Origin of the sequence: Pararhizobium sp. PWRC1-1 (assembly GCF_049897905.1) — a bacterium.
GTDB lineage: Bacteria > Pseudomonadota > Alphaproteobacteria > Rhizobiales > Rhizobiaceae > Pararhizobium.
Genome location: NZ_JAFCXE010000001.1, coordinates 55,987 through 167,931, shown reverse-complemented (window position 1 = coordinate 167,931; position 111,945 = coordinate 55,987). Strand labels below are relative to the sequence as shown.

General features: G+C 60.2%; 110 protein-coding genes and 1 pseudogene (2 of these 111 cut by a window edge). 51 read left to right on the top strand and 60 right to left on the bottom strand.

Going from position 1 to position 111,945, the window contains the following annotated elements:
• The 3 genes from ACP7E0_RS00845 to ACP7E0_RS00835 all read left to right on the top strand — a co-directional run.
• Positions 1-461 carry the final stretch of a hypothetical protein gene (locus ACP7E0_RS00845; RefSeq protein ID WP_426122348.1) on the top strand. 1,051 nt of this gene lie to the left of the window's left edge, so 461 of the gene's 1,512 nt are visible here — the last part of the coding sequence; its start codon lies off the left edge, out of view; it ends in the stop codon at positions 459-461.
• Between the two features lie 83 nt (positions 462-544).
• Entirely contained in the window at positions 545-1,000 is a 456-nt protein-coding gene (locus ACP7E0_RS00840) for a MaoC family dehydratase (RefSeq protein WP_426122347.1), read from the top strand.
• Positions 997-1,515, top strand: a complete 519-nt coding sequence (locus ACP7E0_RS00835; RefSeq protein WP_426122345.1) for a MaoC family dehydratase — start codon at positions 997-999, stop codon at positions 1,513-1,515. Before ACP7E0_RS00840 ends, ACP7E0_RS00835 begins: the two co-directional genes overlap by 4 nt.
• Here ACP7E0_RS00835 and ACP7E0_RS00830 read toward each other — a convergent pair.
• The 3 genes from ACP7E0_RS00830 to ACP7E0_RS00820 form a co-directional block, all read right to left on the bottom strand.
• Positions 1,475-2,593 (bottom strand): hypothetical protein, encoded by a 1,119-nt coding sequence (locus tag ACP7E0_RS00830; RefSeq protein ID WP_426122344.1) that lies wholly within the window; start codon positions 2,591-2,593, stop codon positions 1,475-1,477. The two genes, ACP7E0_RS00835 and ACP7E0_RS00830, sit on opposite strands and share 41 nt — an antisense overlap.
• A gap of 18 nt (positions 2,594-2,611) precedes the next feature.
• Positions 2,612-3,157 (bottom strand): adenine phosphoribosyltransferase, encoded by a 546-nt coding sequence (locus ACP7E0_RS00825; RefSeq protein WP_060506056.1) that lies wholly within the window; start codon positions 3,155-3,157, stop codon positions 2,612-2,614.
• Positions 3,158-3,291: 134 nt separating this feature from the next.
• On the bottom strand, positions 3,292-3,702 hold the full coding sequence (locus ACP7E0_RS00820) for a DUF4168 domain-containing protein (RefSeq protein WP_426122343.1): 411 nt from the start codon (positions 3,700-3,702) through the stop codon (positions 3,292-3,294).
• Positions 3,703-3,997: 295 nt separating this feature from the next.
• On the opposite strand from ACP7E0_RS00820, the gene ACP7E0_RS00815 reads away from it, so the two are divergent.
• Positions 3,998-4,183, top strand: a complete 186-nt coding sequence (locus ACP7E0_RS00815; RefSeq protein ID WP_426122341.1) for a DUF1059 domain-containing protein — start codon at positions 3,998-4,000, stop codon at positions 4,181-4,183.
• A gap of 33 nt (positions 4,184-4,216) precedes the next feature.
• Here ACP7E0_RS00815 and ACP7E0_RS00810 read toward each other — a convergent pair whose 3' ends face one another.
• Genes ACP7E0_RS00810 through ACP7E0_RS00800 form a run of 3 tightly spaced genes read right to left on the bottom strand, consistent with a single transcriptional unit; the run spans position 4,217 to position 6,716 of the window.
• A complete protein-coding gene (locus ACP7E0_RS00810; RefSeq protein WP_426122340.1) occupies positions 4,217-5,467 on the bottom strand; it encodes a CCA tRNA nucleotidyltransferase in 1,251 nt (416 codons plus the stop codon).
• Positions 5,464-6,096: a CoA pyrophosphatase gene (locus ACP7E0_RS00805; protein WP_426122339.1), complete on the bottom strand. Its 633-nt coding sequence runs from the start codon at positions 6,094-6,096 to the stop codon at positions 5,464-5,466. Before ACP7E0_RS00805 ends, ACP7E0_RS00810 begins: the two co-directional genes overlap by 4 nt.
• Positions 6,093-6,716 (bottom strand): DUF1285 domain-containing protein, encoded by a 624-nt coding sequence (locus ACP7E0_RS00800; protein ID WP_426122338.1) that lies wholly within the window; start codon positions 6,714-6,716, stop codon positions 6,093-6,095. Before ACP7E0_RS00800 ends, ACP7E0_RS00805 begins: the two co-directional genes overlap by 4 nt.
• Before the next feature lie 167 nt (positions 6,717-6,883).
• Between ACP7E0_RS00800 and ACP7E0_RS00795 the strand changes: the two genes are divergently transcribed.
• From ACP7E0_RS00795 to ACP7E0_RS00780, 4 genes are read left to right on the top strand one after another with little or no spacing between them, the layout of a single operon-like run.
• Positions 6,884-7,897, top strand: a complete 1,014-nt coding sequence (locus tag ACP7E0_RS00795; RefSeq protein ID WP_426122337.1) for an AAA family ATPase — start codon at positions 6,884-6,886, stop codon at positions 7,895-7,897.
• Between the two features lie 3 nt (positions 7,898-7,900).
• Positions 7,901-8,821 carry a DUF58 domain-containing protein gene (locus tag ACP7E0_RS00790; protein WP_426122336.1) on the top strand — a complete coding sequence of 307 codons (921 nt, stop codon included), beginning with the start codon at positions 7,901-7,903 and terminating at the stop codon, positions 8,819-8,821.
• Positions 8,818-11,622, top strand: a complete 2,805-nt coding sequence (locus tag ACP7E0_RS00785; protein WP_426122335.1) for a DUF4159 domain-containing protein — start codon at positions 8,818-8,820, stop codon at positions 11,620-11,622. Before ACP7E0_RS00790 ends, ACP7E0_RS00785 begins: the two co-directional genes overlap by 4 nt.
• Before the next feature lie 10 nt (positions 11,623-11,632).
• The gene (locus ACP7E0_RS00780; RefSeq protein WP_426122334.1) at positions 11,633-13,702 is read left to right on the top strand and encodes a hypothetical protein; all 2,070 of its coding nucleotides are present in this window, start codon (positions 11,633-11,635) and stop codon (positions 13,700-13,702) included.
• Positions 13,703-13,928: 226 nt separating this feature from the next.
• On the opposite strand, the gene ACP7E0_RS00775 is transcribed toward ACP7E0_RS00780, so the two are convergent.
• Positions 13,929-15,101, bottom strand: a complete 1,173-nt coding sequence (locus ACP7E0_RS00775; protein WP_426122333.1) for a glycoside hydrolase family 5 protein — start codon at positions 15,099-15,101, stop codon at positions 13,929-13,931.
• 99 nt (positions 15,102-15,200) lie between these two features.
• A complete protein-coding gene (locus ACP7E0_RS00770; protein WP_426122331.1) occupies positions 15,201-15,701 on the bottom strand; it encodes a GNAT family N-acetyltransferase in 501 nt (166 codons plus the stop codon).
• A gap of 274 nt (positions 15,702-15,975) precedes the next feature.
• Here ACP7E0_RS00770 and ACP7E0_RS00765 point away from each other — a divergent pair, with 274 nt between their 5' ends.
• A complete protein-coding gene (locus ACP7E0_RS00765) occupies positions 15,976-16,959 on the top strand; it encodes a glutathione S-transferase family protein (protein ID WP_426122330.1) in 984 nt (327 codons plus the stop codon).
• A 1-nt stretch (position 16,960) separates the two neighbouring features.
• Here the strand turns inward: ACP7E0_RS00765 and ACP7E0_RS00760 are convergent, their stop codons facing one another.
• On the bottom strand, positions 16,961-17,449 hold the full coding sequence (locus ACP7E0_RS00760; protein WP_426122329.1) for an NUDIX domain-containing protein: 489 nt from the start codon (positions 17,447-17,449) through the stop codon (positions 16,961-16,963).
• A gap of 89 nt (positions 17,450-17,538) precedes the next feature.
• On the opposite strand from ACP7E0_RS00760, the gene ACP7E0_RS00755 reads away from it, so the two are divergent.
• From ACP7E0_RS00755 to ACP7E0_RS00740, 4 genes are all read left to right on the top strand, one after another.
• A complete protein-coding gene (locus ACP7E0_RS00755; protein WP_426122327.1) occupies positions 17,539-18,441 on the top strand; it encodes a metallophosphoesterase family protein in 903 nt (300 codons plus the stop codon).
• Positions 18,442-18,607: 166 nt separating this feature from the next.
• Entirely contained in the window at positions 18,608-19,159 is a 552-nt protein-coding gene (locus ACP7E0_RS00750; protein ID WP_426122326.1) for a tetratricopeptide repeat protein, read from the top strand.
• Between the two features lie 197 nt (positions 19,160-19,356).
• Complete coding sequence (locus tag ACP7E0_RS00745) at positions 19,357-19,875, top strand: RNA polymerase sigma factor (RefSeq protein WP_426122325.1); 519 nt, start codon at positions 19,357-19,359, stop codon at positions 19,873-19,875.
• A 3-nt stretch (positions 19,876-19,878) separates the two neighbouring features.
• Entirely contained in the window at positions 19,879-20,712 is an 834-nt protein-coding gene (locus tag ACP7E0_RS00740; protein ID WP_426122324.1) for an anti-sigma factor family protein, read from the top strand.
• A 72-nt stretch (positions 20,713-20,784) separates the two neighbouring features.
• Here the strand turns inward: ACP7E0_RS00740 and leuA are convergent, their stop codons facing one another.
• Together leuA and ACP7E0_RS00730 are read right to left on the bottom strand one after the other, a co-directional pair.
• Positions 20,785-22,518 carry a 2-isopropylmalate synthase gene (gene leuA, locus ACP7E0_RS00735; RefSeq protein WP_426122323.1) on the bottom strand — a complete coding sequence of 578 codons (1,734 nt, stop codon included), beginning with the start codon at positions 22,516-22,518 and terminating at the stop codon, positions 20,785-20,787.
• Between the two features lie 161 nt (positions 22,519-22,679).
• Positions 22,680-22,805: a hypothetical protein gene (locus ACP7E0_RS00730; protein WP_426122321.1), complete on the bottom strand. Its 126-nt coding sequence runs from the start codon at positions 22,803-22,805 to the stop codon at positions 22,680-22,682.
• Between the two features lie 112 nt (positions 22,806-22,917).
• Between ACP7E0_RS00730 and ACP7E0_RS00725 the strand changes: the two genes are divergently transcribed.
• Entirely contained in the window at positions 22,918-23,106 is a 189-nt protein-coding gene (locus ACP7E0_RS00725) for a type II toxin-antitoxin system Phd/YefM family antitoxin (protein ID WP_426122320.1), read from the top strand.
• Between the two features lie 71 nt (positions 23,107-23,177).
• Here the strand turns inward: ACP7E0_RS00725 and ACP7E0_RS00720 are convergent, their stop codons facing one another.
• A complete protein-coding gene (locus ACP7E0_RS00720; protein ID WP_426122319.1) occupies positions 23,178-23,759 on the bottom strand; it encodes an ATP-dependent Clp protease proteolytic subunit in 582 nt (193 codons plus the stop codon).
• Between the two features lie 251 nt (positions 23,760-24,010).
• On the opposite strand from ACP7E0_RS00720, the gene ACP7E0_RS00715 reads away from it, so the two are divergent.
• Positions 24,011-24,589, top strand: a complete 579-nt coding sequence (locus ACP7E0_RS00715; RefSeq protein WP_426122318.1) for a HupE/UreJ family protein — start codon at positions 24,011-24,013, stop codon at positions 24,587-24,589.
• 51 nt (positions 24,590-24,640) lie between these two features.
• Here the strand turns inward: ACP7E0_RS00715 and queF are convergent, their stop codons facing one another.
• From queF to ACP7E0_RS00685, 6 genes are all read right to left on the bottom strand, one after another.
• Positions 24,641-25,105, bottom strand: a complete 465-nt coding sequence (gene queF, locus ACP7E0_RS00710; RefSeq protein WP_426122317.1) for a preQ(1) synthase — start codon at positions 25,103-25,105, stop codon at positions 24,641-24,643.
• A complete protein-coding gene (locus ACP7E0_RS00705; protein ID WP_426122316.1) occupies positions 25,102-26,025 on the bottom strand; it encodes a cation diffusion facilitator family transporter in 924 nt (307 codons plus the stop codon). Before ACP7E0_RS00705 ends, queF begins: the two co-directional genes overlap by 4 nt.
• A 78-nt stretch (positions 26,026-26,103) precedes the next feature.
• A complete protein-coding gene (locus ACP7E0_RS00700) occupies positions 26,104-28,293 on the bottom strand; it encodes an anthranilate synthase (RefSeq protein WP_426122315.1) in 2,190 nt (729 codons plus the stop codon).
• 243 nt (positions 28,294-28,536) lie between these two features.
• The gene (locus ACP7E0_RS00695; protein WP_426122313.1) at positions 28,537-29,283 is read right to left on the bottom strand and encodes an SDR family NAD(P)-dependent oxidoreductase; all 747 of its coding nucleotides are present in this window, start codon (positions 29,281-29,283) and stop codon (positions 28,537-28,539) included.
• A gap of 71 nt (positions 29,284-29,354) precedes the next feature.
• Entirely contained in the window at positions 29,355-29,789 is a 435-nt protein-coding gene (locus ACP7E0_RS00690) for a MarR family winged helix-turn-helix transcriptional regulator (protein ID WP_426122312.1), read from the bottom strand.
• A 111-nt stretch (positions 29,790-29,900) separates the two neighbouring features.
• Positions 29,901-32,135 carry a TonB-dependent hemoglobin/transferrin/lactoferrin family receptor gene (locus tag ACP7E0_RS00685; protein WP_426122310.1) on the bottom strand — a complete coding sequence of 745 codons (2,235 nt, stop codon included), beginning with the start codon at positions 32,133-32,135 and terminating at the stop codon, positions 29,901-29,903.
• 305 nt (positions 32,136-32,440) lie between these two features.
• Between ACP7E0_RS00685 and ACP7E0_RS00680 the strand changes: the two genes are divergently transcribed.
• Entirely contained in the window at positions 32,441-33,319 is an 879-nt protein-coding gene (locus ACP7E0_RS00680) for an extensin family protein (protein WP_426122309.1), read from the top strand.
• 117 nt (positions 33,320-33,436) lie between these two features.
• On the top strand, positions 33,437-33,946 hold the full coding sequence (locus ACP7E0_RS00675; RefSeq protein ID WP_426122308.1) for a DUF1993 domain-containing protein: 510 nt from the start codon (positions 33,437-33,439) through the stop codon (positions 33,944-33,946).
• A gap of 57 nt (positions 33,947-34,003) precedes the next feature.
• On the opposite strand, the gene ACP7E0_RS00670 is transcribed toward ACP7E0_RS00675, so the two are convergent.
• The 10 genes from ACP7E0_RS00670 to ACP7E0_RS00625 all read right to left on the bottom strand — a co-directional run bounded on the left by ACP7E0_RS00670 (position 34,004) and on the right by ACP7E0_RS00625 (position 44,607).
• On the bottom strand, positions 34,004-35,683 hold the full coding sequence (locus ACP7E0_RS00670) for a formate--tetrahydrofolate ligase (protein WP_426122307.1): 1,680 nt from the start codon (positions 35,681-35,683) through the stop codon (positions 34,004-34,006).
• 182 nt (positions 35,684-35,865) lie between these two features.
• Entirely contained in the window at positions 35,866-36,993 is a 1,128-nt protein-coding gene (locus ACP7E0_RS00665) for a DUF2333 family protein (RefSeq protein ID WP_426122306.1), read from the bottom strand.
• Entirely contained in the window at positions 36,986-38,287 is a 1,302-nt protein-coding gene (locus ACP7E0_RS00660; protein WP_426122305.1) for a DUF6638 family protein, read from the bottom strand. The genes ACP7E0_RS00665 and ACP7E0_RS00660 overlap by 8 nt, the downstream gene beginning before the upstream one ends.
• 24 nt (positions 38,288-38,311) lie before the next feature.
• Entirely contained in the window at positions 38,312-38,728 is a 417-nt protein-coding gene (locus ACP7E0_RS00655; protein WP_426122304.1) for a helix-turn-helix domain-containing protein, read from the bottom strand.
• The gene (locus tag ACP7E0_RS00650; protein ID WP_426122302.1) at positions 38,725-38,985 is read right to left on the bottom strand and encodes a type II toxin-antitoxin system RelE family toxin; all 261 of its coding nucleotides are present in this window, start codon (positions 38,983-38,985) and stop codon (positions 38,725-38,727) included. The genes ACP7E0_RS00655 and ACP7E0_RS00650 overlap by 4 nt, the downstream gene beginning before the upstream one ends.
• Before the next feature lie 56 nt (positions 38,986-39,041).
• Positions 39,042-40,958, bottom strand: coding sequence for an AAA family ATPase (locus ACP7E0_RS00645; protein ID WP_426122300.1), 1,917 nt, complete (start codon positions 40,956-40,958; stop codon positions 39,042-39,044).
• Between the two features lie 3 nt (positions 40,959-40,961).
• A complete protein-coding gene (locus ACP7E0_RS00640; protein ID WP_426122298.1) occupies positions 40,962-42,110 on the bottom strand; it encodes a hypothetical protein in 1,149 nt (382 codons plus the stop codon).
• Positions 42,111-42,303: 193 nt separating this feature from the next.
• Positions 42,304-43,392 carry a hypothetical protein gene (locus ACP7E0_RS00635; protein ID WP_426122297.1) on the bottom strand — a complete coding sequence of 363 codons (1,089 nt, stop codon included), beginning with the start codon at positions 43,390-43,392 and terminating at the stop codon, positions 42,304-42,306.
• Between the two features lie 166 nt (positions 43,393-43,558).
• Positions 43,559-43,954, bottom strand: coding sequence for a c-type cytochrome (locus ACP7E0_RS00630; RefSeq protein WP_426122295.1), 396 nt, complete (start codon positions 43,952-43,954; stop codon positions 43,559-43,561).
• Between the two features lie 71 nt (positions 43,955-44,025).
• On the bottom strand, positions 44,026-44,607 hold the full coding sequence (locus tag ACP7E0_RS00625) for a thymidine kinase (RefSeq protein WP_426122294.1): 582 nt from the start codon (positions 44,605-44,607) through the stop codon (positions 44,026-44,028).
• A 243-nt stretch (positions 44,608-44,850) separates the two neighbouring features.
• Here ACP7E0_RS00625 and ACP7E0_RS00620 point away from each other — a divergent pair, with 243 nt between their 5' ends.
• The 6 genes from ACP7E0_RS00620 (at position 44,851) to ACP7E0_RS00595 (ending at position 50,412) form a co-directional block, all read left to right on the top strand.
• Positions 44,851-45,798 carry a choline ABC transporter substrate-binding protein gene (locus ACP7E0_RS00620; protein ID WP_426122293.1) on the top strand — a complete coding sequence of 316 codons (948 nt, stop codon included), beginning with the start codon at positions 44,851-44,853 and terminating at the stop codon, positions 45,796-45,798.
• Between the two features lie 97 nt (positions 45,799-45,895).
• Complete coding sequence (gene choW / locus ACP7E0_RS00615) at positions 45,896-46,747, top strand: choline ABC transporter permease subunit (RefSeq protein WP_426122291.1); 852 nt, start codon at positions 45,896-45,898, stop codon at positions 46,745-46,747.
• A complete protein-coding gene (gene choV / locus ACP7E0_RS00610; protein WP_426122290.1) occupies positions 46,744-47,793 on the top strand; it encodes a choline ABC transporter ATP-binding protein in 1,050 nt (349 codons plus the stop codon). The genes choW and choV overlap by 4 nt, the downstream gene beginning before the upstream one ends.
• A gap of 83 nt (positions 47,794-47,876) precedes the next feature.
• Complete coding sequence (locus ACP7E0_RS00605) at positions 47,877-48,620, top strand: HugZ family protein (RefSeq protein WP_426122289.1); 744 nt, start codon at positions 47,877-47,879, stop codon at positions 48,618-48,620.
• A 120-nt stretch (positions 48,621-48,740) separates the two neighbouring features.
• On the top strand, positions 48,741-49,082 hold the full coding sequence (locus tag ACP7E0_RS00600; RefSeq protein ID WP_113312780.1) for a metalloregulator ArsR/SmtB family transcription factor: 342 nt from the start codon (positions 48,741-48,743) through the stop codon (positions 49,080-49,082).
• 256 nt (positions 49,083-49,338) lie between these two features.
• Complete coding sequence (locus ACP7E0_RS00595; RefSeq protein WP_426122288.1) at positions 49,339-50,412, top strand: Gfo/Idh/MocA family protein; 1,074 nt, start codon at positions 49,339-49,341, stop codon at positions 50,410-50,412.
• Here the strand turns inward: ACP7E0_RS00595 and ACP7E0_RS00590 are convergent.
• Positions 50,407-51,552: a Gfo/Idh/MocA family protein gene (locus ACP7E0_RS00590; RefSeq protein WP_426122287.1), complete on the bottom strand. Its 1,146-nt coding sequence runs from the start codon at positions 51,550-51,552 to the stop codon at positions 50,407-50,409. The genes ACP7E0_RS00595 and ACP7E0_RS00590 overlap by 6 nt on opposite strands.
• Positions 51,549-53,816, bottom strand: coding sequence for a glycoside hydrolase family 9 protein (locus ACP7E0_RS00585; RefSeq protein WP_426122285.1), 2,268 nt, complete (start codon positions 53,814-53,816; stop codon positions 51,549-51,551). Before ACP7E0_RS00585 ends, ACP7E0_RS00590 begins: the two co-directional genes overlap by 4 nt.
• 215 nt (positions 53,817-54,031) lie before the next feature.
• On the opposite strand from ACP7E0_RS00585, the gene ACP7E0_RS00580 reads away from it, so the two are divergent.
• From ACP7E0_RS00580 to ade, 3 genes are all read left to right on the top strand, one after another.
• A complete protein-coding gene (locus ACP7E0_RS00580) occupies positions 54,032-55,360 on the top strand; it encodes an aspartate aminotransferase family protein (RefSeq protein WP_426123004.1) in 1,329 nt (442 codons plus the stop codon).
• Between the two features lie 283 nt (positions 55,361-55,643).
• Entirely contained in the window at positions 55,644-56,750 is a 1,107-nt protein-coding gene (locus ACP7E0_RS00575; RefSeq protein WP_426122283.1) for a branched-chain amino acid ABC transporter substrate-binding protein, read from the top strand.
• 190 nt (positions 56,751-56,940) lie between these two features.
• Complete coding sequence (gene ade, locus ACP7E0_RS00570) at positions 56,941-58,638, top strand: adenine deaminase (RefSeq protein WP_426122282.1); 1,698 nt, start codon at positions 56,941-56,943, stop codon at positions 58,636-58,638.
• Positions 58,639-58,653: 15 nt separating this feature from the next.
• Here ade and ACP7E0_RS00565 read toward each other — a convergent pair.
• A pseudogene (locus ACP7E0_RS00565) lies at positions 58,654-59,253 on the bottom strand (glutathione S-transferase family protein); the annotation flags it as partial.
• 158 nt (positions 59,254-59,411) lie between these two features.
• Here ACP7E0_RS00565 and ACP7E0_RS00560 point away from each other — a divergent pair.
• Entirely contained in the window at positions 59,412-59,885 is a 474-nt protein-coding gene (locus ACP7E0_RS00560; RefSeq protein ID WP_426122281.1) for an Lrp/AsnC family transcriptional regulator, read from the top strand.
• A gap of 78 nt (positions 59,886-59,963) precedes the next feature.
• On the top strand, positions 59,964-61,028 hold the full coding sequence (locus ACP7E0_RS00555) for a pyridoxal-phosphate dependent enzyme (RefSeq protein ID WP_426122280.1): 1,065 nt from the start codon (positions 59,964-59,966) through the stop codon (positions 61,026-61,028).
• Positions 61,029-61,122: 94 nt separating this feature from the next.
• Here the strand turns inward: ACP7E0_RS00555 and ACP7E0_RS00550 are convergent, their stop codons facing one another.
• The gene (locus ACP7E0_RS00550) at positions 61,123-62,766 is read right to left on the bottom strand and encodes an alpha-glucosidase family protein (RefSeq protein ID WP_426122279.1); all 1,644 of its coding nucleotides are present in this window, start codon (positions 62,764-62,766) and stop codon (positions 61,123-61,125) included.
• A gap of 248 nt (positions 62,767-63,014) precedes the next feature.
• Here ACP7E0_RS00550 and ACP7E0_RS00545 point away from each other — a divergent pair, with 248 nt between their 5' ends.
• The 3 genes from ACP7E0_RS00545 (at position 63,015) to ACP7E0_RS00535 (ending at position 64,641) form a co-directional block, all read left to right on the top strand.
• A complete protein-coding gene (locus ACP7E0_RS00545; RefSeq protein ID WP_426122278.1) occupies positions 63,015-63,935 on the top strand; it encodes a sugar kinase in 921 nt (306 codons plus the stop codon).
• A gap of 65 nt (positions 63,936-64,000) precedes the next feature.
• Entirely contained in the window at positions 64,001-64,255 is a 255-nt protein-coding gene (locus ACP7E0_RS00540; RefSeq protein ID WP_426122277.1) for a type II toxin-antitoxin system Phd/YefM family antitoxin, read from the top strand.
• Entirely contained in the window at positions 64,252-64,641 is a 390-nt protein-coding gene (locus ACP7E0_RS00535) for a type II toxin-antitoxin system VapC family toxin (RefSeq protein ID WP_426122276.1), read from the top strand. The genes ACP7E0_RS00540 and ACP7E0_RS00535 overlap by 4 nt, the downstream gene beginning before the upstream one ends.
• A 21-nt stretch (positions 64,642-64,662) precedes the next feature.
• On the opposite strand, the gene der is transcribed toward ACP7E0_RS00535, so the two are convergent.
• The 3 genes from der to ACP7E0_RS00520 all read right to left on the bottom strand — a co-directional run bounded on the left by der (position 64,663) and on the right by ACP7E0_RS00520 (position 67,518).
• On the bottom strand, positions 64,663-66,084 hold the full coding sequence (gene der / locus ACP7E0_RS00530) for a ribosome biogenesis GTPase Der (RefSeq protein WP_426122274.1): 1,422 nt from the start codon (positions 66,082-66,084) through the stop codon (positions 64,663-64,665).
• Positions 66,085-66,151: 67 nt separating this feature from the next.
• On the bottom strand, positions 66,152-66,823 hold the full coding sequence (locus ACP7E0_RS00525) for a tetratricopeptide repeat protein (RefSeq protein ID WP_426122273.1): 672 nt from the start codon (positions 66,821-66,823) through the stop codon (positions 66,152-66,154).
• Positions 66,824-66,930: 107 nt separating this feature from the next.
• The gene (locus ACP7E0_RS00520; RefSeq protein ID WP_426122272.1) at positions 66,931-67,518 is read right to left on the bottom strand and encodes an NnrU family protein; all 588 of its coding nucleotides are present in this window, start codon (positions 67,516-67,518) and stop codon (positions 66,931-66,933) included.
• Between the two features lie 136 nt (positions 67,519-67,654).
• Here ACP7E0_RS00520 and ACP7E0_RS00515 point away from each other — a divergent pair, with 136 nt between their 5' ends.
• The gene (locus tag ACP7E0_RS00515) at positions 67,655-68,662 is read left to right on the top strand and encodes a polysaccharide deacetylase family protein (protein WP_426122270.1); all 1,008 of its coding nucleotides are present in this window, start codon (positions 67,655-67,657) and stop codon (positions 68,660-68,662) included.
• A gap of 24 nt (positions 68,663-68,686) precedes the next feature.
• Here the strand turns inward: ACP7E0_RS00515 and sbmA are convergent, their stop codons facing one another.
• From sbmA to glpK, 5 genes are all read right to left on the bottom strand, one after another.
• A complete protein-coding gene (gene sbmA, locus ACP7E0_RS00510; protein ID WP_426122269.1) occupies positions 68,687-69,964 on the bottom strand; it encodes a peptide antibiotic transporter SbmA in 1,278 nt (425 codons plus the stop codon).
• 122 nt (positions 69,965-70,086) lie between these two features.
• Positions 70,087-71,286: an MFS transporter gene (locus ACP7E0_RS00505; protein ID WP_426122267.1), complete on the bottom strand. Its 1,200-nt coding sequence runs from the start codon at positions 71,284-71,286 to the stop codon at positions 70,087-70,089.
• Between the two features lie 84 nt (positions 71,287-71,370).
• On the bottom strand, positions 71,371-72,120 hold the full coding sequence (map, locus tag ACP7E0_RS00500) for a type I methionyl aminopeptidase (protein WP_426122266.1): 750 nt from the start codon (positions 72,118-72,120) through the stop codon (positions 71,371-71,373).
• Between the two features lie 78 nt (positions 72,121-72,198).
• Entirely contained in the window at positions 72,199-73,257 is a 1,059-nt protein-coding gene (locus tag ACP7E0_RS00495; protein WP_426122265.1) for an LLM class flavin-dependent oxidoreductase, read from the bottom strand.
• 152 nt (positions 73,258-73,409) lie between these two features.
• Entirely contained in the window at positions 73,410-74,900 is a 1,491-nt protein-coding gene (glpK, locus tag ACP7E0_RS00490; RefSeq protein ID WP_426122263.1) for a glycerol kinase GlpK, read from the bottom strand.
• Between the two features lie 222 nt (positions 74,901-75,122).
• Here glpK and xdhA point away from each other — a divergent pair, with 222 nt between their 5' ends.
• The 3 genes from xdhA (at position 75,123) to xdhC (ending at position 79,929) form a co-directional block, all read left to right on the top strand.
• Positions 75,123-76,598: a xanthine dehydrogenase small subunit gene (gene xdhA, locus ACP7E0_RS00485; protein ID WP_426122262.1), complete on the top strand. Its 1,476-nt coding sequence runs from the start codon at positions 75,123-75,125 to the stop codon at positions 76,596-76,598.
• A 169-nt stretch (positions 76,599-76,767) separates the two neighbouring features.
• Entirely contained in the window at positions 76,768-79,110 is a 2,343-nt protein-coding gene (xdhB, locus tag ACP7E0_RS00480) for a xanthine dehydrogenase molybdopterin binding subunit (protein WP_426122261.1), read from the top strand.
• 12 nt (positions 79,111-79,122) lie between these two features.
• Positions 79,123-79,929, top strand: coding sequence for a xanthine dehydrogenase accessory protein XdhC (gene xdhC / locus ACP7E0_RS00475; RefSeq protein WP_426122259.1), 807 nt, complete (start codon positions 79,123-79,125; stop codon positions 79,927-79,929).
• A 7-nt stretch (positions 79,930-79,936) separates the two neighbouring features.
• On the opposite strand, the gene ACP7E0_RS00470 is transcribed toward xdhC, so the two are convergent.
• Positions 79,937-80,515 carry a TetR/AcrR family transcriptional regulator gene (locus tag ACP7E0_RS00470; protein ID WP_426122258.1) on the bottom strand — a complete coding sequence of 193 codons (579 nt, stop codon included), beginning with the start codon at positions 80,513-80,515 and terminating at the stop codon, positions 79,937-79,939.
• 83 nt (positions 80,516-80,598) lie between these two features.
• Between ACP7E0_RS00470 and ACP7E0_RS00465 the strand changes: the two genes are divergently transcribed.
• Complete coding sequence (locus tag ACP7E0_RS00465) at positions 80,599-81,567, top strand: alpha/beta fold hydrolase (RefSeq protein WP_426122257.1); 969 nt, start codon at positions 80,599-80,601, stop codon at positions 81,565-81,567.
• Between the two features lie 46 nt (positions 81,568-81,613).
• Positions 81,614-81,907: a putative quinol monooxygenase gene (locus ACP7E0_RS00460; RefSeq protein WP_426122256.1), complete on the top strand. Its 294-nt coding sequence runs from the start codon at positions 81,614-81,616 to the stop codon at positions 81,905-81,907.
• 43 nt (positions 81,908-81,950) lie between these two features.
• On the opposite strand, the gene ACP7E0_RS00455 is transcribed toward ACP7E0_RS00460, so the two are convergent.
• A complete protein-coding gene (locus tag ACP7E0_RS00455) occupies positions 81,951-82,154 on the bottom strand; it encodes a hypothetical protein (protein WP_426122255.1) in 204 nt (67 codons plus the stop codon).
• A gap of 100 nt (positions 82,155-82,254) precedes the next feature.
• Between ACP7E0_RS00455 and ACP7E0_RS00450 the strand changes: the two genes are divergently transcribed.
• The 3 genes from ACP7E0_RS00450 to guaD all read left to right on the top strand — a co-directional run bounded on the left by ACP7E0_RS00450 (position 82,255) and on the right by guaD (position 85,794).
• Positions 82,255-83,163: a LysR substrate-binding domain-containing protein gene (locus tag ACP7E0_RS00450; protein WP_426122254.1), complete on the top strand. Its 909-nt coding sequence runs from the start codon at positions 82,255-82,257 to the stop codon at positions 83,161-83,163.
• Positions 83,164-83,245: 82 nt separating this feature from the next.
• A complete protein-coding gene (puuD, locus tag ACP7E0_RS00445) occupies positions 83,246-84,484 on the top strand; it encodes a urate hydroxylase PuuD (protein WP_426122253.1) in 1,239 nt (412 codons plus the stop codon).
• Entirely contained in the window at positions 84,481-85,794 is a 1,314-nt protein-coding gene (guaD, locus tag ACP7E0_RS00440) for a guanine deaminase (protein WP_426122252.1), read from the top strand. The genes puuD and guaD overlap by 4 nt, the downstream gene beginning before the upstream one ends.
• Here the strand turns inward: guaD and ACP7E0_RS00435 are convergent.
• On the bottom strand, positions 85,791-86,009 hold the full coding sequence (locus ACP7E0_RS00435; protein ID WP_426122251.1) for a DUF6500 family protein: 219 nt from the start codon (positions 86,007-86,009) through the stop codon (positions 85,791-85,793). The two genes, guaD and ACP7E0_RS00435, sit on opposite strands and share 4 nt — an antisense overlap.
• Before the next feature lie 206 nt (positions 86,010-86,215).
• Between ACP7E0_RS00435 and ACP7E0_RS00430 the strand changes: the two genes are divergently transcribed.
• A complete protein-coding gene (locus tag ACP7E0_RS00430; RefSeq protein WP_426122250.1) occupies positions 86,216-87,352 on the top strand; it encodes an alpha-hydroxy acid oxidase in 1,137 nt (378 codons plus the stop codon).
• A gap of 7 nt (positions 87,353-87,359) precedes the next feature.
• On the opposite strand, the gene ACP7E0_RS00425 is transcribed toward ACP7E0_RS00430, so the two are convergent.
• From ACP7E0_RS00425 to ACP7E0_RS00395, 7 genes are all read right to left on the bottom strand, one after another.
• Complete coding sequence (locus ACP7E0_RS00425) at positions 87,360-87,644, bottom strand: addiction module antidote protein (protein WP_426122249.1); 285 nt, start codon at positions 87,642-87,644, stop codon at positions 87,360-87,362.
• Positions 87,634-87,936 (bottom strand): type II toxin-antitoxin system RelE/ParE family toxin, encoded by a 303-nt coding sequence (locus ACP7E0_RS00420; protein WP_426122248.1) that lies wholly within the window; start codon positions 87,934-87,936, stop codon positions 87,634-87,636. The genes ACP7E0_RS00425 and ACP7E0_RS00420 overlap by 11 nt, the downstream gene beginning before the upstream one ends.
• Before the next feature lie 76 nt (positions 87,937-88,012).
• Positions 88,013-88,375, bottom strand: a complete 363-nt coding sequence (gene uraH / locus ACP7E0_RS00415) for a hydroxyisourate hydrolase (protein ID WP_426122247.1) — start codon at positions 88,373-88,375, stop codon at positions 88,013-88,015.
• 15 nt (positions 88,376-88,390) lie between these two features.
• A complete protein-coding gene (locus ACP7E0_RS00410) occupies positions 88,391-88,888 on the bottom strand; it encodes an ureidoglycolate lyase (protein WP_426122245.1) in 498 nt (165 codons plus the stop codon).
• Positions 88,889-88,930: 42 nt separating this feature from the next.
• Positions 88,931-89,434: a 2-oxo-4-hydroxy-4-carboxy-5-ureidoimidazoline decarboxylase gene (uraD, locus tag ACP7E0_RS00405; RefSeq protein WP_426122244.1), complete on the bottom strand. Its 504-nt coding sequence runs from the start codon at positions 89,432-89,434 to the stop codon at positions 88,931-88,933.
• Positions 89,434-90,363 (bottom strand): allantoinase PuuE, encoded by a 930-nt coding sequence (gene puuE, locus ACP7E0_RS00400; protein WP_426122243.1) that lies wholly within the window; start codon positions 90,361-90,363, stop codon positions 89,434-89,436. Before puuE ends, uraD begins: the two co-directional genes overlap by 1 nt.
• A 132-nt stretch (positions 90,364-90,495) precedes the next feature.
• On the bottom strand, positions 90,496-91,302 hold the full coding sequence (locus tag ACP7E0_RS00395; protein ID WP_426122242.1) for a DUF1045 domain-containing protein: 807 nt from the start codon (positions 91,300-91,302) through the stop codon (positions 90,496-90,498).
• Positions 91,303-91,507: 205 nt separating this feature from the next.
• Here ACP7E0_RS00395 and ACP7E0_RS00390 point away from each other — a divergent pair, with 205 nt between their 5' ends.
• Positions 91,508-91,897: a PRC-barrel domain-containing protein gene (locus tag ACP7E0_RS00390; RefSeq protein ID WP_426122241.1), complete on the top strand. Its 390-nt coding sequence runs from the start codon at positions 91,508-91,510 to the stop codon at positions 91,895-91,897.
• Between the two features lie 110 nt (positions 91,898-92,007).
• On the opposite strand, the gene ACP7E0_RS00385 is transcribed toward ACP7E0_RS00390, so the two are convergent.
• A complete protein-coding gene (locus ACP7E0_RS00385) occupies positions 92,008-92,913 on the bottom strand; it encodes a LysR family transcriptional regulator (RefSeq protein WP_426122240.1) in 906 nt (301 codons plus the stop codon).
• Between the two features lie 96 nt (positions 92,914-93,009).
• Here ACP7E0_RS00385 and ACP7E0_RS00380 point away from each other — a divergent pair, with 96 nt between their 5' ends.
• Positions 93,010-93,645 (top strand): DUF6506 family protein, encoded by a 636-nt coding sequence (locus ACP7E0_RS00380; protein ID WP_426122239.1) that lies wholly within the window; start codon positions 93,010-93,012, stop codon positions 93,643-93,645.
• The gene (locus ACP7E0_RS00375; protein ID WP_426122237.1) at positions 93,642-94,133 is read left to right on the top strand and encodes an SgcJ/EcaC family oxidoreductase; all 492 of its coding nucleotides are present in this window, start codon (positions 93,642-93,644) and stop codon (positions 94,131-94,133) included. Before ACP7E0_RS00380 ends, ACP7E0_RS00375 begins: the two co-directional genes overlap by 4 nt.
• 30 nt (positions 94,134-94,163) lie before the next feature.
• Here the strand turns inward: ACP7E0_RS00375 and ACP7E0_RS00370 are convergent, their stop codons facing one another.
• Positions 94,164-95,306, bottom strand: a complete 1,143-nt coding sequence (locus tag ACP7E0_RS00370; RefSeq protein WP_426122236.1) for an NAD(P)/FAD-dependent oxidoreductase — start codon at positions 95,304-95,306, stop codon at positions 94,164-94,166.
• A 38-nt stretch (positions 95,307-95,344) separates the two neighbouring features.
• Between ACP7E0_RS00370 and mnmD the strand changes: the two genes are divergently transcribed.
• Both mnmD and ACP7E0_RS00360 read left to right on the top strand, forming a co-directional pair.
• Positions 95,345-96,097 carry a tRNA (5-methylaminomethyl-2-thiouridine)(34)-methyltransferase MnmD gene (mnmD, locus tag ACP7E0_RS00365; protein WP_426122235.1) on the top strand — a complete coding sequence of 251 codons (753 nt, stop codon included), beginning with the start codon at positions 95,345-95,347 and terminating at the stop codon, positions 96,095-96,097.
• 111 nt (positions 96,098-96,208) lie between these two features.
• On the top strand, positions 96,209-97,795 hold the full coding sequence (locus ACP7E0_RS00360; RefSeq protein WP_426122233.1) for a trimethylamine methyltransferase family protein: 1,587 nt from the start codon (positions 96,209-96,211) through the stop codon (positions 97,793-97,795).
• 7 nt (positions 97,796-97,802) lie between these two features.
• Here ACP7E0_RS00360 and ACP7E0_RS00355 read toward each other — a convergent pair whose 3' ends face one another.
• Complete coding sequence (locus ACP7E0_RS00355; RefSeq protein WP_426123003.1) at positions 97,803-98,252, bottom strand: host attachment protein; 450 nt, start codon at positions 98,250-98,252, stop codon at positions 97,803-97,805.
• Between the two features lie 245 nt (positions 98,253-98,497).
• Here ACP7E0_RS00355 and ACP7E0_RS00350 point away from each other — a divergent pair, with 245 nt between their 5' ends.
• Positions 98,498-99,598: a DNA alkylation repair protein gene (locus ACP7E0_RS00350; protein ID WP_426122230.1), complete on the top strand. Its 1,101-nt coding sequence runs from the start codon at positions 98,498-98,500 to the stop codon at positions 99,596-99,598.
• A 304-nt stretch (positions 99,599-99,902) separates the two neighbouring features.
• A complete protein-coding gene (locus tag ACP7E0_RS00345) occupies positions 99,903-101,453 on the top strand; it encodes a DEAD/DEAH box helicase (RefSeq protein WP_426122229.1) in 1,551 nt (516 codons plus the stop codon).
• A 54-nt stretch (positions 101,454-101,507) separates the two neighbouring features.
• On the opposite strand, the gene ACP7E0_RS00340 is transcribed toward ACP7E0_RS00345, so the two are convergent.
• Positions 101,508-102,398: a DMT family transporter gene (locus ACP7E0_RS00340; protein WP_426122227.1), complete on the bottom strand. Its 891-nt coding sequence runs from the start codon at positions 102,396-102,398 to the stop codon at positions 101,508-101,510.
• Positions 102,399-102,756: 358 nt separating this feature from the next.
• Between ACP7E0_RS00340 and ACP7E0_RS00335 the strand changes: the two genes are divergently transcribed.
• From ACP7E0_RS00335 to ACP7E0_RS00325, 3 genes are read left to right on the top strand one after another with little or no spacing between them, the layout of a single operon-like run.
• Positions 102,757-104,151, top strand: coding sequence for a circularly permuted type 2 ATP-grasp protein (locus ACP7E0_RS00335; RefSeq protein WP_426123002.1), 1,395 nt, complete (start codon positions 102,757-102,759; stop codon positions 104,149-104,151).
• A gap of 5 nt (positions 104,152-104,156) precedes the next feature.
• Entirely contained in the window at positions 104,157-105,095 is a 939-nt protein-coding gene (locus ACP7E0_RS00330) for an alpha-E domain-containing protein (protein ID WP_426122226.1), read from the top strand.
• 21 nt (positions 105,096-105,116) lie between these two features.
• The gene (locus tag ACP7E0_RS00325) at positions 105,117-105,938 is read left to right on the top strand and encodes a transglutaminase family protein (RefSeq protein ID WP_426122225.1); all 822 of its coding nucleotides are present in this window, start codon (positions 105,117-105,119) and stop codon (positions 105,936-105,938) included.
• 12 nt (positions 105,939-105,950) lie between these two features.
• Here ACP7E0_RS00325 and ACP7E0_RS00320 read toward each other — a convergent pair whose 3' ends face one another.
• The 6 genes from ACP7E0_RS00320 to mmsB all read right to left on the bottom strand — a co-directional run.
• The gene (locus tag ACP7E0_RS00320; RefSeq protein WP_426123000.1) at positions 105,951-106,364 is read right to left on the bottom strand and encodes a type II toxin-antitoxin system VapC family toxin; all 414 of its coding nucleotides are present in this window, start codon (positions 106,362-106,364) and stop codon (positions 105,951-105,953) included.
• Positions 106,361-106,606, bottom strand: a complete 246-nt coding sequence (locus ACP7E0_RS00315; protein WP_426122224.1) for a type II toxin-antitoxin system Phd/YefM family antitoxin — start codon at positions 106,604-106,606, stop codon at positions 106,361-106,363. Before ACP7E0_RS00315 ends, ACP7E0_RS00320 begins: the two co-directional genes overlap by 4 nt.
• 124 nt (positions 106,607-106,730) lie before the next feature.
• On the bottom strand, positions 106,731-108,470 hold the full coding sequence (gene araD / locus ACP7E0_RS00310; protein ID WP_426122222.1) for an L-arabinonate dehydratase: 1,740 nt from the start codon (positions 108,468-108,470) through the stop codon (positions 106,731-106,733).
• Between the two features lie 55 nt (positions 108,471-108,525).
• Positions 108,526-109,959, bottom strand: a complete 1,434-nt coding sequence (locus ACP7E0_RS00305; protein WP_426122221.1) for an aldehyde dehydrogenase family protein — start codon at positions 109,957-109,959, stop codon at positions 108,526-108,528.
• Between the two features lie 69 nt (positions 109,960-110,028).
• Positions 110,029-111,021 (bottom strand): AraD1 family protein, encoded by a 993-nt coding sequence (araD1, locus tag ACP7E0_RS00300; RefSeq protein WP_426122219.1) that lies wholly within the window; start codon positions 111,019-111,021, stop codon positions 110,029-110,031.
• 231 nt (positions 111,022-111,252) lie between these two features.
• A protein-coding gene (gene mmsB, locus ACP7E0_RS00295; protein ID WP_426122217.1) for a multiple monosaccharide ABC transporter permease crosses the window boundary here: on the bottom strand, positions 111,253-111,945 show its 3' portion. 516 nt of this gene lie beyond the right edge of the window; 693 of the gene's 1,209 nt are visible here — the last part of the coding sequence; the start codon falls outside the window, past its right edge — the gene reads right to left on this strand; it ends in the stop codon at positions 111,253-111,255.

Here is a 111,945-nt window from a genome sequence, read left to right as displayed (position 1 = left end):
CCACCCGTATTTCGCTGGAAAACCTCAATCTGGCCAGCGGCATCACCTATCTCATCGATCACGCCAATTTCGAGACCGACAAGCCGCTGACCGACGAGCAATCCGCCGAAGCCGGTCGCATCTTCCTGCCGGGTGGTGCCATGACGATCAAGTATGATGAGGTTTCCGCCCGCTCCGCCGTCTACGACTTCAGCCTGTCGGGCACGACAACCGTCTATCCCCAGCAGCAGGGCCGCCAGAACACAGACATTACCCTCTATGCTAAGGATTTCGACAAGACGGTTTCCTATCTGCAGAAAAATGCCGCCACTGTGCCGGAATTCGGCCAGGCCGCCTTCATGCTGTTGATGGTCAAGGGCTTCGCCAAACAGGCGCCCGATGGCCGCGACATGTGGAACATCGTTGTCGACGAGAACAAGAAGGTGAAGATCAACGGCCAGGACTTGCCCTTCCAGCCTTGATCCGGCTGCGCTGGCACATTCTTGTTTTCATTTCCCAGAACACGCACGGATGCTAGAACATGCGTGTTGGAGGACCTTTGCCCATGCTTCATTTCGAGGATTTTCCGGCCGGTAAACGGTTCGATTTCAAACCGATCGAGGTCAGGGCCGACGAGGTCATCGCCTTTGCGTCGGAATTCGATCCGCAGCCGATGCACCTGTCGGAAGACGGCGGCAAGGCCAGCATCCTGGGCGGACTTGCCGCCTCGGGCTGGCATACCAGCGCCATGATGATGCGCATGCTCTGCGACAGCTATATCCGCGAGGCGGCATCGGAAGGCTCTCCCGGTGTCGATAGCATGGAGTGGAAAAAGGCAGTGCTTGCCGGCGATACGCTGTCGGGCAGTTGCACGGTCGTCGAGGCGCGTGTCTCGCGCTCACGGCCCGACATCGGCATCGTGCGGCTGCGAGCCGTCGTCACCAACCAGCGGGGCGAAACCGTAGCGATCTGCGACTATGCCAACATGATCCGCTGCCAAACGGCGGGAGAAGCGGCATGAAGCTGTCGGACCTTCACCCCGAAGGCACACGGGAAACCATCGGCACGGTCATCTTCTCTGCCGAGGACATCGTCCATTTCGCCGAAAAATTCGATCCGCAACCTTTTCACCTCGATGCGGAGCTGGCCAAGCAGTCGCTGTTCGGCGGGCTCTGCGCGTCAGGCTGGCACACCTGCGCCGGCTGGATGAAATGCTTCGTGCCCTACTGGCTGGGGGAGACGAAGCGGTTGGCTGACGAAGGCATTACCGCGCCAAAACTCGGCCCCTCGCCCGGCTTTCGCGACATGCGCTGGCTGAGGCCGGTCTTTGCCGGCGACACGATCACCTACTCCGTCACGTTTGTCGCGGCAAAGGACCTGGAATCGCGGCCGGGATGGCGGATCAACACCATCCTGTGCGAAGGCGAAAACCAGGATGGCCAGCCGGTCATCCGTTTCGAGAGCAAGGTGATCGAGTTTCCCAGAGAAACCTGCCCTAGCGAGCGGGACGGTATACGGGATGCAGGTAGGCGGTGATACTGGCAGGCAGGATCGAGACAATGGCCCGCCGCAGCACCTGCCAGAAAATCCCGATCAGCAGCACGACGACGCCTACCGCAAGGACGGTGACGGAAAAATAATCGCTGAAATCCACACCGCCGCGCTGAAGGATCGTCCAGATCGCCAATCCAAGCGACAGCAGCCCGGAGGTGACGAAGGCGCGCCGGTCGATGATCAGACCGATAACCATGAACACAATGATGATCACAAGCACGGCCACCGCGTCACCTGGCGATGTCGCATCCCCCCACCATTCGCCCGACATATTGCGCAGGAAGATGAACGACAGCATGGCGTAAAGCAGCGCCGGAGCAGCAGCGAGATGCAGCCAGAACGCCACATCGGATTGACGGCTTTTGCGCGCGGGATCGGCGATATCGTAGGACATCGCCGCCGAAAAGATGCCCAGCGCACTGATCAGGAATACGCTCGCAGCCAGTCCGGTATGCTCGACGATGGTGTCGGCAGAGCCCAAGGCCTTTGCAAGCAGCACAAGCACGATATCCATCGCCAGCAGGAACAGCGACAGAAGCGTTGCCGCAAGCGCCAGCGGCACGCGGTATCGCCAGTAAAACACCGCCAGAACGGCGGCAAGGATTGGCAGTACCAGAAGCCAGTTTGTCAGGATGTCGAGACCCTCCGGCGCAGCCACTTCGACGACCAGCAGGGCAAACATGCCGCTCCAATGGGCCAGAGCTACGGTCAGCGCCACGGCCGGAAGCGCCAGACGTTGGCGGCGGATAAGGATTTCGGCGAGAATAACGATGGCCGGGAAGACCGCGAACAGGCTGCCAATACCCCAGAGCCCAACCAGCGCGACGATGACGCCGATGGTGATCAGGATATCGTGAAAGCCGCGAACGAAGCGCGGTTGTTCGCTTTCTTCGGCTTCGAGCGCATCTTCGGCCAGCAGGGCCGAGCCAGCTGCGGCACGCTTTTCGTCACTCGCACCAGTGTCTGTGGCGAGCAGAAACGGCACCAGCTTTTCAGCCTGTGCGGGCGTGATAATCCCCTCGTCAGCGGCGGAGCTGAGCGCATCGCGTATCGAAACCATGTGTGTTTTCCTGGTGTTTCAGTGGCCGTCGAATTCGATCAGCGTCCGAACCTCGACACCGAGGGCCTCAAGCTTCTTGCGGCCGCCGAGTTCCGGCAGGTCGATGATGAAGCAGGCGGCGACGATATCGGCACCCATCTGCTGCAGAAGCTTGGTCGCGCCTTCCGCGGTGCCGCCGGTGGCGATCAGATCATCGACCAGAACGACCTTTTCGCCCGGCTTGATGGCGTCGCGGTGCATTTCCATCTCGTCGACGCCGTATTCGAGGCTGTAGGCGATGCGGACGATATCGTGTGGCAACTTGCCCTTCTTGCGGATCGGCACGAAGCCGGCCGACATCTGGTGCGCCATGGCGCCGCCCATGATGAAGCCGCGCGCTTCCACCCCTGCAACCTTGTCGATCTTTGTACCGGCAAAGGGCTGGATCAACGCATCGATCGCACTGCGAAAAGCGCGCGGATTGCCAAGCAGCGTGGTGATATCGCGGAACATGATGCCGGGCTTCGGATAATCCGCGATGTTGCGGATCGAAGCGATCAATTCCTGCTGAAGAGAAGAGCTCATGATGGTGGGCATGCCTTTGCGGAGGTCTCAGGGAGACGAAGGCATAGCATCAAAGCCCAGGTTTTCTATAGTGCTTTCTGATGGAAATCGGTTCGGGAGCAGGACCGAACCCGCCCTGCTCCACGATGTCAACCCTATTGGGCCGTATCGGTCGTCTTGAGCTTTTCCTGCACCTTCTTGGCGACATCCGGATTGGTCTGCGCGGCCGTGATGATCGTCTTGTATTCGTCAAGCGACATGTCGGGTGATTTTTCAACCGCATTGATCATCTGCTTGTTGGCTTCGTTCTGAAGCTTCTGTTTGTTCGTCGCGTCCTTTTCGGCGCCGATCTTGGCGGCATAGTCCTGGCGCACCTTGTCGACCTGCAGATAGGCGACTGCAAAGGCTTCGATCTTCTGGTCGCTGATGGCGGCGGGTGCCGTGCCCTGCATCGGCTGGGTTGCCTGTGGCTCAGTAGCGCCTTGGGCAAAGGCCGGCGAGTTGATGACGATCAGGCTGAGAGCGGCAGCAGTCAGGGCTGCAACGGGCATGTGGCGAATGGTCATATGCGTGTCCTTCCTTAAGTCAGTCTCAAGACGGTTTTCACCGTCTTTTCCGAAAGGGGCGAACCCCGGCCCCAAGGGTTGAGGATGGATCGGGCGACAATGTGACCCTGAAAAGGAAGCATCAAGGCGATGTCGCGTTCAGAAAACGGGCATTCGCCACAGACGTCCGGTCAACATCGTGAACGCGAACGAGCAATCGGGGGAACTATCCTCCCGCGTTTTCGGTTATAGTCGCACCGTTCCGCCTGGCCGAAATCCAGGCTGGGCGGAATATGCAAACGCAAGGAGGAGCATCATGCGATTGTTTGAGTGCGGGACCCTCGTGCCCGGTTGCGACTGGCACACCCACGCCGACAGCGACGCCGAAGTCGTGCGGCGTGCCGTGGAGCACATGCGCTCGACGCATGGCGAAACGCTGATTCGCGAAAACATGGTCGACAACATCAAGGCGCGGATCGTCGAGGAGGCGAAGGTCGCCTGAGCCTCAGCCGTCAGTTTCAGACCATCGTCAGTCTCAGGTCAGCGATTGAAGCCGGGCAACCAGCGTTGCCCGGTCGTCATTGAAATTTCCGTCCACCCACTTGTCCTCAAGCTGCCCCAGAATTTCCCCAACGCGCGGGCCGGCAGGAATGCCGGTGGAGAGAACATCCTCGCCTGTCAGCGGGAATACCGGCTTTCGCCATTTTTCCGCCCGCGTCAGCAGCCGCTGCAGACGGGCCGTTTCGGGCAGCTGAGACGGATCGTTTTCGGATTTTTGGCGCGCGGAGGCAAGCGACAGCCGCAGCGCAGTCGCCAATCCCTTCTCTCCATTCCGGTAAAGCAGACGGTCGAAGGCGGTATCGGCAATCTCGGCAGGCAGCCGCGGCGCCTTGGTCCAGGCGGCAAAATAGGCCGCTTCCGCTTTCGACAGCCGCAGCCGCTTGGCCATGACATCCAGCCGCTCCGTGTCCGGCGGAACGATCGACGCCAGCCTGAGCAGCGGATCGGGCTGCCAGCCAAAAGTCTGCTCGGCGGCAATCAGACCGGGGATCGCATCGATGCCCCATTTCTCGCTTTCTGGCAGAATTTCGGTCAGCACTCCGGAGGTGCGCATCCAGAGCAATGCCCGGCCCGGATCGCGTGCCGAAAGCAGCTTCTTCAACTCTGAGCAGACCCGCTCGGCCGACAAGCTGGACAATTTCGACCGCGCCTGAGCGCAGGCGCGCAAACCGTCGGCATCTGGGCGGCCGGAGCCGTAATGGGCAAAGAAGCGGAAGAACCGCAACACCCGCAGATAGTCTTCGGCCACCCGCTCGCCAGCATTGCCGATGAAGCGGATCGTGCGCGTCTCGATGTCGGCGAGGCCACCAACAAGGTCGATGACCTCGCCCTTGGCACTAGCATAGAGCGCGTTGATCGTCAGGTCACGCCGCTCGGCATCGACCTTCCAGTCAGTACCGAAGGCGACCTCGGCATGGCGGCCGTCCGTCTCCACGTCGCGGCGCAAGGTCGTCACTTCGTACGGTTTTCCGTCGATGACCAGCGTCACCGTGCCGTGTTCGATCCCGGTGGGCACCGCCTTGATACCGGCCGATTTGGCACGGGCAACCACCACCTCCGGCAGAAGCGTGGTTGCCATGTCGATATCGGCGACGGCAAGGCCCATCAGGCTGTTTCGCACGGCACCACCGACCACGCGAACCTCGCCGCCATCGGCATTGAGAAGATCAAACACGCGCGTCAGCGCGGGCGCCGAAAACCAGGGCTCGGCGGCAACGGAGGTCATGCATAAAGCCTTTCATACAACATGCGGACAATGCCCGCGGTAATGCCCCAGATATGCTGCTCGCCATAGGGCATGCTGTAAAAATGCCGCTCGGCGCCTTTCCAGGTCGCCTGGCCGCGGCCGTGATTATCAGGATTCATGAGGAAGGACAGCGGCACGTCGAAGACGGCGGCGACCTCAGCCGGATTGGGGATGAGGTCATAACCCGGCTGGACCACGGCCAGAACCGGCGTGATGCGAAAACCGGACATCGCCATATAGTAAGGCAACCGGCCGACTGTCTCGACAAAGCGGCGATCGAGACCAATTTCTTCCTCAGTCTCGCGCAAAGCCGCACGTTCGGGCGTGTCATCCTGCGGATCGATGGCGCCGCCCGGAAAGGAAACCTGGCCGGAATGCTTGCGCAGCGTCGCCGTTCGCCGGGTAAAAATCACCCGCGCCTCGTCGCCATCATCGATGACAGGCACGAGAACCGCGGCATCCCTGAGCTTCAGGGTTTCAAGATAGGGAACGGTATCGGGATTGAGCAGAAAATCGCCATGTTCGCGCCAGGCATCCTCAGCAGGACTGCCGGATTGCTGGAGCGCGCGGCGGCGAAAATCATCGGCAGAAAATAACAAATCCGTCATGCCGACAGCGCTTCCAGTTCTTGGGCGGGCATGATGGCGAAGATCACGCCGCCGGAGCGAACGGCAAACATCGCGGTGCCGCCGATCTCGACCGTTTCGCCGAGCGCCACCAGATCATACATCACGGCCCGGGACACCAGCGCCTCCAGCCGGCCACGTACATGCAGATAGGGCTTCAGTTCGCGGTTTTCGCCATGCATGACGAAACGAAGGGCGTGATCCGGGCCTGCCTCGACGACATCGCCGACATTGGTGCGGAAAGTGATGACGGGCGCGCCGTCGCGTTCCGTCACATTCATCTCGACGCCAACAAAAGGCGCATCGACGATGCGGATGCCCAGTTTTTCCACAGGAGTTACCAGATAGGTGTTGCCGTCCTCGTCCTTGCGCAGAACCGTGGAAAACAGCCGAACCAGAGGCTGCCGGCCGATCGGCGTACCCATGTAGAACCAGGTGCCATCGGCGCGGATCTCCATGTCGATATCGCCGCAAAACGGCGGATTCCAGCGCTCGACGGGGGGCAAGCCCTTGGTCTGCCCGTTGGTTTGCCCGGCCGCGCGGGTGATCAGCGCCGCAAGTCCCGCCGCATCGCCCGTTCCATGTATTTCCGCATCCGCCATCGTTCCGTCCCGTTTGGCCCTATTCTTGCTTTTTATCGAGCACTGGCTCACGAGATAGTGCGTTGCCCCCGTCTTGTCAGCCACCGGGCGGAGCATAGATTGAAAATCAGAGACGAAAAGCGCGCTTTTCGCGATTCGGCACCGTTGCCGGCCACTGGAGACAGACAATGGGTGTGATGAAAACCACAGACGGCGCGGTCGATGACAAGGCGATCATCGCCGCCGCCGAAAAGGCGCTGGGCGAGATCGCCCTGATCCGCAAGGAAGTCGGCAAGGTGATCTTCGGCCAGGAAAGCGTCGTCGAGCAGACACTGCTCGCGGTGCTATCCGGTGGCCATGCACTGCTGGTCGGCGTTCCAGGCCTTGCCAAGACCAAGCTGGTCTCGACGCTCGGCACCGTGCTCGGCCTCAATTCCAGCCGCATCCAGTTCACGCCCGACCTGATGCCGTCGGATATTCTCGGTTCCGAAGTCATGGACCAGGACGAGAACGGCCGCCGGTCCTTCCGCTTCGTACCCGGCCCGATCTTCACCCAGCTTCTGATGGCCGACGAAATCAACCGCGCCAGCCCGCGCACCCAGTCGGCACTGCTGCAGGCGATGCAGGAATATCACGTCACCGTTGCCGGACAGCGCAACGACCTGCCGCAGCCGTTCCACGTGCTGGCGACGCAGAACCCGCTTGAGCAGGAAGGCACCTATCCCCTGCCCGAGGCCCAGCTCGACCGCTTCCTGATGCAGGTCGATGTTGGTTACCCAGAGCTTGCCGCCGAACGGCAGATCCTGCTGGAAACCACCGGCATTCATGAATCCGAGGCACGCGACGTCATCGATGCCGCTCAGCTCCGGGCTATCCAGCACCTGATCCGCCAGATGCCGGTAAGCGAGAAAGTCGTCGATGCCATCCTGGCGCTGGTCCGCTCGGCCCGCCCCGGCAACGGCAATGCCGCCACCGACAAGAACGTTGCCTGGGGACCTGGCCCGCGCGCCGGCCAGTCGCTGATGCTGTGCGCCCGTGCCCGTGCTCTTTATGACGGCAGGCTGGCGCCATCCATCGATGACATCATGGCGCTGGCCGAACCGGTGCTGCAGCACCGCATGGCGCTGACATTCGCAGCCCGGGCCGAAGGGATGTCGGTGCGTGACGTGATTACCGGCCTGGTCAAGCAAGCCAAGGGATAATGAATGGCTGCCATAGGCCAAATCGTCGAGCCGACGCCGTCTGGAGACGTTCTGTCCCGTGCGCAGAGCCGTGCCCGGCTGATCCCCGATTGCATGGTCGAGGCAAAGCGCATCGCCAATACGGTGATTTCCGGCTGGCACGGGCGCCGCAAGCGCGGCATCGGCGAAAACTTCTGGCAGTTCCGGCCCTATAGCGACGGCGAAAGCTTGTCGCGCATCGACTGGCGCCGCTCTGCCCGCGACGATCATACCTATGTGCGCGACCGCGAATGGGAGGCTGCCCACACCATCTGGCTCTGGGCCGACCTGTCGCCGTCGATGATGTACAAATCGAAATTCGGCTCGGTCTCCAAGGAGAGCCGGGCACTGGTGCTGATGCTGGCGCTTGCCGAAATTCTGGCCCGTTCCGGCGAGCGGATCGGCTGCCCCGGCGTGATGGAGCCGGTCTCTGCCCGCAACGCCGCCGAACGGCTGGCCAGCGCCTTGATGCATACACCGCTTTCCGGCGGCCTGCCGCAGACGGCGATGATCCGTGGCGCCAGCGATCTGGTATTGGTCGGTGACTTCCTTGATCCGGCCGATACAATCATGGCACAGCTCGGGCCGCTGGCCCGGCGCGGCCTGCGCGGCCATGTCATCGAGATTGCCGACCCGGCCGAGGAAAGCTTTCCCTATGCCGGACGCACCGAATTCACAGATCCGGAAACCGGCGAGAAGCTGACCGCCGGCCGCGCCGAAATCGTCCGCGACGACTATCGCCGCGCCTATATCGCAAGGCGCGACAGTCTTGGCGAAAACCTGCGCCATCTCGGCTGGACGTTCACGCCGCACCGCACCGATCACCTCGCCTCCGAGGCGCTGGTGGCCGTGCACATGTATCTCTCCGGCATGCCCGGACGCGCCACCCATGGAGGCCAGTTGTGAGCTTCCTGCCGTTCATCTTCGCCAATCCGCTGATGCTTGCCGCCCTCGTTGCCTTGCCGGCAATCTGGTGGCTCTTGCGCATGACGCCGCCAAAACCGGTGACAGAGGTGTTTCCGCCGCTGCGCATTCTCGCCAGCGTCCTGAAACGCGAGGAAACGCCGTCGAAAAGCCCGTGGTGGCTTACGCTGCTGCGCATGCTGATGGCCGCCGCCATTATCCTGGCCATTGCCGATCCGGTGTTCAATCCGCGCTCCAACACGCTGGCCGGCAACGGCCCGCTGGCGCTGGTGATCGACAACAGCTGGGCAACATCGACCGACTGGCAGCGAAGGGTCGAGACCGCCGACGCCCTCATCAACGACGCCGAGGAACGCGATCTGCCGGTCTCCGTCGTCTTTACCGCAGATCAGGACCACAATGCCGTTCCGGGATCGGCCTTGAGCGCCCGCAACCGCCTCGCCGCAGCCGCGCCGCAACCCCTGCGTCCCGACCGCGCCGCAGCGGTCAACGCCCTGAAGACTGGGCTTGACGGAACGGCGCCCGGCACGCTGGCTTTCCTGTCGGATGGCATCGCGGCGGCTGACGGCAAGATCACGGCCGAGCTCGCAGCGCTTTCGCCCGAAAATTTCAGGCTGATCGAAGGCAAGGATCAGGCCGTGGCGATCAGCAATTCCGCCAATGATGCCGAGGCGATGGTGGTCAGCGCCACCCGCCTCGACACAACTGCTGCGCGCACGCTGCCAATTACCGCCTATGACACACGCGGCCGGGCGATCGCCAATGGGTCGGTCGCCTTTGCCGCCGGCGAAGGTGTTGCCAGGGGCACGCTCGCCGCCCCCTTCGAACTGCGCAATGATTTTGCCCGCATCGCCATCGATGGCGCGGCCACGGCCGGCGGTACCTTCTTGCTCGATGACGGCTTCCGCCGCCGCCGCGTCGCACTTCTGAGCGGCGAGGCCCGCGACCAGTCGCAGCCGCTGCTCTCGCCGCTCTATTATATCAACCGGGCGCTTGCCCCCTATGCGGATCTAGTCCAGCCGAACGAAGCCGATATGGCGGTCTCGATCCCCGAACTTCTGGCCCAGAAACCGTCCATGCTGATCATGGCCGATATCGGCCGCCTGCCGGAAGAAACTTATGCGCCGATCACCAAATGGATCGAAAATGGCGGCACGCTGGTGCGGTTTGCCGGTCCGCGGCTCGCCGCCGCCCCCGCCGACGATCCACTGGTACCGGTGACGCTGCGGCAAGGCGAACGCGCATTGGGCGGCGCCCTCTCCTGGTCGGAACCGCAGCCGCTCGCCGACTATCCGGCGCTCAGCCCATTTGCCGGCATGCCGAAGCCGCAGGGCATCCTCGTCAAGCGTCAGGTGCTTGCCGAACCGACCGCCGATCTTTCATCGCGCACCTGGGCGAGCCTTGCCGATGGCACGCCGCTGGTAACAACGAAGACCCAAGGCGCTGGCCGCATCATCCTGTTCCATGTCAGCGCCGAGGCGACCTGGTCGAACCTGCCGATCTCGGGCGATTTCGTCGAGATGCTGCGCCGGAGCGTGCAACTGGCGCGCAGCGGCGGCGTGGCAAGCGACGGGACGGCCAAGGGCCAGACGCTGGCGCCGTACCGTCTGCTCAATGCCAATGGCATGCTGATCAGCGAGACCGGCAAGGCGCGGCCGCTGGACATTGCCGCCGGAACCACCCCGGTCTCCAGCGCCGAGCATCCACCCGGTCTCTACGGTTCCGAAGAAGGATTTACCGCGCTGAACCTTTTGCCCCGCGACACAGAGTTGAAGCCAATCGATGCCAGAGGCCTGTCTATTCCGTATACATCGGAGCCCCTCATCGGCGCCGAGGCCTGGTCGCTGAAGCCATGGCTGTTTGCCGCGGCGCTTATAATGTTGCTGATCGATTCCGCCGTGGTTCTGTTCATGGGCGGCGCCTTTGCCCGATTGAGAATGCCTGCAGCACCGGCGATAGCGCTGGCGCTCGCGGCAGGCTTACTGGTCGCGATCCCCGGCCAATCCCTGGCCGATGACAGCAAACCGGGCGACGACATCATCCTGCGGCAATTGGACAAGACCCATCTTGCCTATGTCATCACCGGCGAAGCCGATGTCGATCGTCTTTCCGAACGCGGTCTCGCGGGCCTTACCGAATTCCTGACCTATCGCACCACACTCGAACCCGGCCCGCCGATCGGCCTCGACATCGCCTCGGACGAACTGGCGTTCTACTCGCTGATCTACTGGCCGGTTTCCGCCAATGCCCCGATGCCGAGCCCGGCAGCAATCAGCCGGATCGATGCCTATATGCGCTCCGGCGGCACCGTGCTGTTCGACACGCGCGACCAGTTCTCGTCGCTCGGATCAGATAGCGGCAGCAGCCCCAATTCCGAACGGCTGCAGGCGATCCTTGCCGATCTCGACATTCCTCCGCTGGAACCGGTGCCGACCGACAACGTGCTGACCAAATCCTTCTATCTGTTGTCGAACTTCCCCGGCCGCTACAATGGCAGCCCGCTGTGGATCGAGGCGCAGCCGGACAATGGCTCGCAGCCGACCGGCAGACCGGCGCGTTCGGGTGACGGCGTATCGCCGATCATGATCACCGGCAACGATTTTGCCGGCGCCTGGGCGATCGACACCAATGGCATGCCGCTTCTGCCGACCGTGCCGCCGGACGAGCAGCAGCGCGAACTTGCCTTCCGCTCCGGCGTCAACATCATGATGTATATGCTGACCGGCAACTACAAGGCCGACCAGGTGCACATCCCCGCCCTGCTCGAACGGCTTGGCCAATGAGGGCGCGCGTATGACACTCGATTTCCAGCCGCTATTGCCCTGGCCTTTCATCGCTGTACTCGCGCTTGTCGCGGTGCTGTTGTCGGCGCTCGGCTTCTGGCGCGGTGTCCGTGGCGCAGCCTTCCGGACGGCGGCCCTTGCCGCCCTGTGCCTTGCCATCGCCAATCCGGTATTCTTCCAGGAGGAACGCCAGCCGCTCTCGACCATCGTCGGCGTCGTCGTCGACCGCAGCCAGAGCCAGGACAATGCCGGCCGCCGTGCCATGACCGACGAAGCCCTAGCGACGGTGAAGCAGCGGCTGGCGAAATTCCCGCAGATCGAAGCCCGCATCGCAGAAGCGACCGATGACGACAATACCGAAACGCCGTCGACCAAACTGTTTACGGCGCTACAGACGGCGCTCGCCGATGTGCCGCCCGCCCGCGTCGGCGGCGCGATCTTCATTACCGACGGCCAGATTCACGATGTTCCCGACATCAACCAGCCACTCGGCTTCGATGCCCCGATCCACGGTCTGATCACCGGCAAGCCGGACGAGTTCGACCGCCGCGTTGAGATCATCAGCGGTCCGCGCTTCGGCATTGTCGGTGAAGAACAGAAGGTGACGTTCCGCATCGCCGATGACGGCAAGGCGCCCGGCGGCACCGCGGAAGTGACCATCAGCCTCAACGGCAACGAGATCGCCACGGAAATGGCCGAGCCCGGCACCGATGTGCCCTTCGCTTTTACCGTGCCGCGCGGCGGCAACAACATTCTCGAATTCGCCGTAGCCCCTGTTGCCGGTGAAGTGACGGAGGCCAATAATCGCGCCGTTCACGTCATCGACGGCATCCGCGAAAACCTGCGCGTGCTGCTGGTGTCGGGCGAGCCACATTCGGGTGAACGGGCATGGCGCAACCTCTTGAAGTCCGACGCCGCCGTCGATCTGGTGCACTTCACCATTCTGCGGCCGCCGGAAAAGCAGGACGGCACGCCGATCAATGAATTGTCGCTGATCGCCTTCCCCACCCGCGAGTTGTTCGTCGAGAAGATCAAGGAATTCGACCTGATCATCTTCGACCGCTATCAACATCGCGGCGTGCTGCCGATCCTCTACTATGACAATATCGCGCAGTATGTCGAAAACGGCGGCGCCTTACTGATCGCCGCTGGCCCTGAACATGCGGGCAATGATTCGATCGCAACGACCCCGTTGTCGGCAGTGCTGCCCGCAAGCCCGACCGGCTTCATGAACGAAAAGGCGTTCTATCCGCGCCTGTCGGAAGAAGGAAAGAAACATCCAGTCACCCGCGGGCTGGAAGGTGCCGACAGCGAGCCGCCGCATTGGGGCCGCTGGTTCCGCACGGTCGATGTCGACAAGCCGCTCGGCCAGACCGTCATGCAGGCCGCCGATGGCAAGCCGCTGCTGGTGCTGAACCGCGTTGGCAAGGGCCGCGTCGCCATGTTGCTCTCCGACCAGGGCTGGCTCTGGGCACGCGGCTTTGAAGGCGGCGGCCCGAGCGTGCCGCTCTATCGCCGCACCGCCCACTGGCTGATGCAGGAACCGGCGCTGGAGGAAGAGGCCTTAACGGCACATGCCAGCGGCCGCACACTGGAAATCGCCCGCCAGACCATCGCCGGTGATCCGGGCCTGGCCACGCTGACCTATCCCTCGGGCAAGACAGAGGAAATCACGCTCAACGAAGGCGAACCCGGCCTCTACAAGGCCGGCGTCCGCACCGCCGAGACCGGCCTTTTCGAAGTCACCAATGGCGAACTCAACACGCTGGTGCATGTCGGCAGCGTCGATGCACCTGAATTCAAGGCAACGATCTCGACCACTGACACGCTTGCTCCCTGGGCGGAAAAGACCAAGGGATTGGTGCAACGCCTCGCCAATGCCGAAGGTCTGGTCGATGTGCCGCAGATCCTGCCGGTCCGCGGCACCGTCCGCGTTGCCGACGATCAGCGCATGTCGCTGCGCCTGACCGACGAGACTGTGCTGAAGGGCATCAATTCGCTGTCGCTGTTTGCCGGTTTCCTCGGGCTTGCGGCCCTGCTGTTCGTGCTGTCGGCGACATGGCATCGCGAGGGTCGGTAAATTTATTCGCGGCGGCGGCACTCCACCGCGTGCGTGTCCTTCACCTATATGCACGACAACTGTCTATTTACCGGTAACGGCCCCTCATCCGGCCTATCGGCCACCTTCTCCCCGTGAACGGGGAGAAGGGACAAGCGGCAAACTCCGTCATCCCTCTCCCCGCTCGCGGGGAGAGGGTTAGGGTGAGGGGCGGAAGCGTCATAGCGCTTGGTGTTCTCCTATCCCCTTAAAGCCTCTTCCGGATCGGATCGAATTCCGGTCCCGCTTTGCGCCTGACCGGATCAGGCTTGCCCTCGTCGATGGCCTCCCAGTATTTCCAGTTGACCTTCTGCGAGCCGAGCTCGTAATCCATGCCATCCCAGCTGTCCTCGCGAAAACTGTAGAAGGCCCAGTGCAGCTTGCTGCCGTCGAGCGAGGTCAGCACATCCTCGAGATAGGTCTTGCAGCCCTCCCAACGACGCATGCAGCCAAACTCACCTGCGACCATGCGGTTGCGCGGCACGTTGTGGCTGTCGGCCCAGTCGACCGGCTGCTGCAGATAGGCGGCGACCCGTTCACGGTTCCAGGTTTCTTCCGTCTCGCCGAACGGGACCTTGCCCGGATAGGCATAGGGCTTGTCACGTTTCATGTTCGGCGCGCTGGTGGCGGCGTAAGGTTCGTACATATGGAAGCTGTAGAGCACCTTGTCGTCGGCAAGCGGTTTGGGCCAGTAGCTAAAGGCATCGGCCGCCGCATACCAGCCGGCGTCTGCCATGATCGGGGTCGAGGGATCGGCTTCGCGGATGGCCTTGATCACCGTGTCGTAAAAGGCCGGAAGATCGCGCGCCGTATCGGTCTGCTGGGCATACCAGGTCTTCATCGCATCAGTGCCGCCATGTTCGGCAACGCCGTTGTTCTTTTCCGGCGCCGGTTCGTTGATGATGTTGTAGGCGGCAACGCCCGGGTGGTCCTTGAGGGCTGTGGCGAGGTCCTTCCAGAAGGAAGCCGCCTGCCCCCACCAGACCTTGTCCTGCCAGATCCGGCCATCGAATGTGTTGCCGTTGTTCTGTGCCCAGCGCATTCCCGGCAGGGACAGGGGCGTGATCACCACCTTCAGCCCCGCCTTCCCGGCCCGGTCGAGCGTCGCCTTCAGCGTCGCCACGTCCTGCGCCGGAATACCTTCGTATTTGTCGGCATCACCGATCAGGAAGTCGCGTTTAGCCGGCTTCCACTTGTCGTAGGACAGCCGTACCCAGGTGGCGCCATAGCCTTTCAGGGCATCGAAATAGGCTTGATCCGGTGGCAGCCGGTTGAAACTGTTGCCACCATGCCGCGGCTTGTCCCAGAACTCGATGAGATCGGCAGAAGATGCCGAGGTAGCAAGAAGAAGCGAGGCGAAGAAGGCGGGCAGCAGACGCATAGACAAATATCCCGGTTGCGATGGCCGGGATATTCGCAGTCACTGTGGCGGAATTGGGAAGCCGGCTGCGTTATCCGCCGATAATCCCCGGCGAGGAAATCACGCCCGCCATTGGATCTCGCCCTTCAGGCCCGCATGAACGTCCTCAGTCATCGGTACGACCAGAACCCGATTGGGATCAACCGGCCCCGGAAAGGTCAGCGCGCCACAGGCGACTTTCTCGAAACCGAGCGGCTGATAATAGGGCGGATCGCCGACGAGGATGACGCATTCCGAACCATTGCGCCGCGCGGCCTCAACTGCAATGCGCACGAGCTCGCGGCCGATGCCCCGGTTCTTGTGCGAGGGGCGAACGGCGAGCGGACCGAGCAGATGGCCCTTGATCGTGCCCGCCATTACCGGGGTCATCCGCACGGAGGCAATCGTTTCACCATCGTCGGCGCAGACGAAGGACAGCGCGAGATCATGCGGCCCCTGCTCGCGGATGCGGGCGGCGGCGCGGGCAAAACGGCCGGGGCCGAATGCTTCTTCATTGATAATGTCGATGGCTGCGTCGTGGGAAGCGTCTTCAGTGAGATAGACGAGGTCGTGCTTTTTCATGAACATCGGGAAACCGGGCATACGAGACAAAAATATGATGGCTTCGCCCTCAGGGGCGTTTGCAGCATCAGCGTCGTCGTGGGCTTCCCGGGAAAAACATCAACTTTGATCCGTGTTCAAAAAAATTCTGCATGGCCGGATAGCAGAAAAATACGCCACGTCAAAGCCTAAAACGCACTGTTCAGCTTTTGCGGACTATATGCACGAAATTGATGCGCTATCTATAGATCATGAATTCACAGACAGGTGGCGCTTTCGCCGCAGGAGATTGACGATGGGCATGCTGGTTGATGGCGTCTGGCAGGACGTCTGGTACGATACCAAGGAAACCAAGGGACATTTCAAGCGGGCTGCATCGCAGTTCCGCAACTGGATCACCGCCGACGGCTCGGCTGGCCCGACAGGCGAAGGCGGCTTCAAGGCCGAGGCCGGACGTTACCACCTCTACGTATCGCTTGCCTGCCCCTGGGCGCACCGCACGCTGATCTTCCGCAAGCTGAAGAAGCTGGAAGACCTGATCACCGTCTCGATCGTCGATCCGTTGATGCTGTCGAAGGGCTGGGAGTTCAAGAATGAGATCGGCGGCACCGTCGATCACCTGTTCGGCTCGGACGCGCTCTGGCAGGTCTATGTGAAGGCCGATCCGCATTATTCCGGCCGCGTCACCGTGCCGGTGCTCTGGGACAAACAGCAGAACAAAATGGTGTCCAACGAATCCTCGGAAATCATCCGCATGTTCAACTCCGCCTTCGACGGCTTGACCGGTTCGAACGACGATTTCTATCCGCAAGACCTTCGCGCAGAAATCGACGGCCTGAACGAACGTATCTACGGCGCCGTCAACAACGGCGTCTACAAGGCTGGCTTTGCCACGGCGCAGGACGCCTATGCGGAGAACGTCACGACGCTGTTCGAGGTGCTGGACGAGCTTGAAGTGCGCCTTTCAACGCGGCGCTACCTCAGCGGCGACCGGACCACCGAGGCCGACTGGCGGCTGTTCACCACGCTGGTGCGTTTCGATCCGGTCTATGTCGGCCACTTCAAGTGCAATATCCGCCGCATCGCCGATTACCCGAACCTGCAGGGGTATCTGCAGGATCTCTATCAGGTGGCCGGCGTCGCCGAGACGGTCAACATGCGCCACATCAAGGAGCATTATTACCGCAGCCACACGATGATCAATCCGACCGGGGTCGTGCCCGTTGGACCGGTCCTTGCCCTCGACGCGCCACATGGCCGCGAGAAGCTCGCTGCCTGACCTACCAGAATTCGGCTGGCGGAGCGCTTCCTGAGAGTTCCGCTAAGCGCCGGCGCGTCGCAGGCGTCGTTGCCGCCGGCAGGTCATCCAGCGCAAAGAAGCCGCTCTCGACGATTTCCATATCCGGTTTCTTCGGCGAAACCTGGCGGACATTGCGGCAGCGGTAGAAGATCACGTGGTCGCGATTGCTGGTCTGGCGGTTGAAATAGACGTGGAAAAGCTCGGGCGAGCCGCTCATCTCGAGATTTCCCTCCTCGCGCAATTCCTTCACGAGTGCCTGCAAGGCCGTCTCACGCCGCTCCAGCCCACCACCCGGCATATGCCAGCCGGGCACATAGGAATGCCGGAGAAGAAAAACGCGGCCTTCGGCATCGAAGCAGGCAGCGCGCACGCCTATCGTCATGCCGCGTGCGATCGCGAAATAACTGTGGGCCACGCGTGTCACGAGCCTTGATCTCCAACTGCGCATTTCCGGCGGCGCTTCGCTCATGCCGATCCGGCTCCTTTCGTCATTGTCACGCCGAGGATAAAGCGTCTGGAATGATTCCCCTTTTCGGGAATATGCGCTAGGTACGAAGGATGTTCAAACTCGCCCATATTTCCGACATTCATCTCGGCCCCCTGCCCGATCTATCCTTCCGCGAACTCGCATCGAAACGCATTACCGGCTTCGTCAACTGGCACCGCAACCGGCGCAACCATCTGGTCGGCGATACGCTCAACCTGCTTATGGATGAAATCGAGCGGATCGATCCTGATCATCTGGCAATCACCGGCGATCTGGTCAACCTCGCCTCCTCGCGCGAAATCGAGGTCGTGACGGAATGGCTGCGCGAAGCCGGCACGCCGGAAAACATCTCGATCGTGCCCGGCAATCACGATGCCTATGTACCGGGTGCCTATGAGAAGACCACTAAGGCCTGGTATCCCTATATGCGCGGCGAGCGCGGACCGGCGGAGTGGGACGAGGATTTTCACTGCTATCCCTATCTGCGCGTGCGTGGACCCGTGGCGCTGATCGGCTGCTCGACGGCAGTCGCCACACCGCCCTTTGCCGCCAGCGGCTATTTCGGCAGCCGCCAGGCGCGCGACACCGTCAACCTGCTGCGTGCGGCAGGCGAAGCCGGTCTGTTCCGCGTGGTGATGATCCATCACCCGCCGATCCGTGGCGCCACATCCCTGCACAAGCGCATGCTCGGCATCCGCCGCTTTGCCGCGACGATCACCGCTGGCGGTGCCGAACTGGTGTTGCACGGGCATACGCACCTGAACACGGTCTATTCCCTCAAAGGCCAGGTTAAACCCGTGCCTGTCGTCGGCATCGCATCGGCTTCGCAGGGTCGTGGCGGAAAGAAGCCGCCGGCCGGGTTCAACCTGTTTTCGATCTCCGGCAGTCCGGGACAGTGGAACGTCATCCGCGAGCGGTTCGAGCTGACAATGGACAGCCGCTCGGTGACCCTGGTCGAAACCACCCGGCTCTGATCGCCCTATCGTTACTCGCCAAGCACCGAAAAAAGACTATGCTCGCGAAATAATCGGTGCTGGTCATCCGTCCTACAGGGCTGACCGTAAGAAGGAGAATGCTGACATCGGCAGATGTCATGCGCAATCCGGCTTGCCGGTATCAGTTTCAGCCAGGGAGATGACCATGATCCACAGCAAGACTGCAATGATCGCCTTGTTCTCAGCCGCCTCTGTCTTCGCGCTCGGCCAGGCGGCCTGGGCTGCAGGCGAGGACACGACTGCCCCACCGGAAAAAACCAAGACCTCCACCGAATGCAAGGCCGGTAAGATCTGGGACAAGGACAAGAAGGAATGCGTCAATGCCAAGAAGAGCGGCCTTGACGACGATATCCTGTTCAAGGCGGCCCGCGAACTGGCCTATGCCGGCCAGTATGAAAACTCGCTCAAGGTGCTCGATGCCGTCAAGGACCAGAACAGTGCCCGCATCCTCAACTATCGCGGCTATTCCAACCGCAAGGCGGGACGCATGGAACTCGGCATGAGTTTCTACAAGCGCGCGCTGCAGGCGGACGAAAACTATATCCTTGCGCGGTCCTATATGGGCCAGGCACTGCTTGAACAGGGCAAGGTCGAGGAGGCCAAAGCGCAGCTGATCGAAATCCGCGACCGCGGTGGTGAAAACAGCTGGGCCTATCGTGCGCTGCTCGAATCGCTGGGCGGCGTTCGCCACTATTGATAACAATCGGGCCGGGTTGCGCTAACGCATTGCCCGGCCTGACATTTGACGTTGAGAAACGTCCCCGAAGTGGCAAAATGTGCCCTTCCAATACGCTGCCGACTTGCAGACCATGGGTCAAATGTTTCATATCAACCGGCGTATATTTCGACCGGACGAATAAAACCCCGATCCGGAACGTTTTCTTTGGAAGAGCAATGCGTCCAGCGGCAGAATCGAACGAATTCCGACGGGACTTGGTCAGCGTGCTGCCCAAGTTGCGCCGTTTCGCGATGACGCTGACGCGCAATGCGGCCGATGCCGATGATCTGGTTCAGGAGGTTTGCGAGCGTGCAATCACCCGTTACCACCTGTGGAACGGCGAAGGACGGCTTGAGAGCTGGATATACGCAATGACACGCAACCTTTGGATCGACGAGATCAGAAAGCGCCGGGTGCGCACCGGCAGCGGCACGGTCGATGCCTCCGAGCAGGATGAACTCTCGATCGAGGCCTCCGGCGAAAAGGCTGTCTACGTCAATCAGCTGCAGAAAATGATCCTCTCCATGCCGGAGGGGCTGGCGAGCGTTTTCCTTTTGGTGAACATCGAAGGGCATTGCTACCGGGAAGCGGCCGACATCCTGAAGATACCGATCGGAACGGTGATGAGCAGGCTTTCGACCGCGCGCTTGCGCCTGGCCGCAATGATTACAGAGACGACGGAAAGGAGGGCCTGAACGTTGCAAAGCACGAAAGGGCTCCCGCTCGACGTTCGCCTGTCGGCCTATATCGATGGCGAAGTCAATGAAGCGGAACGCAAGGAACTGGAACAGCTGGTGGCGCGCGATGACGAGGCCCGGCGGATACTTGACATGCTGCAGGCCGGAAATGCCTTCGGCAACAAGGCGTTCGAGGAATTCCTTCACGATCCGGTGCCGTTGTCGCTGGTTCGCCGGATCAAGCAGGGACCGGGCGTCAATCCGAAGATCGAACGCGTCGTGACCGCCGCGCCGCGCCAGGCAAAGCAGCGCCTGTGGCCGCGCGCACTTGCTGCCTCGGTCGCCTTGCTGCTTGTCGGCGGTTCAACCGGTTTCATCATCGGCAAGACCAGCAATGACGATACCCAGCCAGTGAACGTGGCCGCTGCCCGCACATGGCTCGACGATATCGCCGACTATCACCGCGTCTATGCGCGCCAGACGGCAGAACATCTGGTGGAAGTTCCGGCCTCTGCCGAAGGCAAGATCGAGGGCTGGCTGGCTTCGAATGTCGGCGTAAACTTCTCGCTGCCGGACCTGAGCGACAAGGGCCTGACATTCGAAGGCGCCCGCCTGCTGGTCGCGGCCGGCAAGCCGGTGGCTCAGCTGATGTACAAGGACCAGGATGGCGACGTTTTTGCGATCTGTTTTTTGAAGAGCATGCCGGGCGACACCGACGGCAAGATGACCGAAAGCATGCGCGACGATATCGCGATGATTTCATGGCAAAAGGCAGGCGTATCTTATGTCGTGGTCGGCCCCTCATCGGATGCCAATCTCCACCAACTCGCCACCGCTGTCTCGACCGCGATCTGAAGACCTGCCATTATCATTGCAAAGGGCCGCATCCGATGAGGAAGCAGCCCTTTTTTGTTTGAATCAGCTCTTTCAAGGAACCGCGTAAACGGTTGGATTAATTGGATTTCTGCCCATCACCCGGTTGGCTGCCGAAACAATAGCTTCGAGAGATGCTGCGACAATGTTTGTATTGATCCCGACCCCGAACAGCTTTCCGCCGGGATATTCAACTTCGACATAGGCGATAGCCGCCGCATTCGAGCCGTGCTGCAGCGAATGCTCGGAATAGTCGGCAACCGACATGTCGACGCCGAGATAGATCGACAGAGCATTGATGAAGCCATCGATCGGGCCGGTACCCTTGCCTTCGATCCGCTTGGTTTCGCCATTGTCGGTAATTTCGGCTGCAACGACGCGGACGCCCTTGTGTTCGCCGACCGGATAGGTGTGGTGATCGACAAAACGGATGCGCGCATCCGGCTGATCGACATAACGCTCGATGAAGCGGCCGTGGATCGCCTTCGACGGCAGTTCCTTGCCGAATTCGTCGGTAATGCGCTGGATGTCCTCGCGGAACTCGACCTGCAGATTACGCGGCAGGTTGATGCCGTAATCCTGCTGCAGGATATAGGCGATACCGCCCTTGCCCGACTGCGAGTTGATCCGGATGATCGCCTCATAGGAGCGGCCGACATCCTGCGGATCGATCGGCAGATAGGGCACTTCCCACTGCGGCTTGTTGGCAACCTTGATCGCCTTCATGCCTTTGTTGATCGCGTCCTGGTGCGAGCCGGAGAAGGCCGTATAGACCAGTTCGCCGACATAAGGATGGCGCTCGGGGATGACCATCTGGTTTGAATATTCGTAGACTTCCTTGATCCGCTCGATATCGGAGCAATCCAGCTCTGGATCGATGCCTTGGGTGAACATGTTCAGCGCCAAGGTCACCACATCCACATTGCCGGTGCGCTCGCCATTGCCAAACAGTGTGCCTTCAACGCGGTCGGCACCCGCCATCAGCGCCAGTTCGGTGGCGGCGATGCCCGTACCGCGGTCGTTATGCGGGTGCAGCGAGATGATCAGGTTTTCGCGATTGTCGAGATTGCGGCACATCCATTCGATCTGGTCGGCATAGACGTTCGGCGTCGCCATTTCGACGGTCGAGGGCAGGTTGAGGATCAGCTTGTTGTCGGCCGTCGGCTGGATAATCTCGGCAACCGCGTTGCAGATTTCCAAGGCCACCTCCAGCTCGGTGCCGGTAAAGCTCTCCGGCGAATACTCGAACCGGAAACCGCCGCCTGCCTTGGCAGCCATGTCGGCAATCATCTTGGCCGCGTCTGTGGCGATCTGCTTGATGCCCTTGACGTCCTTGGCAAACACCACACGGCGTTGCAACTCGCTGGTAGAATTATAGAAATGCACGATCGGCTTGGTAGCACCCTGCAGCGATTCGAACGTGCGGGTAATCAGCTCGGGGCGGCACTGGACCAGCACTTGCAAGGAAACATCGGCGGGAACATTGCCCTCTTCGACGCACCAGCGGGCAAAGTCAAAATCGGTCTGCGAGGCCGACGGGAAACCGATCTCGATTTCCTTGAAACCCATGTCGAGCAGCAGCTGGAACATCCGGGCCTTGCGGTCGTGACCCATCGGGTCGACCAGCGACTGGTTGCCGTCGCGCAGATCGACCGAGCACCAGATCGGCGCCTTGGTGATGGTATTGCCCGGCCAGGTGCGGTCGGGAATATTGATCTGCGGATAGGGCTGATACTTGACCGCGGCCTCGGGCATGCCCTGCTTTACGGTATGGGACTTCATGATCATTGCGGCTTCTCTTCATCTGTGAGGCGCATAGCCCGCATGCAATAACCGATCGACGGTCGCATTGCGACGGCAAAATGCTGGCTCTCGGGTTCTTTTCGTATCTGGAATTCAAAGGATGCAAGGAGCTGGGGCCGGTGGGCTTTGGGCCACCGGGCGCTCCTTCAAAGAACCCGGCAACCGCGTGTAAGGCCGAGAAGAAGAAGCGAGGTAAAGGCGCGCGAACGCTCCGCAAAGGCGATCTGCCCGCGGGAAGCCTGTTCGACGATGATGGCGCCTGTCTTCAACATGAGGCTTGTATAGCCGCAGATAATTTTCAGGGCAAGGGAGGTGTTTGGAAAAAGGCAAGGACAGGAGCTTTGATCCGATTCAGAGTACGCCAAATGCAGTTATAGTACCCGCATGAGCGAAATCCCGATTAGCATCGCTAAGGACAAGTTTTCCGAGCTTGCTCGCCGTGCCGAAGCCGGGGAGACGATCACGATTACCCGCTTTGGCAAGCCGGTCATGGACCTCGTTCCATTGAAGCCGAGCGTCGGCTCCAACCATCCCGAAGAACCGTTGACAACCTTTTCGACACCAAAGCGTTAAGCGCAGTTTCTTAAGAAAAAACCCCGCCAGGCGACCAGCGGGGTTTAAAATGCTTCGAATATCGAGCAGCCTTAGATATCGGCAGCCGATGTGACGATGCGCGAGACGAGGCCATAGGACTTGGCTTCCTCGGCGGAGAGCCAGTAGTCGCGATCCGTGTCCTTGGCGATCTTTTCGACCGGCTGGCCGGTGGCTTCAGCGAAGATCCGGTTCAGGCGCTCGTTCATCTTGATGATTTCGCGGGCCTGGATCTCGATGTCGGACGCCATGCCGCGCGTACCGCCAGAGGGTTGATGAAGCAGGAAGCGGGTGTTCGGCAGGCAAATGCGTCGTTCCTTCGGAGCCGATACATAGATCAGCGCACCGGCGGAAGCGACCCAGCCGGTTCCGATCATCCAAACCTTCGGCTTGATGAACTTGATCATGTCGTGGATCGAATCGCCGGATTCGACGTGTCCACCCGGCGAGCTGACGAAGATGCGGATATCGTCATCGCTGGCGGCCGCAAGCGCCACGAGCTGCGAGCAGACCTTCTGCGCCAGTTCCTGATTGATCGGGCCATAGATGAAAATCGAGCGCGACTTGAAAAGGTTCGCCTCAGTCTCTTTGCCCAAAGTCAGTTCCTTAACCTTGTCGTCGTCTTCTTCGTTCATGCGAACTCTCCCGCGAAATAAATTCAAATGTCCTGCCGCTGTCAGATAAGGCGACTCGACTGCGAAAACAATGCAACAAAAGCGGATGCCGATGAAAGCCCAATCCGCAACACCCTGCGGCTATGGTAAAGATGCCGTCTAAGGCAATTGCCGTATAGACAGCGATCCATCGCCAAATAAGATGCCCAGGTCATGAATTCGCATCCGGCGGGGGTGCCTCCCACATTCCCTGCCCACCAATGGGGACAACAATGAAAAGACGCCTTCTTCTCGCCGCCTCGGCCTTCGCAGCCTCGACCACACCTGCCTTTGCCCATCTCGATCCAGCCGAACACGGGTCGCTGCTGGCGGGTTTTACCCATCCTCTATCGGGTCTTGACCATATCCTCGTGATGATCGCCGTCGGCCTCTGGGCAGTACAGATCGGTGGACGCGCGCTGTGGGTGGTTCCCTCCGCCTTCGTCGGCACCATGGCCTTCGGCTTTGCGCTGGCGATGGCCGGCGTTCCCCTGCCCTTCGTCGAGCCCGCGATTCTCGCTTCCGTCGTCGCCCTTGGCCTGCTCGTCGCCATGGCCGTTCGCATGGAAACCGCCGCCTGCCCCGCCGTCGTCGGCGTCTTCGCGCTGTTCCACGGCTATGCCCATGGGGGCGAGCTGGGTGCCGCTGTCGCCCTGCCCTTCAGCACCGGCTTTGTGATCGCAACAGCGTTGTTGCATGCCGCCGGTATCGGCCTGGGTCTTGGCATCAGCCGGCTGTCGTCCGGCCGGGTCGTCTCGCGCATTCTCGGTGGCCTCACCGCATTCGCCGGGCTGGCGCTGATCTTCAACTGATCCGCACTTCAGCGGGAAACGGCGGAGCAAAAGCCCGCCGTTTTTTTCGTTTCAGCCGCGTCCGCGATAGGGCTGCACGCCCTGATCCGGCAGCCAAAGCCCTTCCGGCGGGGCGCCCGTCTGCCAGAAGACATCGATCGGGATGCCGCCGCGCGGATACCAGTAGGCGCCGATCCGTAGCCATTTCGGAGCCAGAAGATCGACCAGCCGCTTGGCGATATCGAGCGTGCAGTCCTCATGGAACGCACCATGGTTGCGAAACGAGTGCAGATAGAGTTTCAACGACTTGGATTCGACCAGCCAGCCATCCGGCACGTAATCGATGACGATATGGGCGAAATCCGGCTGGCCGGTCATCGGGCAGAGCGAAGTGAATTCCGGTGCCGTGAAGCGGACGACGAAATCCGTGCCGGCATGGCTGGTCGGAACGCGCTCGAGTACGGCCTCTTCCGGATTCTGAGGTGCCGCTACATTCTGCCCGAGCTGGGACAGACCGGAAACATCGGTTGTTGTCATGATCTCAATCCTTCGATGACTTTGACGCGGATGCCGTGGGCCTTTTCGCCTTCGGGCTCGACATGAATGGCAATCTTGGCGCCGGCGTGAACCTCGCGGATGGCATCTTCAAGGCGGTCGCAGATGTCATGCGCCTCCCGCACGGGCATGGCCGCCGGAACGACCATGTGGAAATCGACGAAAATCACCGCGCCCGCCTCGCGGGTCTTCAGGTCGTGCACACCGAGAGAACCGGTCGCGTTGGCCGCAATCGCCTTTTTGATCGCGTCTTCTTCCTCTGCCGGAACAGCTTTGTCCATCAAACCGTCCACCGAGCGGGCGATGACCTTCCAGCCCTGATAGAGAATGTTGCAGGCAACCAGCACGGCAAGAAGCGGGTCAAGTACCGCATAGCCGGTGAGAATGGCGAGCACCAACCCGATGAGGACGCCAACCGAGGTGACGACATCGGAAAAGATATGATGGCCATCGGCCGTCAGTGCCGGCGAGCGCAAGGCAGCGCCAGCGCGGATCAGCGTATAGGCCCAGATCGCGTTGATGATACCCGCCACAAGGTTGATGGCCAGACCAAGTACCGGCGCTTCCGGCAGCTTTGGCGCCAGAACGGCGGGGATCGCTGCGGCGACGATCAACAGGGCCGCGACAACAATCAGCACGCCCTCGACGACGGCGGAAAAATACTCGGCCTTGTAATGACCGAACGGGTGTCCGGCGTCTGCCGGCTTGGCGGCATAACCGATGACGACGAAGGCGACGATCGCGGCAACGACGTTGACGATCGACTCCAGACCGTCCGAAAGCAGCGCCACCGAGCCCGTCACCCACCAGGCAAGCATCTTCAGACCCAGCACGGCGATTGCCAGCGGAATGCCCCAGAACGCCAGGCGTTGTGCCTTGTTTCCCTGAATTTCAGTCGCCATCGCTTATTCCTTCGTCCCACAAAAAGAACCGCCGCGCCATTTCGGGCGCGGCGGTTTTCAACCTGCGTCCATGCTTGCTCAGGCAGCCTTGATCTTCGCCCGTTTGGCCAGATGCGCCACCACGTTCTCGATCATCCGCATGCCGGCATCGCCGCCTAGCGTCATGATCGATTCCGGGTGGAACTGCACCGCTGCGATCGGTTCCTTGGTATGCTCGATGCCCATGATCGTGCCGTCATCGCTTTCAGCCGTGATCATGAAATCCCGCGGCAAGGTCGAGGGATCGGCAAAGATCGAGTGATAGCGGCCGACTGTGACTTCCTTACCGAGACCGGAAAAGACGATGCCGGGCTCGAGCACGCGAATGCGCGACGGCTTGCCGTGCATCGGCACCGCTAGCTGGCGCAACTCGCCGCCGTAAGCTTCGGCCAATGCCTGCAGCCCGAGGCAGACACCGAAGATCGGCAGATCATGGGCACGCGCCTTCTTGATCGTCGCCTTGCAATCGAAATCCTTCGGCTTGCCCGGACCGGGCGACAAAACAACGAGATCGGGTTTCACCCGATCGAAGACCTCGTCGGAGACCGGCGAGCGGACCGTCGTGACCGTCGCGCCCGTCTGGCGGAAATAGTTGGCCAGCGTATGGACGAAACTGTCCTCGTGATCGACGAGCAGGATCTTGACGCCGGTACCGACAGGGGCGACATCGCGGCCGGTGCCACGGCTGTTGGCTGACTTTGCGTCGCGGATCGCTGCGATCATGGCGGATGCCTTCAGTTCGGTTTCGGCTTCTTCTTCTTCCGGGTTGCTGTCGTTGAGCAGCGTCGCGCCGGCCCGCACCTCGGCTATGCCGTCCTTGATGCGTATGGTGCGCAGCGTCAGTCCCGTGTTCATGTCGCCGTTGAAGCCAACCATGCCGATGGCACCACCGTACCAGAGCCGGGCGCTCTTTTCATGGCTCTCGATGAAGCGCATCGCCCACAGCTTTGGTGCACCGGTGACGGTGACGGCCCAGGCATGCGACAGGAAGCCGTCAAAAGCGTCCATATCGTCGCGCAGGCGGCCCTCGATATGATCGACAGTATGGATCAGGCGCGAATACATCTCGATCTGGCGGCGACCGATCACCTTGACCGAACCGGGCACGCAGACTCTGGACTTGTCGTTGCGATCGACGTCCGAACACATGGTCAGCTCGGATTCGTCCTTCTTCGAATTCAGCAGCTTGAGGATCTGTTCGCTATCGGCGATCGGATCGTCGCCGCGCTTGATCGTGCCGGAAATCGGGCATGTCTCGATGCGGCGGCCGGAGACGCGCACGAACATTTCCGGCGAGGCGCCGACCAGATATTCCTGGTTGCCGAGATTGATGAAGAAGGAATAGGGCGACGGATTGATCGCCTTCAGCCGGTTGGAAATTTCCGACGGCTTGCTTTCGCAGCGCTCGTAGAACTTCTGGCCCGGAACCACCTCGAACAGATCACCGCGGCGGAAGCTTTCCTTGGCCTTGGTGACCAGCTCGGCATATTCGCCGGGACGATGATCGCCATGCGGCGGGATGCTGTCGACGGTCTGGAAGGGTTCGGGAGCGATATCGCCGGCCTTGCCGTCAGTCGTCTTGCCGTCCTTGGCAAAGTCATAGCGGTCGATCCAGGCCTTGGCGGCATAGTGATCGACAACGAGAATTTCGTCCGGCAGGAACAGCACCATGTCGCGCTGGTCGTCAGGACGCTTCAGCTTCAATTCGATCGCGTCGAACTGGAAGGCCAGATCGTAACCGAAAGCACCGTAGAGGCCGAGATTGGCGTCTTCCTGCGAATAGAACAGATTGGTGACCGCGCGCAGGACGGTAAACACCGTCGGCATTTTCGAGCGTTCTTCCTCGGTGAACACCCGGTCCGGCATGTTGATGGTAAGATCGAGACGGCGCGCCGTCGCAGTGCCGAGCGTGATATCGGCAACACCGGCCAGATGCGCCGAGACCATCTCCAGCAAGGCTTCGCCGCGCTCGTTATAGGCTTCGATCCATAGTGCGCGGCCGAAGGAGGAGATGGCGAGGGGCGGATCGACGATCGCCGTGTCCCAGCGCGTGTAGCGGCCCGGATATTCGTAGTTGGAGGAGAAGACCGCGCCCCGGCGCTCGTCGAGCCTGTCGACATAGCTGGAGATCGCTTCACCATAAGGGGCCTCGCGCCGCCGGCGGGTGACGGAAATGCCCCCCTTGGTGGTATAGGCTTCCGCACCGTCTGCAAGAATTGTCGTCGCCATCTGTCGCTCCGTTCAGGCCCGTCATTCCTGCGGCCCGAATACAAAAAAGCCGCCTCGAAACTTCCGGGCGGCTTATCGTCTCAATCACGCATGACTGGTCAAGGCCGCTTTAGCGAGCCCACCACCAGATTGCAATGTTGCGTGCCTGTGTCATGGCGGAATTGTTAGCGTGAGACGCAGAATTGTGCAAGCGGGCGCCGGCGGAAAAATGGAGGCGCGATTTCCGCGGCGCCCTTCTGCATCTTATGCCGGCAGCCGGGTGGACATATGTGCCTGCACGCCCTTCGGGTCGGCAGCAAAGGCCGTTGCGACGGTGCGGGTCAGTTCGCCCGGGAAAACCTCCTCGACGCCCGCCTCGACGGCATCGAGCGTTTCGCTGACGACCTCCAGCGGCTGCAGGCGCGGTTCCGGCAGGCTGCGGCCCATGTCGGTCTCGACCTGCACCGGCATCGTGACGACAACCTGCGTACCTTGGCTGAGCAATTCCGCCCGGATAGAGCGGCTGGCGGCAAGACCTGCGGCCTTCGACGCCGAATAGGTGCCGGCCGATGGCAGCGTCACCAGCGACAGTAAGGACAGGACATTGACGATGCTGCTCTGGGAAGCCTTGGCGAGGATCGGTGCAAACTCCTTCGACAGCGACAGCACGCCGAAATAGTTGACGTCCATTTCCTGCCGGGCGATCGACAGATCCGGCGCGGAGATGACCCCCTGCCCGCCGGCAAAACCGGCATTGTTGATCAGCAGCGTGACATCGGTTGCCACCTTGGCGGCATCGGCGACATCGGCAGCATTGGTCACATCAAGTTTGAGCGGCACGAGGCGAGCGGGATCAAGCGCGACAAAATCTGTGAGCGAAGCCGGATCGCGGGCACCGAGATAGATTTTCTTCGCGCCGCGGCGCAGCAACTCAGTGACGAATTCCCGGCCGATGCCGCGATTGGCACCGGTGACGAGAGCAACAGCATTTTCGATTTTCTGGGGCATCATTTCTTCCTTCTATATGTGCATATGCACTATATTGGCTGTTAAAAAAGCCGGAGACAGTCCGGCTTTGGTTATCACGCAGCTTTCCCGGACGGGATGGCGAGAAGCATCTCGCGCAGATTGTCGGCGCGCTCGACTCCGACTAGCTCGGCATATTCCGCCTGCGCAGCATGCCAGCATTCGACGCCTTCCGACAGTTTCTGCTGCCCGTTGGCCGAGAGCGACAGCAAAAGCTTGCGCGACCCCTTGCCTTCCGGTTCGCTGACCACGTAGCCATCGCGTTCCAGCGGTTTTAAAGCCCGCACCAATGTCGTGCGATCCATGACCATCGCTTCGGCCATCTCCGCCATGCCGGCCTTCCCCACTTCGGCAATATAGACCATCAGCGAGAACTGTGCCGCTGTGATCTCTGCCCGCGCATAATGCCGCTCGTAAAGCTGCGACACGAAACGGGCAGCCTGACGAATGGCGAAACAATTGCAGGCGGCGATGGACGATTGCGTTTTCATGAAGCCAACATATATGTGCATATGCACTTTGTCAATCACTTTCTTAAACAAGAAAAGGAGCGGTCATGATGAACCGCTCCCTGATATTCGTTTGATAGGCAAGCCTGAAGCTTAGAAACGCTGCGTCAGCGAGATCTTGAAGGTCCGGCCCGGCTCGGAATAGAAATCGCGCGGTTGCGAGGCGGAACTCGCAAGATTGACCTCCCGGACACCCAGCGCGTTAAAATACTTCTTATCGAAAATATTATAGACACCGGCCTGAACGCGAAGGCCGGACACGGCTTCCGGCGTCCACCATCCCGTCATATCGACGATACCATAGCCCGGCGCATCGAATGTCGAAGCGACACCGTCATCCGGCATGGCAGAGGACGCCGTCATCGAAAGGTCCACACCGAACGTATCCTGGCTGTAGCCAGCACCGATGATTGCCTTGAAGGGAGCGACCGAACGCAGACGCTTGTCGGTGTCTCCGTTCTTGCCATAGGCATAGGCCAGCGAACCGTGAATATTGAAGCCATTGTCGAAGGTCTTGACCGCACTGGCCTCGATACCGGAAATCCTGACACTGCGGACGTTGGTGTAGTTGAACTCCATGATCCCTGTCGCGGGATTGGTGGTCGTGACGGTATCGATGAAGTTGTCATAGGTGTTGTGGAATGCAGCAACGCGCCCTGTCAGACCACCGGTGTCGAAGTTTGTACCGATCTCGATACCGTTGCCGGTTTCCGGCTTCAGGTTGGGGTTTCCAAGTTGGGCATAACGGCCACCGGGGTTGTAGAAGCGAGCGTAGAGTTCGTCGACGGTCGGAGCACGGTAGGCCATCGACCATTGTGCGAATAACTCGACTTCAGGTGTCACATCATATGTGGCGAGCAGCTTCGGTGAAATGCGCGCTCCATCACGATCCTTCGGCGCACCGAATAAAACAGCGCCAGAGTTGTTTTGGAAACCACCACCAGCCGACGCATCATAGTCGAACCAGTCGAAGCGCAGCCCAGGTGTAAGCGCGAAGGCGCTCTCGCCCATCGAAATACGATCCTCGATGGTAGCACCGACAGTTGTGCTGGTCACATTCGGGATTTCAGACTGATTGTTCAAAGACGGGCAAGTCGTCGTGCACAGGGCCCAGGTATACTGGTTCCATTTGGAACGGGCCGCATCCAGACCAACGGTCACGGAATGATCGAAACCGCCATATTCGAAGTCTTTGGTAGCACTGCCGCTAAAGCCAAAGGTCTTGTTGCTGATCGAATTGTCGCGGCCGTAGGCCACATTCGCCGTCGTGCGGCCATTCGAGCCGGACGACCGCTCCAGCTCCTGCCAGTAAAGCGTAGCACGCGCAACGCGGAAGGCTTCGTCGGATGACAATGCCTCGTAATCATAATCGAGCGAAACGCGCTTGCGCGAACGGTCTTCAAAACTGTTGTAGTTACCGATGGCATAAGCACGGGGAGCCCCCTGCTCCGTCCTCTGATCGAAATCAGCATCGCGCCGGAAATTTTCTGCCGTCAGACCGATGCGGTGGCCGCCCTCGAGTTGCTGACGTACCTTGAAAAGCAAATTGCTCTGGTCGAAATCGGCCGGGTTCGGTTCGGTACGGGTATTGCCGTAGCTATCGACGGTACCCCGGTTGTCGCGCTCATGACCCTTGCGATAACCGCCCTGGAACAGAACCGAAGTATTGCCGAACTTCTTCGCTCCGGCAATAGAACCGGAAAGGCTTTCGTCTTCGCTGTCGTAGACAGACTTGACGATACCACCCCAATCGCGGCCTTCGCCGATAAGGTCTTCAGGCTCCAGTGTCCGCAGCACAATGGCGCCACCCAGCATGCCCGAACCACCACGGCTCGAATCCGCACCACGGACAACGTCGAGCGCTGACAGAGAGGAGAAATCAAATGTATCGCCGCCGCCGTTCGCGTTGATGGTCGCGAAGGCGCCCTGGCGTGCGCTGTTGGAGAGATAAGGAACTGGAATACCGTCAATGACCGTTACAATGCGCGGGCCGGAAAGACCGCGCAGATTGATACCGGCATCGGCGCGCGAAGCATTGATGCCCGGATCGACGCTGCGGCCGAGGTCATCGAGATCGGTGACCTGCTTCTCCTCAATGGTCTTTTCATCGATTTCGGTCGCCAAAGGCGTATCTGCAATGCTGCCCACGGGCGCGGTCGTTGTGCGGCGGGGACCTTTGACCACGATTTTATTCAGGGTGGTCGCACCGCCGTCCGCGTCGGCAGCCGTTGCCTGGGCGTCTTGTGCGAACGAAATTTTCGGCAGGAGAGCTGCAGAGGAGAACGCCACGCATGCCAAAAGAGCCGCGCAGTGATGCCGGGTAATCATGGATCAATCCTTTGATAAAGTCACCGGGCTGGCTGCTGAGGCATTCTGCTCAAGGGGCTGGCTGGGTATTGGCGTGGAAGCATTGGAGAGCAGCCAATGAGGACTGCCTGTATGCATCGATTAAAAAACATGACTATTATTGTCAACAAATAATTGTCGTATTTTTGTCAGATTTTGATCTGCCCACGCGAAGTGTTTCGATTTGGCAACGATCCGGCGCTCTACAGCTGCAATGCAACCCTTTCCTGCCCAAATGCGTTGTGAATTCGAACCCCTGCCGCCTCCGGCAGAACCGGAGACTTTCCATGCCTCTTCGATTCCTCGGCCCCTACCTCTCCATCCTCCTCCTGGCAGGCGCCGGCCTTCCTGAAAACGGTCCAGTCCCGGAGAAAAAGCCGGCCACAGTTGAAACGGAACAAGGCGGGAAGGTCGCGACGCCGCAGGAAAAACCCGAAGTAAAACCAGAGGTAACGCCAGAGGTCAAACCGGAGAAAAAACCGCAAGTCAAGGAAGACGAGAAGGCGCCCGCAAGCGAGGTAAAGCCTGAAACCCCTGTGGACGCAAAGCCCGCGACGGTTCAACCGGCGCCGGAACCAGAGCCCGTGCTGACCATCAAGCTCGAGGACAGCAAGGAATATGCCGCTTGCCTTGCGGACCTGAAGGCAATCGGCGCCGTCTTCAAAGAAGAATCGCGAATCGACGACGGCAAAGGCTGCGGTATCGACAAGCCGTTGACGCTGTCGACCGTGCTGCCCGGCATCACCCTGAAGCCCGAAGGCAAGATGCGCTGCGAGACGGCGCTGGAACTGGCGCGGTGGACCAAGGATGCGGTTCTGCCTGCAGCCAAGGTCGCATTGGAAAGCGAGGGAGAGCTCACCACCATCAACCAGGCATCGAGCTATATCTGCCGCCTGCGCAACAATGCGGCGACCGGAAAGATTTCCGAACATGCGCGCGGCAATGCCATCGACATCGCCTCGTTTACCTTCAAGAATGGAAAATCGATCGAGATTCAGCCGCGTGACGAGGATTCGACGCTGGCCGGTGCTTTCCAGCGTGCCGTGACGGCAACCGGGTGCCTCTATTTCGAAACGGTACTCGATCCCGGCAGCGACGAAGCCCACGAAAACCATCTGCATTTCGACGTGATTGAGCGCAAGGGTGGGTACCGTTACTGCCGCTAGCGATTTTGATGCGCTGTGGCCGCAGAAAACTATGCCCGCATCTTGCCCAAGGCTCAGTCACGTCCCATCTGCTGAGGACATCCGGACCACCAACGGCTTCCGTTCAAAGGATTTTCCATGTCCGTCTCCATGTTCAAATTGTCGGTCCCCGTCTTTATCCGCGGCCTCAACGTGCTTGCCGGCCTGCTCGACAAGGCCGAATCTCACGCGGCACAGAAAAAGATCCCGCCCGAAGACCTGTTCAACGCCCGTCTCGCTCCGGACATGCTGCCGCTTTTCGGCCAGATCCAGCGCGTCAGCGATACCTCGAAAAACACCATCGGCCGGCTCACCGGCGTCGCGGCACCGAGCTTTCCCGATGACGAGAAGAATTTTTCCGAATTGCGAGAACGCATCGCCAAGACGATCGCCTATCTGGAGACCGTCAAACCGTCCGATCTGGAGGGTAGCGATGTCAGGGAAATCACGGTTACCTTCGGCAAGCTCAGCTTCACGTTTGCCGGCGATGACTACATGCTGAAATTCGCCCTGCCTAATTTCTTCTTCCACGTCACCACAGCCCACGACATCCTGCGCAATCAGGGCGTCGCTGTAGGAAAGATCGATTTTCTCGGCCCCTATAGCTGAGCAGAGGAAAACCCGAAGGATCACGGCGGCAGTTGCCGCGATCCTCCGGATATCCCGCTAGAAAAGCCCCTCGATAAACCCGTCCGCATTGAGGAAGATCTTCTCTGACGACGGCACCCGTGGCAGGCCCGGCATAGTCATGATCTCGCCGGTGATGACGACGATGAAGCCGGCACCGGCCGATAGCCGGACCTCGCGCACCGGCACGGTATGGCCGGTCGGGGCGCCCCGCAGGTTCGGGTCGGTCGAAAACGAGTATTGCGTTTTGGCCATGCAGATCGGCAAATGGCCGTAACCCTGCTTTTCCCATGTGTGCAACTGCTCGCGCACGGTCTTGTCGGCGATCACCTCGCCGGCATGATAAATGTCCTTGGCGATGGTCTCGATCTTGTGGAACAGCGACATGTCGTCGGGATAGAGCGGCGAGAACTGCGAGCGGCCGTTTTCCGCCAGTGCGACGACCTTGCGGGCGAGATCCTCGATGCCGGCGGAGCCTTCCGCCCAATGCTTGCACAGGATCGCTTCAGTACCGAGCGTCGACACATACTCCTTGATCGCCTTGATCTCGGCTTCCGTGTCCCGCGTGAAATGGTTGATCGCCACCACCACCGGAACGCCGAACTTCTTGACGTTCTGGATGTGGCGGCCGAGATTGGCGCAGCCCTTTTTGACGGCCTCGATATTTTCCTGGCCGAGGTCTTCCTTCTTGACGCCGCCATTCATCTTCATCGCCCGGGCGGTTGCCACGATCACCGCGGCATCCGGCTTCAGCCCGGCCTTGCGGCATTTGATATCGAAGAACTTTTCCGCCCCGAGATCGGCGCCGAAGCCGGCTTCAGTGACGACATAATCGGCAAGCTTTAGCGCCGTCGTCGTCGCCACGACCGAGTTGCAGCCATGGGCAATGTTGGCGAACGGGCCGCCATGCACGAAGGCCGGATTGTTCTCCAGCGTCTGGACGATATTCGGCTGCATAGCATCCTTGAGCAGCACGGTCATCGCCCCATCCGCCTTGATGTCGCGGGCGAACACCGGCGTCTTGTCGCGCCGGTAGGCGATGATGATGTCGCCGAGACGTTTTTCCAGATCCTTCAGATCGGTGGCGAGACACAGGATCGCCATCACTTCCGAAGCGACAGTGATGTCAAACCCGGTTTCCCGCGGAAAGCCGTTGGCAACGCCGCCGAGCGAACCGACGATATGGCGAAGGCCACGGTCGTTCATGTCCATCACCCGGCGCCAGGCGACACGGCGGATGTCGATATTCTGCTCGTTGCCCCAATAGATGTGATTGTCGATCAGCGCCGACAGGAGATTGTGGGCAGAGGTGATGGCGTGGAAATCGCCGGTGAAATGCAGGTTGATGTCTTCCATCGGCACGACCTGCGCATAACCGCCGCCGGCTGCTCCGCCTTTGACACCGAAACAGGGTCCGAGCGACGCTTCGCGGATGCAGACCACCGCCTTTTTGCCGATGCGGTTAAGCCCGTCGCCAAGGCCGACCGTGGTGGTCGTCTTGCCCTCGCCGGCCGGCGTCGGATTGATCGCCGTCACCAGGATCAGCCGTCCGTCTGGACGGCCTTTCTGCTGGGCGATGAATTCGGCGCTGATCTTTGCCTTGTCATGACCGTAGGGAAGCAGATGTTCGGCTGGAATTCCAAGCTTGGCGCCAATCTCGAGGATCGGTTTTTTCGTCGCTGCGCGGGCAATTTCGATATCGGACTTCACGTCGGCCATATGGTGTCTCTCCCGTTCCACCTTTTTCTTGGTCTGAGGGCATATGAGCGTGAACCGAAGACGCTTTCCATCATTTTGTTGGGAAATGACGCCGGGAAACTTAGAAATTCGATGATTTTCTGAAAAACCAAAGAAAAAGACGGAAGAACAGCGTTCTCCCGTCTCCATGATGGAAAAAAGGCTTAGCGCGCCAGGATGTCGCGCATTTCGACAAGGTTCGAGCGAACCCTGAGAACGTAGAAGCCGAGTGTTGCCAGATGCGTCGGCATGATCCAGCCATCTTCCTGGCCATTGGAAATGATCAGCGGCTGGATGCGCAGGGCAGCGCGCATCTGCTTGATGCTTTCATTCCAGATCGGCGCCAGGCCGCGCTGGTTGATGACCCCGTCAAAGTCTGCGCCGGTTGCCGACAGGATGCCATAATAGCCGTAGAGCTGGCCGTAGGCGAACCAGAACCGGTCATCCGCACGCGTGTCGAACCAGCCGCCATCGTAGTTTTCCGAGCGCTCGCGCAACATCGCCGACGTACTGCCGATTGAGCTTGAAACGCGGTCCATGAATTCCAGGAAATTGTCGGCGCGCGCATCGAAAGTGGCAGCACAGGTTGCGAGCTGATCGTTGAACGAGCGAAGGTCTACCATGGCCGCGCGATATTGCGTCGGCGTCGGCGTCAGAAACCCGAAGGGCGACAGGCCGAAATACCAGTTGGTTTCCTCGTATTGCATCTTGCTGCGCACGCTCTGCAGCTGCGGATTGATGCCCGACGTGCCGCGCATGCGCACCAGTGAATCGACCAGTTCGACCGTCGTGCGGCGCACCGCTTCATTGACGCCGCGCTGGAAAGAAGCCTTGTTGTCGAGCCATGGCGTACGGTCCCAGTCCATGCCGAACAGACCGGCCTTGTAGAGCACCATCGACGAGATCCAGGCATTCTGGTTGACATTGTAGTCGATGAGATCGGCGGTGACATCGACGATAGCAGAGCGCTCGCAGGCATTGGCTGGCGCCGTCTGGCCGGCAGCGGCCTTGACAGGCAGGCCGGCGTCATTCTTGCGCTCGACAAGATTATACCGGTTTGGATAGTCCGGATCGAAATTGGTCCAGACCTGGGTCTGCCAGATGAAATAGCCATAGAGCGCGACGAGCAGCAGCAGACCAAGGCCAATCGGGCCCTTGATGATCCAGGCGCGCCCTCTGTACCAGTTGGCAACGAGCATGAACGGAAAGAGTATCCAGGACACCACCAGGCCAATGCCCCGGCCGATCGCTGCAAACACACGCTGAAAAAACGCAACGATCGGATCAAGCATTCGTATTATCCTCCTTGAGGCCATAAAGGCGTTTTCGGAACGCCACCTTGTCCCTGAGATATGTGCTGGTTAGTGTCGCCACAACATATTCCCTGAACTTTTCGCTGTAATGTTCATAGGCCGCATAAAACCCCTGCTTGTCAAAGACGAAGCGGGAGACAAAATCGCTCGGGCAAAGTTGCGAGATCAGCCGGTTTGTGAGCCATTGGTCTGGATGATTTGGTGCGGCTCGCACCAGAAGAAAGCGGTTTTCCGGAGCAACGTCCTGCATCTTGATGCTGCCTGACGCCAAAACTGTACGCAACATCGTCTGCAGGAACGGATAGGTGCCATCCGAGGACACCAGTGCCGAATTGCTGTGTATCCAGGTTTGCAGCCAGATTGCATCGATCGCATTGATATCCGTCGTCGGGTCAGCTTGATTGACCAAACTGCGCAGGGCCATGTCGGCGCGATGCTGATAGAGGCCGCTATCCTGCACCCAGGACGCCTGCGGCAATTGCAGCCGGTTGGTCGAAGCGAGAAAGTCATAGATGCGCTGATGGTCGGACAGGCTGATATAGCCGACCTGCCAGGGTCTGGAGCGCCTAAATCCAGGCACCGAGGGGTCGCAGATCACCGTCGTGGTCTTTTCATCCAGAAAGACATAGACGCCACCGAAATGATTGGCCCAGAAGGCATCATGGCGAAACACCAGCTTGTCCGGCACCAAGGCGTTCTCGCGGATATCGCCGGTGACTTTTGCGAGCTCGACCATCCGGTTGAGCAGCGCATCGTCGGCCCAGGCTGTCGGAACCGTCTTCAGCCGATCGACGAGCGAGCGCAGTTCGGCCGCCTTGCCGAGCATGTCTTCGGCCGACAAAACGCGAAACCGCACTTCGTTGATCGACAAAAGGTCGTCGATATCGTTGACGACCGATACAGAATCCTCGATTTCGCCGTAAAGGGCATCCTTGATCGTCACCGCATTGATCGCCCGCCTGTTGGCGCCGAAAAACTCGTGCATCAAGCCGGCGGTGTTGGAAAAGCTGGTATGAACCACCGGCAGTTCTTCCTGATCCGGCGTCATGATGATGAAGCGGCGGTTGACGCGGTTGGGATCGAGATAGTCGCGGTCGCCAAGCTCGTCGGCGATTTCCGGCGAAAACCCGGTCATGTCGATCTGGAAGGACGGCAGCGCCGTCGGGCGCAAGCCAAAACCCTGCAGCGCCTTGTTGTAACGCGCAATCAGATGCGGCTCGGAAATCTCGAGCAGGCGTCCATAGATCAGTTCGGCTTCGAGGAGGAGTTTCATGCGTTTCCTGCGGCTTCCCGTTGATCAGCCATCGTTAGGCTGTGCTTCGTCTCGGGACCAGACCAGATCGTCGAGGTCGATGCGAAGGACCCTGGAGATTGCCTTCAGCACGGAAATACTGCCCTCCTTTTTCCCCGTCTCGATCTCAGAGATATAGGCCGCGCTGATACCCGCTGCAGCCGCCAAATCCTTGGCCGAGAGCCCACGAACCTCCCGCCAGACCCTTACCGGGTTTTCCCCGTCGATCAAACGATCAACGAATTCTGCAGGGATACGGTCCTCTTCTCCAGCAGCCAGCCTGGCCTCGTAGGCCTTTACCGCCAGCAAATCTTCAAGATCGTCGGCAAGTTCTGATTGCCTGAGCAGCAGCTCATAATCGTTACGGCTAAGAACAACCAGCTCCTCGCCATTCGGTGTTGTGAAAGAAACGGGAGTATTCATGGCTCCAACCCCTGGTAGACGTCTCCGCGACCCGCGATCTTGATGACATCGATGACCAATCCGTCCTCCGTGAAAATCACCCGCCAGTCACCGACCCGAAGACGATAATAATCGACACCTTGCAACTTCTTGACATTATTGGCGAGCGATGCCGGGTTTTCGGCATATTGCTGCACCTTCTGCCATATCCGTCTTGCGTCCGTTGCGGGCATGCGCGTCAGGACCTTAATGGCCTGCTTGTCATATATGATACGCATCGCCATCCTAATCCGAGAGACCACCTACAGACAAGAAAATTCGCCAATAGCTAACTTTACCCCTGCCAACGCCCTTCGGCCTTCATCGCCTCGATCTCGCGGATCGCCTTCTCCCGCTGGCGTTCGCGGCGGATGATGTCGGTAACGGCGGCATCGTCGGATTTTTCGGTATAGCGGAATTCGCTGTCGGCGTAGCGGTTGATCTCCTGCATGACCATATCGAGCGTGATCGGCCCGCGCAGGGTCTCGATCATGGCTTTCTTTTCGTCATAGGCCTTGTGCATGAAAGCTTCCGGCGTCGCAAACCAGTCGTCGGGCAGGTCCACGTCCATCGCCCGCATCTTGACCGCATCGGTGATGTTCTTGATCGCCCGGCCGGTGAAGCGCGGCTCCGCTTCCTTGATCATGTGCAGGTAGGAGCCGACATCGGCCAGCGTCTCGATCTTGCCCTCTTCCTTCTCGTGGTGCTCCCAGACGGCGAGCAGCCCCTCTTCCTTCGGCCGGGCGTGTTCGGCATAGGATTGCGAAACGGCTTTTTTGATCTCCTGACCGGCAAACAGCTGGTGTTCTCCCAGCGGAATCTTGTGGTTCTTGCCGACCAGCATGGCGAAGATATCGATATAATCCCCTTCCGACTGCGGCCCATCGACCAGCCAGCGGGCGCCGGCGCGCTGGCGCAGTGCATCGTCGACATTTTCCGGGTAGTTGGAGAACATGCCGAACGTGCAGTTGCCACGGATCACCGTCGAGGCCCCGGCAAAGCTCTCCATCAGCACCGCCGTCACTTCATGCTGCCCGGCCGACGCGCGATCATCTGAGCGCTTGGCAGCGACCTGATCGACATCGTCGATTGTACCGAAACCGATGGCGCGCGGATTGATGACATTGTTGACGAACGCCTTGCAGTTCTGGCCGGATTTCCCCTGGTAGGAGGAAATCTGATCAACACCGAAATTCTCGTAGTGGAAGGCGTAGCCGGCGATCTCACAATAGTCGTTGAGCAGACCGGCCAGCATCTGGATGAGGATGGTCTTGCCGGTGCCCGGCATGCCGTCGCCGATGAAGGTGAACAGAAAGCCGCCAAGCTCGACGAACGGGTTCATCTGCCGGTCGAAATCATAGGCCATCAGCATCTTGGCCAGCTTCAGCGCCTGATACTTGGCGATGTGGTTACCGATGATCTCTTCGGGTTTCTTGAAGGTCATCACCAACGGCTTGCGCTTGGCGCCGGGCGCCACGTCGAAACCGTTCAGCGTAAAATCGTCCTGATCGATGCGGATATGCACGTTCTCAAAGCTGGCAAGTCCGGTGAAGCGTGCCTTGCGGCCGATCAAACCCTCGATGGCAAGCCGGGCAAAGGCGCGGGCGCGGCTGGTCAAGGCGCTGTCATCTGGCGCCCCGGCAATGGTCTTGTCGAGCGCCGAGACCATGCCTTTCAATGCGTCCTGTGGCGTATCGAACAGGAAATCCGGCTCCGTTCCGTCTTCCACCGGTTCGCCTTCGCCAGCAAGTGTCGCGCCGATATAGGCGGCGAAGGTGAACGCGGCGATGTAAGCCGATGCCGACAGAAGCGCCTTGAACTGGCTTGCGTCCTCGCCCGACAGCGGCGCGGTCGCATTGCGAGCCTGCAGGCTTTCCAGACTGGTCTGACGCGCAAAAACATCGGCAACCGCCAGCGCCACCTGAATGCCCCGGCGGGAGCGGTAGAGCAGAGCGTGCTGGGCTGGGGAAAACAGAGGATCTGCAGCGCGGATCGATTGAATGGTCTTCGTCAGCTCCACTTCACGCGTGCGGCGCTGACCGCCGGTCGAAACGGTGGAGACAAAGCGGCGCCCGGTTCCGGCCAAAGCCGTGCCTGCGGAAGGATCATCCGCCTCAAGAATAATCAGCCGGGTGACCAGCCCCTGTGCGACCGCCTGATGCTTGGCGATGTCGTCTTCGTGCAGCGTCGTCAAGCCCGCGTTCAATGACATTGTCTAGACCTCGCTGATGACCTGGTTTCCGGAAATCACGTGCACCTTGTAATCGCCGAAGATTGTTGCTGCGTCGCCGGCGGCATAGAGCGCCTGATAGGCGTCGTGCGGCACCAGCGCGTGTTTCTCGTACGAGCTCACACCCATACGGGTCGCCTCGAGATTGTCGGTGTCGATATGGAATTCTTCCGAGGCTGGCGTCGATGAGAAGAAGCCGCGCTGGGCCGGCCGCTCGGCCTTGGAGAACACCTCCTGCACCGTCCAGGTCAACAGCCAGGCATTTTCTGCCTTGCGGACCTTGGAGAGGATGTCGTTGATCTTGGCATTGTTCTCGGTAATCCCGGCCGAATAGAACGGTCCGAGCACGATACGCCGCACCTGCTTGGGATGCAGTTCCTCGAAATCCTTGTCGAGATTGGTGGCGATCGTCACCGGCGTCAGCGAATAGGCGCTGTTCTTAAGGGCGAAATCGTCGAAACGGCTGGCGAGATCGGGATTGAGCAGACCGCCGATCGGCAGCGGAATATCCGTGTCGGGATTGAGCTTGCCGTCCGGCGTCACCAGAAGCTTGACGATCTTTTCCGACGAATCCTCGATCACCGACATATAGACCATCGGCAAGGTGCTGGCGCCATCGAAGGCGCCCCAGCAGACAACGTAATACGGCCGCTGGGTCTTGGGGTTCACACCAACGCGAATGGTCTCGGGCATGATGAAGGGCGAAAAAATATCACCCTTGCCGATCTGTTCGAGATAGAGCCGTTCGGCCATTCGCGACTGCAATTCAGCCGGAAATGTCTTCTGCCGCAGAATGAAATCGGCCATTTCCTGACGCAGCGCATCGGCAACCGGAATTCCAGCCAGCCGCTTTTCCGCCGATTGCCGGTCGTTTTCCAGCTCCAGCACATTCTGGAACACGGGAAAGCCACTTTCAGCCCGCGAGATGCGGAACTGCTCGATAAAGCCGATACGGTTTTCCCAGCAGGAAAACGATGCCTTCAGCCGCGACAGGTAGGGAATGACGACCTCGCCCACCACCGTATCGCGGTAGAGCGGCGAGTTGCGATCCCCCAAGAAGATTTCCAAACCACCAAGTGCGGCCCGGATCGAGGCAAAGTACTGGCCGACGGCCCCTTCGGATGCGGCGTTCATGGTTTCCACCCTCCCCTAGAGGGGGAGGGTCGGAGCGAAGCTCCGGGGTGGGGTGACCTTGCGGCGCCCCTGACGATCACCCCCACCCGCGTGTTCCGCGCGACCTCCCCCCTCAAGGGGGAGGTATGGACCGCTCGACGGCTATGATAGCCAGGCATATCAACCATTTTGGTGCACGACGGCATCTGGAGCATCACGACTTCACGTAATTCGCCGTATTATGCTTGTCCATGACATCCTTGAATCGCCGTGCAAAGGCATCGTCGGCAAGCTTCTTGCGGCGCTGGATGTCCTGGGTCGAGAGCATGTTCTTCTCGTGCATTTCCAGGAGATCGCCGATGTGGCGCTGCGAGGCCGAGCCGATGCCGGCCATGGTTTCTTCGGCCGCCGTATCGACCTGGCTGCCGAGCGTGTTGATCTTGTGGGCGACATCCTGCTGGGCTGCCGTCTTCAAGGAATCTTCGAGCGCCTTGTAAAGCACGATGCGTTGTTCAGTATCGATGGTCAGCTTGTTGATCAGCGTGTTCTGCGCGGCGATCTGGTTGTTCAGCGAGTCGACGAAGGTCTGGAACATCGAGGTATAGCGCTCGTATGTCTGGCTCTCCGCCAGCAGTTCCTGTTCCTTGGCCTGCTTCTCATTATACTCGGTTGCCAGCACCGAGCGCTCGCCTTCAAGCTGGGTGCGGGAGATCTGGTCGGTCGAGGCGGCGATCCTGTTTTCAATGTCCATCAGCATCGGGTTGAGTTCCTCGATGCGCTTCTGGGTTTCCTGGAGGTTGGCAATCGTCGCCTTCCGCCGCTCGATCACCTGAAGCAGGCTTGCCTCAGAGGTCTTGTAGCGCTGGTCGAGCACGCCCTTCTGTTCCTTCAGGATGCCGACGATGGTGTCGGACTTGGACAGCAGCTCCTGCAGATTGCCGGCAAGCGACATGTTGCGGACACGGTCGGTGCGCATGCGCTGGGCGCTCTGCTTGGAAAAGATGCCGATGAATTTTTCGTAGCCGGTGTAGCTCTTCATGCTCTCAAATTCCGAGCCGAAGGCGTTGGTTGCATCTTCCAGGCCGATGATCAGGTCGGCGATATTGCCTTCCATCACCTTCTGCTGGTTGATGACATCCTGGATGCGGGCATTCTCGATGTCGAAATTCGCATCGCCCAGCTTGGTGTCGGACTTGGCGAACTGATCTAGCACGACGGCCGACTGGTTCATCTTGCCGCGCATCTGTTCGACGATGCCGCGGGTTTTCTCGATTTCGCTCTCAAAATTCTGAAGTGTCGCCATCGGTTTTCCCCCTGGTTGCTCCGGTGCAGACGCGCCGCGTAGCCAAATTATTCAGTCGTGACATCAGCTTATATAATGGGAGCGGTAAAATGAAGCACAAGTGGCCAATCCACGGATTTTAAACCGCCAGTCGCTTCGAGGGATAACTCCAGCCGCAGATGCGCCGCTATTTGGCCACCGCCGTCTTCAGGTAGGCAAGGACGTCTTCGATTTCCTGCGGCTTTTTCAAGCCCGGAAAAGACATCTTGGTGCCGGGAACCATCGCCTTGGGACTCATGAGATACTCCGACAACCTCTCCTCGTCCCAGACCTTGCCATCTTCGCCGAACGCGAGCATCGCGCTCGAATAATTGTAACCCGCAAAAGTCGCAACGGGGCGGCCCATGATGCCTATCAGGCTGGGGCCGACGCGGTTCATCGGCTCGGTCGCGGTATGACAGGCGCCGCATTTTTTAAAAACCTGCGCACCTGCCGCAGCGTCGCCGGCGGCATGGGCAAGACTTGTCCCGAGACAGAGGAAAAGGCTGAATGAAACGAAACACAGAGACAAAGGCAGAGACATAGGCGATTTCCCGGAACGCATTCGCAAGGACACCATCATGGCACGGCGTGCATCCCCGGCGATAGCCTGCCTCACGCTTCGTTCATCTTGTCTTCCCAGTGACGGCGGCAATAGACGACATATTTCTCGTTGCCGCCAACCTCGACCTGCGCGCCTTCGCGCACGATATTGCCGGCCGCATCCATCCGCGCCACCATGGTGGCCTTGCGGCCGCAATGGCAGATCGTGCGGACTTCGCGCATCTCGTCGGCAAGAGCGAGCAGCGCCATCGAGCCGGGAAACAGCTTGCCCTGGAAATCCGTGCGCAAGCCGTAGGCCATCACCGGAATGCCGATGCGGTCGGCGACACGCGCCAGTTGCCAGACCTGGTCTTCACCGAGGAACTGAGCTTCATCGACGAAAACGCAGGCGATCGCCTCTTCAGCGTGCAGCCGCTCGACCAAGGCATAAAGGTCGTCGGCATGCGTAAAGGCGATGCCGTCCTCGCTCAATCCGATGCGCGAGGACACCCGGCCTTGGCCGGCCCGGTCATCAAAGGCGGCGATCAGGATCACCGTGCGCATGCCGCGTTCGCGATAATTGTACGACGCCTGCAGGAGCATGGTCGATTTGCCCGCGTTCATCGTGGCGTAGCTGAAATACAGTTTTGCCATGGCGTCCTCTTCTGTATGCTGTTGCTTGTTCATGAACAGACAAAGCGGGGAAGGCCAGAGCGCAAGCGCGAAAGTCACAGAAAATCGACGGCAGGCGCTAGAACATGAGCAATGCGACATATCACGTCGCTTTAGGCGGGCGTGTCCGGCAAATGTCCCAATACACTCAAGACAACACCAGGGCGCTTGAATTGGCGGACATTTGGTGATTGGCTAAAATCAAAAGGCAGGGGAATAATCAAGATGACCAGACTGACATTGAAATTCATGCTGACGGCAGCCGTATCGCTGAGCGCACTGACATCCGCCTATGCTGCCGAGCCTGAAAGCTGTGGCACCGTCCGCTTCGCCGACGTGGGCTGGACCGACATCACCGCCACCACTGCGACCGTCTCCTCGATCCTCAAGGGCCTTGGCTATCAGACCGATATCAAGGTTCTGTCCGTTCCGGTGACCTATCAATCGCTGAAGAACAAGGACATTGATGTCTTCCTCGGCAACTGGATGCCGACACAGGAAGCCGACGTTCGCCCCTTCCTGAACGACAAGTCGGTCGAATCGTTCGGCCCGAACCTGGAAGGCGCCAAGTACACGCTGGCGACCAATGCCAAGGGTGCCGAACTCGGCATCAAGGACTTCAAGGACATCGCCGCTCACAAGGATGAGCTTGAAGGCAAGATCTACGGTATCGAGCCGGGCAACGACGGCAACCGCCTGATCATCGACATGACGGACAAGGACACGTTCGGCCTGAAGGGCTTCGAAGTCGTCGAATCCTCCGAGCAGGGCATGCTGGCGCAGGTCGCCCGCGCCGAAAAGGACGGCCAGCCGGTCATCTTCCTCGGCTGGGAACCCCACCCGATGAATTCCAACTTCAAGCTGACATACCTCACCGGTGGCGACGACATTTTCGGACCGAACCTTGGCGGAGCCACCATCTTCACCAACGTTCGCGCCGGCTATACGGCGGAGTGCCCGAATGTCGGCAAACTGATCACCAACCTGAAGTTCTCGCTTCCGATGGAAAACGAGATCATGGGCAAGATCTTGAACGACAGCAAGGATCCGGAAGTCGCGGCCAACGAATGGCTGAAGGCAAACCCGACGGCAATCGATCCCTGGCTCGCCGGCGTCACCACCAAGGATGGTGCTGAAGCATTGCCTGCCGTAAAGACCGCGCTCGGTCTTTGACCGGCTGATCAAGGCGGGGCTTAGTCCCCGCCTTTTTTAAGCGCATATCACGCGCTTCCGCTCCTATCATTGGCTCCAAGAACCAGGCGATTTTCCCGTGGAATGGCTAACCAATCCTGATCGACGCATACCCATCGGCGGCTGGGCGAAGAGTTTCTTCACCTGGCTGACCACCAATTTCACCGGCTTTTTCGACCAGGTGTCGGCGATCCTGTCGGGGGTTGTGAATGTGATCCTGTGGGTCCTGCAGACGCCGCATCCGCTGATCGTCGTGGCCATCGTCACCGCCCTCTCCTACTGGTTCCGCCGCTCGATCGGTGTCACCCTGTTCACGCTGCTCGGCCTGCTGCTGATCATCAATCTCGGCTACTGGAAAGCAACGACGGAGACCCTGGCGCTGGTTCTGGCGGCAAGCTTCGTCTCGATGGCTGTCGGCATTCCACTCGGGATCGCCGCTGCCCGGCGTGCCTGGGTCTATGCCGTCATGCGGCCGATCCTGGACCTGATGCAGACCATCCCGACATTCGTCTACCTGATCCCGGCTCTCGTCCTGTTCGGCCTCGGCATGGTGCCGGGCCTGATCGCAACCGTGATCTTCGCCATTCCGGCACCGATCCGGCTGACGCGGCTTGGCATCATCTCCACCCCGCCGTCGCTGGTGGAAGCGGCCGTTTCCTTCGGCGCAACGCCTGCACAGGTGCTCCGCAAGATCGAGCTGCCCTTTGCCATGCCGCAGATCATGGCTGGTCTCACCCAGACCATCATGCTGTCCCTTTCGATGGTGGTCATCTCTGCACTGGTCGGTGCTGCAGGTCTCGGCGTGCCGGTCGTGCGGGCGCTGAACACCGTCAACATCGCCATGGGCTTTGAATCCGGCCTCTGTATCGTCATCCTCGCGATCATTCTCGACCGCCTGTTCCGTTCGTCCGATGAAGGAGAAGGCGCATGACCGATGCCGTTATTTTCAAGAATGTCGATATCATCTTCGGCAACAGGCCGGAAGCCGCCATCGCCATGGTCGACCAGGGCAAGACCCGCGACGAAATCGGGGCTGCGACCGGACTGGTGCTGGGTGTCGCCGATGCATCGCTGACCATCACCGAGGGCGAAATCCTCGTTCTGATGGGACTGTCGGGCTCGGGCAAATCGACCCTTCTGCGCGCCGTCAATGGTCTGGCGCCGGTGGTGCGCGGCGAAGTCCAGGTAAAGACCCGCCACGGCGTCATCAATCCGTACAAAACCAGCGCCAAATCGCTGCGCGACTTCCGCATGCACGACGTCTCCATGGTGTTCCAGCAGTTCGCGCTGTTGCCCTGGCGCACGGTGGAAGACAATGTCGGTTTCGGGCTGGAACTCGCCGGTGTGCCGGACAAGGAACGCAAGGACCGTGTTGCCGAACAGCTGGAACTGGTCAACCTGACAAAATGGGCGGGGCGGCAGGTGAAGGAGCTTTCCGGCGGCATGCAGCAGCGGGTGGGCCTGGCCAGAGCCTTTGCGACCGGCGCCCCGATCCTGTTGATGGACGAGCCGTTCTCGGCGCTCGATCCGCTGATCCGCACCCGCCTGCAAGACGAACTGCTGGAATTCCAGCGGCGGCTCAAAAAGACCATCCTGTTCGTCAGCCACGATCTCGACGAGGCTTTCCGCATCGGCAACCGCATCGCCATCATGGAAGGCGGACGCATCATCCAGTGCGGCACCCCGCAGGACATCGTCAAGAACCCGGCCAACCAGTATGTTGCCGACTTCGTCCAGCACATGAACCCGATCACCATGCTGACAGCGATGGATGTGATGAGCCACGGCGTTACCCGCAATGAAGGCCCGGTCGGTGTTTCGGCGACGGCCAAGCCGACGACGCCGCTGATCGACATCCTCGATGCCATGTCACGCCAGCCCGGCAGCATCGGCGTCGTCGATAATGGCGCCATCGTTGGGACCATCAACGCGCAAAACGTCGTGGAAGGCCTGACAAGACATCGCAACAAAAGTTGACTATTACGCTCACGATGTCCTTATAAAAGACGCCCGGACGGCAAGGTTCCGGGCGGATGGCATTCAAGACAAGAGGCAACTTCATGGCCGACAAACCCTCCGTTCTGCGCGAAACCGACGATGATGCGCGCAAGCTTGCCCGCATCATCCTGCGCTCCGCGCGGAGTGCCGCCATCGCGGTGATCGAGCCGGACAGCGACGGTTTTCCCTTTGTCAGCCGCGTGCTCCTCGGCATCGATACCGACGGCACACCGGTCATCCTGGTTTCCGCCTTGTCGGCCCACACGCAGGCTTTGTCCACGGACCAGCGCTGCTCGCTGTTGACGGGTGAAATCGGCAAGGGCGATCCCCTCGCCCATGCCCGGCTGACGGTTCAGTGCGAAGCCGGAAAGGTCGATCGCGACAGCGCCGCCCATACGCGCATCCGCGAACGTTTCATCCGCCGCCATCCGAAAGCCCAGCTCTATGTCGACTTTCCCGATTTCGCGTTTTTCCGGCTGACGCCGCTACGGGCCAGCATGAATGGCGGCTTTGGCCGGGCTTATGTGCTCACCGGCGAGGATCTGATGATCCGTTCTCCCGCGATCGAGGATCTTGCCGCGATGGAGCCGGGCGCCATCGATCACATGAATTCCGACCATGCCGATGCGGCAAGCAAGTACGCCCAGCTCTATTGCAAGGCAAAAGGAAGCGACTGGCGAATCTGTGGTCTTGATGCCGGCGGGGTCGATCTGGCGTCGGGCGATCAACTCAAACGACTGGAATATGATGCACAACTGCAATCAAAAGGGGAATTACGGCCCACACTGGTAAAACTTTACCGTTAAATGCTGGCCCTTTTACCCCGATTTCTTGCAGTAGGTAGTTGTCCTTTTATTCATCACGTCTAATTATATGTCATTCACATTCATAACCAAGCGTGATGTGAACTTCGCATGGAGTATGGAATGCAAACGATCTCTGCTCAGAAACACGGCAAGGCTGAAATAGCTGCGGAGTTTCTGTCGGCTATGGCTAATCCAAAGCGTCTGCTGATTCTCAGTTCACTGGTGAACGAGGAAATGGCTGTCGGCGCCTTGGCAAACCAGGTCGGCCTCAGCCAGTCCGCCTTGTCGCAACATCTCTCGAAATTGCGTGCCCAAAATCTGGTCACCACCCGTAGGGATGCCCAGACTATCTATTATTCAAGTTCTTCAGATGCAGTCCTGAGAGTGCTAAAAACACTCAAGGAAATCTACGGCGAAGAAGCCAGCGCAACCGAACAGGTCGCGCAACGCCGTACAGCCTGATACAGATCGGGGCCGCTTGTCGGCCCCAGTCTTGTTTATTGCCCCGCTGGACGTTCCGCGCGGGATCGATCAGCACGCCCCTTGTTTCGATGCAGGATAACCTCCGTACCAACGGCCATCTGGTCATGGCGCCGCACTCCTTTGGTTTTGCGACAACATCACCCTTGCGGAAATGCAGCGGTTGAAGGCCGCCATGATTCAGGCGGCGGCCCTAACGTTTACGCGTCTTTGAGACTTGGCATGCAGTATCCCCCTCATGACAATGACAGCCAATGATCAGCCGCCCAACGCACCCCTCAGATGGGCTGTACTGGGAACGGGCAGCATCGCCGCTACATTTGCCCAAGATATCATGCTGACCGCCAACGCGAAGCTGGTCGCCGTGTGCTCGCGGACACAGGAAGCCGCCACCGCGTTTTCACAGCGCTTCGGCGGGCTTCGCATCATTGCCGGCATCGATTCCCTCGCCGCCGATCCGTTGATCGACGCGGTCTACCTTGCCACCCCAAATACCGCGCACTTCGATCAGGCCCGCATCTTGATGATGGCGGGAAAGCCTGTCCTCATAGAAAAACCGGTCACCATGACCGCCGCGCAGGCGCGGTCTCTTGCCGGACTTTCAGCGCAGTACCAGTGCTTTGCAATGGAAGGCATGTGGCCGCTCTTTCTGCCGGCGTTCGCCCGGATGAGGGAACTCCTCGCCCGCGATACAATCGGCACCATCACCGCCGTCCACGCCGAACTTGCCTACACAAAGGCAGTCGACGGCAATAGCCGCTTTTTCTCCCAAGCGCTTGGCGGTGGCGCGCTTCTTGATCTCGGCGTCTACCCGATCGCGTTGACGCTGGCGTTATTCGGCTTCCCCCGCAAAGTCACAGGACAGTGGCAAGAAGCATCGACCGGTGTCGATATGTCGGCAACGATCAGTCTTGGCTATGACGGTTTCAAGGCATCGCTCTCCTGCGGCTTCGACCGTATAGGAAGCAATCGTTTCATCATTGAGGGAAAAACCGGATGTCTCGTCATCGATGGGCCATTTCTACGGGCAAACCGCATCGTCCTCACAAGAAACCGGATGGCACACCATCTCGCGCTGCCGCCAGGTTCCAGCCGCCTGTCGCGTGCCTTTGGAAAGATTGCCCGCGCCTTGCCCCTGCCCGGCCTGACGGTTCACAAATACGGATTTCCCGGTGACGGCCTCCAGTTTGAAATAGAAGCTGCAAGCACGGCCATATTGGAAGGCCGGCGCGAAGAAACGCGGATACCACTCAGCGCCAGCGCCGAAGCCCTCGGCATCATCGAAACCATCCTCGACCAGCCGCCGTCATAACACGGCTGGTGTGTGGTCCCGCTTGCCGGCGTTGAGCGCAAGCACGATATCCGTCAGATGCAGCGCGGTCTCGCCGGAAAACAACGGCTGTACGCCGCTCCGGATCGCATCCGCCTGCGCTGCAATTCCGCGAACGAAATCGATCTGCGAAGGATAGGCGGGCAGTGTGTTTTTCCCGGCGTGATGTGGATAGGCGACGGGTTTTCCGGCAGTAAGTCGAAACGGAAACTTCCGCTGAAGCTGCCATTCCAGACGGTCGACCAGCCGATGCAGCAGTGGCCGCTTGGCGCCCGCAAGCTCGACATGGATCGGCGAGCGGTTGTCCCAGAGATCCCGCACCACGAGTGTCCCCTTGTCACCGGCAATCGTCAGGGAACGATCCCGTGGCGCGGCCAGCCCGGTTGTCAGACGTGCGACAAGACCCGAGCGGAACGTGAGACAGCCGACGGAAAAGTCCGGGCCAAGCACAAGGCTCTCTGTCCCCGGTCCTTTGTTTGGAAACGTCAGCGCCGAAAATGCCGCGACATTGGCAACGGGTCCAAACAGCGAGACGAGCCAACTCGCCGCATAGCCGGCATGTTCCAGCGTGCAGCCGATTTCGAACTCATGAACAGCCGGCCATTTTGCACCCGAACGACTACGCCATTCCTGCCACTTGTCATGAAAGACCGGACCATCTTCCATTTCGGCATAGGCAAGGCGCGGCGTGCCGATAATGCCCGAAGCAAGAATATCTGCGCAGTGCGCCCGGGCATCGCTGAGTGCATTGGCTGGCGCTCCTGCCAGGACAAGGGCCTTTTCCGCCGAAAGCGCAACCAGTTCGCGCGCCTCGTCGGCTGTCATCGCCAGCGGTTTTTCGCAGTAGACATGCTTGCCGGCCAGCAGCGCCGCCCTGTTGACGGTATAGTGGCTTTCCGGCGTTGTCAGGTTGACGATGATGGTGACGGCGGGGTCGGAAAGCGATTCCGCTTCCGAGGCATAGGGGCGAATCTTCCAGTAGTTGCAAAACTGCTTTAACCGGATGGGATCGCTATCCCAGACACCTGCCAGCCTAAGCTGCGGATGGTTCGCTAGCGTCGTCATGTAGTAGTCGGCGACAAAACCCGTGCCGATAAAAGCGATGTCCGTCTGCCCGCTCATCGCGAATCCGCCAGGAAGGACGCGATATAGACCAGCGGCGCATTCCAGTTGATCGTCATTTCGTTCGTCCCCCAGGACATGATGTCGTCGGCGTAGCAGGTCTGCGGCCAGCATCCCTTGAGGCGTGTCTTGGCGATATCATCGACCAGCGAGGAATTCGGGCCACCGGCCAAAGTGCCGGCGGGCGGATTAGGCAGCGCATTGTCGACCTGATGCGCATACCAGCGGCTATGCTGGTTCTTTGAAAAGACACTGCCGTAGCCGGTCACATAGGATATGTTCATGGCATTGCGCCCGAACAGATAGTCCATGCTTTCCCGCACGCTGTTGAGAAGCGCCTGCTCACCCGTCAGATCGTACCCGGCCGAAACGACGATCATGTTCTGAAGAATGAGCTGGTTCGAGCCCCAGTCGTAGCGATTGCCGGCCGGACGGTAGATGTGCCCGAACGGTTCCTTCTGCTGCAGGCCGACAAAGTTCTTGGCGGCAGAGACCACCGAGGCCTGGATCATGGCCCTGTCGTCTTCCGGAAGATTGTCGCCATAGAGCGCGAGGTCCAGCCGGGCAAGGCCGGCCACATTGCGCCAGTGAAAAGCGCCAAGGGCGGGAAAGACAGGTTCTGCCCAGAAGGACGAAGATTTTAACGTCGTGAGGTAGCCTGCGTCTCCGGTGGTGATGTAAAGCTCGGCGGCGGCCCAGTAGGTCTCGTCGGTAACATCGGTGTCGCCATAGTCGCCACCGCCCTGCAACCCATCCGAATCCGGCGCAAACAAAACCGGATTGGAGGCTGCGGCCAACCAGGCCTTTTGCGCGGCGGCCAGCAACCGCTTCGAAAACGCTTCGTCATAGGGTGCAAAAAGCCGTGCACCCTGCGCCGCAGCGGCTGCAAGGTTGAGCGTCGCAGCTGTCGATGGGCGATGCAGTGCCCGCAGTTCCGGATCGAGATGCGGCAGCATCGGGACGGCAGTCCACTTGGTATCATGAACCTTGTGATGGACCATGCCCGCGAGCGGCTGCCCGTCGGGCACCATCATCTTCATGAGGAATTCCAGCTCCCAACGCGCTTCGTCGAGAATATCCGGAACACCATTGCCGTTTTCCGGAATGCGCGACAGGCTGTCGCTCATCACCGGCGACGCGCCCTTACCGTATTTCAAACCGCGCTCGAACGTGCCGAGCAGCTGCGCCACCGCAATGCCGCCATTGACCACATATTTTCCCTGATCGCCGGCATCATACCAGCCGCCCGAAACATCCAGCGTGTAGTCGCAGGTCCAGTCCTTGCCATAGAGTTTGGTGGCGACCTTGCCGGTCAGGCAGGTTACCTGCGTATCCCCCCGGTTGGGGCTGTCTTGAACGTGCCCAGCGGGGCGGGCATAGGCATCACCGGCAATATCCCCCTTGATTTCGATACCGCTGCGCTGCGGGTAGAACCATGACAACGCATCGACGCGCAATTTGCCGTAGAGATCATGACCGACGGAGAAGGGATAGCTCGTCTTGCCGCTGACAACGAGCCGATACCCCTCTCCTGCCGTCGCGAAAGCCGAGAAGTCGGCGATCTGCGTCTCGCTGCCAACCGTGGCATCGAAACCCGCCGGTGCCGTCAGCCCTTCGCCGACCATCACGCCATCGGCATCCTCAAGTTTGAACGCCAGAGGCTCAGCCGAATCCGACACGATCGTCGCCCGCTTCGGCCCGTCGAGAAAATAACCAGTCTGGTTAACCAAAGCCGGCAGGTCTCGGCGGACATTTTTTTCCTTCGCCTCGACCTCTTCAGCCGTGGCCTCCCGTACGACGACGTCATCCAGGCAAAGCCGCCAGGACTTCTTAGCCCCGCCGAGCTGCAAGATGATCTGGGCCGGCTCCGCTTCCGACGCTGTAAACACCGAGGAAAATTCGGTTTTTCCTGCCTTGACCGTCGCATCGAAAGACGCCTGCGCCGTCCAGGGCTCTATATTACGCTGGATCAGAACTGGAAACGCATGCTCCCCCCTGGCTTCGAAAATCGCCGACAGACGGTAGGGTTTACCCGCGGAAAATTGCAGATCGTTGACGCCGATCAGCCTGTCCCAGGGCTGTCCGCCCGCCTCGACACCGGCACAGAGCCTGCCGCGCTCACGCGATAGCGCAACCCCACCGGCAGCCCAAAAAACGTCCTGTCCCTTTTCAAAGGAACCATCCGCGATCAGGTCTGCGGCTTTTGCCGGACCGGACAGGCAGACGAAAAACGCAAGCACAAGGCAGTTTGGAAATTTCGGCAAGGTTTCAATCCTGAGCCCATGTTTCGGAAACGCGCGCCACTGTCGTTCAAACAGGTTAAACTTCGAAGAAGACAGGGTTGCAAGTCCTGTTTTTCCTCGCGCGCAAGCCGCGACTTGACCGAAAAAGGCGCGCTGATAGTTTGACCATCAGGTAAAGATTCAACCGGAACCTACTGGACTTGGCCGCCAGCGATAAAAACGCCACGGAGAATATGATGTCGAACCGCCTCAATGCCACACCCAATGACCTCAGCGCCTTCTGGATGCCGTTCACAGCCAACCGGCAGTACAAGAAAGAACCGCGCATGTTCGTCAAGGCGAAGGACATGCACTACAAGACCCATGACGGCCGCCAGGTGCTCGACGGCACGGCCGGCCTCTGGTGCGTCAATGCCGGACACTGCCGGCCGCTGATCACCGAAGCCATTCGCGAGCAGGCCGGCGAACTCGATTATGCGCCGGCGTTCCAGCTCGGCCATCCGAAGGCCTTCGAACTGGCAAACCGCCTGATCGATATCGCGCCTGACGGCATGGAGCATGTGCTCTACACCAATTCCGGCTCGGAATCGGTCGAGACGGCGCTGAAGGTGGCGCTTGCCTATCACAAGGTGAAGGGTCAGGGCTCGCGCACCCGTCTGATCGGCCGCGAACGTGGCTATCACGGTGTCAATTTCGGCGGCATCTCTGTTGGCGGCATCGTTTCCAACCGCAAGATGTTCGGGACGCTGCTCTCCGGCGTCGATCACATGCCGCACACCCATCTGCCGGAAAAGAACGCCTTCACCAAGGGCGAGCCGGAACACGGCGCCGATCTCGCGACCGAATTGGAACGCATCGTCACGCTGCATGACGCCTCGACCATCGCCGCCGTCATCGTCGAGCCGGTTGCCGGATCCACCGGCGTCCTCATCCCGCCGAAGGGCTACCTGCAGAAGCTGCGTGATATCTGCACCAAGCACGGCATCCTGTTGATCTTCGACGAAGTCATCACCGGCTATGGCCGTCTCGGCACGCCGTTCGCAGCCCAGTATTTCGACGTGATGCCGGACATGATCGTCACGGCCAAGGGCCTGACCAACGGTGTCATCCCGATGGGTGCCGTCTTCGTCACCGCAGAAATCCATGATGCCTTCATGAGCGGCCCGGAGCACATGATCGAGTTCTTCCATGGCTACACCTATTCCGGCAACCCGATCGCCTGCGCCGCAGCGCTTGGCACCCTCGACACCTACCGTGATGAAGGCCTGCTCACCCGTGGCGCCGAGCTTGCGTCCTACTGGGGCGATGCGCTGCATTCGCTGCGCGATTGCCCCCACGTGATCGACATCCGCAATATTGGCCTGATTGGCGCGATCGAGCTGGCGCCGATCGCCGGAGAGCCGACAAAACGGGCCTTCTCCGCCTTCCTCAAGGCCTACGAGAGCGGTTACCTGATCCGCACCACCGGCGACATCATCGCCCTTTCACCACCGCTGATCATCACCAAGGCTGAGATCGACGAACTGGTGGATGGTATCCGCAAGGTGCTGATCGCCAACGCATAAACCAACAATTTTCGATCGTGAACAATACTGAAACGGGGCCGGGACCCATGTCCCGGCCCCGTTTGGCGTCATATCTGAACAATTATTTTGCACATTGCCCAAAAAATCACCTTGCGGAATCCTGGTGAGCTTCATAGACGAGAAGCATGGGATCGATCCGTTCACAGAAGACGGACAACTCAACGGAACTGGAGTTGCTTTTCGGCTGGCAGGTTTCACCCTCCCGGCCCGGCAACCGAAGCGCTGGCACTGCGGGGAACCAACCCACCAAAGGAGAAGCAAGATGAACTTCAAGACATTGACGGGCGCTACCTTCGCAGCCTCGCTGGCCTTTGCGCCGCTGGCGCATGCAGAGATCGTGATCGGCCTGATCGCGCCGCTAACCGGCCCCGTCGCCGCCTACGGCGACCAGGTTAAGAACGGTGCACAGGTTGCCGTTGATCAGATCAACAAGAACGGCGGCATTCTCGGCGAACAGGTCGTGCTGAAGCTGGCCGACGACGCCGGCGAACCCAAGCAGGGTGTTTCGGCAGCAAACCAGATCGTTGGCGAAGGCATCCGCTTTGTCGTCGGCCCGGTCACGTCAGGCGTTGCCATGCCGGCATCCGACGTGCTGGCCGAAAACGGCATCCTGATGGTCACGCCGACCGCAACGACACCGGACCTCACCAAGCGTGGCCTCGCCACCATCCTGCGCACCTGCGGCCGTGACGACCAGCAGGCGGAAGTCGCCGCTGCCTATGTCCTGAAGCAGTTCAAGGACAAGCGCATCGGCATCCTCAACGACAAGGGCGCCTACGGCAAGGGTCTCGCCGACGCCTTCAAGGCAACGCTGAATGCCGGTGGCGTCACCGAAGTATTCAACGATTCCCTGACACCGGGCGACAAGGACCTGAGCGCGCTTACCACCCGTCTGAAGGCTGAAAAGGTCGACGTCCTCTATTTCGGCGGCTACCACCCGGAAGCCGGTCTTCTGGTGCGCCAGTTGCATGATATCGGAGCTCCGATCCAGATCATCGGCGGCGACGGCCTCTCCAACACCGAATTCTGGGCCATCGGTGCAGACGCCGGTGCAGGTACGGTCTTCACCAATGCTGCCGACGCTTTGAAGAACGACAGCTCGAAGGCTGCCGTTGCAGCGCTTCAGGCCGCCAACATCCCACCGGAAGCTTTTACGCTCAACGCCTATGCAGCGGTTGAAGTGATCAAGGCCGGCATCGAGAAGGCTGGCAGTGCAGAAGATGCCGCAGCCGTTACCGCCGCCCTGAAATCCGGCGAACCGATCAAGACCGCCATCGGCGACGTCACCTATGGCGAAACCGGCGACCTCACCTCGCAGAGCTTCTCGCTCTACAAGTGGGAAAACGGCAAGATCGTCTCTGCCGAGTAAGCAGAGCGACCCATGACGGATCGGGCGCTTCGGCGCCCGATTTCATTTGTGGTGGCCGGTTCAGATGCGGGTCCGCCACCCACAACGGCGACCATCGATTTTCCGCACCCTGGGTATGCAATGGCGGTAATCAGCCTCTATGCTCCGGGCGAACAACATTTTCAGACAAGCATCCAGAAGGCAGAACCCCGTGAGCGAAAAACTTGAACAGCTGATTGATCAGGGCACTGGCCGCATTCCCGCCGATATCGTGCTCAAGGGCGGACGCTTCTTCGATCTGGTCACCGGCGATCTCGTCGCTTCCGACATCGCTATCTGCGGCGATCGCATCGTCGGCACCTACGGTAACTATAGCGGCACCACCGAAATCGATATTACCGGCAGGATCGTCGTGCCGGGCTTCATCGACACGCATCTGCATATCGAATCGTCGCTGGTCACGCCGCATGAATTCGACCGCTGCGTCCTGCCCTATGGCGTCACCACCGTGATCTGCGATCCGCACGAGATCGCCAATGTGCTGGGCACCGAAGGCATCCAGTACTTCCTCGATTCGGCCCGCGAGACGATCATGGACATCCGCGTGCAGCTCTCGAGCTGCGTGCCGGCGACCCATCTGGAAACCTCCGGCGCCAACCTGCCGATCGAAAAGCTTTTGCCGTTCCGCGACCACGAGAAAGTCATTGGCCTGGCGGAATTCATGAATTTCCCGGGCGTCATCCACAAGGATCCGGTCTGCCTTGCCAAGCTAGAGGCCTTCCAGGGCGGTCATATCGACGGACATGCGCCGCTGTTGAGCGGCCTTGATCTCAATGGCTACCTTTCGGCCGGCATCCGTACCGATCACGAATGCACCACGGCGACTGAGGCGCTGGAAAAGATCCGGAAAGGCATGCACATCCTCGTGCGCGAAGGCTCCGTCTCCAAGGATCTGCACGCGCTGATGCCGATCTTGACCGAGCGCCTGTCGCCGTTCCTGGCGCTCTGCACCGACGACCGCAATCCCCTCGATATCGCCGAGGAAGGCCATCTCGACTACATGATCCGCGAAGCGATCGCTCAAGGGGTCGAGCCGCTCGCCGTCTACCGCGCCGCCTCGATCTCGGCCGCCCGCGCCTTCGGTCTTCGCGACCGTGGCCTGGTCGCACCCGGCTGGCGCGCCGATCTTGTGGTCGTCGATAGCCTCGAAAACTGCAAAGCCGGAATGGTGTTTGCCGGTGGCCGTCTCGTCGATGACGCGCTGTTTGCCACCCGCCGCCCGGTCGCACCGGTTGGCTTGGACAGCGTCAAGGCCGGCCACATCAATGCCGCCGATTTCGGCGTACCCTATGCCGAGGGGGAAACCTCCGTCATCGGCGTGCTGCCCGGCAAGATCATTACCGAACACCGGCGCTACAAGCTGCCGGCATCCGGCAATCAGGCCGGCGTCGATCTTGGCCGCGACATCATCAAGGTCGCCGTCATCGAGCGCCACGGCATCAACGGCAATCATGCCAATGGCTTCGTTCAGGGTTTTGGGCTGAAGACGGGCGCCATTGCCTCCACCGTCGGTCATGACAGCCACAATATCTGCGTCGTCGGCGTCAACGAGGACGACATGGCGCTGGCCGCCAACCGGCTCGGCCAGATCAAGGGCGGCTTCGTCGTCGTCGAGGACGGCAAGATCACCGGCGAAATCTCGCTGCCGGTCGCCGGCCTGATGAGCCTTGAACCGTATGAAAGCGTGCGCGACACGCTGCATCATCTGCGCCAGGCGGCCTTTGCGCTCGGGGCAACGCTGCAGGAGCCATTTTTGCAGCTGGCGTTCCTGCCCCTGCCGGTCATTCCGCATCTGAAGATTTCGGATATGGGGCTGGTGGATGTCGACAAGTTCGTGCTGATCGGATGAGAGCCCGATAACTCTCTAATCCTGCGTTTCGCCGGAAAGCGGCGTCTTTATCATCGACGACCGCTGCGCAAACGCATCGAACCAGCGGGTGAGATTGGCATGCCCGCGAAAGGACGGAAGGTAGCGGAAGGCGAGCCAGTCCAGCGTCGTTGCAATGGCGATATGGCCGATATGCAAGGCCTCGTCGCCCTGGATTTCCCGGTCCAGCCAACGATAGCTTTCGGCGAGCTTTCGCTCATAGCCGGCCTGCAGTTCCGGATAGCGCAGATGCTCGGGGCGGCGTGCCGTTTCCCAGCGAATGCCGATGCCCGCATAGGCCATGTCCTGCGCCAGGGCCTGCAAGCGCAACGCCGCCCATCTGCGCTCGGTGTCTTCGGGGAAAAGCGATGGGCCTTTGTGCAGCGTATCGAAATAAGCGCAGATGACGTCGGAATCAAACAGCGGCGACAGGCCGTCGCGCAGCAGAACCGGCACCTTTCCGAGCGGATTGCTGTTGAAAACCATGGCATTGGCATTTGTCGGACTGGTTTCGTGATGCTCGACAACCAACTGATCGGCAATGCCCACCTCATGAGCAAAGACCAGCGTCTTGCGGGTGAAGGGCGAATGGGTCTGTTAGGGGAGCTTCATTTGCATCAATCCCACGGCACAAAAATAGAACCGGAAGGTCCCGGATCATCCACTCCGGTTATAAGGCACCACAACGCCGTTTCACCGCGATAGGTCATTCCAGATCGCTTTTTTCCCGCGCAATATGCTTGTAATATGCCTGCATGAACCTCGACCGCTTCGACCGACATTTGCTCAACCTGGTGCAGCAAGATGCATCCCAGACCGCCGAACAGCTTGCTGCAACGGTACCGCTCTCCGTTTCCGCGATCCAGCGCCGGCTGAAACGCCTGCGCGAAACGGGGATTATCCAGCGGGACATTGCCGTCGTTGACCCCAAACAGGTGGGGCGGCCGACATTCTTCATCGTCGCTCTGGATGTCGAACGGGAGCGACCGGAACTGCTGGCCCAGTTGCGCCGCTGGCTGGCAAACGAGCCGATGATCCAGCAGGCCTTCTACATCACCGGCGGATCGGACTTCGTGCTGATCGTCACGGCACCCGATGTCGATGCCTATGATGCGCTGATGTCCCGGCTGATCGCCGACAACGCCAATATCCGCCGCTTCACCACCAATGTTGCGCTTGGCGTCATCAAACGCGGACTTGTCATTCCCGTTGCCCTGGACGAGGGCTAGCCACGAAATTGCGGCTTTGCTGCACTTGTCCGGAATTTACGCGGTTTGACCGCAGCGCGACCCGTCATATTTTCCCCCATGACACATTTTCATCTCCCAATTCCCGCCACCGCAACGGCGCTTTCAGATTGCCCGGCACTGGCACGCCGCGCCGGTGTCGGCCGCGTTCTCGTTAAGGTGGAGGGCGGCCGGCCGTTTGGGAACTTCAAGATTCTCGGCGGCATGACGGCAGCGCTGCGCGCTTTGTCCCGCATCACCAGAACGCCTGTTGCGCAATTGCCTACTCACCGCGACCTGCCGCGCCTGATCTGCGCCAGCGACGGAAACCATGGGCTGGCCGTCGCGGCAGCGGCCAAGATCGCCGGCGCGCCCGCGACGATCTATCTGCACCATGGCGTACCCCGGTCGCGGGCAGACCGCATTATTGCCCTTGGCGCGTCGGTCTACTGGATCGCAGGAACCTATGATCATGCGGTGGATGCCGCCCTCGAGGCGGCGCGGATCGACGGTATTCTCGTGCCGGACACCAGTTCGGATATAAATGATCCGATCGTCCGGGATGTGATGTCCGGTTACGCAACGATGACTGACGAAATCGCTGTTCAACTCGCGGAAAGCGCGATCGCCGTCTCCCATCAGTTCATTCAGGCTGGCGTGGGCGGCCTTGCCGCCGCCATGGCGCAAGGCCTACCGAAGGCAAAGCTTGCCATTGTCGAGCCGGAAAATGCGGCCTGCGTCGCCCCTGCCCTCGCGGCCGGTCGCGTGGTTCGCATCGAAAGTTCATTGCACACATGCGCGGAGATGCTCGCCTGCGGCGAGGCGTCAGCACCAGCGTTGGCGATTTTTCAGCGGCACAACCCCTTGCCCGTCCTTGCAAGCGAAGCCGGGCTTTTGCAAGCGGCCGAGATCATGCGTCAGGAGGCCGATATCCACACCACCCCGTCCGGCAGCGCCGGTCTGGCGGGATTGCTGCAAGTGGCGCGCCGCGGCGACCTCAGGGAACTGTCGGGTCTTGACCGTTCCAGCACGGTTTTGCTTGTCGCGACGGAAACGCACCCGGATGCCTTCACCCGCGACGTCGTCATCGAGCTCGAAGCTGCCAGTCGTTTTGCAGCAGGCTTCTTCCCGCAGATGGGGCACTGAACAACCTAACGCCGGAGGTTGATGCATAAACCGATAGTCGCCAGTAAGGGACATTCGACAGGAAAGCGTCCTGGTTCTCAGAGGCAGCCCGTGCCTATCCCAGCCGCCCGCAAAACACGTCCATAGCCTCCAGAACGATTTGGCCGTCGACGGTCTGCGGCGCAAACCCCGGCATCGGCAGAACCTCGGCAATCACCACGCCCTTCGGCAGGTCGACCGTTTGCGGGCCACGGTGCAGGTTGAAGATGAACAGCAGCTTCTCGCCGCCTTTTTCCCGCGTGAAAGCCAGGATGTCCTGATTGGTTTCGAGGAATGTCATCGCGCCGTCGAGCAGCGGCGCATGCGCCTTTCTGAAGGCCAGCGTCTGCCGGTAGTGATCGAGAACTGACCCCGTGCCCGCCTGCTGATCGGCAGCGAACGGCAGATGTTCGGCGGGCACCGGCAACCACGGTTTGGCACTGGAGAAACCGGCATGATCAGCCGCCTTTTCCCAGACCATCGGCGTACGGCATCCATCCCGCCCCTTGAAGGCGGGCCAGAATCGGATGCCGTAGGGATCACGCAAGTCCGCCAGTTCGAGTTCGGCTTCCGGCAGCGCCAGTTCCTCGCCCTGATAGAGGCAGATCGAGCCGCGCAGCGCTGAAAGCACCGAGATCGCCAGTTTGGCAACCCGCTCGCGCTCCTCGGCCGTTTGCGTGAACCGGCTGATATGACGCGTGACGTCGTGGTTGGAAAAAGCCCAGCACACCCAGCCATCGGTGACCGCATCCTGAAAGGCCTGAACGCAGCGGCGAATATGGGTGGCGGTGAAATCCGGCCCCAAAAGGTCGAACGTGTAGCACATATGCAGCTTGTCGCCGCCGCCGGTGTAGGCGGCCACCGTCTTCAGCGAACGTGCGCCATCGCCGACTTCGCCGACCGACGCCCGATCGCCGAACTCGTCGAGCAGGGCGCGAAACCGCTGCAGGAAACCGATATTTTCCGGCTGCGTCTTGTCGTAGAGATGGTTCTGCATGCCGTAGGGATTGACGTCGGGCGCATCCAGGCCGATCGCGTCGGGATCGTAGACCAGCGGCGGATTATCGCGCAGTTCCTTGTCGTGGAAATAGAAATTCACCGTGTCGAGCCGGAAACCATCGACGCCGCGCTTCAACCAGAAACGCACGGTCTCCAGAAGCGCCTCCTGCACATCCGGATTGTGGAAATTGAGGTCCGGCTGCGAGCCCAGGAAATTGTGCATGTAATACTGCTTGCGCACGCCGTCCCATTCCCAGCCCGGCCCGCCGAAGATCGACATCCAGTTGTTCGGCGCCGTTCCATCCGGTTTCGGATCGGCCCAGACATACCAGTCGGCTTTCGGGTTGGTGCGATCCGAGCGGCTCTCCTTGAACCAGGGGTGCTGGTCGGACGTGTGCGAAATCACCTGGTCGATGATGATCTTGATGCCGAGCTGGTGCGCTTTCTTCAGCAGGGCGTCGAAATCGGCAAGTGTGCCGAATATCGGATCGACATCGCAATAATCCGAAACGTCGTAGCCCATGTCGGCCATCGGCGAGGTGAAGAAGGGCGACAGCCAGATGGCGTCGACACCGAGGCCGGCTATATGCGGCAGCCGCTGCGTCACCCCCTTGAGGTCGCCCAGGCCATCCCCCTTGGTGTCCTTGAAAGAGCGCGGATAGACCTGATAGATCACCGCGCCGCGCCACCAATCGGGATTGGACTTCAAGGGAGATGCCATCAAAAAACTCCACGATCACAAGGATATGCTGAAAGATGTATCGTTGCTGCAGGAGCGAGTAAACGCCCTTCCCGGCCGTTTGCGGCGATTGACCGGCTGCGATGCAAAAATGATGATTCAAGGCATGGCTGTAGGCCAGCTTTACTGGGACCCCATATGAACCACCGCGATGACGGCATCCGCTTGCCTTCGGCGCCGGTAAGCCGTATCTCCGCTGTCGCAAGGACGTGAAGAGCGGGGAGAATTTCATGGCGGGCAGGCTGCTTTCGATCGGCGAATGCATGGTGGAACTGATGCAGGCTGAGGGCGATCTCCTGCGCAAGGGTTATGCCGGCGACACGTTCAACACCGCCTATTATGCCCGGCTTTTCCTGCCCAAGGATTGGTCCGTCGATTACCTGACCGCCGTCGGCACCGATACGGTGTCCGGCGAGATGCTGGCCTTCATCGACAAGACCGGCGTCGGCACAGGCTTCATCCGCCGCGTCGAGGGCCGTTCGCCCGGGCTCTACATGATCCACCTGAAGGACGGCGAGCGCAGCTTTTCCTATTGGCGCTCGGTCTCCGCCGCCAAGACCCTCGCCGACGACGCCGCCCATCTGCGCACCGCCATCGAAGCCTCCGATATCATCGTTTTTTCCGGCATCACACTCGCCATTCTGGCACCGTCCGCCGTTGAAACGCTGCTGTCCGAACTGCGCCGCGCCAAAGCCGCGGGCAAGCGCGTCGTCTTCGATCCCAATATCCGCGCGCGCCTGTGGGACGACAGGACCTACATGCTCGAAACAATCTCGGCTGGCGCCCGCGCGGCCAGCCTCGTCATGCCGAGCTTCGACGACGAAGCAGTGCATTTCGGCGATGCCGATATCGCCGCAACGATCGCCCGGTATCGCGGACTTGGCGTCGAAAATATCGTCGTGAAGGACGGACCGAACGGCATGACACTGAGCTTCGGCGATGCGCCGCTCCAGTTTGTCCCCTCCGCCAAGGTCGAGAAGATCGTCGATACGACCAGCGCCGGCGACAGTTTCAACGGTGCCTTCCTTGCCCGCTACGCCGTCGATGGCGACGCCAACACCGCAGCACGGTTCGCAGCGGAAACGGCAGCGGCTGTCATCCAGCATCACGGCGCGCTTGTCTCCAAGGACACGCTGGCCGGGACGCCGTAATACAAATATTGCAATTTCGCGAGATCGGCCTTACCCTTGGTCAACCTTAGCCAAGGGGATTTGTGATGACCACCGTCAATATGCTGGAAGCCAAGACGCGCCTTTCCCAACTTGTCAGCGCAGTTGAAAGCGGCGCCGAAGACGAAATCATCATTGCGCGTGACGGCAAACCGGCGGCAAGGCTGGTGCCTATCGCCGCTGGCGAAAAGCCGCCAAGACGGCTGGGCCTTCTTCAGGGACAGTTTCCGGACATGTCTCTTGAGGACTTCAATGCGTTGGATGAAGAGATTGCCGAACTCTTCGGCGTCAAGCCTGAATGAGGCTGCTTCTCGACACGCATGTGGCCATATGGAGCTTGACCGCCATACATCGGCTACCGGTCGATATAAGACACATGCTGGCGAGCCGAAGCAATGACGTCCTCGTCTCGGCCGCCAGCATCTGGGAAATCGCGATCAAATTCCGGCTCGGCCGAAAGGATAGCCCTCCCTTCAATGCCGAAGAGGCGATCCGGCATTTCACCAATGTCGGATATGATTTCCTGGGCATCTCGGTCGCTCATACCGCCGCCGTCGGGCGTCTGAATACCCCTCACGCCGACCCATTCGACCGTTTGCTGATCGCCCAAGCCATCACCGAGCCGCTGATCCTCGTCACCCGCGACAGCAAGATAGCCGGCTATAGCCCGACCTTCATCACCTGGTAGGCGCGAACGCCAGTCCAGGCCCTACCGCTTCTTCTTGCGGTTCTCGAACGGGTTTTCCGACGCTCTCAGATGAATACGGATCGGCACGCCCGGCATCTCGAAATCGGCGCGCAGGCCGTTGGTCAGATAGCGGATATAGCTTTCCGGAACGGATTCCGGACGCGTGCAGGAAATCATGAAGCCCGGCGGGCGGGCCTTGACCTGGGTCATGTATTTCAGCTTCAGGCGGCGGCCGGAAACGGCCGGCGGCGGATGCTGGATCTGTTGCGATTCCAGCCACTTGTTGAGCTTGGCGGTGGAGATGCGGCGGTTCCAGGTCTTGTCGGTGTCGATGATCGACTGCATTAGCTTGTCGAGACCGTAGCCGGTCTGGCCGGAGATCGGCACGGCGCGGATGCCGCGCACCTGCGGCAGCAGGCGTTCGGTCTTTTCGCGCAGATCGGCCAATAGCGCCTGGGTGTCTTCGACCAGATCCCACTTATTGAACGCAAGGATCGCAGCGCGGCCTTCGCGGGCGACGAGATCGACCAGCTGCAGGTCCTGCTTTTCGAACGGAATGGTCGCATCGAAGACGATGACGACGGATTCGGCAAAGCGGATCGAGCGCAGACTGTCGGCGACGGACAGCTTTTCAAGCTTTTCCTGCACGCGCGCCTTTTTGCGCATGCCGGCGGTGTCGAACATCTTGATGGTGCGGCCACGCCAGTCCCATTCGACGGAAATGCTGTCGCGGGTGATGCCAGCCTCGGGGCCTGTCAAAAGGCGGTCTTCGCCGAGGAAACGGTTGATCAGAGTCGATTTTCCGGCATTCGGACGGCCGATGATCGCCACGCGCAGGGGCTTGGTATCGTCGTACTCCGGTTCATAATCGTCGTCTTCCAGCTCCTCTTCGCCCCGCAGGTCGACATTGGTCGCCGGCTCGTCGATCTCAGGTGGAAAGGCGCGGTCTTCGCCGAGTGCTGCGACGATGGCGTCGCGCAGGTCGATCATGCCCTGGCCGTGTTCGGCGGAAATAGCGACGGGCTCACCCAGTCCCAGCGTAAAGGCGTCATAATAGCCGCCGTCCGAGCCTTTGGCTTCCGACTTGTTGGCAACCAGCACCACAGGCTTGCCGCGGCGGCGCAGCATTTTTCCGAGCGTCTCGTCCGCCGGTGTCAGGCCGTATTTGGCGTCAACGACGAACAGCGTCAGGTCGGCCTCTTCGATGGCCGCTTCGGTCTGCAGCCACATGCGGCCCTGCAAGGTCTCCGGTCCGGACTGCTCAAGGCCGGCGGTATCGATGATGGTGAAACGCAGATCGACGAGCTTGGCGTCGCCCGGGCGACGGTCGCGGGTGACGCCCGGCGTATCGTCGACAAGCGCCAGCTTCTTGCCAACCAGACGGTTGAAAAGCGTAGACTTTCCGACATTGGGGCGCCCAACGATGGCGACGGTGAAGTTCATCGAATAATCCTGTCCTCAGAGCATCCGCAACCGGTCATGCTCCAATGTTGTTTTCTTGGGCGTCCTCTCAGGACGCCTTGCCGCTGGCGGTAATCAGATCGAGCAGCATCTGGGCGCGGTTTGCCAGATTGCGCGGTGTCTCGGCATCATCGGTGATTTGCTGGAACCAGGTCTTGGCCTTGGCCATATCGCCGGCCTTGTAGGCTGCAAGACCGAGAGCCTCGCGAGCCGAATGGCGCATGCCATTGGCAGGAACGGCAAGCTGCTCGGCCTCGGCCGAAACCTGCTCGTAAGTGCCCGTGTCAACCAGAAGATAGGCAGCACGCATGCGGGCAGCATCACGCATCGCCTGCGGCAGGGCGGCATCCTTGGAGATATCGGAGAAGACCTTGACAGCCGCGGCCGTATCGCCCCTCTGCGCCTGCAGGGTTGCAGCCCGCATCTTCGCCAGAACCGGATAGGCGCCGTAGCCGTCCTTTTCGAGCGTGTTCAGCGCTGCGATAGCCTCGTCGGTTTTGTTTTCGCGGGAAAGGGTCAAGGCTGCGAGGAATTCGTCGCCAGACTTGGAGGCAGATGTCTCATGCCAGTATTCATAGCCGACCTTACCGATCGTGCCGAGCACGATGAGAATTGCGAGCCCGATGATCACACTGCCGAACCGCGTCCAGACGGCCTTCACCTGTTCGGAGCGCAGTTCTTCGTTGACTTCGCGGATAAAGCTTTCGTCCTGGTTCGCCATTCCTAAGTTCCGGTTTCCCGGCCTTCCCTGCAAGATGAATGTAAAGATTTCCGCGCTTCTACCGTATTTTGAGGCTGTTGTAAGGGGGCAGCGCGATTTAGGCCTTCTTAACCCATCACAATCGGCGCAACGCCGATCAACAGTTCATGCAACTTCCAGATAAACAGCACATACACAACAAGGGCGATAAGCACGGCAATGGCATCGTATTTGTAGGACACGAACACCGGATGCGTGAGTTCGCCTGCGCGCCAGCGACGCTTCATCGAGATGCGCAAAAGCACGCCCCACACCAGAAACGTACCGAACAGCAGCACAGAATTGACCTCGCCATTGGCCATCAGATGAGCCAGTGCCCAGATCTTGATGGCAAGGATAGCCGGATGTTTTGTCGCGGCCTTGATCTTGCCGGCAGGCAGGAAGGCGGCCGCCAGACAGATGAAGGCAATCAGCATCAAAGTCAGCGCGATATGGGTGAGAAATTTCGGCGGCGTGTAGAGCATGCCGGTCGTTGCCCGCGACACGTCGAAGCCGTAGGCGACCAGACAGAGGCCCAAGAGAGCACAGAAACCATGAATGGCATGCCAAAGCCCGGTGCCGCCCTGCTCGACGACCGCAGCGCGAAGGCCGGCCGCAAAACTTTTGACCAGATGGATGCCGAGGAAGATGACGATACCGAGAATAAGAAAGGCCATGAAGGACACCCGTGACTGTTATGAATTGCGAACTACCGCATATCGGTAACGCGGCCTCTTTTCCAGTCCGATCAAAGGATTGCCGCATTCTTGGCTCAGAGAAACCAATCCCGCATTTGCCGCCCAAGGTTTCCGCATGCCCAGATTTTACGCCGCGCCCGGCCTTGCATTCGCATTGGCACTCGCCCCCGCTGTTGCCCACGCCGTCGAGCCGCCTGTGCCAGCCGAACGCAAGCAGCTCGTCATCATCTCCTTTGACGGTGCGCATGACAACAAGCTCTGGGAAAAGAGCCTGGAGATGGGCAGGCGGACCGGCGCGCATTTTACCTATTTCCTCTCCTGCACCTTCCTGATGACACGCGCGGAAGGCGGCAAGCGCTATCAGGCGCCGGGTCACAAGGCCGGACGTTCCAATGTCGGCTTTGCCCAGAACCGCGAGGAGATCCAGACCCGCGTCCGCCATATCTGGCAGGCGCATCAGGCCGGTCACGACATCGGCAGCCATGCCTGCGGCCATTTCGACGGCAAGGGCTGGAGTGCAGCCGACTGGAAACAGGAATTCACGGCATTCAATACGGCACTTTTCAACGCCTGGAACGCTGGCGGCATCGCCAGCGAGCAGCCGGACGGCTGGGCCGATTTCGCCGCCCATGACATCAAAGGGTTTCGCGCGCCCTATCTGTCGCTGAGCGACGGTCTGCTGCCGGCGCTGAAACAGGATGGCTTTACCTATGACGCCAGCCTCGTCACCAAGGGGCCGGGCTGGCCGTCCGACGCCGATGGGTTGCCACGCTTCGGCCTGCCGCTGATCCCGGAAGGCCCGCAGCAGCGCCGGGTGATCGGCATGGACTACAATCTGTTCGTTCGCCATTCCATGGGTGTCGAAAACCGCAAGGACAGCGCGCTCTTTGAAGAGCGCACGCTCGACGCCTACCGCAAGGCATTTCAAAAGGAATACGACGGCAATCGCATTCCCCTGCAGCTGGGTTTCCATTTCGTCGAAATGAACGGCGGCGCCTATTGGCGGGCGCTTGACCGGTTTCTGACAGAAACCTGCAGCAAACGGGATGTCGCCTGCGTCAGCTATGCTCAGGCGCTGCCGATCATCGCCAAACAGAAAAAGGCGGATCGCTCCGCCTTTTGAATGTTGGTTTCGTGAGCGTCGGGTTTACGGCCGGTCTGCCGCGAGTTCGCCGTCCGATTCCTCGCGCGCGAGATAGCGCTGGTCGATCGCAGGCAGTGGTGCATCGTCGATAGCTGCTTCGAACGCTTTCAGACGTTTGTGGATGGACAGAAGCTCGATGATCGTCGACCAGTAGTTCACCAAATACTGGAACGAATTGCTGACCTCGCCAAAAGCCGTCGAAATCTGCTGCCAGATACCAAGCGTGATCTTGCCCGCAACGAATGTCGGGATAAGGATGAAGTTCAGGAAGATCGCGTCAAGCTGGCCGTAGGAGAAGCGTGCCACGTTGAAATAGGCGTAGTGCCAGTACATGCGGAAATAGTTGCGGCGCACATTGTCGTAAAGTTCCCTGACAGTGACCGGCTGCGCACGGTCGCCGTGGTCCTCACCATAGACAAGTTCCTTACGGTAGGCTGCCTCGACGCGCTGGTTGCGGAAGTTCAACCCGGGCAGCTTGATACCGGCAAACGCCAGGAGGGCGGTGCCGAACAGCGACCACGCGATCGCAAGCCAGAACAGAGCGTGCGGAATGGCACCAATGATCGGTAGATCGGCGACATGCTGCGACATGGCGAAAAGTAGTGGCAAAAAGACGACCAGTGTCATTACCGAGTTGATCAGCGTGACGCCAAGCCCTTCGAGGATATTGGCAAAACGCATCGTGTCTTCCTGGACACGCTGTGAGGCACCTTCGATATGCCTCAGCTTGTCCCACTTCGACATATAGAAATTGTTCATCGCCGTACGCCAGCGGAAGACGTAGTGGTTGGTAAAGAACGCTGTGATGACATTCAGCGCAACGCCGACAAATCCGATTTGCAGAAAGTTCACCTGCAAGACATAAAATTGACTAGCGGTGATCCCGGGTTTTTTCGCAAGTGCGTCCTGCAGCAGATCAAAGAACGGGCCTCGCCAGTTGTTGATTGCGACGGAAGTTTGCACTGAGAAATAGGCGATGAAAATAATGAACGCCGATCCCCAGATGGACCAATTGGCCCATGGATGATCCTTTGCAAGCACCTTCCAAACACCGCCGAAAATCAGAACGAAAATCGTGAAATAGAGATAGAACCAGAGATTGTCAGGCGTAAAGAAAAAGCCGAGCCCGATAGGAGGCTTTTCTCCCGGCGCGAGAGGCGGCAAACCGATCGCTGCGCCGATCTGTGGTCCGACAGTATACCAGACAAGAATGCAGATCAGAGACCAGATTGCGCCAGAGGTAAAAAACAACTTCGGATTGGGAAAAAAGGAATGGAACAAGGCGGGCACTCGCGTTTCTGGAGGGCGCAAACACCCTGCTTCGATGTGCCGAACCTAGGGCAAAAGCCCACCCCTGCCAATCACGTCAAGCTAATGTTACCGTTATTTAATCGCGAGGCCGATCAGACCCCTGTGGCGGCAACGATGCGGCGCATCTCCACTCCGATCAGGGCGGCGCAGAAGAGCAGCGCCCCAGCCGCCACTAAGGTCGGCGCGTTGAAACTGCCGCTACCCTGCGCCAACCAACCGGCCACAAGAGGTCCGATGATCTGGCCGACGCCGAAGGCCGCAGTCATGAAGGCGAGCGCCTTGCGCGGGCTTTGCGGTGCCAGCGCCCGGCCGATCTGCAGGCCATAGGCTGTCACCATGATGAAGGTCGCCCCGAGCATCAGCCCGCCGATCAGCGGCGCATAGGGGGATGGCAGGGCAACGACGAGGATAAGGCCGACGGCTTCGACCAAAAGGCCCGCCAGATAGACACCGGTGATCCCGAGCCGCGGCACGGCACGGCGCCAGAGGTGAACGGAGATCGCAGCAGACAGGCCGGTGATCAGCCAGGCGAGGAATTCAACCGTATGATCGCTCGCCCCTTGCCTCGCCATGGCAACGAGGAACGTCGCGGTAATGACGTAGCCGAAGCCGAACAGGCCATAGGTCAGCGTCACCACGACCAGCGGACGGGTCCAGACCAGCGGTTTTTCCCGCTCAGTGCTTTTGCCGGACGATGGGCCGGATGGCAGCAGGGCCGCCACGATGATCGTGCCAATGCAGGCGATGACAGCGCCGCCGAACCACGCGGCCTGCCAGTTCGCAACGATACCGAAACCTTGGGCTGGCAGGAGAAAGACCATCAGCGAGGACACAGCGATACCGATGCCGACGCCGCCGAAATGGGCGGATTGCACATGCGGATTGCCCGCCGCCAATCCCCTGCTGAGGACAATGGCCGAGGTAAAGATCATCGTGAAGGCGCTGGCGACACCCGCCAGAAACCGGATGATGGAAAACAGGACGATCGACGATGTCAGCCCCATAGCCAGCAGCAGCACCGCCGTCGCAGCGAGCGCCGAAAGGCTAATTGTCCGCTCACGCCCGGCTGCCCAGCCATAACCGGCAGCAACCGCGCCGACGAGATAACCGACAAAATTGGCTGACGCGATCAGACCGGCATCGGCAGGCGAAAGCCCCAGACCGGCCATCATGCCGGGCAGGATCGGCGTGTAGGAAAATCGCCCGAACCCCATAGCAACCGCCATGGCAATCGCTCCGGCAAGAGCGGTAAGGACAAGACTTTGGTTCAACGAATGATTCTGTCTGGTCATGCGCTAGCTATTGCAATGCAACATGGCGATGACAAACGACAAAATCTGATGGTGCCGTTCAACGATATGAATGCAACGGCTCCGTCAGCCCGGCAAGGTGACCACCAGCGGGCCGTTGCGCGTGACGATCACGGTGTGTTCATATTGAACGGTCAGCGCGCGTGGTTCGCTATAGAGCGTCCATTCGTCATCGCCACCCTCGGCCCATTGCGCCCCCAGCGACAGGAAGGGTTCAACGGTAAACACCATGCCCTCGGTCATCCGGCGCTTTTCATGCTTGTCCGGCCAAGTGGCGATCTCGGTCGGCTCCTCGTGCAGCGAGCGGCCGACGCCATGGCTGGCCAGATTGGTGATCAGCGTGTAGCGATTTTTCTTGGCAAAGCTGCCGATGGCATTGCCGATCGCAGCCAGCGGCTTTCCCGATTTGACTTCGTTCAGCCCCACCCACATGGCGCGCTTGCCGTCGCGGCAGAGACGTTCAACCTGCGGCTTGACTGGCGGCACCGCAAAGGACGCGCCGGTATCGGCAAACAGTCCGTTCTTCTCGGCGGACACATCGATATTGACGAGATCGCCAGCCTGAATGATGCGGCTCCCTGGAATACCGTGGGCGACTTCCTCGTTGACGCTGATGCAGGTGGCGCCGGGAAAATTATAGGTCAGTTCCGGCGCAGACCGGGCGCCGGCATCCTCCAGAACCTTGCGGCCGATGGCGTCAAGTTCCGCCGTGGTCATGCCTGGCTCGAGCGCCGTCGCCATGATCTGGATCGCATTGGCACAAATACGGCCGATGTCCTTCAGCCGCTCCAGGTCTTCGTCATTGTTGAGTGTCATCGTCTCTCGCTTTCGGCTGCTTATGTAACAAGCCGAAAGCGGCCAATCCAGACACCCACGATGGGAAAATCGCCGAGGTCAGGCGGTTTCCGCCTGTTTCTTTTGCTCTGCCAGCGCCGCGCGCACCAGCGGCGCGACTTTCGTGCCGTAGAGTTCGATGCCACGCAGGATCTGGTCATGCGGCATCGGGCCGATCGCCATCTGCAGCAGAAAGCGATCGTTTTTGAAGATCGTCTGGTGCCGGATGATCTTTTCCGCCACCGTATCGGGATCGCCGAGGAAGAGATTGCCGTTCGGCCCGATCGACTGGTTGAAATGCGCCCGGTTGGTCGGTCCCCAGCCGCGCTCGCGGCCGATGCGGTTCATCACCTCCGCCTGCGGACCGTAGAACTGGTCGCCGGCCTTGTCATTGGTATCGGCGATGAAGCCATGGACATTGATGCTGGTCTTCAGCTTGGCCGCATCCTGCCCGGCCCGGCGCGCGGCCTCGCGGTAGAGATCAAACAGCGGCGCATAACGCGCCGGCTCGCCACCGATGATCGCCAGCGCCACCGGCAGACCAAAAGCGCCAGCCCGCGCCACCGATTGCGGCGTGCCGCCAACCGCGATCCAGACCGGCAGCGGATCATTCACGGGGCGCGGATAGACGCCACGGCCGTTGATCGGCGCGCGCTTCTCGCCCGACCAGGTGACGACCTCGCCATCGCGGATCGCCAGAAGCAGATCCAGCTTTTCCGAAAACAGCTGATCGTAATCTTCCAGATCATAACCGAACAGCGGGAAGGATTCGATGAAGGAGCCCCGCCCCGCCATGATTTCGGCGCGGCCATTCGAGATCAGGTCGAGCGTTGCAAACTGCTGGAACACCCGGACGGGATCATCCGAACTCAGCACGGTGACGGCGCTGGTCAGCTTGATATTTTTCGTCCGCGCAGCCGCGGCGGCCAGGATCATCGCCGGGGCTGAGGCAACATAATCCGGCCGGTGATGCTCGCCCAGACCAAAGACATCGAGCCCGACCTGATCGGCCAGCTCGATCTCCTCGATCAGATGACGAACCCGCTCCTCCCCCTCCGGCCCACGCCCTTGCGGGGCCTCTGGATGAACGTCGCCGAATGTGTAAAGACCAAGTTCCATGACGTCCTGCCTGTCTGAAAGGCCCTGAATTGGGGCGAAGATATTGTTTGACATCACAAATAGCCACGCATCAGGCTATAGCACAGGCCTTATGCTGAAACGGTGTGTTTCCAACAGCGGTACGGTTGCCGGGACGCATCAGTGAGCACGGATTACGCGCTCAGTGTTCGCCTGACAGCATCCTTCCAGCCCCTGATCTTTGTCTTCCGTGTTGTTTCGTCCATCGCTGGCTCGAAGCGCTGATCTCTAGCCCAGGATTTGGCGAAATCCTTCTGGTTCGGCCAGACCCCTGCCCGGCTGCCGGCAAGCCAGGCAACGCCGAGCGCCGTGGTTTCCAAAATGGTTGGCCGATCGACCGGCGCATCGAGCAGGTCGGACAGGCGCTGCATCGTCCAGTCCGAGGCGACCATGCCGCCATCGACGCGCAGCACGGTTTCCTTGCCGTCGCTCTTCCAGTCCTTGTGCATGGCGTCGAGCAGATCGCGCGTCTGGTAGCAGACGGCCTCAAGGGCGGCGCGGGCGAACTCGGCCGGGCCGGTGTTGCGCGTCATGCCGAATATGGCGCCGCGCGCATCCGGATCCCAATGCGGGGCGCCCAACCCGGTAAAGGCAGGCACCAGATACACCTCCTGCGACGGATCGGCGCTTGCAGCCAGTCTACCGGTATCGGACGCGGCCTTGATGACTTTCAGCCCATCGCGCAGCCATTGCACGGCGGCACCGGCGACGAAGATCGAGCCTTCCAGCGCATATGTGGTTTCCCCGTCGAGGCGATAGGCAATCGTCGTCAGCAGGCGGTTCTTCGAGCGGACGATATCCTTGCCGGTATTCAAGAGCGCAAAGCAGCCGGTACCATAGGTGGATTTCATCATGCCCGGCTGGAAGCAGGCCTGGCCGATGGTGGCGGCCTGCTGATCGCCGGCAACGCCGAGGATCGGGATTTCAGCGCCGAAGATCGACGCATCGGTGACGCCGAAGTCAGCCGCGCAGTCGAGCACCTCAGGCAGCATCGCCTCGGGAACGCGCAGGATGTCGAGCAGTTCGCGATCCCAGTCATTGGTGACGATATTGAACATCAGCGTGCGCGAGGCATTGGTCGCATCGGTGACAAATGATTTGCCGCCGGTCAGCCGCCAGATCAGGAATGTATCGACCGTGCCGAAGCAGAGGTCGCCCTTCGCCCCGCGCGCCCGTGCACCTTTGACGTTGGCGAGCATCCAGGAGAGCTTTGTGCCGGAAAAATAGGGATCGAGCAGCAGGCCGGTCTTCTTGGTAAAGGTCTTTTCCAGCCCCTGGCGTTTCAGCTTGTCGCAATAGGAAGCGGTGCGGCGGTCCTGCCAGACGATGGCATTGTGGATGGCCTTGCCGCTGTCGCGCTCCCAGACGACGACCGTCTCACGCTGGTTGGTGATGCCGATGGCCGAAAGATCACTGGCCTTGATACCGGCCTTGCTGATCGCTTCCTTGATCGCCCAGACAACTGTGTCCCAGATTTCCTCGGGATCATGCTCAACCCAGCCGGACTTGGGAAAATGCTGCTTGAATTCCTTCTGCCCGGACCCGACGATTTTCTGGTTCTTGTCGAAGACGATCGCGCGGCTCGATGTCGTGCCCTGATCGATTGCGAGAACATATCCGCTCATCTTGCCCCTCCCAGTTTTTCTTCTGCCCGCACTCTCCTCAAGACCGCGAACCATTTCAAAAACTTCAATACGATACAAAAACGAATGTCAAACGAAAACAAAACGCAAGCTGACGGGTCTTTTTAACGCGCGAAAAAGCCGGCCGGGAATGGTAGAAACACAATTGTCACGGTGCCGGTTTTGGGCATAGTTTCAAGAGTCGAAATGAAAAGAAGAGACAGCATGACACAGTTCACGGGCAGCATCCGTTTCATCCTGAACGACCGGGAGATTGCGCTGACGTCTTTGTCACCGACCGCGACGCTACTGGATTTCCTGCGCCTCGAAAGACGGCTGACCGGCACCAAGGAAGGTTGCGCCGAAGGGGACTGCGGCGCCTGCACCGTACTGGTCGGGCGGCTTGCCGGCAACGAACTCGTTTATGAAAGCGTCAATGCCTGCATCCGTTTCACCGGCTCGCTGAACGCCACCCATGTCGTCACCGTCGAACATCTGGCGGCGAAAGATGGAACGCTGCACCCGGTTCAGCAGGCGATGGTCGATTATCACGGCTCGCAATGCGGCTTCTGCACGCCCGGCTTCATCATGTCGCTCTATGGCCTTTGGCTGTCGAAGGACAATCCCGGCCGGGCCGATATCGAAAAGACGCTGCAAGGCAATCTCTGTCGGTGCACGGGCTACGAGCCGATCGTCAAGGCGGCGGAAGCCGTGGCAAAGGCAAGGCCCGATGCCGTGTTCGACCCAATCGTCAAGGTCCGCGAAGACATCATTGCCAAGCTGAGCGCGATCCGCTCGACGCAGACGATCCGCATGGGAACCGGCGATACCACCCTGATCGTGCCCGGTACGGCGGCCGATCTTGCCGATGCGCTGGCCGATTATCCGGAGGCGACCATCGTTGCCGGCTCGACCGATGTCGGGCTCTGGGTCACCAAGCAGATGCGCGCCTTGAACCCGGTGATCTTCATCAATGGGTTGGAAGACCTTCAGTTCATCCGTGAGACGGAAGACGGCATCCTGATCGGCGCCGGTGTCAGCTATTCCGCCGCCTTTTCAGCCATTTCCGCCCGCTATCCAGCCTTTGGCCGCATGCTCGATCGGCTCGGCGGCGAGCAGGTGCGAAATATGGGCACGATCGGCGGCAATGTCGCCAACGGCTCGCCGATCGGCGATACCCCGCCGCCGCTGATCGCGCTCAGTGCCAGCGTCAATCTGCGTTCGAAAGCCGGACAGCGCACCGTGCCGCTCGAAGCCTATTTCATCGAATACGGCCGTCAGGACCGTAAGCCCGGCGAATTCGTCGAGAGCATCTTCGTGCCGAACCTTCCCAAGGACGATCACTTCGCCGTCTATAAGATTTCCAAACGCCGCGAGGAGGATATCTCCGCGCTTTGTGGCGCTTTCCGCATTGCGCTCAACAGTGACAACACCGTCGCCTCCGCGCAGATCGCATTCGGTGGCATGGCTGGCACACCGAAGCGGGCATCGCATGTCGAAGCGGCGCTGTCAGGCAACCCCTGGACCGAAGAGACGGTCAAGGCGGCGCAGGCGGCATTCGATATGGACTACCAGCCCTTGACCGACTGGCGCGCCACGGCCGCTTATCGCATCCTGACGGCGAAGAACCTGTTGTTGCGGTTTTTCCTGGAGACTTCGGGGCAAAAGGCGGAACTGGTCCGGTTTGAGGTGACGGCATGAGCGCGGGAATTCTGAGGTCGGAACAGCCCCTCACCCTAGCCCTCTCCCCGCAAGCAGGGAGAGGGAACGATGGAGTTTGCCGCAGGTCCCTTCTCCCCGTCCAAACGGGGAGAAGGTGGCCGACAGGCCGGATGAGGGGCATGCGCACCACCAACCGGAGACGGATATAATGGACAACTCCACCTTCGAGGAACGCAAGACCATTGCCGGTTCCATGCATTCGAACCTGCGCCATGACAGCGCCCACAAGCATGTGTCGGGCACGGCCGACTATATCGACGATATTCCGGAACCGGCAGGCACGTTGCACGGCGCCTTGGGGATGACCGATCGCGCCCATGCCGAGATCGTCGCCATGGATCTGTCCGAGGTCGAGGCCACGCCCGGCGTCGTCTGCGTACTGACGGCAAAAGACATGCCGCATTCCAACGATATCAGCCCCAGCCATCTCGACGACGAGCCGGTGCTGGCCGAGGGCCTAGTGCAGTTTCATGGCCAGCCTGCATTTGCCGTGATTGCCGAAACCCGCGACATTGCCAGGCGCGCCGCCCGCAAGGCGAAGATCACCTATCGCGACCTGCCGCATCACACGGATATTCTCGATGCGCTGGAAAACGGTGCCGAAGTGGTCACCAAGCCGCTGACCTTGTCGCGCGGCGATGCCGAGGCCGAACTGGAACTCTCCCCGCGCCGCCTCACTGGCCGGATGCGGATCGGCGGACAGGAGCATTTCTACCTCGAAAGCCATATCGCCATGGCTATTCCCGGCGAGGATGACGACATCACCGTCTGGTCCTCCACCCAGCATCCCAGTGAAGTCCAGCACATGGTTGGCCATGTACTCGGCGTTCCCTCCAATGCGGTCACCGTGCAGGTCCGCCGCATGGGCGGCGGTTTTGGCGGCAAGGAGACGCAGGGCAACCAGTTCGCAGCCCTCGCCGCCGTCGCTGCCAAGAAACTCAACCGCGCCGTAAAATTCCGGCCCGACCGCGACGAGGACATGACCGCGACCGGCAAGCGGCACGATTTCCTGGTCGATTACGATGTCGGCTTCGACGACGACGGCCGCATCCATGCGGTGAAGGCCAACTATGCGGCACGCTGCGGCTATTCTTCGGACCTGTCCGGCCCGGTCACCGACCGCGCGCTGTTCCATGCCGACAGCTCCTATTTCTATCCGCATGTGAAACTGACCTCGCAGCCCCTGAAGACGCACACCGTCTCCAACACCGCCTATCGCGGTTTCGGCGGGCCGCAGGGCATGGTCGGCGGCGAGCGGATCATCGAGGAGATCGCCTACGCGCTGGGCAAGGACCCGCTCGATATCCGCAAGCTGAACTTCTATGGCGAGAAAGGCTCCGGCCGGGACCTGACGCCCTATCACCAGCAGGTGGAAGACAACATCATCCAGCGTATCGTCGCAGAACTCGAAGAGAGCGCCGGCTATCAGGCGCGGCGCAAGGCAATCATCGACTTCAACAGGACCAGCCGCATCATCCGCAAGGGCATTGCGCTGACGCCGGTGAAATTCGGCATCTCCTTCACCATGACCGCCTTCAACCAGGCGGGCGCGCTGGTGCATATCTATCAGGACGGGTCGATCCACCTCAACCATGGCGGTACCGAAATGGGCCAGGGGCTCTATACCAAGGTGGCGCAGGTTCTGGCCGACAGCTTTCAGGTCGATATCACCAACGTCAAGATTACTGCGACCACCACCGGCAAGGTGCCCAACACCTCGGCAACCGCCGCCTCCTCCGGCTCCGACCTCAACGGCATGGCCGCTCATGACGCCGCCCGGCAGATCAAGCAACGCCTCGTCGAGTTCGCCGCCGAGCGCTGGCAGACCGATGCCGCCAACGTCACCTTCGTGCCGAACCATGTGAAAATCGGCGACGAACTGGTGCCCTTCCCTGATTTCATCAAGCAGGCCTATTTCGCCCGCGTGCAACTGTCGGCGGCCGGGTTCTACAAGACGCCGAAAATCCATTGGGACCGCAATACCGGTCGTGGCACCCCGTTCTACTATTTCGCCTATGGCGCCTCCGTCTCCGAGGTCTCCATCGATACGCTGACCGGCGAATATATGGTCGACCGGGTCGATGTGCTGCACGATGTCGGCAAGTCGCTCAATCCGGCGATCGATATCGGCCAGGTCGAAGGCGCCTTCGTCCAGGGCATGGGCTGGCTGACGACCGAGGAATTATGGTGGGACGAAAAGGGCCGTCTGCGCACTCATGCGCCATCGACCTACAAGATCCCGCTTGCCTCCGACCGGCCAAAAATCTTCAACGTCAAGCTGGCGGAATGGGCCGAAAATGCCGAAATGACCATCGGCCGCTCCAAGGCGGTTGGGGAACCCCCCTTCATGCTGCCGATCTCGGTGCTGGAAGCCCTGTCGATGGCCGTTGCCAGCGTCGCCGATTACCGCGAGTGCCCACGGCTCGACACGCCGGCAACGCCGGAACGCGTCCTGATGGCCGTCGAGCGCCTGCGGACCAGACAAGCGTAAAGAGCCATTGAAATGAACTTTGCAATCGACAGCCTCGACGCGTTCCTTGAGCGCGAATACAAACTGGTCATCGTCGAGATCAAACAGACCTTCGGTTCGACGCCGCGCGAAGCCGGCACCTTCATGCTGGTGTCGCCAACCGATGCGCATGGGACGATCGGCGGCGGCCAGATGGAGCATATGGCCATCGACAACGCCCGCGCGCTTCTGGCCGGCGTCAGCGACCAGGTCGAGATGGACATTCCGCTTGGCCCCGATATCGGCCAATGCTGCGGCGGCCGCATCGTCCTGACGTTTAGCATCTGCGATGACGCGACGCGCGCAGAACTCGATCTGAAATTCAGGGAAAGGCTGAAAGCCTTGCCGGAAGTCTGGCTGTTCGGGGCCGGCCATGTCGGGCGGGCGCTGGCCGATGCACTTCTGCTCCTGCCGCTGAAAACCTACGCGGTTGAAACGCGAAAGAGCGAACTCGACCTAATGTCCGCTGGTGCCAAACATCGCCTTGTCGCCATGCCGGAAGCCGTCGTCAAGGATATTGCGCCGGGCTCGGCCGTCGTCATCCTGACGCATGACCATGCGCTGGATTTCCTGATTGCCAGGGAAGCGCTTGCCCGCAACGATCTGGCCTATGTCGGCATGATCGGCTCGAAGACCAAGAGCGCGACCTTTGCAAGCTGGGCAAAGAAGGAAGGTCTGGCTGACGATGCGATCGGCAGGCTCGTTCTGCCTATCGGCGGCAAGACAGTCAGCGACAAGCGCCCCGCAGTGATTGCCGCCATGACCGCGGCCGAAATCCTCGTCGCGCTGCACGGACAGTAACGTCAGATCAGGGGATACTGGCGCGGATCAGCGCATGCGCGGCCTCGCCTGCCGTTTCCATATAGGACGGGTCGCGGTGCAACAGGACGACGGCAAAGGAACCGTCCAAAAGCAGGATCGTCTGCCGGGCAAGCATCCGGGCCTGAGCGCCCATTTCCGCCGCTTCGAAAACACTGTTCAACCAATCCTCGACCCGCCGCTTGTGCGCCGCGCCGATCTTCATCGCCGGATGACCGGGCATATTGGCGAGCTCAGCAGAAGTTCTCAGAAACCCGCAGCCCTTCCAGCGCGGATGCCGGGCCGATAGTGCCAGGTTGAAAAAGACGCCCCGCACCTTATCGGCGACATCGCCTTGCGTTTCCGCAAACCATCGCTTGAACAAAGCGAGGTTGGGCTGATCGCGCATGTCGAGATAGGCGGCGATCAGATCGTCCTTGCTGTCGAAATGATAGTAGAGCGTGCGCTTGGTTACCCCCGCCTTTTTGGCCACCGCATCGACACTGACAGCACGGATACCTTCGCTGTAAAACAGCTTCGAGGCAGCAGAAACGATACGATCGCGGGTGGGAAGAGCGGATGTTGCCATGCTTCAATGTATACCGACCAGTGAATATACACAAGCAAAGCCCTGGCTTACGCTCGTCCCAGCAAAACCGCCGGAGAAAGAGCATGCTGGAGATGAATGGAAAGCCGATCGGGATTGTTTGCGCGGATGGCGTCCGGCTTGGCGGCCATATCTGGAAGTCCTATCGCAATAGCGACTGCGGCAGCGTCATCATCAATCCGGCAACCGGCGTTTTGGCGCGCTACTATCATCCTTATGCGCGGTTTTTGGCCGGTCACGGCTTCACCGTGCTGACCTATGACTATCGCGGCATCGGTCAGTCCCGGCCCGCCGCGCTGCGCGGCTGCAACTATCGCTGGGCGGATTGGGGCGAACAGGATTTTTCCGCAGCCCTTGGCTTTCTCCATGAACATGCTCCGGATGGCCCAAGGCTCGTGGTCGGCCACAGCATCGGTGGATTCCTGCCCGGCTTTGCCTGCAATGCACCGCTGATCGACCGCATGCTCACCGTCGGCGCCCAATATGCCTATTGGCGGGATTACGCCCCTGCCCGGCGCCTGCACCTTCTGCTGAAATGGCACATAGTCATGCCGCTCCTGACAGCACTATGCGGATATTTTCCCGGCAAGGCGCTCGGCTGGCTGGAGGACCTTCCGGCGGGAGTGGCCAGAGACTGGAGCTTTCGCCGGTCACGAATGGAACGCAGCCACCCACGCGAGCACCGGCCGGATATTCTGCGGCGCTTCGTCGATGTCACTGCCGATATTCTCGCCATCGGGGTCACGGATGACGAGATCGGAACCCCGCAAGCCATTCGCCGCGCGCTGCAATATTACCGGAATGCCGAGCCCGTCGAAGTCGCACTATCACCCATCGAGCTCGGCCTGGATCGCATCGGCCATTTCAGCCTCTTCCACACACGCCATGCCGCCGGTTTCTGGCTGGATAGCCTGCTCTGGCTGCGCGACGGCATCAATCCCTGGCCGGGAAAACCGTTCGGCAAAGAGGTTGAGACCAGCAAGGACGCCTCTTTCACCACCCGTTGTTATATTCCCGCCAAGGGCCTGATGTGACGCGGACAAGCCCGCACAAGGCCCTTCCAACTCTTCGAGAGAAACAATGCCCTATGTTCTAATCATCCACGAAGTCGCCGATTATCCTGTCTGGAAAGGCATTTTCGACGCCGCCGCCGGCATTCGCCGCGATGCCGGTGAAATCGCCTATCAAGTGCTGAAATACGACACCGATCCCAATCGGATCGTTCACTATTCGCTCTGGCGCTCGCTGGATGCAGCGAGAGAATTCTTCGAGTCGGAGCGGCTCATCGAAATCCGCGCCCAGGCCGGCGTCAAGGCGCCGGAATTTATCTATCTGGAACAATTGGAACGCGGCGTGCTGGACGCATCCCGCTAAAATCATGCCGCCAGAATATCCGATATGTTCCGGCGAACGGCTTTTATCGCGTCAGATCCGCTTCCTCGCGCGGGTCGCGCCCGTCCAGAAAACCCAGGTCTCTCTTCATGTATTCGGACATGACTTCGAGATCGAGCGGCGGATATCTGGGTTCCAGTCCGCGCAACAGCCCGGCCAGCCAAAAACGCAATCCGGCCTTGCGTGTCTGCGGTATTGGTTGATATCTTTCAATTGCTTGGCAATCCATGACGGCACCTGTTGTTTTCCTGAATGTGATTGCAGCATGCGCGCAAACGTGCTCCAATTCCAATCGAACAACCGTCTGCGTGCATCAAGAGAACTTATCCATGAAAATGTCGAAACAGTTTCCATTGAATGCGCTTCGCGTGTTTGAAGCGGCGGCAAGGCTGGGCAGCTTCACCAAGGCGGGCGCTGAATTGGGCATGACCCAGACGGCGGTAAGCTACCAGATCAAGCTGATCGAGGAGAATGTCGGCGAGCCGCTGTTCCTGCGGCGGCCCCGCCAGATCGTGCTGACCGACGTCGGCCAGCAGCTCGCGCCGCGCGTCAGCGAAGCCTTCGAGATGCTGCAGGAGGCGGTCTCGTCGGCCCGTGGCGACATCAACACCGCTCTCCAGATCAACTCGACACCGACCTTCGCCTCTCAGTGGCTTGCCCGTAATATCGGCAGCTTCCAGCTCGCCCATCCAAACATCGCCGTGCGGCTGACCACCACCGAAAAGTTGATCGATCTCATCGCTGAGTCCACCGATATCGCCATTCGCGCCGGTGTTGGCGTCTGGCCCGGGCTCGACAGCCATCCGTTGATGCGCAGCGAGTTCACGCCGATGCTCAGCCCGACCCTTGCCGAAACGGTCGGCGGTATTCACGAGCCGCGCGATCTTCTGAAACTGAGGATCATCGATGCTGCCGACCCCTGGTGGCGGATCTGGTTTGCCGCCGCCGGCGTTAGCGACCCGGATCTCGAGGGCCGGCCGACCAGCCGGCTCGGGGCGCAGAGCTTTGAGGCACGCGCGGCTGTCGCAGGCCAGGGCGTCGCCATCCTGACCCCCGACTTCTATGCGGATGACGTTGCGCTCGGCAGGCTTTACCAACCGTTCGAACTGCGCTGCAATGATGGCCGCGACTACTGGCTGGCTTATCCGCATGCCCGCCGCAACACGCCGAAAATCCGCGCCTTCCGCGACTGGATTCTGGGGGAACTCAATCCAGAAACCAGCGGCGTCGCCAAATAGCACGTGACGATCACGTCGCCCCCTTCCCCCACCGTGGATTTTTGCGCAAGGTGCGCAGACGAAGCATGAAAAGGGGACCTCAATGTACGAATTCGCCATCGCCTGGGAATGGCTGGCTTTTGCCGTTCGCTGGCTGCATGTGATCACGGCGATCGCCTGGATAGGCTCGTCCTTTTATTTCATCGCGCTCGATCTCGGCCTGGTGAAGCGTGATCATCTGCCCGTTGGTGCCTATGGCGAGGAATGGCAGGTGCATGGCGGCGGCTTCTATCATATCCAGAAATACTTGGTTGCGCCTGCGACGATGCCGGAGCACCTGACCTGGTTCAAATGGGAAAGCTATGCCACCTGGCTGTCCGGCTTTGCCATGCTCTGTCTGGTCTATTATGGCGGTGCCGATCTCTTCCTGATCGACCGGCATGTGCTGGATATCTCTTCCACCACGGCAATTGCCATCTCGATCGGCTCGCTTGCCATCGGCTGGATTTTCTACGATCTTCTGTGCAAATCACCGCTCGGCAAGAACACCTGGACGCTGATGGGCATTCTCTATGTCGCGCTCGTCGTCATGGCCTGGGGCTACACGCAGGTCTTCACCGGCCGCGCCGCCTTCCTGCATCTCGGCGCGTTTACCGCGACGATCATGTCGGCCAACGTGTTCTTCATCATCATGCCGAACCAGCGCGTCGTCGTCGCCGATCTGATCGCCGGGCGCACGCCGGACCCGAAATATGGCGTCATCGCCAAGCAGCGTTCGCTGCACAACAACTACCTCACCCTGCCCGTCATCTTCTTCATGCTGTCAAACCACTATCCGCTGGCCTTCGCCACCGCCTATAACTGGGTAATTGCAGCGCTGGTCTTCCTGATGGGCGTCACCATCCGCCACTGGTTCAACACCACCCATGCCAGAAAGGGACGTCCGACCTGGACCTGGATCGTCACCCTGATCATTTTCATCGTCATCATCTGGCTTTCCACCGTACCGAAAGTGCTGACCGGCGAGGACAAGGCCGAGGTCTCGCCCGCCTTCCAGCAATTTTCCGCCAACGCGCATTTCCCGGCCGTCAAAGACGCGATTTCGACGCGCTGCTCCATGTGCCATTCCGCCGAGCCGGTCTATGAAGGCATCAACCAGCCGCCGAAGGGCGTCGTGCTGGAAAACGACGCGGAGATTGCTTCCCACGCCCGCGAAATCTATATCCAGGCCGGGCGCAGCCATGCGATGCCGCCGGGCAATATCACCGACATGACCAGTGACGAACGCAAGCTTTTGACCGCATGGTTTGAAAGCGCGGTTTCGGAAGGCAAGACAGAATGACCGCTACCCTCATTCGTGGACGCACGCTGAGCTTCAGCCGTGCTCCCTTGAGCATCGACGATACCGGCGCTTATACCTATGAGGCCAACGGCGCGCTGCTGCTCGAGAATGGTCTGATCCTGGCGAACGGCAGCTATGATGCCGTCAAGGCACAGGCAGCGGAAGACGTAATTGAAATCGACCACCGTCCGCATCTGATCCTGCCCGGCTTTATCGATACGCACCTGCATTTCCCGCAGATGCAGGTTATCGGCTCCTATGCAGCCAATCTTCTGGAATGGCTGAACACCTATACGTTTCCGGAGGAATGCCGCTTCGTCGAGACGGCGCATGCGGAGCGCATCGCCGGAAAGTTCTTCGACGAAATGGTTCGCCACGGCACCACGACGGCGGTTGCCTATTGCTCGGTGCACAAGGCCTCTGCTGATGCCTTTTTCGCTGAAGCGCTGAACCGCAACATGCGCATGGTCGCCGGCAAGGTGATGATGGACCGCAACGCGCCGCAGGGCCTGCTCGATACGCCGCAGATGGGTTACGACGAAACCCGCGCTGTCATCGAACAATGGCACGGCAAGGGCCGCAACCACGTCGCCATCACCCCGCGCTTTGCCATCACATCGACGCCGGAACAGATGTCGGCAGCAGAGGCCTTGGTGCGCGAATTCCCGGACCTGCATGTGCAGACACATCTCTCGGAAAACCGGGACGAGATCGATTTCACCTGCGCGCTCTACCCGGACGCCATCGACTACACCGACGTCTACGCCCGCTACGGCCTGCTGGGGCCAAAGACCCTGTTCGGCCATGCGATCCACCTGTCCGACCGCGAAATGGATGCGATGAGCGAGACCGGTTCGATCGCCGTGCACTGCCCGACCTCTAACCTTTTTCTCGGCTCCGGCCTGTTTCCGCTCAGGCGGCTGATGACCAGAGAAAAGCCGGTGCGCGTCTCCTTCGCCACCGATATCGGCGGCGGCACCAGCTATTCGATGCTGCGCACTATGGACGAGGCCTACAAGATCCAGCAATTGCAGGGCGAGCGGCTGAACCCGTTGGAAAGCTATTATTTCATGACGCTCGGCAACGCCGAAGCCCTATCGCTTGCCGACAGGATCGGCACGCTCGACCCCGGCACGGATGCCGACTTCATCGTCCTCAACATGGCAGCAACCCCGGCCATGGCGCTGAAGGCGGAGGTGGTGACCTCACTCGCCGACGAGCTATTCCTGCTGCAAACCATGGGCGACGATCGGGCAATCGTTGAGACCTATGTGGCGGGCATGGCGGCAAAGGCGGGATTAGCCGGTTAAGCCATCCCCTCCACCATCGCCTTGATCTTCACTGCCTTTTCGAAGTGATCGAGCCTGTGCGTCCGGATCCACCATTCGGCCGCCTCCATCAGCAATTCCGGATCGTCGTTCCTGTTTGCGAAGAACGCGTAGAAGGACAGCCCAACGCCGGGGCCATTGTCTGCAATCTTGCGATCGCAAACCTTAATGATTTTTTCTCTCAAGCTGGCTCTCATCCCAAATCCCATTTCGCAAAATACAGCCCCTCTTTTGAGGGAGATCGAATTTTGTGCAAGGGCATGGGCGGACAGGCAGCGAGCAGATACCGATTGAGTCTCTCAAAAAGAGGTAAAAATATTTTACCTCTTTTTGTTTCCGCTCTTAACAAGCATTCTGGAAACATGGTATTGCCGGGCCATCTCTTGAGTTGGAAACCTGCGCCATGTCCAAAATCCTCGAAATCAGCGACCTCAAGGCAATCGCCAAACGCCGTGTGCCAAAAATGTTCTTCGACTATGCCGATAGCGGCGCCTGGACGGAGGGGACGTATCGCGCCAACGAAGAGGATTTCCGCAAGGTGAAGCTGCGCCAGCGGGTTCTGGTCGATATGACCAACCGCTCGCTGGAAAGCACGATGATCGGCCAGAAGGTTTCGATGCCGGTGGCTCTGTCTCCGACCGGTCTGACCGGCATGCAGCACGCCGATGGCGAGATGCTGGCGGCAAAGGCGGCCGAGGAGTTCGGCGTTCCCTTCACCCTATCGACCATGAGCATCTGCTCGATCGAGGACGTCGCTTCGGTGACGACCAAGCCGTTCTGGTTCCAGCTCTACGTTATGCGCGACCGGGAATTCGTCAAGAACCTGATCGACCGCGCCAAGGCGGCAAAGTGCTCGGCACTGGTTTTGACGCTCGATCTGCAGATCCTCGGCCAGCGCCATAAGGACCTGCGCAACGGCCTGTCTGCCCCTCCAAAATTCACTCCGAAACATATCTGGCAGATGGCGACCCGGCCGCTATGGTGCATGCAGATGCTGGGGACCAAGCGCCGCAGCTTCGGCAACATTGTCGGCCACGCCAAGAACGTCTCCGATCTCTCCTCCCTCTCCTCCTGGACCGCCGAACAGTTCGATCCGCAACTGTCCTGGGAAAATGTCGAGGAGATCAAGAAGATGTGGGGCGGTCCGCTGATCCTGAAAGGCATTCTCGATGTCGAGGACGCCAAGATGGCGGCGCGCACTGGCGCTGACGCGATCATCGTTTCCAATCACGGCGGCCGCCAGCTCGACGGCGCCCCCTCGTCGATCAGCGTGCTGCCGAAGATCGTCGATGCCGTCGGCCACCAGATCGAGGTCCATGTCGATGGCGGCATCCGCTCCGGCCAGGACGTGCTGAAGGCCGTCGCGCTCGGCGCCCAGGGCACCTATATCGGCCGCCCGTTCCTCTACGGCCTCGGCGCCGCTGGCAAGGCTGGCGTCACCACCACGCTCGACATCATCCGCAAGGAACTGGACATCACCATGGCGCTGTGCGGCAAACGGGATATCCGCGATATCAACCGGGATGTGATTGCCGAGTGATGAATGGCTAGGCTGCGGTGATCGTCAAGTTGACGCCCAGTGCCTTGACGACGCCAAGAAGGGTCGAAAGCTTGGGGTCGCCCTCTGCACTCAAAGCCTTATAGAGAGCCTCTCTGGTTACGCCGGCGTCCTTTGCAACCTGTGTCATGCCCTTCGCGCGCGCGACGACACCGAAAGCGGCAGCAATATAGGCTGTGTCGCCGGTTTCAAAGGCATCGTTGAGAAGCTCGGCATGGGCTTCCGGGGTATCAAGATACTGCGCCGCATCAAACGGCAGGGTTTCAATTGTCATGATCCATATCCAAATCGTCCGCGATTGCCTTGGCCCTCTTGATATCCTTGCTCTGCGTTGACTTATCACCGCCACACAGAAGGATAACGACAACAGTTCCGCGATGAACGAAATAAACGCGATAACCCGGGCCTTGATCGACGCGAAGCTCGCCAATACCGTCGAAAAACTTTGCATCTCCAAATAGCCCACCCTGCAACCGAACGACACGTTGAGCAATACGCGTCTTGGCTTGCACGTCCTTGAGGTTTTCAAGCCAATCCCGGAAAATCGCAGTCTGGCGCACTTCCATTCTTCAGCTCCAGAATACAGTGAAAACTGTGAACTGCAATTCACAAATACGGGATACTGTGGAACGCCAATCCCGCTCAACTCCCCCGATAGGTCGAATAACTGAAGGGCGAAAGCAAGAGCGGCACATGGTAATGGCTGCCCGCGTCGGCAATGCCGAAGCGCAACGGGATAAGATCGAGGAAGGCTGGCTCTGCCAAGGCGGCGCCAGTCGCGCGCAGATAATCGCCCGCATGGAACAGCAGCTCGTAAGTACCGACCGCAAAGGCTTCGCCCTCGAGCATCGGGCCATCGACGCGGCCGTCGCTGTTGGTCTCGACGGTGCGCAGAAGACGGCGCCCCTCGCCCTCAATCAGGAAAAGATCGATCTTCAAGCCCTTGGCCGGCTTGCCCAGCGCGGTATCGAGGACGTGGGTGGTCAGGCGGCCGGACGTGCTCATGGAACCTCGCTTGGATCAGAAGGGATTGGCGATGACGAAGGGTTCGTCGTAGGAAACCTCTTCCAGATTGTTGCCCGGACCGTTGCGATCGACAACCAGGAAATCGCTGACCGCGCCGACCGCCATCAACGGATGATGCCAGACATTGCGGCCATAGTTGACGCCCTGTGCGCTGGTGGCCAGGAAAACGCGCGGCAAGCCCGGCTTTCCACCAACATCCGGCGCAACGACTGCAAGCCAGGAACCACCACCGATCGGCGAAAAGCTCTGCGAGCCCAGTGGATGGCGTTCCATCATCGTCACGCTGTAGGGAAAGCTGCGCGGCTGGCCGCGGAAGATGTTGATGATGACCCGGGCGTCCTCGCCGCTCACATCGGCCCGGCCGAGCGCATGAAACCGCTCGGTGGAGCCACCGTTGATCAGCCGCATGGTTTCCGGGGCAGGCTCGATAACAGTACCGAATGGCGCGAATGCCGCCTGCGTCAGCGGCTCGATCGTCAGGAACTGTGGCATCAGATCGTCAGTCCCGCCGTGAAATGGCAGGGCGGTGTCGTCTCAGGCATTGTCTTCTCCCGGAAGCAGTGAACGCAAACGCAACAGCGCGATCTTTTCGACCTGCGCTGACGCCGTTTCAAATTCCTCTTCGAGATTATTGTCAATCCGCCTTTCGAAGGCAGCGACAATATCGTCCTTGTTCAGCCCCTTGACCGCGATGATGAAGGGAAAGCCGAATTTCTCCGTGTACGCGGTATTCAGCGCCGTGAACCGTGCATGTTCGGTAGCACTCAGGCGGTCCAGTCCGGCGCCTGCCTGCTCCGCCTTGGAATCCTCCGTCAGTCCCCCGGCGATGGCCAGCTTGCCGGCAAGATCCGGATGGACGCGAAGAACTGCCAGGCGTTCGGCATGCGAGGCGTCACGAAACGGTGCGACCAGCGCTTCATGCACGGCATCGGACGTCAGCGAAATATCCGGGGTCGCGTCGAAAGCACGCTCCGCCACCCAGGACGAATGCTCGAAGATCCCGCCGAACCGTGCGACAAACTCATCCCGCGCCAGCATCACAGGCCACCTTCCGGCTTGTGATGCTCCTGCCAGTGCCGGGCGATGTCGATGCGCTTCGGTGTCCAGACCTTTTCGTGGCTGAGAACGTAATCGAGGAAACGGGCGAGCGCCGCAGCCCGGCCCGGGCGGCCGACAAGGCGGCAATGCAGGCCGACATTCATCATCTTCGGACTGCCGTCCTTACCCTCGGCATAGAGCACGTCGAACGTATCTTTCAGATAGGCAAAGAATTGGTCGCCGGAATTGAACCCTTGCAGGGTTGCAAAGCGCATGTCGTTGGCATCGAGCGTGTACGGAATGATCAGGTGCGGCTTGTCCTTGGTGAGGCCCGGCACCCAATAGGGCAGTTCGTCGGCATAGCTATCGGAGGAATAGACAAAGCCGCCTTCTTCGATCACCAGCTTCAGCGTGTTGTCCGATGGCTTGCCCTGGTACATGCCGAGCGGATGCGATCCCGTCAGTTCGGTGTGCAGGCGCACGGCATCGCGGATATGCTTGCGTTCTTCGTCCTCGGAAAAATCCTTGTATTCCAGCCAGCGGTAACCGTGGCTGGCGATTTCCCAGCCCGCTTCCTTCATGGCGGCGACCGCTTCCGGATTGCGTGCCATGGCAAGCGTCACGCCATAGACGGTGACATCGACATTACGACTGGTAAACATCCGCCAGAGCCGCCAGAAGCCGGCACGCGAGCCATATTCGTAGATCGATTCCATGTTGAGATTACGCTGGCCGGCCCAAGGCTGCGCACCGACAATTTCCGACAGCAGCGATTCGGAGGCCTTGTCGCTGTCGAGAATACAGCTCTCGCCGCCCTCTTCGTAATTGACCACGAATTGCACCGCGATACGAGCATCGCCGGGCCAGCGCACCTGCGGAGGATTGCGGCCATAGCCGACGAGGTCACGTGGATAAGATTGGTCTGTCATCAAATCACCCTTCGAATTTGCCGGAACGGTAGCATCCGGGACCGGAAAATCGAAGTCAAAATGGTGATCGGCAATGCTCTGTCCAAAGCTTGAATAGACTGAACCGCCGATGGTCGAAATAGCCTCTGTCGCTCAGCAGCTTGCCTGCAGCAGACGGGCAGCCACCGCCGCTTTCGATTCGGAAATGCGCTGCGTACTGGCGAGCGCCGAAGCACTGGCTTTTGCGCCCGCAACGACTGGCCTATGCGCCGAGAGTTTGCCGAGCGGGTGCTGCGAATGCACGCGCAACGGCGCACCCGGTTCCGGCTCGATGAACAAGGCAAGGCTGGAAATTTTCAGTGGACCCGCGATCACCGGCTCGAAGAAATCGCGCAAGGCGTTCTCGAAGCGTGCGTTGAGATTGGAATTCACCGGCCCCGTCAACATCATGTGAAAGCGGAACTCGTCCATCACATAGGGATAGCCCCAGCGATGAAGGTTGGAAAACTGCGGTGCTGTCAGCCGGTCCGGATCCCGCCGCTCGATCTCGATATCGCTCAAGGGTGCCCGAAACGCGTCGAATGCCTGAATCACCGAAGCGGCCAGATGGTTCATTTGTTCACAGGGAGCCGAAGGTGCAAGCCCGAAGAATTCGCCCAGCCGCCCGATTTCCATCTTCGGAATTTCGAACGGGGTCATCGTGCTGGCAAAATGCATCAGCGATTTCAGCAGCGCCGGCTCGCTGGTTTCATCATGCAGGCGGAACGGTGCCTTGATTGTTCCGTGAAATCCGTACCGGCGCGGCACGGCCGTGTGAAACGCCAGCTCCTGGCGGCTAAAACCGGCAATGGAGGGCGCCTCCGGGGCTTCGCCGGAATAGACGTTGCGGCCAAGCCAGCTTGCGGCGGCGACCGACAGGGGATCGTAAATCGACGGCGTAAAATAGATAGCGTACCGCATCGGCCCCGCTCCGTTGAAACTCGTTCTGAAGCCGGGGTTAAGTGATTTGCATGACACAATGACGAATGGGGCGGCCGCTGGCCAATGACCGATCCTCTGTTCCTCCTGAAAACGGAATCCTGTCTGCAAATGCCGATTTTCGGACGGAACCAACCGGCTTTTGCTTCGTTTTCTTAACAATAACATTAAAAAACGGAGACGAAACATGACCTACCAGGACAGCACTATCCAGGATGCCAGCATCAAGGAAACGCACGACCTGATCGCCAGTGACAAGGTCGAAGGCACTCGCGTTTATGGCCAGGACGGAAAACACATCGGCACGATCGAACGTGTGATCCTGGAAAAACGCAGCGGCCGCGTCTCCTATGCCGTCCTCGGCTTTGGCGGCTTCCTCGGCATCGGCGAAGATCACTATCCGCTTCCGTGGCAAAAGCTTAGCTACGATGAGAGCCTTGGCGGCTATCGCACCGATATCACCCGCGAACAGGTCGAAAGCGCGCCGAAATATCACGGCGATGACGAATACGACTGGAACAAGGAAAATGGCCGCCGCGTCTACGATTACTACGGCGTGCCCCCGTACTGGATGTAATCCTGCCTGATTTGTGTCCACTAAGCCCTGCTCGCGAAGCAGGGCTTTTTGCGTTGCTGATCAGAACGCAAGCGACAGCCTGACGGCGGGATTCACGACCCCGCAAGACATCAGCCAAAATCCTCCTCCAAGATACGGCATAGCCCGGAAGCGGCCGGCCCGAATGGTCGATCGATTCGGCGGATCGCAAAGAGCGTCAAAGGCTGTATCTCCTGTGCCCCATGTCTCGACAGCGCAACGCGCACCAGCCTGCCGGCTGCAATCTCATCCTCCACCATCCAGAAAGGCAGATATCCCCATCCAACTCCTGCCAGAATTAGCGCTTGTTTGGTGGCGATGTCTCCGACCCGATAGATCCTCTGTGACAGCACCCCGAAATTCCGGCCCTGTGAGCGCAGGGAAGGATCCGATATCACCACCTGCAAATGCTCCGAGAGAGCGACCGTTGTCCATTTCTCTCCATCCTTGGGACGCGCGAGTTCGTGGTCCGAACGGCATACGGCAATCAAACCGGCAATCCTGCCAATCGCCTGGATCACTACATGAGGGTCCTGCTCATCCGCAGCCGTAAAGCCGAGGTCACACTGGCCGTCCAGAACGGTTGCCAAAGCAGCGGTCATCGGGGCAGTCTCGAACTCCAATCTTACCTGCGGAAATGCCTCGCTGAACCGCCGAAACACCCCGGCTATGCGTGGCAACGGAAGAAGGGGATCAAGCGCCACTCTGAGAACGGCTTCAATGCCCTGATGGAAACTGTTTGCACGGGCACGAAGCGCATCGGCTTTAATCAGAAGCGCCCTGGCGTCAGCAAGCAATGTCGCCCCTGCCTCGGTCAGCACAGGACGATGCTGCGAGCGGTCGAACAGGGAGATCTGAAGCTCGGTTTCAAGGTTGGCGACAGCACTGCTCAAGCCGGATTGCGCCCGCCCAAGTAACCTAGATGCCGCGCGGAAGGAGCCAGTATCGGCAATCGACACGAAAACGCGAAGTTGATCGAGTGTCAGCGCATCCAGCATGATCATACATTCCGATCGTTTTGATCTGTTTTTGAGCAATTGCATAGATCAAAAGGCGGTTGCAATCTCTTCGCCATGCGTTTCCTGGAGAGAGAGATGAAAAAGGCAATAATTTATGAAGCCGCTGGCGCTGATCCAGCACGCGACCGCATCGAGCGCGCAGGACTGACAATCGTGGCGATCGGGCGCGTGGACGAGCTTGTCGACATAGCCTCCGGTCTCGCTCTGGAAGGGGTGGAATTGATCGAGCTTTGCGGTGGCATATCGCCCCGTTGGCGGCCGATCGTGCAAGCAGCAGTGGGACCGAACATCCGGGTCAGCTCGGTGACATTCGGCATGGAATCTCTCACCCCTGCCGCTCGCTACAGCGCTGCTTATGACAACGGAGTGCCGCCGCCGGGGGCTTTCATTTTCCTGGAGCCGAATGCCGACCCGCAAAAAGACCGGTTCAACCAGGATTTTCCGGCACTGCGTATGACATTTGTTGCCGTTGCGGCTGAAGCGGCGGCGGCTGCCATTGCGCGCACACTTGTCGATGATGGCATCGGGCTGATCGAACTCTATGGTGGTTTCACCAGCGCAGGTGCCGCGGTGGTGATCGATGCCGTTGAGGGGCGCGCACCTGTCGGGATCGGCAGTTTCACACTGGAGGCCACGATCCCGAGGACCTCCACGTCGATTTGGAATCGGGTGAGCGCCCCTCGGAGAGCGCAGATCGGGAAGAACAAATGAGAGTGCCCTCTCAACCCGCGGTCACCTATGCTCCCGCATCGCCACCAGACCGCACACGCGACATTGCCTTGATCATCGCGGTGGTCGAGCGGCTGGAAACGATGCAATGGAATCGCGATGTCGAAGGCTTCACCGGCCTGCTGACGCCACAAGCCGTCTGGGTGACGGCGTTCGGACGCCGTCTTACTGGATGGCCGGAAATCCATGATTTCACGGCAAAAGTGCTCACACCCGCGCTCGGGGAGGAATATGCCAATTACGATGTGGAGCACATCACCTTCCTCAGCCACACTATAGCAGCCGTCAATGTCCGCCAGCGGTCGGTCGGCCCGACAGGGATAGCGCTGGAAGGGCAAGCGGAAGGAAGACCGCTTTATGTGATGAGCAAGCAGCAAGGAGGATGGTTGATCGCAGCCGGTCAGAACACGAAATTTCAGGAAACGCAGATTGCCGCGCAGGCGCGGGCAATGGAGGAACTGCCCCGCTGAAATAGAGGCTATTCCCCGCATTCCAAGAGATCAGGACGCGCGCAGCAGGGAAAAGTGGCTGGCCCAGCGGAACGAGTCCGGGAGTGCCTCGTCCCGCTGCCCGGCCATTTCGCCGATGACACTGGCCGCGAGGCGATGTGCCAATCCGAAGCTGATCTTGAAGCCGCCGGTCAGGGTATAGATCTGGTGATGATCGGGATGACAGCCAACCATCGGATCGCGGCCGATGGCTTTGGGCCGCAAGCCAGCCCAGCGCTCGACCACCGGAGCATCGGCAAGCAAGGGCACCACCGCGCGTGCCCGCGCCAGGAGATCGTCAAGCAGGTGGTCGTTTGACGCAGGATTGGCAAAACTGTTTTCGCTGGTGCTGCCGACCGCGACAAGGCCATTGTCATGCGGCACGACATAGAGCCCGTCCAGGAAAATGACAGGCAAAGCGGAATCAAGATCGGCTTTCAGCACAGCCGCCTGCCCTTTGACGGCCATGCCACTGGACGCTGCTGCCGGTTTATCGGGAAGCGCATCCAGATGCCGGAAGGTATCGACGCCGGCAGCAAGAATGCAGGCACCGAAAGATAGGGAATGTCCGTCTGAAAACGTCGCCTTGCCGGCGACCGGATCGAGACCGGCAAGCGCCCGCCCTTCCTCGATCTTTACATGACGCGACTGGCCGAGCGCCCTAGCCAACAGCGCAAGCAGCAAGCGCGGATCGACGCGGGCGGCCAGCGTATCGAACACGACGCCACTGGCCATGGCTTCGTTTTCCGGCCAGCCGGCCGCCGCCGGACTATCCTGCACATGCCAGAAAAACCGCCGGTCTCCCTGCCGCCAATTGACGAGCGCATCCTGCTCGTGGCGCAGCGCAATGGTGCGCAGATGCGGCTTGGGCAGCGGTATCAGGCGGCCGGAGCGGCGATAACCGGCGGATATCCCGGTTTGTGCTTCAAGCGTGGCAATGTCACGCTCCAGCGACACCAGGGCCTCGAACTGGAACTGCTTCTTGGCGTCCCAGCGATCCGGCATATACGGCATCAAAGCGCCGAGCACGCCGCCGCTCGCACCAGCGCCGATCTTGTCTCGCTCGACGAGCAACGTTTTCAACCCGGCCCGATCGGCCATGACGGCCGCCCAGAGCCCCATGATGCCGCCGCCGACAATCAACAGATCCACCATCGATTGACCTTCTTGAACGTGGAGATTATCGGTTCGCCATGACCCGCAATCATTTGGATGTAACGCCCGCGCCGAACGGGGAAACCCCAAACAGGCAAACGCTTGAATGGCACGAGGGCGATATGCCCTATTCGCAAGAATTTGGCGACCATTTTTATTGCCGCGAAGATGGCCGGCTGGAATGCGGCCATGTCTTTCTCGCCGGCAACGGCCTGCCCGAACGGTGGTGCAGACCCGGCACATTCAGGATCGGTGAACTCGGTTTCGGCACCGGGCTGAATTTTTGCGAGACGTGGCGGCAATGGAAGGAGACGCGCGTTGAAGGGGCAAACCTTCATTTCGTCTCGTTCGAACGGTTTCCGATGCACGCTCCGGACATTGGCCGGGCGCTGTCGCGCTGGCCGCAGATCGAGGCGGAGCGGCTGGCCCTGTGCGCGCAGTGGCCGGATCAACCAGAAGGCCGGATTGACCTCAATTTCGCAGGCGGCCTGCGGCTAACAGTCGTCTGCGGCACCGCCTTTGAAGGAATCAGTAGTTTTTCGGACGACTTCGATGCCTGGTATCTGGATGGCTTCGCGCCCAAACGCAATCCCGACATGTGGTCGCAGGAACTGATGCGGCTTGCCTATGAAAAGACCGCTGATGGCGGTACGTTTGCGACCTATGCCGCCGCCGGTTTCGTCCGCCGCAACCTGCAAGGTGCAGGCTTCACAGTCGAACGCACACCCGGCTTCGGCAGCAAACGCGAAATGCTTTGCGGCGTAAAATCGACATCCGGCGTCGCGGAATAACCAGCCCTCAAAACGCCCTTCTCTTTCAGGGAAATTTGCTGTCGCAAATGGTGGCGCCTTCGGGGCTTCGAATCTGCAACATGAGCCTCTGTCCAAACCGATGGAAAAATCATGAGCGACAACGAACTTCCGCAAACCACCCAGAGCGACACCGAAGCGCCGGTGGAACGCCGCCGCCGAACCGGCGGGCGCGGCGCGGATCGTTCGCGCAAAGGCGGCAGTAGTTCGAAATATCTCAATCTCGTCAACACAATGGCGAAATCTTCCGTGCTGTCCGAAGAGGCGCTTGAGGCCGTTCATGATGCCTCGCTGACCATCCTTGAAGAGATCGGCATGGACGTGATCCTGCCGGAAGCCCGCGACCGGATGAAGGCGGCAGGCGCCGACGTGGCGCCCGGCACCGACCGGGTGCGTTTCGATCGCGGCCTGATCATGGACATGATGGCGTCCGTGCCATCCGGCTTCACCATGCATGCGCGCAATCCGGCCCGCAATGTGCAGATCGGCGGCAACAATCTGGTGTTCGCGCAGATCGCCTCGGCGCCGTTTGTCGCCGACCGCGAGGGCGGACGGCGTGCCGGAAACCAGGAGGATTTCCGCAAGCTGGTCAAGCTCGCTCAATCCTATGACATCATTCATACGACCGGCGGCTATCCGGTTGAACCGATCGATATCCATGCGTCCGTGCGCCATCTCGACTGCCTGTCGGACATGGTGAAGCTGACCGACAAGGTGTTCCACTGCTATTCGCTTGGCCAGCAGCGCAATATAGACGCCATCGAGATCGCCCGCATCGGACGCGGCATTTCGGCAGAGCAGATGGAAACCGAGCCGTCGCTCTTTACCATCATCAACACATCCTCGCCGCTGCGCCTCGACGGGCCGATGCTGCAGGGCATTATCGAAATGTCGTCGCGCAATCAGGTCGTTGTCGTCACGCCGTTCACGCTGGCAGGCGCAATGGCGCCGGTGACGATTGCGGGGGCTGTGGTGCAGCAAAATGCCGAAGCGCTAGCCGGCATCGCGTTTACCCAGATGGTCCGGCGCGGGTCGCCGGTGATGTATGGCGGCTTCACCTCGAATGTGGACATGAAGACCGGAGCGCCCGCCTTCGGTACGCCGGAATATATGAAGGCCGTGATTGCCGGCGGTCAGCTCGCCCGCCGCTATAAGGTGCCTTACCGCACCTCCAACACCAATGCCTCCAACACGCTCGATGCACAGGCCGCCTACGAATCGGCGCTGTCGCTCTGGGCGCTGACGCAGGGCGGCGGCAATTTCATCATGCATTCAGCCGGCTGGAGCGAGGGTGGACTGACCGCATCCTTCGAGAAATTCATCCTCGACGTCGACATGCTGCAGATGGTGGCGGAATTCCTCACCCCCCTCGACGTCAGCGAGGATGCGCTTGGTCTCGACGCCGTGCGCGACGTCGGCCCCGGCGGCCACTATTTCGGTACCGCCCATACGCTCGCCCGCTACGAGACCGCGTTCTATTCGCCGATCCTGTCGGACTGGCGCAATTTCGAGACCTGGACAGAGGCAGGACGGCCGACGACCTACGACCACGCCAATCGTGTCTTCAAGGAAAAGCTCAACGAATACGAGAAGCCGCCACTCGATCCGTCCATCGAGGAAGAGCTTGATTCGTTTGTTGCCCGCCGGAAAGCCGAAGGTGGCGTTCCGACGGATTTTTAACGGAGGATCAGTTCGACATGGCAACGCGAACCGACGAAATCAACTTGTCAGTCGGAAGGTTGCTGTAGTCCTTGCTGATCTCGGCAATGGTCTTTGCCCGCGTTGCCGTTGACAGCATCGAGCGAAGATCGCCAAGCGTCTGGGGTGCTGCGCAGACAACCAGGCGGTCGAATGCCCCCTCCTGTTCGTAGCTGTCGATCTTGCTGGCAACATCAGCGGTAAACCTCTGCTGTTCCTCGCGCACCGGATCACTGGAATATTCCATCGCCGAACGGCCATGTCCGACCGAGGAATGGCTGCGGCCCGGCTTGTCGGCCATGATGTCCTGGACACGCTTGGTATCCATCTGAAAAATCTCCTGCTCGGGGCTCTGGGGTCCATCTTTGAGGAAATTCACGCCCTTCAAAAGGCGGGCCTGGTTTCCGTCAGCGGCAAGAATCCATGTCGTGGTCATTATTCACTCCTCGAGCAATCTTCATCTCGACGGCCATATGTCACTACACCGGCGGCACGATGACTGGGCGTCAAAACGTGCCTCTTGCAAACCAGGCACGTGGAAGATTCAACGCCGCGAGAAAAAGGAAGGTTCCCGAAATAGTTACGGGGAAATCCGTTGCCAGATGCTGATGGCGGAAAACCCGGTCTACATTCCAGGTTGAACTGCGGCTATGGTCTATCGGAATCAAACGCTGGATAGGCGCCATGGCCGAACCGCTGAAAAACCTTTTGCATCCGGCACTCGTGAAGACGATGGCGAACCAGATCGCCGCCCATTCCGCAGGGTTCGACACGGCACGGTTCGTTGATCTTGCAACACATGACATGCCGCAGCTGGAGTTGATGCAACGCGCCACGCAGATTCGCGACGCGCTTGCCGTGACATTGCCGGACGACTTCGAACAGGCAGCCGCCATTCTCTCGGCGAGCCTGCCGCAATCAGGCCGGACCGGCATCAGCGGATGGGCACTGCTGCCGGTCAGCCAGTTCGTGGCGCAGAAAGGTCTTGGCCATTTCGATCTGTCCTTGGCATTGCTGAAGCAGCTGACCCCGCATTTTACCGCCGAGTTCGGCATCCGCCCGTTCATTCTTGCAGAGCAGGACCGCGCGCTGGCAACGATCGGCGAGTGGACCACCGACAGCGATCATCACGTCCGCCGGCTGGCGAGCGAAGGCACCCGCCCGCGCCTGCCCTGGGCCATCCGCCTGCCGGCGCTAATGCGCGACCCGCAACCGATCCTGCCGATCCTCACGGCCCTACTGGACGACCCTGAAGATTACGTGCGCCGCTCCGTCGCCAACAGTCTCAACGATATCGCCAAGGATCATCCCGATCTGGTCGCAGCATTCGTCGGCGAGCAGATTGCAGCGGCCTCCCCGGAGCGACGGCAGCTTCTGCGGCATGCCTCGCGCACGCTGTTGAAAAAGGGACATGCGGCCGCACTGTCGAATTTCGGCTTCGCTCCGCTTTCCGGTATCGGCGCGACTGTGGAGATACGGACCCCGCATGTGGATTTCGGCAATGCCGTCGCCTTCACCCTCACCATCGTCAACGACGGCTCCGCGCCGCAGCAGGTGATGGTCGACTATGCGATCCACCATCGCAAAGCCAATGGCAGCCTTGCTCCAAAAGTCTTCAAGTGGAAGAGCCTTGTGCTTGCTCCTGGCGAAACCACAACAATGACGCGCCAGCATGCGATACGCGCCATCACCACGCGGCAGTATTATCCCGGCGGCCACCGGCTGGAAATTCTCGTCAACGGTGCCGTTCTGGCAGGCGGAGACTTTCAGCTCGTCATACCGTGATCCACCGGTCTCTTCGCACATGCAAAAAACTATCCCTTGACTTTTGACTGCAAAACAACGACATGAGGCCCAGCGTCACCTTCCGGCCGCCGCGTGAGCGAGCCCTGCGGGATCCAACCGATCCGTAACGAAGGATAAGCGCAACACAGAATGTTTTGCCAAACGTGGCAAAATGCATGCGCTAGACGAGTTTAATCAACCCACAAGTTCCCAAATCACGCGGGGTTCTTGACGCGAAGCGAAACCGGAACCGCATGGTGCAGTTCCGGCACTGTTCGTTTTGCGCCCCCGAAAAGGTACTACATTGACCACTTTCAAAGACCTCGGCCTCTCCGAGCACGTGCTTTCGACCCTCACTTCCCTTGGGTTCGATACGCCGACGCCGATCCAGGCCGAAGCCATCCCGCTCGTCATGGAAGGCCATGACCTCATCGGTCTCGCCCAGACCGGCACCGGCAAGACGGCCGCTTTCGGCCTGCCGATGATCGAAAAGATGCTGAAGGACGACAAGCGCCCCGATCCGCGCAACATCCGCGCTCTCGTTCTGGCGCCGACCCGCGAACTGGTGAACCAGATCGCTGCCAACCTGAAGGACTTCGTCAAGAAGACCCCCTTGAAGATCGGCCTTGTCGTCGGCGGCGCATCGATCAACAAGCAGTCCGAACAGCTGGCTCGCGGCGTCGACATCCTCGTCGCCACCCCCGGCCGTCTTCTCGATCTCGTCGCCCGCCGCGCCGTCACCCTGACGCAGGCCCGCTATCTCGTGCTTGACGAAGCCGACCAGATGCTCGACCTCGGCTTCATCCACGACCTGCGCAAGATCTCCAAGTTGGTTCCGAAGAACCGCCAGACCCTGCTGTTTTCGGCCACCATGCCGAAGGCGATTGCCGATCTTTCCAGCGAATACCTGAGCAACCCCAAGCGCGTTGAAGTCACGCCTCCGGGCAAGGCTGCCGACAAAGTCGAGCAGTATGTGCACTTCGTTCAGGGTGCCAGCCAGAAGACCGAGCTGCTGAAGAAGTCGCTGACCGAGAACCCACAGGGCCTGGCTCTCGTCTTCTCGCGCACAAAGCATGGCGCCGAAAAGCTGATGAAGCATCTCGAACACACCGGCTTCTCCGTCGCCTCGATCCACGGCAACAAGAGCCAGGGCCAGCGCGAGCGTGCCTTGAAGAACTTCCGTGACGGCCAGACGCGCGTTCTCGTCGCCACCGACGTTGCCGCCCGCGGCATCGACGTTCCCGGCGTCACCCATGTCTACAACTACGATTTGCCGGAAGTGGCGGATGCCTACGTTCACCGCATCGGCCGTACGGCCCGTGCCGGCCGCGACGGTATCGCCATCGCCTTCTGCGCACCGGACGAAATCCGCCTGCTGCGCGACATCGAGCGCCTGATGAACATCGATATCGCCGTTGCCAGCGGCGAAATTCCCGCCGACCGTGCCCGCCCGAAGGGTGGCCGTGGCGGCAATGGTGCCCGTAACGCCGGACGCCCGGCCGGCAACGGTCATGCCGAGCGCCGTCCGCGTCCGCAGGGTGGCAGCGACAACGTTCACCGCGCTGAACGGTCGGTTCCGAGCCCGTTTGCCGGTGACGATCTTTTGGCAACCGGCGAGCCCAGGAAGCAGCACCGCAAGGGTCAGGGCCCGGCCGCACAGGCAGCCCACGAAACCGCAATTGCCAAACGCCCCGGCGGCAACCGCAACGGACGCCCCGGCCAGAAGCAGGGCGAATGGCGCAACCGCAACCACGGCGGTGGCAATGCCGCTGGTGGTCAGAGCCGCGAAGCCGGTGCCGGTGCCCAGGGTCAGCGGAAGCGCGTCAACACGGCACCACGCCGCGACGAGGCATAAGCTTTTCGCGCTAGTGAATTGAGATGAAGAACGGCGGGCTGGACCCGCCGTTTTTTATGCCGGAACGGCGACGGGTTTGCGATTGGTGAGGTAAACCCCGGCAACCGCGATGACAGTGCCGACAATCATCGGCAGCGTCAGGGCTTCATCGAACAGCAGCCATGCTTGGAAAGCCGCTAGCGGCGGCACCAGATAGATCAGCGAAGCGGCCTTCGAGACCTGCCCGCGCCGGATAAGATAGAGCAGCAGGGCAATTGCCCCCATCGACAGGCCGAGCACTGCCCAGGCCAGCGCCGCAAACAGTTGCACACTCCAGATCACCCGCATGTCTTCCAGCAGAAACGCCGCAGGGATGGTGACGATCAGTGCGCCGACATATTGCAGGGTCGCTGTCGAGCGGATGTCGCCGTCCTGGAGATGCCGCTTTTGGTAGATGGTGCCGTAGGTGACGGCGGCCATTCCCAGAATATTGACGACGACCGGAAACAGGTGGATCGGCGTCATGCCGGTATCGATCGCCAGAACTTTTGGGATGACGGCCAGCGCGATGCCGAGAAAGCCCAGCGTCAGCCCGATCTTCTGCTGGCCCGAGAGGTTTTCACCGATCAATGCGGGGGCGGCAACCGCCGTCATCAACGGCTGCAAACCGGCGATGATGCCGGAAATCGCCGCTGGCACCCCTTGACCGATCGCCCACCAGACGGCGCCGAGATAGAGCCCGTGCAGGAAGATGCCGGAGATCACCGCGTGCCCGGCGCCAGTCCATGTCTTTGGCCAGACGGCACCCGTCGCCAGACAGAAGCCGACGAACAGCAGCGTCGCGAGCAAATAGCGCATCACCAGGAACGTTAGCGGATCGGCATAGATATCGGCATATTTCGCCATCACCCAACCCGTTGACCAGAGCATAACGAAAATGGCCGGGGCCAGGCGGTCGAGGGTCATGGAAATGTCCTAGTGCAATATAAGCGTCATCGGATGCGATAGGGCCGCATCGGATGATGGTCAAAGCAAAATTCCTGATGTTTATCGTCAATCTCCGCAACAACCGTCGGGGATGGCTGCATAAATTTTGGGCGTTACAGACTTCAAAGTCCGGCCGCTTGCCCCAGCAGTTGGGCCAACTCTGCAAGCGGCAGGATTCCATGATGAAAACAGCGCCATGATCCTTCGAAAAGCCCGGTGGAAGGCCCAAAAAAGCGGCGAAATTTCTTTTGTCTTCGATTGAGCATGCTTCTTGCATTGCTCTTGCTGTTGGTCTCAAATGACAAAAAAGGGGATCACACCGTTGGCATTTGACGAAATGATGAATGCGGACAACAGCCCGCGCCAGCCTTACTCGACTTACAATGATTGGTACGCAGCCCAGGACAAGGCCCGCCTGATCGCCAAATCGCGGGAGGCGGAAAACATATTCCGCAAGACCGGCATCACCTTCGCGGTCTATGGACACGCAGATAGCTCCGAAAAGCTCATCCCCTTCGACCTCATCCCGCGCATCATTTCCGGCCGTGAATGGCGCAAGCTCGCCCAGGGCATCGAACAGCGGGTCATCGCCCTCAACGCTTTCCTCGACGACATCTATCACAAGCAGGAAATCATCAAGGCCGGCCGCGTTCCGCGCGAGCTGATCGAGCGCAACGTCGCCTTCCTGCCGCAGATGATCGGTTTTCGCCCGCCGGGCGGCGTCTATACCCATATCGTCGGCACCGACATCGTGCGCACCGGCGAAGACCAGTTCTATGTGCTGGAAGACAATGCCCGCACGCCCTCCGGTGTCAGCTATATGCTGGAAAACCGCGAGACGATGATGCAGATGTTCCCGGAACTCTTTCATCAGAACCGCGTCCGCCCGGTCGAGAACTATCCCTATCTGCTACGCCATTCGCTGGCGTCGCTCGCCCCTCCCGGCTGCGAAGGCAAGCCGCGTGTCGCAGTCCTCACCCCCGGCATCTACAACTCCGCCTATTACGAACATGCGTTCCTGGCCGACATGATGGGTGTTGAACTGGTCGAAGGATCGGACCTGCGCGTCATCGACGGCAAGGTGAAGATGCGCACCACCCGCGGCTACGAGGCGATCGACGTGCTCTACCGCCGCGTCGATGACGATTATCTCGATCCGCTGACCTTCAAGCCCGAATCGGCGCTCGGCGTTCCCGGCATCATGGATGTCTACCGCGCCGGCAATATCACCATCGCCAATGCGCCAGGCACCGGCATCTGCGACGACAAGGCGATCTATTCCTACATGCCCGAGATCGTCGAATTCTATACCGGCCGCAAAGCGCTGCTTGAGAACGTGCCCACATGGCGCTGTTCGGAGGCCGACAGCCTGAAATACGTGCTTGAAAACCTCGCCGATCTCGTCGTCAAGGAAGTGCATGGCTCCGGCGGTTACGGCATGCTGGTCGGCCCGACGGCTTCGAAGAAGGAACGTTCACTGTTTGCCGAAAAGCTCAAGGCGCGCCCTTCCAACTATATCGCCCAACCGACGCTTTCGCTTTCGACAGTGCCGATCCTCGTCAACAAGGGCATCGCGCCACGCCATGTGGATCTTCGCCCTTACGTCCTCGTTTCCGACAAGGTGCAGATCATTCCTGGCGGGCTCACCCGCGTGGCTTTGAAGGCCGGCTCGCTGGTGGTGAATTCCAGCCAGGGCGGCGGCACCAAGGATACCTGGGTTCTGGAGGACTGATGCACATGCTTGGAAGAACCGCAAACGGCCTCTACTGGATGTTCCGCTACATCGAGCGGGCCGAAAACAGCGCCCGGCTGATCGACGCCGGCCTGCGCATGTCGCTGACCCGCTCGGAAGCAACCGAGGACGATTGGGACGGCGTGCTGCAAAGCTCGGGCGTTCGCGATATCTACGATGACCTCTATCCAACGCTGACCAGCGCCGACGCCATCGATTTCCTGCTGCGCGACAAGTCCAATCCGTCCAGCGTGATGTCCTGCATTGATTCGGGCCGCAACAACGCCCGCATGGTGCGCACCGCCCTGACCCGCGAAACCTGGGAAGCCACCAACGAATGCTGGCTGGACCTGAAGACCATGCTGGCCCGGCGCGTCAAGCCGGCGGACCTGCCAGAAGCGATCGACGCGATCAAGCAGAAGACCGCACTGATCCGCGGCGCCTTCCATGGCACGATGCTGCGCAACGAGATTTTCAACTTCTCGCGCATCGGCACGTTCATCGAGCGGGCCGACAACACCGCCCGCATTCTCGATGTGAAATACTACGTGCTGCTTCCGGCAGTGTCGCAGGTCGGCTCCTCGATCGACAACGTCCAATGGGAATCGATCCTGCGCTCGGTTTCGGCGCACCGTTCCTACGGCTGGGTCTACGAGGCGGAATACAGGCCGTCCAACATTGCCGACTTCCTGATCCTCAACGGCCGCATGCCGCGCTCCCTCGCCTACTGCTACGATAAGATCGTCAGCAATCTCGGCTATCTCGCACGTGAATATGGCGAAGGCCACGCGGCCCATGCAACGGCGGAGGGGACGCTGTCTTCCCTGCGCAGCCATTCGATCAAGGATGTCATGGACCAGGGACTGCACGAGTACATCGAGAATTTCATCAACCACAATAACCGCCTGGGACAGGAAATTTCCGATGGCTACCGGTTCAACTGAGATTCGGATGGGAGAGACCACATGCGTCTGAAGATCAGTCACACCACCGAATACACCTATGCTGAACCGGTGCAATATTCGCTTCAGCGCCTGCGGCTGACACCGCTGACGCAGACCGGGCAGACGGTCATCAGCTGGGAAACCTCCGTCGAGGGCGCCAAGATGGAGGTCGGCTATGACGACCATTTCGGCAACCGCGTCAATCTCGTCAGCGTCAACGGCGACCAGACCTTCATCCGCATCGTCGCGTCGGGCGAGGTGGAGACTGATGACCGGGCCGGCGTCTACGGCCCGCATCAGGCCTATGCGCCGCTCTGGCTCTATCTGCGCGAAACGCCGCTGACCAAGATGGCCAAGCCGATCCGCAATCTTGCCAAGGCGATGGCTGGCGATACGGACTTGGCGAAGATGCATGCCCTGATGGGCGAGATCGCCGAAACCGTCGAATACAGGCAAGGCGAGACCGGAACGGAAACGACGGCGGAACAGGCCCTCCTGCAGAAGAGCGGCGTCTGTCAGGATCACGCCCATATCATGATCGCTGCTGCGCGCACGCTAGGCCTGCCCGCCCGCTACATCTCCGGTTACCTGATGATGGAGGATCATCCGGAACAGACGGCAAGCCACGCTTGGGCCGAGGTGCATCTGACCGGCCTCGGCTGGGTGGGCTTCGACGCCGCCAACAAGATGTGCCCCGACGACCGCTATGTCCGCATCGCCTGCGGGCTGGACTATCGCGACGCAGCGCCGATTTCCGGCCTGATCCACGGATCTTCAAGCGAAGCGTTGAAGGTTTCGGTGACGGTGGAGCAGCAGGGTCAGAGCCAGACGCAGAGTCAGTGACCTAACGCGCGGTCATGACGAAGCAGCAAGAGTGCCGACATGACCCTTTGCCCCATAGTCGAGGATCGCCTGGTCTGCCGTCATCAACGGCACCTGATGAAACCGGGCTGTTGCAACGATGATCCTGTCGGCGGGATCGGCGTGAAAATCTCCCGGAAGGCGAACGCTGCCGACAGCGACAGAAGCATCCAGCGGCGCAAGTTGCACACCGGGCAAGGCCAACGCCCGGTCGATCCAACGGCCGACATCGTCGCCGAGCGCAATGCGTCCCTTCTCGGCCAGCATCGCGATCTCCCAAGGCGTAATCGCCGAAACCAGAATGTGACTATGCGCAGTCGTGTGATCAATGATCTGCCGTGCCTTGGACCCCAGTCGGGGATCGTCCTGCACGGCCCAGATCAGCACATGCGTATCGATGACGATCAACGGTTCGCGTCCCATTCGCCGGCCTCGATCACTGATGAAAACGGATCGTCATAGGTCAGAACACTACCGTTCATCGCACCGATGATGCTGGTGCTGGCAGCAACTTCCGGCACCGGCGAGAGTATCGCCACGGGCTTGCCTCGCTTGGTGATAATGATGGGTTCGCCGTCACCCGTCATCTGTTCAATGAGGTTGAGGCACTTTGCCTTGAATTCGGCCGCACCAACTGCCTTTCCATTCATGACCACATCTCCTGTACATATAGATAACTATATAGTCCTTTTCCTTCGTCGCGACAACGCAGGTCCAGAATCAAAAAAGGCGGAGCAAAAGCCCCGCCTCCTCTGATTTCGAATACCGTGCAGATCAGTGGCTGTCCTTGCCAACCGCGCTTCCGCGACACCCCTTGAGGAAGTCGAGGTCGGCGCCGGTATCGGCCCCTTCGACATGCTGCTGGTGCAGGAAGGCATAGCCCGATGTCGGCAGGTCGTGGTTTGGCTGCCATTCGGCAAGCCGGCGCGTCAATTCCGTATCGGAAATGTCGAGATGCAGGCGGCGGTTCGGCACGTCGAGCTCGATAAAGTCACCATTCTTGACGACGGCGAGCGGGCCACCGACGGCGGCTTCCGGCGAAGTGTGCAGCACGACGGTGCCGTAGGCCGTACCGGACATGCGGGCGTCGGAGATGCGCACCATGTCGGTAATGCCCTTCTTCAGCACTTTCGGCGGAAGGCCCATATTGCCGACCTCGGCCATGCCCGGATAACCCTTCGGCCCACAGTTCTTCATGACCATGATGCAGGTCTCGTCGATGTCGAGATTGTCATCATTGATCTTCGCCTTGTAGTCGTCGATGTCCTCAAACACGACAGCCCTGCCCCGATGCGTCAACAGATGCGGTGAAGCGGCAGACGGCTTCAGCACCGCGCCCTTCGGCGCGAGATTGCCGCGCACCACGACGATGCCGCCCGATTGCGTCAGCGCCTTGTCGGTTGGCAGGATGACGTCCTCGTTCCAGTTGACGACGTCCTTGACCTCGTCCCACATGGTTTCACCGGAAACCGTCAGCGCATCCTTGTGCAGCAAGCCTGCCTCGCCGAGGCGCTTGATGACCACCGGCAGGCCACCGGCATAGAAGAACTCCTCCATCAGGTACTTGCCCGACGGCATCAGGTTGACGATGGTCGGCACATCACGTCCGCAGCGATCCCAGTCATCGAGCGTCAGGTCGATGCCTACGCGGCCGGCCATGGCCAACAGGTGGATGACGGCGTTGGTCGATCCGCCGATGGCCGCATTGGTGCGGATAGCGTTCTCGAAGGCCTGCTTGGTCATGATGTCGGACGGCTTCAGGTCGTCCTTGACCATCTGCACGATCCGGCGGCCGGTGAGCTGCGCCATCACCTTACGGCGGCTATCGACGCCCGGGATTGCGGCGTTGCCCGACAGCGCCATGCCAAGTGCTTCGGCCATCGACGCCATGGTGGATGCAGTGCCCATGGTGTTGCAGGTGCCCGACGAACGGCTCATCGAGGCTTCCGCCTCAAGGAACTCTTCCTGCGTCATCTCGCCGGCCTTCACCATTTCGGAGAATTTCCACAGATGCGTGCCGGAGCCGACGCGCTCGCCGCGGAAGTAGCCGTTCAGCATCGGCCCGCCAGTAACGACGATCGACGGCAGATCGACGGAGGCCGCAGCCATTATCAGCGACGGCGTGGTCTTGTCGCAACCGACCAGAAGCACGCAACCGTCCATCGGCTGGCCGCGGATCGTCTCTTCGATCGCGAGAGCCGCCAGATTGCGATACATCATCGCCGTCGGGCGGAAAGTGTTTTCCGATGCCGAGAATACCGGCACTTCCATCGGGAAGCCGCCGGCCTCCCAGACGCCGGCTTTCACCTTTTCGGCAAGCTCGCGCAGATGACCGTTGCACGGTGTCATATCCGACCAGGTGTTGAGGATGCCGATGACCGGGCGTCCGTCGAACAGGTCGTGCGGATAGCCCTGGTTTTTCATCCAGCCGCGATGATAGATCACGTCGCGGCTCGTGCCGCCGTACCATTCCTGCGACCGCAGCCTGCGCGGCCATTCCGCTTTCTTATGCATTGTCCTTGTCCTTTAAGAGGGACCGGACTGGGTCTTGCCCAGTCCGGAAACGTCGTTAAGCCAGCGTGTATGCGGTCTTCACAACGGTGAAGAACTCGGCCGCATATTTGCCCTGCTCGCGCGAGCCGAAGGACGAAGCCTTGCGGCCGCCGAACGGCACGTGGAAATCAACACCGGCGGTCGGCAGGTTGACCATCACCATGCCGGCTTCCGAGTTGCGCTTGAAATGCGTCGCGTGCTTGAGGCTGGTCGTGGCGATCCCGGCCGAAAGACCGAACGGCGTGTCGTTGGCGACGCTGAGGGCCTCCTCGTAATCCTTGACCCGGATGACCGAGGCGACCGGACCGAAAATTTCTTCACGGCTGATGCGCATCTGATTGGTGGCTTCGGTAAACAGCGTCGGCTGCAGGTAGAAGCCCGGATTGTCGCGGGTGATCGTCTCGCCGCCGAAGGCGAGCTTGGCGCCTTCCTGCTTGCCGATGGCAATGTAATCCGTGTCGGTGGCAAGCTGGCGTTCATCGACGACCGGGCCGATATGGGTGCCGGCCTTCAGCGCATCATCGACCACCAGGCCTCTAAGCTTTTCAGTGAGGGCTGCGACGAACTTGTCGTGAATGCCTTCGGCGACGATCAGGCGCGACGATGCCGTGCAGCGCTGGCCGGTCGAGAAGAAGCCGGAGTTTGCAGCCGCCTCGACAGCAACGGTGAGGTCGGCATCATCCAGCACGACCATCGGGTTCTTGCCGCCCATTTCCAGCTGGAACTTGCGGTTATGCTCGATGGAGGCGGCAGCGACGCGCTTGCCTGTGCCGGTCGAGCCGGTAAAGGTGATGCCAGCGAGATCCGGGCTATCGAGCATGGCCTGGCCGACGACCGAGCCCTTGCCCATGACGAGGTTGAGCACGCCCTTAGGAAGGCCGGCGCGGTGCAGGATGTCGGCGATCGCCCACGAGCAGCCCGGCACCAGTTCGGCCGGCTTGAATACAATGGTGTTGCCGTAGCAGAGGGCCGGCGCAATCTTCCAGGCCGGGATGGCGATCGGGAAATTCCATGGCGTGATGATGCCGATGACGCCGATCGGCTCGCGGGTGATCTCGACGCCGATGTTCGGGCGAACCGACGGCAGGACTTCACCAGCCAGGCGCAGGGCTTCGCCAGCAAAGAAATCGAAGATCTGGGCGGCGCGGATGGTTTCGCCGATCGCTTCCGGCAGCGTCTTGCCTTCTTCGCGGGCAAGCAGGTTGCCGAGCTCGTCCTTGCGGGCAAGAATTTCGTCGGCAGTCTTTTTCAGGATCGCATGACGCTCGAGAATACCGGAGCGCGACCACGCCGGAAACGCAGCCTTTGCAGCAGCGATCGCGGTCTTGGCGTCGTCAGCGCTGGCGCTGGCATAAAGGCCGACGATTTCCTTGGTGTTCGACGGATTGATGTTTTCAACACCGTTGCTGCCGACCCATTCGCCGGCGATCAGGTTGTGATGGAGTGTCATGGGCTTAAAGCCTCCTTGGTTTGCGCGAGCGCCGTGGGGTCAGCACTCACAGTCAAATGCTTGAGCGGATCAGAGCTGGCCGATCGTGATCTCGTCTTCGCCGGCGATCGCCAGCGTGTTGCGCAGCGGCAGACCGAATTCGGACGCCTCGATTTCGAAGATGTCGCCCGCCTCGGTCTTGATGCCGTCGCCGAAGGACAGCGTTGCCGTCCCGAACATATGGACATGCACGTCGCCCGGCGCACGGAAAATTCCATACTTGAAGTGGTGATATTCGAGATTTGCGAAGGTATGAGACATGTTGGCTTCGCCCGACAAAAACGGCTTTTCCCAGAACACTGCACCGTCACGGATGATCCGCGACGTACCGCGGATGTCGCTGGGCGCTTCGCCGACCCGGATTTCCGGACCGAAGCTTGCAGGCCGCAGCTTGGAATGGGCGAGATAGAGATAGTTGACGCGCTCGGTCACATGATCGGAAAATTCGTTGGCGACAGCAAAGCCGATGCGGAACGGTGCGCCTTTGTCGGAGATAACATAAATGCCGGCCATTTCCGGCTCTTCGCCACCATCCTGCGCAAACGACGGCGAGACCAGGTCGCCGCCAGGCGCAACCGTCTGTGAGCCGTTGCCCTTGTAGAACCATTCGGGCTGAACGCCCTTTTCGCCGGGCTTCGGCTTGCCGCCTTCCAGCCCCATCTTGAACATCTTCATCGTGTCGGTGGCGCCCTCTTCCACCTTCGAAACGGCTGCGTGCATCGCATCGCGCGTCGATGCCGAGCCCAGATGTGTCAGACCCGTGCCGGTCAGATGCAGATGCGCATCGTCCGGATGAGTGATCGGCGGCAGGAAGTTGCCCTTGGCATGGACGTCCTGAAGATCGACTTCGTCGCCCAGACCATGTGTCTCGACAACAGCCTTCAGGCTCTTGCCTGCGTTGGCCGCTTCCATCGCCAATGCATAGACGCTCGCCGCATTCTTCACCGCGCGTGCGGCCTGTCCCGCTTCACGAAAGGCGACCGTGATCGAGCCGTCATTGTTCTTCACCTGGGAAATCAGCACAGCACTATCCTTTTCTCAATCCGGGCTGTCTTTTCGGCGTCAAGCGGCTGGCTTTCGGCAACAACAACCCGTCGGGAGACATGGCACATGCTCCCGTTGGTGGCGGCAAAGCCGCCGTTCTCGTTATGATGCGTGGGCCGGAGCATCTCGATAAACTTCAGCGCAAGACACGCTCCGGCACCAATTTAACCCGCCGGGCAAAGCCCGGCGCGCGGGACGAACCAGAACCGGTCAGCCCTTGTTCTTGTTGTAGACGTCGAAGAACACGGCAGCCAGAAGCACGAGGCCCTTGACCAGCTGCTGGTAGTCGATGCCGAGACCCATGATCGACATGCCGTTGTTCATCACGCCCATGATCAGAGCACCGATGACAGCGCCGGTGATCTTGCCGACGCCGCCGGATGCCGAGGCACCGCCGATGAAGCAGGCCGCGATGACGTCGAGTTCGAAGCCGACACCGGCTTTCGGGGTTGCCGAATTCAGGCGGGCTGCAATGATCATGCCGGCAAGAGCCGCCAGTACGCCCATGTTGACGAAGGTGTAGAAGGTCAGCCGCTCGGTGTTGATACCGGAGAGCTTTGCCGCCTTCTCGTTACCGCCCATCGCATAGATGCGGCGGCCGATCGTCGAGCGTGTGGTGATGAACGTATAGAGTGCGATCAGCAGTCCCATCACGATCAGGACGTTTGGAAAGCCCTTGTAGGTGGAGAGCTGGAAGCCGAGAAAAATTGCGACGCCGGCAATGATCGCCATCTGGCCGGCAAAGAACGCAAAGGGTTCGTTTTCCGTGCCGTGCTTGTCATTGTTGCGGCGGTCGCGCACACCGTAATAGATGGCCAGAGCAACCAGAGCCACGATGACGACCAGTGAGAAGAAGTTGGTGATCGTTCCCGGCAGCGGATTGAGGAAATACAGGAAGTCAGG

Bases quoted from the DNA above. Each gene is read 5' to 3' on its own strand.
- ACP7E0_RS00555 (WP_426122280.1), top strand. From the start codon at position 59,964: ATGACACATTTTCATCTCCCAATTCCCGCCACCGCAACGGCGCTTTCA.
- ACP7E0_RS00395 (WP_426122242.1), bottom strand. From the start codon at position 91,302: ATGCGGTACGCTATCTATTTTACGCCGTCGATTTACGATCCCCTGTCG.
- ACP7E0_RS00325 (WP_426122225.1), top strand. From the start codon at position 105,117: ATGCGTCTGAAGATCAGTCACACCACCGAATACACCTATGCTGAACCG.
- ACP7E0_RS00545 (WP_426122278.1), top strand. From the start codon at position 63,015: ATGGCGGGCAGGCTGCTTTCGATCGGCGAATGCATGGTGGAACTGATG.
- ACP7E0_RS00725 (WP_426122320.1), top strand. From the start codon at position 22,918: ATGAGCGAAATCCCGATTAGCATCGCTAAGGACAAGTTTTCCGAGCTT.
- ACP7E0_RS00640 (WP_426122298.1), bottom strand. From the start codon at position 42,110: ATGAACGCCGCATCCGAAGGGGCCGTCGGCCAGTACTTTGCCTCGATC.
- ACP7E0_RS00435 (WP_426122251.1), bottom strand. From the start codon at position 86,009: ATGAGAGCCAGCTTGAGAGAAAAAATCATTAAGGTTTGCGATCGCAAG.
- ACP7E0_RS00455 (WP_426122255.1), bottom strand. From the start codon at position 82,154: ATGGATTGCCAAGCAATTGAAAGATATCAACCAATACCGCAGACACGC.
- ACP7E0_RS00810 (WP_426122340.1), bottom strand. From the start codon at position 5,467: ATGACCTCCGTTGCCGCCGAGCCCTGGTTTTCGGCGCCCGCGCTGACG.
- xdhB (WP_426122261.1), top strand. From the start codon at position 76,768: ATGGACAACTCCACCTTCGAGGAACGCAAGACCATTGCCGGTTCCATG.
- queF (WP_426122317.1), bottom strand. From the start codon at position 25,105: ATGACAACAACCGATGTTTCCGGTCTGTCCCAGCTCGGGCAGAATGTA.
- ACP7E0_RS00830 (WP_426122344.1), bottom strand. From the start codon at position 2,593: ATGGTTTCGATACGCGATGCGCTCAGCTCCGCCGCTGACGAGGGGATT.
- ACP7E0_RS00770 (WP_426122331.1), bottom strand. From the start codon at position 15,701: ATGAAAAAGCACGACCTCGTCTATCTCACTGAAGACGCTTCCCACGAC.
- ACP7E0_RS00790 (WP_426122336.1), top strand. From the start codon at position 7,901: ATGGCTGCCATAGGCCAAATCGTCGAGCCGACGCCGTCTGGAGACGTT.
- ACP7E0_RS00650 (WP_426122302.1), bottom strand. From the start codon at position 38,985: ATGCGTATCATATATGACAAGCAGGCCATTAAGGTCCTGACGCGCATG.
- ACP7E0_RS00380 (WP_426122239.1), top strand. From the start codon at position 93,010: ATGAAAAAGGCAATAATTTATGAAGCCGCTGGCGCTGATCCAGCACGC.
- ACP7E0_RS00350 (WP_426122230.1), top strand. From the start codon at position 98,498: ATGGCCGAACCGCTGAAAAACCTTTTGCATCCGGCACTCGTGAAGACG.
- ACP7E0_RS00765 (WP_426122330.1), top strand. From the start codon at position 15,976: ATGGGCATGCTGGTTGATGGCGTCTGGCAGGACGTCTGGTACGATACC.
- ACP7E0_RS00375 (WP_426122237.1), top strand. From the start codon at position 93,642: ATGAGAGTGCCCTCTCAACCCGCGGTCACCTATGCTCCCGCATCGCCA.
- ACP7E0_RS00330 (WP_426122226.1), top strand. From the start codon at position 104,157: ATGCTTGGAAGAACCGCAAACGGCCTCTACTGGATGTTCCGCTACATC.
- ACP7E0_RS00390 (WP_426122241.1), top strand. From the start codon at position 91,508: ATGACCTACCAGGACAGCACTATCCAGGATGCCAGCATCAAGGAAACG.
- ACP7E0_RS00670 (WP_426122307.1), bottom strand. From the start codon at position 35,683: ATGGCCGACGTGAAGTCCGATATCGAAATTGCCCGCGCAGCGACGAAA.
- ACP7E0_RS00655 (WP_426122304.1), bottom strand. From the start codon at position 38,728: ATGAATACTCCCGTTTCTTTCACAACACCGAATGGCGAGGAGCTGGTT.
- ACP7E0_RS00525 (WP_426122273.1), bottom strand. From the start codon at position 66,823: ATGGCGAACCAGGACGAAAGCTTTATCCGCGAAGTCAACGAAGAACTG.
- uraD (WP_426122244.1), bottom strand. From the start codon at position 89,434: ATGCTGGCGCGGGATGAGTTTGTCGCACGGTTCGGCGGGATCTTCGAG.
- ACP7E0_RS00630 (WP_426122295.1), bottom strand. From the start codon at position 43,954: ATGTCTCTGCCTTTGTCTCTGTGTTTCGTTTCATTCAGCCTTTTCCTC.
- ACP7E0_RS00695 (WP_426122313.1), bottom strand. From the start codon at position 29,283: ATGATGCCCCAGAAAATCGAAAATGCTGTTGCTCTCGTCACCGGTGCC.
- ACP7E0_RS00815 (WP_426122341.1), top strand. From the start codon at position 3,998: ATGCGATTGTTTGAGTGCGGGACCCTCGTGCCCGGTTGCGACTGGCAC.
- ACP7E0_RS00755 (WP_426122327.1), top strand. From the start codon at position 17,539: ATGTTCAAACTCGCCCATATTTCCGACATTCATCTCGGCCCCCTGCCC.
- ACP7E0_RS00340 (WP_426122227.1), bottom strand. From the start codon at position 102,398: ATGACCCTCGACCGCCTGGCCCCGGCCATTTTCGTTATGCTCTGGTCA.
- ACP7E0_RS00620 (WP_426122293.1), top strand. From the start codon at position 44,851: ATGACCAGACTGACATTGAAATTCATGCTGACGGCAGCCGTATCGCTG.
- ACP7E0_RS00430 (WP_426122250.1), top strand. From the start codon at position 86,216: ATGTCCAAAATCCTCGAAATCAGCGACCTCAAGGCAATCGCCAAACGC.
- ACP7E0_RS00385 (WP_426122240.1), bottom strand. From the start codon at position 92,913: ATGCTGGATGCGCTGACACTCGATCAACTTCGCGTTTTCGTGTCGATT.
- ACP7E0_RS00675 (WP_426122308.1), top strand. From the start codon at position 33,437: ATGTCCGTCTCCATGTTCAAATTGTCGGTCCCCGTCTTTATCCGCGGC.
- map (WP_426122266.1), bottom strand. From the start codon at position 72,120: ATGACACTCAACAATGACGAAGACCTGGAGCGGCTGAAGGACATCGGC.
- araD (WP_426122222.1), bottom strand. From the start codon at position 108,470: ATGCATAAGAAAGCGGAATGGCCGCGCAGGCTGCGGTCGCAGGAATGG.
- ACP7E0_RS00470 (WP_426122258.1), bottom strand. From the start codon at position 80,515: ATGGCAACATCCGCTCTTCCCACCCGCGATCGTATCGTTTCTGCTGCC.
- puuD (WP_426122253.1), top strand. From the start codon at position 83,246: ATGTACGAATTCGCCATCGCCTGGGAATGGCTGGCTTTTGCCGTTCGC.
- mnmD (WP_426122235.1), top strand. From the start codon at position 95,345: ATGACCCGCAATCATTTGGATGTAACGCCCGCGCCGAACGGGGAAACC.
- ACP7E0_RS00550 (WP_426122279.1), bottom strand. From the start codon at position 62,766: ATGGCATCTCCCTTGAAGTCCAATCCCGATTGGTGGCGCGGCGCGGTG.
- ACP7E0_RS00465 (WP_426122257.1), top strand. From the start codon at position 80,599: ATGCTGGAGATGAATGGAAAGCCGATCGGGATTGTTTGCGCGGATGGC.
- ACP7E0_RS00705 (WP_426122316.1), bottom strand. From the start codon at position 26,025: ATGGCGACTGAAATTCAGGGAAACAAGGCACAACGCCTGGCGTTCTGG.
- ACP7E0_RS00460 (WP_426122256.1), top strand. From the start codon at position 81,614: ATGCCCTATGTTCTAATCATCCACGAAGTCGCCGATTATCCTGTCTGG.
- ACP7E0_RS00605 (WP_426122289.1), top strand. From the start codon at position 47,877: ATGGCCGACAAACCCTCCGTTCTGCGCGAAACCGACGATGATGCGCGC.
- xdhA (WP_426122262.1), top strand. From the start codon at position 75,123: ATGACACAGTTCACGGGCAGCATCCGTTTCATCCTGAACGACCGGGAG.
- ACP7E0_RS00775 (WP_426122333.1), bottom strand. From the start codon at position 15,101: ATGCGTCTGCTGCCCGCCTTCTTCGCCTCGCTTCTTCTTGCTACCTCG.
- ACP7E0_RS00505 (WP_426122267.1), bottom strand. From the start codon at position 71,286: ATGACCAGACAGAATCATTCGTTGAACCAAAGTCTTGTCCTTACCGCT.
- ACP7E0_RS00420 (WP_426122248.1), bottom strand. From the start codon at position 87,936: ATGGAAGTGCGCCAGACTGCGATTTTCCGGGATTGGCTTGAAAACCTC.
- ACP7E0_RS00335 (WP_426123002.1), top strand. From the start codon at position 102,757: ATGATGAATGCGGACAACAGCCCGCGCCAGCCTTACTCGACTTACAAT.
- ACP7E0_RS00690 (WP_426122312.1), bottom strand. From the start codon at position 29,789: ATGAAAACGCAATCGTCCATCGCCGCCTGCAATTGTTTCGCCATTCGT.
- ACP7E0_RS00800 (WP_426122338.1), bottom strand. From the start codon at position 6,716: ATGGCGGATGCGGAAATACATGGAACGGGCGATGCGGCGGGACTTGCG.
- ACP7E0_RS00700 (WP_426122315.1), bottom strand. From the start codon at position 28,293: ATGGCGACGACAATTCTTGCAGACGGTGCGGAAGCCTATACCACCAAG.
- puuE (WP_426122243.1), bottom strand. From the start codon at position 90,363: ATGACAGACCAATCTTATCCACGTGACCTCGTCGGCTATGGCCGCAAT.
- uraH (WP_426122247.1), bottom strand. From the start codon at position 88,375: ATGAGCACGTCCGGCCGCCTGACCACCCACGTCCTCGATACCGCGCTG.
- xdhC (WP_426122259.1), top strand. From the start codon at position 79,123: ATGAACTTTGCAATCGACAGCCTCGACGCGTTCCTTGAGCGCGAATAC.
- ACP7E0_RS00715 (WP_426122318.1), top strand. From the start codon at position 24,011: ATGAAAAGACGCCTTCTTCTCGCCGCCTCGGCCTTCGCAGCCTCGACC.
- ACP7E0_RS00410 (WP_426122245.1), bottom strand. From the start codon at position 88,888: ATGCCACAGTTCCTGACGATCGAGCCGCTGACGCAGGCGGCATTCGCG.
- ACP7E0_RS00540 (WP_426122277.1), top strand. From the start codon at position 64,001: ATGACCACCGTCAATATGCTGGAAGCCAAGACGCGCCTTTCCCAACTT.
- ACP7E0_RS00645 (WP_426122300.1), bottom strand. From the start codon at position 40,958: ATGTCATTGAACGCGGGCTTGACGACGCTGCACGAAGACGACATCGCC.
- ACP7E0_RS00720 (WP_426122319.1), bottom strand. From the start codon at position 23,759: ATGAACGAAGAAGACGACGACAAGGTTAAGGAACTGACTTTGGGCAAA.
- ACP7E0_RS00750 (WP_426122326.1), top strand. From the start codon at position 18,608: ATGATCCACAGCAAGACTGCAATGATCGCCTTGTTCTCAGCCGCCTCT.
- ACP7E0_RS00805 (WP_426122339.1), bottom strand. From the start codon at position 6,096: ATGACGGATTTGTTATTTTCTGCCGATGATTTTCGCCGCCGCGCGCTC.
- ACP7E0_RS00795 (WP_426122337.1), top strand. From the start codon at position 6,884: ATGGGTGTGATGAAAACCACAGACGGCGCGGTCGATGACAAGGCGATC.
- ACP7E0_RS00660 (WP_426122305.1), bottom strand. From the start codon at position 38,287: ATGAAACTCCTCCTCGAAGCCGAACTGATCTATGGACGCCTGCTCGAG.
- ACP7E0_RS00685 (WP_426122310.1), bottom strand. From the start codon at position 32,135: ATGATTACCCGGCATCACTGCGCGGCTCTTTTGGCATGCGTGGCGTTC.
- ACP7E0_RS00360 (WP_426122233.1), top strand. From the start codon at position 96,209: ATGAGCGACAACGAACTTCCGCAAACCACCCAGAGCGACACCGAAGCG.
- ACP7E0_RS00820 (WP_426122343.1), bottom strand. From the start codon at position 3,702: ATGACCATTCGCCACATGCCCGTTGCAGCCCTGACTGCTGCCGCTCTC.
- ACP7E0_RS00315 (WP_426122224.1), bottom strand. From the start codon at position 106,606: ATGAATGGAAAGGCAGTTGGTGCGGCCGAATTCAAGGCAAAGTGCCTC.
- ACP7E0_RS00600 (WP_113312780.1), top strand. From the start codon at position 48,741: ATGCAAACGATCTCTGCTCAGAAACACGGCAAGGCTGAAATAGCTGCG.
- ACP7E0_RS00665 (WP_426122306.1), bottom strand. From the start codon at position 36,993: ATGCTTGATCCGATCGTTGCGTTTTTTCAGCGTGTGTTTGCAGCGATC.
- ACP7E0_RS00780 (WP_426122334.1), top strand. From the start codon at position 11,633: ATGACACTCGATTTCCAGCCGCTATTGCCCTGGCCTTTCATCGCTGTA.
- leuA (WP_426122323.1), bottom strand. From the start codon at position 22,518: ATGATCATGAAGTCCCATACCGTAAAGCAGGGCATGCCCGAGGCCGCG.
- ACP7E0_RS00730 (WP_426122321.1), bottom strand. From the start codon at position 22,805: ATGTTGAAGACAGGCGCCATCATCGTCGAACAGGCTTCCCGCGGGCAG.
- ACP7E0_RS00370 (WP_426122236.1), bottom strand. From the start codon at position 95,306: ATGGTGGATCTGTTGATTGTCGGCGGCGGCATCATGGGGCTCTGGGCG.
- ACP7E0_RS00590 (WP_426122287.1), bottom strand. From the start codon at position 51,552: ATGAGCGGGCAGACGGACATCGCTTTTATCGGCACGGGTTTTGTCGCC.
- ACP7E0_RS00305 (WP_426122221.1), bottom strand. From the start codon at position 109,959: ATGACACTCCATCACAACCTGATCGCCGGCGAATGGGTCGGCAGCAAC.
- ACP7E0_RS00520 (WP_426122272.1), bottom strand. From the start codon at position 67,518: ATGGCCTTTCTTATTCTCGGTATCGTCATCTTCCTCGGCATCCATCTG.
- ACP7E0_RS00450 (WP_426122254.1), top strand. From the start codon at position 82,255: ATGAAAATGTCGAAACAGTTTCCATTGAATGCGCTTCGCGTGTTTGAA.
- choV (WP_426122290.1), top strand. From the start codon at position 46,744: ATGACCGATGCCGTTATTTTCAAGAATGTCGATATCATCTTCGGCAAC.
- ACP7E0_RS00760 (WP_426122329.1), bottom strand. From the start codon at position 17,449: ATGAGCGAAGCGCCGCCGGAAATGCGCAGTTGGAGATCAAGGCTCGTG.
- der (WP_426122274.1), bottom strand. From the start codon at position 66,084: ATGAACTTCACCGTCGCCATCGTTGGGCGCCCCAATGTCGGAAAGTCT.
- ACP7E0_RS00745 (WP_426122325.1), top strand. From the start codon at position 19,357: ATGCGTCCAGCGGCAGAATCGAACGAATTCCGACGGGACTTGGTCAGC.
- ACP7E0_RS00635 (WP_426122297.1), bottom strand. From the start codon at position 43,392: ATGGCGACACTTCAGAATTTTGAGAGCGAAATCGAGAAAACCCGCGGC.
- glpK (WP_426122263.1), bottom strand. From the start codon at position 74,900: ATGAGCGGATATGTTCTCGCAATCGATCAGGGCACGACATCGAGCCGC.
- ACP7E0_RS00575 (WP_426122283.1), top strand. From the start codon at position 55,644: ATGAACTTCAAGACATTGACGGGCGCTACCTTCGCAGCCTCGCTGGCC.
- ACP7E0_RS00560 (WP_426122281.1), top strand. From the start codon at position 59,412: ATGAACCTCGACCGCTTCGACCGACATTTGCTCAACCTGGTGCAGCAA.
- ACP7E0_RS00595 (WP_426122288.1), top strand. From the start codon at position 49,339: ATGACAATGACAGCCAATGATCAGCCGCCCAACGCACCCCTCAGATGG.
- ACP7E0_RS00580 (WP_426123004.1), top strand. From the start codon at position 54,032: ATGTCGAACCGCCTCAATGCCACACCCAATGACCTCAGCGCCTTCTGG.
- ACP7E0_RS00625 (WP_426122294.1), bottom strand. From the start codon at position 44,607: ATGGCAAAACTGTATTTCAGCTACGCCACGATGAACGCGGGCAAATCG.
- ACP7E0_RS00825 (WP_060506056.1), bottom strand. From the start codon at position 3,157: ATGAGCTCTTCTCTTCAGCAGGAATTGATCGCTTCGATCCGCAACATC.
- ACP7E0_RS00425 (WP_426122249.1), bottom strand. From the start codon at position 87,644: ATGACAATTGAAACCCTGCCGTTTGATGCGGCGCAGTATCTTGATACC.
- ACP7E0_RS00495 (WP_426122265.1), bottom strand. From the start codon at position 73,257: ATGGAACTTGGTCTTTACACATTCGGCGACGTTCATCCAGAGGCCCCG.
- ACP7E0_RS00515 (WP_426122270.1), top strand. From the start codon at position 67,655: ATGCCCAGATTTTACGCCGCGCCCGGCCTTGCATTCGCATTGGCACTC.
- guaD (WP_426122252.1), top strand. From the start codon at position 84,481: ATGACCGCTACCCTCATTCGTGGACGCACGCTGAGCTTCAGCCGTGCT.
- ACP7E0_RS00840 (WP_426122347.1), top strand. From the start codon at position 545: ATGCTTCATTTCGAGGATTTTCCGGCCGGTAAACGGTTCGATTTCAAA.
- ACP7E0_RS00835 (WP_426122345.1), top strand. From the start codon at position 997: ATGAAGCTGTCGGACCTTCACCCCGAAGGCACACGGGAAACCATCGGC.
- ACP7E0_RS00680 (WP_426122309.1), top strand. From the start codon at position 32,441: ATGCCTCTTCGATTCCTCGGCCCCTACCTCTCCATCCTCCTCCTGGCA.
- ACP7E0_RS00535 (WP_426122276.1), top strand. From the start codon at position 64,252: ATGAGGCTGCTTCTCGACACGCATGTGGCCATATGGAGCTTGACCGCC.